We start from the raw sequence: 81322 nt of genomic DNA, 5'->3' as shown, positions 1-81322 counted from the left end.
ATCACCATCACCACCCACGAAGAAGCCACCTCACCATGAGGTGGCTTTTTTGTTGTAAGGTTTTAGTGGTCTTTTGCGCTCATCTGTGCCAAGACGTTCACTTGTACGACGTTTAAGTGGCCAGATTTGGAAGGCTTGTCAGCGTTGGAATAATGCTGAGTGTGTTGATTTAAGTGCTGCTTTTGCGTATTTCGTTCTTCAGTCGTTTTTTCCGCTGCTTCTGATTGCCCTGTCTGTTGCGGCAAGGGTGTTTGGCAAAACGGACAGTGTGGACAATGTGTTGGCCTCGGTGACGAAGGTCTTGCCGCCGTCAGCAACCAGTCTTGTGGATTCCACCTTGCGTGGGTTGGTGGATCAAGGTTTTGGTGCTGGAATCCTCGGTGTTGTTGTGTTGCTTCTTACGGCGAGTAATGCTTATTTAACGCTCCAGCGAGGAGCTGATCGCTTGTGGTCTGAGATTCTGCCCGAGCCATCCATCGGTTTATCTTGGTGGCAACAGGTTGGGCAGTTTTGTAGAACGCGTGTTGAAGCCTTCCTGACGGTTCTTGCCATATCTGTTTTGATTGTTTTTCAACAGTTGGTGCTCAGCGTTGGGCAACTCCCTGAGGATATTCTTGGTTTATTGGATGGCGTCCTTCCTGGCTTGATGGGGATCGTCCGCTCCAGCCCCATCCTTCCTCTCGGACGGATCCTTGTTCCCGCGTTGATCTTGTCTTTGATGGCCTGGTTGCTTCAGGTGGTTTTGCCCAGTCGTCGTGTTCCTGCAATTCCTCTCATTCCAGGATCATTGTTGATTGGATTCGGCCTCGCCTTTCTCAATAAAATTCTGAGTTTGAGTATTGTTTCTCTGGGAAATCGCTATCAGGCTTATGGCGTGATTGGTGGTGTTTTGGTGTTAACGCTTTGGGTTTGGTTGGTGGGCGTGATTCTTTATTTTGGCCAGTGTTTGAGTGTGGAATTGGCCGCAGTTCGTTTTGCGAAACCCCGGCTCGGGGAACCGAACAGCGCGGCGCTTTGAACTTTGATTCAACTCTGCGAAGCTGATTCAACGGACCTCTTCCGTTGAAGCCCATGAATCGATCACCAGCAGTGTTGTGGATCGGAGTTGTGTTGCTCCTGCTGCTGCCAACCGCTGCCGGTCGTCTCTTGCTTGATCTCGCCGGTGGCGTGTTGCTGGCTCTTTTGGCACTTCCTTTGATCCTTTCCGGTCTTGGTTGGATTGGTTGGAAACTTTTGCAGTCTCGGATGATCAGCTGTACCGCCTGCGGTGCCACGGGTCTGAAGGGGGCTGCAGTTTGTGCCGTCTGCGGCACTCCCTACGCCAGTGAGGGAGGCAGCACGGCCAGTGCGGCAGCCCCGTCTGCGCCTGCCAGCGACCTCACAATTGACGTGGTCGCTCAGGATGTGGATTCCGATTCCTGAGCCTGAAGCTGCCGTTCCCGCAAGAACAAGAAAAACGGAGCAGCGCAGGCAAAGGCCACACCGAAGCTCAAGGGGATGGCCAGCCACCAGCCCTTGATCTTCTGACGTGGTCCTTCCACACAGATCCACAGTGTGACGGCACTGGCCCCCACGAGCAGATCAGCGCTTAAGGAGCGTGACGCTGCTGTGCTGCTGGCATCGGCGATAAATCGCGCCAGATCGAAGGCCTGCCCACCGCTTTCGGCGATGAATTCCAGGTTGGCCTTCCAGGGCAGAATCGCTCCCAACACAGCAAGAAGCAGATAGATCCAAGGCAGGGCTTTACGCATCGGTTGTGGCTTTGAGAGTTGTGGGATCGAGCTCGACAATCGACTGCTCCACGCTGTCGAGCAGGGCCTGGCAACGGCTTAGATACACCTCGCCGTGGAGCACTTTTTGCTGCAAGTCCGCCAACGGAACACTGTCGTTCTGTAGATCAGCAAGAAGTAGATCCAAAGCCTGCATGGCTTCCTCGTAGCTCAGTCCTTCAGCATCCTTTCGCCACGTTTCGATGCGATCGCGTTGCTCTTTCTTGACTTGGCGCTTGCTCATCAGGAGGAGGTGTTGGGTGCACTGGGCTGCATCTGATCGACCCGGGCTTCAAGGCTTCCGTCGCGCATTCGAATGTTGAGCTGATCACCGATTTTGACGGATTCCAGATCTGAAATGGGATCGCCAGCGCTGTTGCTGATCAGGGCCAAGCCGCGTTTCAGCCAGCGTTCCGGTGATAGTGCCTTGAGCAATTGGTGCCTTTGAGCCAGTGCCTGGCGTTGGCGTTGGATCTTTTCCAGAGGAGACTGTTGTTGAAGGGCTACGTCTCGATCCTGAAGGCGCTGACGCTCGCGAAGGATTCTCCCCAGCAGCGCGTCTTTCAATCGGTTTTGCCGTTGCGCTAATCCCTGGCGTTCCGCCTCACGGTCGGGCAGCAAGGCCACGATCGCTGCCGTGGGCGTGGCTGCACGATGGTCTGCCACCAGATCGGCGACGGTGAGATCATCCTCATGTCCCAGGCCTGTCACCACCGGTATGGGGTAGTTCGCCAGGAGGCGGCAAAGCGCCTCGTTGTCGAACACTGCCAGGTCTTCCCGGCTGCCACCGCCGCGGGCAAGCACCAAAGCGTCCAGTCCCAACTCATCTGTGCGCTCGGCCAGGGCTTCCAGGGTGCTGATGATCGTCGGTGCCACGGAACCCTGCACTGGAATGGGCACCACGATCAGTCGCGTCATGGGCCAGCGTTCCGCCGCGGTGCGGAGCATGTCGGCCAGGGCGGAACTGGGCACGCTGGTGAGCACCGCGATCGAGGCGGGTTGTCTCGGAAGCGGCCTCTGATGGCTTGGGTCGATCACCCCCTCCTGTTCCAGCAGTTGCCGCACCCGTTCAAAGTCGCGCAGCACCGTGCTGAGGCTTGGCCGGATGTCCAGCGCCTGAACGGTGAGGCTGGCTCGTGCTGCCCAGAAATTGAGCTTGCCCACCACGGTGACGCCGTCACCGTCTTTGGGTTGAAAGCTCAATTGGGCCAGCTTCGAAGCCCACACCACACCGGAAATGCTGGCGGAGCCGTCGGTGAGGGTGAGCCAGAGGTGGCCCTTTTTGAGTTGAGGTCGGGAGACCGTGGCTTCCAGCAAAAAACGCGGCGCAAAGCCGCGTTCCAGCAGGCTGCCGATGGCTGTGTTCAGCTCAGCAACGGAATAGGTCGGAAAACGATCAACGCTCAAGGCGGCTGTAGGCGTAACCCCAGTAGATGCAGACAACGGCCGAGATGCTGGTCAGCAGAACGCCCCAGTGCTGGTGGATCTGGGTGGCACCAATCGTGCAGATCACCAAGGCGCTGCTGAGCAGCCTTGATCCATCACGTCTGTTCTGAACGTAAAGAGGTGCCAACGACTGCCTCAGCGGAATCCTCCCCACTGTGCTGCATCAGCGGTGGCTGGTGGAGAGGCAACAAAAAACCCCCCGGGCGAGCCGAGGGGTTCTGCGAATCCGCGGAGCGGAAATCAGCCGAGGCCGATCTGGGACAGGATGCCTTGGCCGGTCAGGAGCTCGGTGCCGAGGCCGATCACGATGCCCAGCATGGCCAGACGACCGTTCCAGGTCTCAGCGAAGTTGACGAAACCGAAGCGTGCGTTGTCAGACATGGGTTGAACCGGTTGGTTGTAAGTCAATGTAACAAAGGTTGGAGTTTTGTTGAGTGTGTTAACGGCTACGCGCCGGGCTTTTTCTGGTCAGGATTGCTGGCCATTTGATTTGCGCTTGGTCCGGGCCGTCGGCAGCGCCTGGCGGGGGTCTTCGGGCCAGGGGTGCTTGGGGTAGCGGCCTCGCATGTCCCGGCGCACCTCCTGGTAGCTGCCTTCCCAGAAGCCTTTGAGGGCGCGGGTGCGTTGTAGGGGGCGTCCGGCTGGTGAGAGCAGCTCCAGCGTGACGGGGATTCGGCCATTCAGCACGTGAGGGCCGTCGTCAGATCCGAACATCTCCTGCAATTTCACGGCGAGGATCACTTCGTCGGCGGTGTAAAGCAGCGTGGCTTGCCGGCCGGAGGGGATCGGGATGCGGCGCGGCAGCAGGTCATCAAGCTGTTGCCTGAAGCTCCAATCCAGATCGCCCCAGAGTGCTTCTTCCAAGGCTGTCGCGCTGATGTCGCTCCAGCCCAGGCAGCCTTCCAGGCTGGGGCCAAGCCAGGTGTCGGCTTGCTCCAGCAGGGTTGTTAGATCGCGATCAGGCCAGGGGACGCCCACTTGTTGGTGCATCCATGCCAGCCGTTGGCGCAGCTGATCGCTGTTGCCCGTCCAGGGCAGGGCATCAAGGCTGGCATCCTTCTTCAGCTGCTCGATCAGCAGGGTGCGGCACAGCGCTGCAGCTGGCGAAGGTTGTGGCGTTCGGCGCACCACCAATGCCCCCAGTTTGAGCTGGCGTTCGGCACGGACCCGCTGGCGTTCGGGATCCCAGCTGGCCTCGTCCTGCCAGTGGCCGTCCCGCTCAGCGATGCTCTCCAGGGTGCTCTGGCTCAGGGCCACGGCCATCTGGATCTGCGTGTCCCGGCCGCCCATGTCGACCCTGGCGACGGCCAGGGCTGGACTGCCCTGGAGCGGATCCCAGGGCAGCAGGGTGGCTCCGCGGCCCTGACGCAGCTGATAGCGACCGACCTGGCCTGGACGCTGTTGCGCCAGCCATTCCGGAAAGGCCGCCAGGATCAGATCGCCAGCATTGACGGAGGCGTCTCGCTCCTGGGGTGAGGCCCCCAGTCGCTTCAGTTGGCGGCGAAGCTGCTGGCTGAGCGTTCGCAGAGATGGATGGCGCTGGATGCTGTTGAGCCGGGCCTCGAGATCGCTGCCGATCTGGCGGCGATCAAAGGGATCCCGTTCGCTGAGGATGGCCGCCAGGTCACAGCCCAGCTGGGGGGCGCCCTGTTCATGGGCCTCCAGTAGCAGCATGCCGAGACGAGGGTGAACGCCGAGGCCGCCGATCAGCCGCCCCCGCTCGCTGATCCGGCCGTCGTGGTCCAGCAGGCCGAGCTGTTGCAGGCCGTGCTGTCCCTCTTGCATGGCTGCTGCGGGGGGAGGGTCCAGCCACGGCAGCTCTTCCCCTAGTCCAGCCCCCCCATTGGGCCAGTTCCATCAGCACGGGTTGGGGATCTGCCAGCAGCAGTTCAGGGGGGAGAAAGGGGGGGCGCCGCTGTTGCTCTGCTGGTGACCAGAGGCGGATGCAGCGGCCTGGGCATTGCCGGCCTGCCCGGCCCCGGCGCTGCTCTGCACTGGCCAGGCTGGAGACGGTGGTCTCCAGGCCCTCCATGCGGGTGTTGGGGTCGTAGCGCAGTTGACGGCTGAGGCCGCTGTCAATCACCAGGCGCACCCCATCAATCGTGAGGGAGCTCTCGGCAATGGCGCTGGCCAGGATGATGCTTCCGTCCTGGTTGGGGTCGCAGCGCTGCAGGGCTGAACTCTGCTGCTGCAAGGGCAGCTGACCGTGCAGCGCCTGAATCTTCCAGTTCTGCAGGGACGGGGCGGCCGTCAGGATCTGTCTGCAGCGTTCAATCTCCGCCAGCCCCGGCAGGAAGACCAGAACCCCGCTGCCCTGCGGTTGGTCGAGGGCGTGTTGCTCGATGGCGCGCAGCACCTGCTTTGGCAGGGGTTCGTCCGGCCGTGGTGGTTGGTGGTGCGTGTCCACCGGATAACAGCGGCCCGGGCTTTCCAGCACCTTTGCTTCGGGCAGCCGTTCCCTCAGATCGGATAAATCCAGTGTGGCCGACATCAAGATCACGGTGAGATCTGGATTCAGCAGAGGCCTCGCCTCGCGCAGCAAGGCAAGGGATAGGTCCGCGTCCCGCCCCCGCTCATGAAATTCATCGAAGATCACGCACCCCACCCCATCGAGCGAGGGATCGCTCTGCAAGCGCCGCAGGAAGAGGCCGTCGGTGATCACTTCCACCTGGGTGCGATTGGATCGCTTCTGTTCCCCGCGCACGGCATAACCGATGCGCGTGCCGATGTCTTCTCCAAGGCTCTCGGCAAGACGGGCGGCGGCCGCTTTGGTGGCCAGTCGCCGCGGCTCGATCATCCAGATTTTCTGATGCTCTTCAAGAACGCTCTGGCCTTCCGTCAGTGCTCCAATCAGCGCCAGGGGGACCCGTGTGGTCTTGCCCGCCCCCGGCGGTGCCTGGAGCAGAACCGTTTCCCCTGGGCGGACCGCAGAACAGATCTGCTCCAACAGGGCGTCGATCGGGAACTGGCTCAACGCGGTGTTGCCGCTCGATTCACGGGATGAGATTCATCAGGCCGAACAGCACCAGGCTGCTGATGGCGCCGACGGCCGCCAACAGCCGCACCAGCGGGCCGATGGAAACGACAAGGGAGGCCATGAAGACTTTCTTAAAGGCCGGATTAATTCCGGTCTAGCCCCCTTGTCAGTGGCATTGCTGCATTCATTCGCACGCCTTTACAGAAAACCCGTGCCGGATCAGCGCACGTGGCGGGTCCCATCCACGGGGTGGTACTCCTCGCCGGTGAGTTCTTCAAACACGATGGCCGGGAGACCGGTTTCGAACATGGTCTGCAGGGCTTCCTTGAGATAGGGATTCCAGCCTCCGGTGCTTACCTGGCCGTGGCGGACGGTCCAGTCCCAGGTGCCCTGAAGGTCGCGGGGGATCCGGCCTTCCCGGTCACGACGGGCCACCAGGTCAAGAGATTCCACAAGTCCCACGGTGATGGGGTCCTTGCCGTAGGCCGGAGTCAGGCTCAATTCCAGGCGGACGGGGTCTTCCTTCATTAGCCGAAGCCGAAACCGTGGGGGCAGCTTGAGGCCTTTGATGACCGCGGCAACGATGCGTGTTCTCTGATCCACTCAGGCGACCCCTGTCGACTTCAAGCGCCCAATTTATTCAGTGCCGGGTCCCGCGGCCGTCGAGGCTTCGTCATCGTCACCCCCGAAGCGCACCGTCAGCAGGGCCTCTTCCGTGATCCGTCCCTCGCTGTCCAGAAGTTCTGGGTGGACGGTGACCTGGCCTGTGCGGTCGTTCGGAGCGTTGCTGGGCGCGCTGTTGATCGGACCGCTGGCAGCGCGGAAACCCTTGCTCATCACGCGGAAGGCCTGCCACAACAGGGCCACGAACAGCGCTCCGTAGATGAGGGGAAACAGCGAACCGAGCATGACCCTCCGACCCAGCTGAATATCTGCATTCTCACGCTATCGGGACCCCGGTCGCATGTGGTCACAGCTTTGACACGGAACGTGGCTGTTTTCGGATCTGCTCTGCGTAGCGTCGAGGCAGTCGATCGCCCTGAAGCTGTGGTGAACTCCCCGTCCCGCTCGCTGGTCGCCTCTGCTCTGGTGGGGGGATTGCTGGTGGCCGGCGTGTCGTCGCTTCCCTTGATCGTTGGCTCTCAGCAAGCCGAGGCGCGCCCGGAGATGCGTCGCGGCTCGTTTGTGGCTGCCGCTGTGAAGCGCAGTGGTCCGGCAGTGGTCAGCTTGGAGACAGCGCGGACCGTCAATCAGTCCAGTGTTGCGGGTGTGCCGTCGGCCCTGATGCAGGACCCTTTGTTTCGCCACTTCTTCGGCATCCCACGCGCCACAGCTCCGCGCTCCAGGGTCCAGCGCGGCCAAGGCAGTGGAGTGATCTTCGATGCCAAGGGCCTGTTGCTCACCAATGCCCATGTGGTGGAGGGGGCGGATCAACTCACCGTGGACCTCTCCGATGGCAGGAGGGTGCCTGCCCGAGTGGTGGGCAAAGACAGCCTCACCGATCTCGCGGTGGTGCGCCTGGAGGGCTCCGGGCCCTGGCCGGTCGCGGATCTGGGGGATTCCGACCGGCTCAGCGTGGGCGACTGGGCGATTGCCGTGGGCAATCCCTTTGGCCTGGAGAGCACGGTGACTCTGGGAATCATCAGCAACCTCAACCGCAACGTTGCCCAGTTGGGAATTTCCGGCAAACGTCTTGACCTGATTCAGACCGACGCGGCCATCAATCCTGGTAATTCGGGTGGGCCACTGCTCAATGCCGATGGTGAGGTGATCGGCATCAACACCTTGGTGCGATCAGGGCCTGGGGCGGGTCTGGGTTTTGCCATCCCGATCAATCGGGCTCGAACCATTGCCCAGCAGCTGGTGGCCAGCGGCAAGGCCCGTCATCCGGTGATCGGCATCCGTCTGTCGCCGGTGCCCCGGCCCACCCCCACCTCCCCGGTGCCGCCAGGGGCGGTGATTCGCGCTGTTCAACCTGGGGGGCCGGCGGACCGCGCCGGGCTCAAGGTGGATGATGTGATCCTTCGCTTCGATGGCCAGGTGGTTAATGGCCCAGCTGCGGTGGTGAGTGCCATTGAACGCCGCGGTGTCGGTGCCAAGGTTGTGCTCGAGGTGCAGCGAGCTCAGGAGCGGGTCTCGATCAACGTCAAGCCCGTCGATTTATCGGCCTTGGCCCCTGGCTGAAGCTTTTGGCTCAGGCGTCGTCGGCGTCCCTCAGTTGTTCGACGCATTGGGTGATGCACTCGCCATCGTCGAGCGAACAGGTGGTGATGCACTGGAAATAGGTTTCCACGGCGTCCCAGGTCTGCTCATGGGGGGGCGGACCGGGGGCTGTTGAACCGCCAACGGGTTCGCTGTTGCCGGTGCCGGGAACCATGCTCATCGGGGCTGGAGGGTCGGTTTTGTCAGCCTATGCAGATGAAAACAGCCGGTAAAGAGAAATAAGTCTTCCTGCCTAAACCTGTGTGAAGTTTTCGTTGCCGTCGCCTGATGCCAGTCAGGCCGCCTTTTTACGGCGGGCGTTGCGTGCCTTCTGCTTCTCCTTGTTGGCCTTCCGCTTGGCTTCCCGTTCTGCAGCCAGTTCTTTCTCCTTGGCGGCTGACCTTTCCTCCTCCTTCTTCTCGAGGTAGTAGTTGTAATCTCCGCGATACATCACCAGCTCGCCGTCCCGCAGTTCCACGATGCTGTTGGCAACGCGGGAGATGAAATAGCGGTCGTGGGAGACCAGCAGCGCGGCTCCCTCGTAGGCCATCAAGGCGTCCTCGAGCATCTGCTTGGCGGGGATGTCGAGGTGATTGGTGGGCTCATCCAGAACCAGCAGATTGCAGGGGGTGAGCAGCATCAGGGCCAGGGCCAGACGGGCTTTCTCTCCGCCGCTGAGCTTCCCGACTTCCTTGAACACCGTGTCGTTGCTGAAGCAGAAACTGCCCAGCAGCGAACGAACCTGGGTCTGGGTCCAGTCGGGAACCGCTTCGTACATCGTGTCGATCACGGTCTTGGACAGATCCAGGGCTTCGGCCTGGTTCTGTTCGAAGTAGCCCGCAATCACGTTGTGCTCCCCAAGCCGGGCACTGCCTTCATCGGGGGTTTCAACCCCCATCACCAGGCGCAGCAGGGTGGACTTGCCCGCACCATTGGGGCCCACGAAGGCAATGCGGTCACCCCGCTCCACCTCCAGTTCAGCCCCCAGGAACAGGATTTTGTCTCCATAGCTGTGGGTGACGTTGTCGATCAGGGCAACCTGGGCTCCGGAGCGTGGGGCAGGCGGGAACTGAAAGCTCGGCCCTGCTACGGATTCGATCGGTGCCTCCACCCGTTCCACTTTGTCCAGCTGCTTCTCACGGCTTTTGGCCTGGGTGCTGCGGGTGGCACTGGCGCGGAAGCGATCGATGTAGGCCTGTTGCGTGGCGATCTCTTTCTGCTGCCGTTCGAAGGCCGCCTGTGTGGCCTCCCGCTCCAGTTGTTTCTGCTCCAGGTGGGCGGTGTAGTTGCCGAGGTAGCTGCGGGACACCCCCCGTTCGGTGGAAACGATCTGATTGCAGACCCGGTCGAGGAAGGTGCGGTCATGGCTGATCACCACAAGGGCTGCGCTCTGCTCCAGCAGGTAGTTCTCCAGCCACTGGATGGTTTCGACATCCAGATGGTTGGTGGGTTCGTCGAGCAGCAGAAGATCCGGTTCCTGCAGCAGGATTTTTCCCAGGGCAATCCGCATCTGCCAGCCCCCGGAATAGTCCTTCACCTGCAGCTCAGCGCCCTCCGGGGTGAAGCCGATCGTGGGCAGGAGCTTGTCGATGCGGGCATCGAGTTCGTAGCCATGCAGTGCTTCGAAACGGCTTTGCAGCTTTCCCAGTTCTTGGATCAGCTGGTCCAGATGGTCGGGATCCTCCGCTGCCCGTTCGGAGCCCATCGCCTCTTCCACCTGCTGCTGCTGGTTCATGACCTCGGCCGCTTCGCCGAAGGCTTGAAACAGTTCCTGGCGCACGGTGCGCTCCAGGTCCACGTCGAATTCCTGCTGGAGATAGGCGATGCGGGGCTCCCCCTGCCGAACCACCTGGCCGCTGGTGGGCTCTTCGTGCCCGGCGATCAGACGCATCTGGGTGGACTTTCCGGCGCCGTTCACCCCCACCAGACCGATCCTGTCTCCGGGTTTCACCTCCCAGGTCACGGCCCGGAGCACTTCCCCGGTGGGGTAGATCTTGCTGACGTTTTCGAGTCGCAGCACCGGCGGAAGGCGTGATGCCCCCCATCATCCCTGTCGGCAAACTGGTAAAGGTTCCCGGAGGCTGGTCGCCATGCTGAAACTGGAACAGCTGGCCGCTCTCGTGGTGGCCGCGGGATTGGCGATTGTGAGTTATCTGCTCTTCTTCAGTTGGGCCGGAGGTGGCGGCTACGAACGCCGTGAGCGCGCTGAGCCCCAGGCCCTTCTGACGCCCGAAGCCCCCGAGCTCACAGACCGCCTCTCGCCTTGATCAGCCAGCGCTTGCTGTCGTCGTCGTCAAGGCTGGCCAGATGGTCGCGCACCTCCTGGCTTGTCACGGGAAGCCCCAGCTGCTCGCCCAGGCTGCAGATGCTGGCCATGGCGCCGTTGGGATCCTGGAGCGCCTGACGGAACAGGGCCTGGGTCTGTTCCGGATTGCTGCTGATTCGGGCGTACAGCGATGCGGCGTTGGAAGCCATCGCGATCTGAGCAACTGCTCAAACGCTATTCAGCACGCAGAGTCTTGTCAGGCAGCTTGTTCGATGCCGTCATCGTGCTGCCCCAGGGCCGAGGCGTCCTTCATGCTGCGAGCGTCCATGCAGAGCACCTTGCGCAGTTGGGCGTAGTTGGCGGCCTGGGTGCTGCGCCCTTCCTGGGAAGCGCCGTATTCGGCCCGTTGCAACACGTGGTGCAGGTGGGTCAGCAGATAGGTGCTGATCACGGCTGACACCAGCACGTCGCTGTTTTCAGCGCTGCGACGAGGGCGTCGGGACCGAGCGCGGGTGCCGGCTGGGCTGCGACGGGAGCGAGGTGTGGCTTGGGTCATGGGGTACTCCGAGGAGGACCAATGCCCCCACCATAGTCATGGATACTACCCTTGACCATCTCTGTACACTTTTTAGTAGCAGAGCTCCTCCCAGGGGATCCGGTCGTGCCCACCCGTCAGACCTCATCCAGCGGGAAGCCCAAGTCCCCGAGAATTCAGGTGGTTCTGCCTGAAGATCTCTGCGCGCGTCTCACGGCGATGGCGGAGCTGGAATCCCGCACGGTGAGCAACATGGCGAGGGTGCTGATCCAGCAAGGGGTTCAGCGCCATGAGCAGGAGTTGGAGGCGTCCGCACCTCCGCCGACCCGCGAGGAGCGCCTGCGGTCCGCCCTGGAATCACAGCAGCCCCGCCGTCTGCGGGGCGCCCCCCGGCGCTTGCGCCTGCACCGGCCCGGTTAGGCCGGCTCCACCCGCGTGCCGAGCACGGCCTCCCGAGAGGCTCCGGTGACGGCTGGCACATTGCCGGGATGCCCCCTGTGGTGCCACCAGGCCAGCAACGCGAAGACCAGCGCTTCTCTGGCTTCCGTCGGCACCCCCAGGCTGCTGCTCGCATCGATTTGTGCGCCTCGGCAGCGCCGCCGCAGCTCATCGATCAACACCGGGTTTTGGCTGCCACCTCCGGCTGTGATCAGTTCGATCGGTGCGATCCCAACGCTCTGGCGCAGATGTGCCAGATCTTGGGCAACCACAGCGGCGGAAAAGGCCGTCAGGGTGGCGATGGCATCTGCCGCTGAGGCTCCACCGAGCTGACGTAGCCGCCGGTTGAGGTCGTCCTGCCCGAAACACTCCCGTCCCGTGGATTTCGGTGGTGCCAGCTGGAAGTACTCCTCCTGGAGCCAACGCTGGATCCAGCCCTCATCCGCATGGCCCTGAGCTGCCATCGCTCCACCCTTGTCGAAGCTTTGGGCGCCATTGGTGAACTGGCGCATGCCCAGGTCAATCAGGCTGTTGGCGGGGCCGCAGTCCCATCCCAAGATCGCGGCATGCCGATCCACTCCACCGCAGGGGGGGATGAGGGTGAGGTTGGCAATGCCGCCCAGGTTCAGCAGTGCCCGCCAGCCCTGTGTGCGCCCCAGCAGTGCCGCATCGGCCCGAGGCACGAGTGGTGCTCCCTGTCCCCCTAACGCCAGATCAGCGGCGCGGAAGTCATGCACCACCGGCCTTTGCAGCAGATGGGCCAGCAGCGGGGCCTGAAGGATCTGCCAACTGGCCCCCCGTGCCCCTTGGGCCGGCGGGCGGTGCCAGACGGTCTGGCCATGGCAACCGATCAGCTCAGCTGTTGCATCGGGGTCGCAGGCCTGCACTGCGTGGGCTTGAACCTCCGTGATGGCTTCCGCCAGCTCCAGCCAGCGGGATGCCGGCATCGCTGCACCCTGGCCGGCTGCCACCACCTGCTGCTGCAGTTCGAGCGGGTAGGGCTGATGGTGGTGGTGAAGCAAGGACCACTGCGGATGTTGAGGTGAGCCGTCGAAGTGCACCAGCACGGCATCCACGCCGTCAGCACTGGTTCCGCTCATCAGCCCGAGGCAGTGCATCGGCTCAGTGTTTTGGGAGCCGTTGCAGGTCGTCCACCAGTCCCATCACCACCAGCAGGTGCCCCTCCTCCAGCACGTGGGATGCCGGTGGATTCACCATCAGGCTGCTTTGCGGTCCTGCCGCCAGCACGTTCACCCTGAAGTTCTTGCGCAGATTCAGATCCCGGAGCGACCGCCCCACAAAGGGTTCCGGAACCTTGATCTCCTCGATGCAGTGCTGTTCATCTAGGGCCAGCCGCTCCATCAGGTTGGGGCGCACCAGTTCAAGGCCGAGGCGCTCGCCCTGCATGCGCGAGGGGAAGATCACGCGGTCGGCCCCCACCCGTTTCAGCATTTTTTCGTGGAGGTCGCTCGTCGCCCGGGCAATTACCTGGCGCACCCGGCTTCCTTCACTGTCTTTGGCGATCAAGGTGGCGGTGATGCTGGCCTCGATCGGTTCGCTGATCGCCACCACCACGGTGCCCATGTCGAGCACGCCGGCCTCGCGCAGGGCCTCTTCGTCGGTGCAGTCCACAACGCGGGCCTCCACGCTGGGCTCCACCTGACGCAGTTCATCCACCGCCCGCTCTGAGCGGTCCACAGCCAGCACATCAGCTCCGTTCTGAAGCAGTTCCCGGCAAACGGCGATGCCGAAACGGCCCACGCCGATGATCGCGAAGCCGAGTCTTTCGCTGCCCTGGGCCGGGCTCCACTGCCACCACTCCTTCATCGCTGCCTCCCCCGCTGATCACGCTCAGACATACAGATCCTCGCTGGGGTAACCGACTCGATTCTGGCGATTCATTTGGATTTGTTCCTGCGTCATCGCTTCCCAGATCGCACTCAGCAGCAACAGGATCCCCAGCCGTCCCACAAACATTCCCACCATCAGCACGGCCTGGCCGAAACGGGGGAGTTCAACGGTGACTCCCAGATCCAGGCCCACCGTGGCAAAAGCGGAGATGCAGGTGAACAGCATTTCCATAAAGGTGAATGAATCCTTCCCGTTCAAATTGCTGGCGATGCTGATCAGCATCGCCATGGCCATCACGAACAGCAGGGAGCCAACCGTGATGCCCACGGCCCTCAGCACCACCTTGTCGCTGATGCTTCTGTTGCGGATTACCACCACCTCCCGGCCCCGCAGGGTGGAGCGGGTGGCCGCCATCAAGGCGGCCACAGTGGTGGTTTTGATTCCACCACCGGTGCCGCCCGGGCTGGCCCCGATGAACATCAGCACCATCAGCAACAGCAGGCTCGATTCGGTGACGGTGTCGAGCGAGAGCGGAAGAGTACTGAAGCCGGCTGTGCGTGCCGTGACGGATTTGAACAGGGCTGTGAGCCAGCGTTCAGACCAGGGCATGCCCGCGAAGATCTCCCCCTGGTTCAACCATTCCGTCAGGGTCAGACCCCCTGCCCCGAAGACGATTAGGAGCAGGGTGGTGCGCAGCACCAGGCGGGAGTGCAGGCTCAGCCGCCGCCGGCTTCGCCGTCTGCGCAGCAGCTGTGTGGTCAGATCGCTGGTGACCCGCCACCCCAGGCCGCCGGCCACGATCAGCAGCATCACCACGGCATTCACAACCCCGTTGCTGCGATAGCGCTCGAGGCTGTCGCTCCAGAGTCCGAACCCCGCGTTGTTGTAGGCCGAGATGCTGTGGAACAGCGCAGCCCAGAGGCGTTCGCCCTGGTTGGGGATGTCATCGAAGCCGAAGTGATACAGGATCACAGCCCCCACCAGGATCACCAGCGTCGCCGTCAGGGCAATGCCACGAAATGTGCGCCCAACGCCCCCAACGCCGAATTCATCCAGGGCCTGCCCCCGATCCAGCCGGCGGCGCAGGGCTGTCCCCTGCACCACGAAGCCCTGGAGAAATGTGGTGATGGCCATCAAGCCAAGGCCCCCCGCCAGGATCATCAGGGCCAGCACCACCTGGCCGAAGGTCGTGAGATCGGTGCCGATGTCGATGATCGACAGGCCCGTCACGGTGATGGCTGATGTGGCTGTGAACAGAGCTTCCCAAAGCCCCACGCGGCTTGAGGAGCACAGCGGAGTAGCCAGTAGCAACGTGCCGATCAGCACCACCAGCAATCCAGTCACCACGGTGAACTGGGGGACCGTGAGCCGACGATGCCAGCCCTGGCTGCGTTCGATGGCCCTTCCGATCGGCACAGGAGCGCGCGAGATCTGACCAGTGTTGTTCAGGATCCGCCGTAATGCCAGAGGATCAAGGCCGGCACGATGATGGTCATGATCAGCGTCAGGCCAATTCCGTAGCGGGTGACGTCCAGAAAGCGATAACGGCCTGGACCGAACACCATCAAATTGGTCTGGTACCCGACGGGGGTGAGAAAGGACTGACTCGCACCGAACAGCACTGTGATCAGCAAGGAGGTGGGAGACAGCTGCAGGGACGGGGCCAGTTGCACCGCGACAGGCGCCAGCAGGGCCACCGAGGCGGCATTGCTCATCACTTGGGTCAAGAGCGTGGTGCCGATGAAGACCACCATCAAAGCGGCATAGCTCGGCCAGCCCGCCAGCCCCTGCTGGAGCACCAGGGCGAGGGCATCGGCGAGGCCCGTGCTCTGCATGGCAACGCTGAAGCTGGTGAGGGAGCCCAGCAGCAGAATCACGTCCAGCCGGATCGAACGCTGCAGTTCACCAAGGCGAAGGCAGCCGGTGGCGACCACGCTCACCGTGGCAAGGAGCACCGCCGCTACCAGGGGGATGGGGGTCAGGCTTGGCAGCACCAGCATGGCGATCGCGATGCTGATGGCCACGGGCTTGCGCCGCACTGTGGGGAGGTCATCCTCAAGCCGATCCAGCACCAGAAGATCGTTGCTGGCTTGCAGGCCGCGGATGGAATCGATCGGTGCCTGCAGAAGCAGCACATCTCCTTCCCGCAGAATCACCTGGCCGAGGCGTTCCTGAACGGTGTCTTGGCCGCGGCGTAGAGCAAGAACTGTGGAGTTGTGGCGCTGCCGGAACCGCAACTCTCTCAGGCTGGCGCCGGCAAGAGTGGAGCCAGCCGGCAGCAACACTTCTACGGTTTTCTGGCCGCTGGATTCTTCGGTGTTCACCCTGAACCCTGCGTTTCGGCCCTGGGTTGTGAGTTGAACCGTGTGATCTTGTTGAAGACGCAGCAGATCTGGGCGGGTGACGCGCAAGAGCAGATGATCACCAGCCTCAAGCCGACGGTCCGCCAGGGGGGGGAGCAGCCGTTCCCCTCCACGCTGCAGCTCCAGCACGTCAACATCAAAGCGACGTTGCAGTCGACTGTTCCGGAGAGAGCGGCCCACCAATTCAGAGTTTGAGGGGATGCGTACTTCCGTGCAGTAGCTGCTGTCCCTGGGGTTGCCTCCGAGGTCGTCACTGCTGGCACCACGGTCCGGTAACAGGACGCGGGGAGCCATCACCAGGTAAATGGCCCCAGCCAGCCAGACCGGTAGGCTGATCAGGGTGAAGCTGAACAGATCAAGGGAGCCATAGCCCAGTTGTTCGCTGATGTCGCTCACCAACAGGTTTACCGAGCTGCCCAGCAGGGTGAGAGTGCCCCCTAGAACCGTTGAAAAGGACAAGGGCAACAGCACCCGGGATGGTGAAATGCCGCGCCTTTGGCACCAGCCCTCGACCACGGGCAGCAGCGATGCCACCACGGGCGTGTTCGGTACAACTCCCGAGACCGGTGCGATCACGAAGGCCATGAGCGCGATCAGACGGCGCGAGGAGCGGATCCGCTCCGAGGCGATCAGCGCCCTGAGGCGATCCAGGGCACCGCTTTTGAACAGAGCCGCGGAGACAGGGAACAGGCCCAGCAGGGTGATCAGCGCAGGACTGCTGAACCCCGCCAAAGCCTCCTGGGGATTGAGCACTCCGGTGGCGATCAGCAGGCTCATGCTCAGCAGCCCGGTGAGCTCAGGGGCAATCACTCCGGTGATGAACAACACCACTGCCACAGCGAGCACGGCCAGCGTGATCAATGCCTGAGGGTTCTGGAGAGCGTTGATCAGCTCGGCCATGGCGGCGAGTCGCCGGTCGTTAATTGCGGGGATTCTGCCCTGAGATCAAAAAATTGTTCACGCAGCCACTGCTGCAGCCCTTCCAGCCCGTCCCCCCGCACGGCGGAGAGGAACAGGGCATCGGGCTCCCGCTGATGAATCGCCTCAATCGCGCTCGCCTCACAGCGGTCGATCTGGTTGGCGATCACCCGTCGCAGGGCGGTGCTGCCGAGGTCATCGAGTAGGCGATGCACCGTGTCCAGATGGCCCTGCCAGTCAGGGTCGGCAAGATCCAGCACCAGCAGCAGCACATCCGCATCCAGGGCCTCCTCCAACGTTGCGCGGAAGGCTTCTACCAGTGGGGCGGGGAGATCGCGGATGAAACCCACCGTGTCCGTGAGCAGCAGCCGTTGAGGGCGTGCCCCAGGGCAGGGCAGGTCGAGTTTGCGCGTGGCGGGGTCCAGGGTGGCGAACAATTTGTTCTCCGCCAGCACGCAAGCACTGGCCCGTTTGCCGCACAAGGCATTGAGCAGGCTGGATTTGCCCGCGTTGGTGTAGCCCACAAGCGCCACCCGCGGCAGACCACGCCGCTGATCCCGCAAGCGGCTGCGGTGGGATTGAAGTTGGCGTTGATCCCGAAGCAGTCGTTCGATGCGCCGGCTGATGGCCCGACGGTCCTTTTCCAGCTGTGTTTCCCCTGGGCCGCGTGTGCCGATGCCACCGCCCTGCCGCGACAGGCTGCTGCCCCGTCCCAGCAGGCGCGGCAGCCGGTAGCGCAGCTGAGCCAGTTCCACCTGAAGTCGCCCTGCAGCACTGCCGGCCCGCTGGGCAAAGATGTCGAGGATCAGCTCACTGCGGTCGGAGACCGGGCAGCTGAGCAGCCGTTCCAGATTGCGGGCCTGTACGGGGGTGAGCTCCCTGTCGGTGATGACAAGGGAGGCCTGGCAGCGGCGGATCTCGAGGGCGGCTTCCTGAAGTTTTCCGGAGCCCCAGAGCGTCTGGGGATTGGTTTGGCCCCGGCGCTGGCTGGTCCGGGCTACTGGCTCGGCACCGGCACTACGCACCAAGCCTTCGAGCTCAGCCAGATCCCGCTGATCGCGCTGTTCATCGCCACTGGTGAGCGTGAGCAGAAGCACCCGCTCGTCTCCGGCCGCGGCGTTGATGCTTTGGGGTTGGGGTTCATCCGGTGTGAGGACGCAAAGATCCCTCAGGTCACCTTGTTCAAACCGTCTCCAGCCATCGGCTTGAGACGGGTCTGGGATCAACAGTTCGGCCGGGCGAGCTCCATCGGCCGCCGGGCATGGTGCAAAGCGCAGCCAGTGCCGAGGGGCGATGTCGAGGGCGACCACGGCGTCGCGGGAATCTGAGTGCAGCCCTTTGCGGGCAAAAGGGCAGCTGATCAGTCGCCATCCCCCGCTGCTCCGCCGCGGCGTCGCCGGTAGGTGTCGTAACAGAGAATCGCTGCCGGTGAGAGGCCCCAGCCAGAGCAGGCGGCAGAGGCCACGGCCGTCCAGCACCAGATGCAATGCCATCTCCAGATCCAGCACCAAGTCGGCCAAGCGTTCGAGGCTCAGCAGATCGGCACCGCAGTCTTCGGGATGACGGCGATGGCTCAACCGCTCCAGCTGGCGTTGCTGGCTGGGGCGAAGACCACGGCAACGCCCGCCGAGGTGAGATTGCTTCAACGGTTCAACAACCAGGCGCCTGCTGAGCGCAGACCCAGAGATAGCCCTGGCAGGCGCGTGAGATAAGTGGCTCGTCGCAACTGGAAGGCCAAGGGGCCGGCCAGGGTGAGCCCCATGCCGGTGAGGGTGGCCTCGCCGATACCGAGGCTGAGCATTTCGCCGCGGTCCTCGAACTGGAAGGCTTGTGGCTCTTCCTCCATCCGCAGCTGCGCGATGGCTGCGGCAGTGGCATCGCCCTGTTGCATCGCTACCTGGGCGCTGGCGGGCCAAGGGCTGCCAGGCCGGGCTGAGAGATCCCCGAGGGCGAACGTGTTGGTGCAGCCCACCAGGCGCAGGTCATCGTCAACGGCCAGACGCCCTCGTTCCAGCACAGGTGTGGGTGAAATGGCGGGGATGGAGGGACTGCTTCCTGCGGTCCAAACCAGCCCTGCGTGACGCAGAACAGCACCATCGGCAAGAACAGCACTGCTGGACTTCACTTCGCTCACGCTGGTGTTGAGCTGGACCACCACTCCTTTGCATTCCAGTGCTGCCTGGGCTCTCTCCCGATTGAACGCTGTGCTGCCGGGAAGGATTTCATCGCCCATCTCCACCAGTCGAACGCTGGCGGCACCGTCGATCAGATCCGCCAGCTTGCAGGCCAGCTCAACGCCGGTGGGTCCTGCGCCAACGATGATCAGTCCGGCATCTTCATCCCGTTGCTGGTGCAGATTGCTGAGCCATTGCTTGAGGCGGCGCACATCGCCGAGGTCACGGAAGCCGCAGCTGTGTTCCTTGACGCCTGGAATGCCGAAATCATTGGCTTTCGAGCCCGTCGCCAGCACCAGTTGCGACCAGCTCAAGCGGTCTCCGGAGGCCAATTCGATGCTTTGGCTGGTTTGATCGATGCCAACAACGCTGTCTCGGATCCAGCAGATGCCGTTGTTCAGCAATTGGTCGTAGCGGGGGGCCACTTCCCAGGCTTGAAGTTCATCGCTGAGCAGTTCGTACAGCAGCGGTTGAAACAGAAAGCGATCCCGCGGTTCGATCAGAACGATGGGGCAGTTGGGCTGCCGTCGTTGAAGAGCAAGTGCTGTGAACAGTCCACCGAATCCACCGCCAACGATCACCACGGCATCCGATGGGGACGAGGGTGAACGCATGAAGGGATCTGCTGGTGCACAAACGATAGGAACCACACCCGGTCCCACGACAGGGGAAGATGGCGTGATGACGGAGGCTCCTGAGGCCATGGTGCCCATGGCGGTGCAAAACGAGTTGCTCGAAGGGCGCAAGCTGCTGGAGTCGATGGAGCCGCAGCAGCGTCTTGCCTGGGGGTTGGAACAGTTCGGTGAGAATTTTGCTCTCACCACGAGTTTTGGCATCCAATCGGCTGTGCTACTGCACATGCTGAGCACCCTCCCCGGCGGTGATGCTGTGCCGGTGATCTGGATCGATACCGGTTATCTGCCTCCCGAGACCTACACTTATGCCTATCAACTCACCCAGCAGCTCAGGATTCGTCTGGTGGTGAGTCAGAGCGAGATGTCCCCGGCTCGAATGGAGGCCCTGCACGGACGGCTATGGGAATCCGGTCGTGTGGAGGATTTGGAGACTTACCACCGGATCCGCAAGGTAGAACCCCTGGAGCGAGCGCTCAACGACCTGGAGACGCGCTGTTGGGCCAGTGGCGTGCGGCGTGGCCAGACCGATCACCGCAGCTCCATGACCGCGTTGGATCCGATTCGGGAGCGTTGGTCCCTCAGGCCTTTGCTCGAGTGGACGCAGCGGGATGTCTATTACTACATGCAATTGAACAACCTTCCCCAGCATCCTTTGTTCGAGCAGGGCTATTCCACCGTGGGCGACTGGCATTCCAGTGGCCCGGATGTGGGAGATCTGAGTGGCCGCGACACCCGCTTCGGCGGGTTGAAGCAAGAGTGTGGGATTCATGTGCCCCAGGAGGCCAACGAAGGGCTGATGGGGGAAGGCATCTGAGTGACGGTGCCTGCACGGGACGTCGGCCGCGCCCTGCTGATTGGCAACAGCCGTTGGCATTGGGCCCAACGGCAAGATCACTATGTCCGCATTGAGCACGGTCCGCCCGACCCTGGCCGTATCGGGACTGACCCTCCGGTCTGGGCGGCGGTGGGGTCGGTGCCCGAGCCGCTCATGGCCCACCAAGATCTGCGCATTCGCCTTGAGGATGTGCCCTTGCCCAAGGCTCCTCCTTGGTTGGGGGTGGACCGAGCCCTTGGGGCTTGGATGGCCTGGCGCTGCAGTCAAGAGCAACAGCTCGACTGTTCCAGGGGGTTGCTTCTGGTGGATGCCGGCACCGTGTTGAGCCTCACCCGGGTGACGGCGGACGGTTGTTTTGGAGGCGGCCAGCTGATCCCGGGCTATCGGCTCCAGCTCCAGGCCATGACCAAGGGAGCCCTCGGCTTGCCATCAACCCCTGAGGATCTCGATCAAGAGGCTCTGCAAGAGGTTTTCCCACAACAAACAGCGGCCGCCATGCAGCGCGGTGTGTTGGAAGCGATGTTGGCTTCCATTGCAGCGGCTCAGCAGCATGCCCAGGGTTTGTTGTGGATCTGTGGTGGTGACGCTGCCCTGTTGAAGCGTCATTGGTCCGGTGCAACGGAGCTGTTGCAGCTGGAGGGTGATCTTCAATTGCAAGCACTGCTGAGCCTCGGTGCTGGGCTCAGCTCAGGCCGAGATCGCTGATCAGCGTGTCGGCCATGGTGGCCGCTTTCACCTTGAGATAAATCCGTTCGAGTTTTCCTTCTTCATCGATCAGGAAGGTGTGGCGCATCATGCCCATGTATTCACGCCCCATGAACTTCTTCAGCCCATAGCTCTCATAGAGGCTGGCCACGGCACAGGGCTCCTCATCGGTGAGCAGGGTGAAGGGAAGGTCGTGCTTGTTGATGAATTTGTTGTGGGAGGTTGCTCCGTCCTTGCTGATGCCCAGAACAGTGATGTTGTTGGCATTGAGTTGCTCCCATCGATCGCGGAAGTTGCAGGCTTCTTTGGTGCAGCCCGGGGTGTCGTCCTTGGGATAGAAGTACAGAACAACCTTCTTCCCGCGCAGCGAAGCGAGGCTGATGGAATCACCGTTTTGATCGGGAAGGGTGAAGTCGGGGGCGGCGTCGCCGATTTGCAGGCTCACGAAAAGGGTTTGGTCAGTGGCGGCAGCGTACGGCCCTCAGGACAAGACTGTCCGTGCGGCCTACGTTGCAATCAACCTGCAGCTGTTGGGCCATGGCGTCGCGGATCCGGGTTGAGCAAATCGCGCCCTCCCTGGGAGCTCTGGGTCTTTTGGCCATGGGCTTGAGCGCACTTGTTGCGCCGCGTCATGGTTTCTCGTTGGATCACGCTGTTCCTCAGTCGTCGGCGGCGAATCTCAGTCGACGGCTGATGCAGCGCGAGGTCACCCTTCATCAACGCAGCGAAGCCGAAACCCTGCTCAAAGCGTTCGCTCGTGCGCAGATGACGCGCCATTACTGGGGTGAATTCGCAGGCTCCCTTCAGGATCTGGGCCTGTCGTCCGGGCCGCAGTTCCAGGCAACGGTGGATCGCGATGCTGTTCGGACCCGACTGTGGCTTAAGCCACATCACGTTGCGGAGGCTTATCTAGCGGAGGTGGAGCGCTCGGGTGGTCGGCTGCGGATGCACCACTGCCGTGGGGATCGGAAGGGAGTAGGCCAGGCTGAGGCAGGGCGTTGTCCGGATGGTTGGCAGCGCATCTCTCTGAAGTGATCAGAGAATTCTGCTTTTGAATCCTCATTAGTTCGAACTGATCTGAAGTGCTGGGTTTCAGGTAGTTCTCCCCCGGAGAGATATTTTTCAGCCAATCCATGCTTTCTAGTTGGCCCAATTCGGCTAAAATCCCCTGGCTTTTTGTTTAGAGTTGGGCCAGATCGAGCTGAATTGCCGGGTCTCATGTGTCTCCTTCGCTGGAAGTTAGTTCTCTCAATGTTTCCCAATTCTTAAGCAATTGAGTGATGTCGGTGTTTCTTATTGAGGGGGCTAATTTTTTTTATTGACGTGCTTATTTGTCGTCTTGTGTTTTCTCGTCTCGCCGTTGGTCTGCTCGCCGGCGCCTCCCTCACTGCTCTGGCTGTTCCCGCTGAAGCAGGCACCAAGCGTCCCGTTCGCTGGAACACCGGCGGCGCCGTGTGGACCACCAGGTCTTCTGAATTCAAAACCTTCTTCAGCACCGGTGACATCACCGATCGTGCTTTGAGCTCCGGCATCAGCAGCTCCGGTTGGACTGCCGAGGAAATTCAGGAAGGCATGACCAAAATCTATGCCGTTGACATCATCGGCGTCTCCCGCTTCCTGTACTCCGACGACGGCGTCAAGTTCCTGAAGGACCAGACCCGTTCTTACTTCCCCTACTGGAAGATGAAATCCACCTCTGTGGTGGCCTTGCGTTCCGCGATCGTCGCCGACTCCATCGACGGTGAAATCTCTTCCGCCGGCATCATGGCCGAACTGCCCGTGGACTTCCGTCTGGCTGACACCTGCGGCACCTACGACGGCATCCAGAACGTCTGTGCCCCCAACCATTGCGAAGGAGACGCCCAGTGCACCTCGCTGCTCTCCTGGTACGTGTTCCTGCCCGCCTGCGTTCAGGCCAACTCCGCGCTGCCCGAGCCCGCACCTCGCGTCGCTCCCGCCCGTCCCCTCTGGTGATCAGCTCCTGAGAGCTGCGCCTCAGCCCCGGCTACGGCCGGGGCTTTTTTACGGCGTGTTTCGCTCGCCAGTGATCAATTGATGGCGCATTGGCAGTCGTAAACCAGCCTCTCCAAGGCTGTTCAGTGACCGGCGCAATTCCTTCATCACGTCCTTGCTGATCTCCCCCATGGCCTGCCGGTAGGGCGACCCTTCGGTCAGCCATCGCTCAGCCAGTTCCGTGCCGCCTGGAAGCGTGAGATGTTCCAGCCACTCTTCACAACGGAGCTGCCAGCCGGCGTTCTTCAAGGACTCGTCCGGCCGCTGCTGCTGCTCAAGCCACTGCTGTTCCTGAGCCACAAGATCGCTGAACAGCTCTTTTGGATCGCCGTCTTGGAGCAATGCACCAGCGGGCCCCAGTTCGGCGCGGCTGATCAGCAGCCGTAAGCCTGTTGTCGGCTCGGCATGTTGGTTGATGGCCTCCAGCAGTGCTGTCCAGTTCTGCCCTTGCAGGTCGGCAGCGGCGAGGCGTCCTGCGATCCAATCGAAGGCCTGGAGTGCGGGCAGAGCGTCGAGGTTGCCGGTCAGCAGCTCTGGCCGATGCTCCGGCTCGAGCAGATCCATCTGTGCTGCCAGCCGGCTCCGGTCGGCTTCATTCTCGCAAAGCACCGTCACGCCTCCTTCCGGGGCGGCCCTCAATGGATCGAGGGCCCAGATCAGCGAGCGCATCCCCAACAACAGCACCCGATCTCGACGGGTCCAGGGGATGTCCCGCCAGAGCCGCTCGCGCAGGCGCTGCAGTCGCTCTCCCTCCTGCCCGAGTTGACGCTGCACCCAGCGGTCCACACCGGGACGATCGGGTCCGCTGCTCAGCAGCAAGGGCTGGTCGGCCGCCAGTTCTGCGGCTGCGGCGAGTTGGGCCGCCCGGCGTTCGGCCATCCGCTCGCGTCGTTCTCCTTCCCACCCGAGTTGTCCGGGCTGCCAGAACACTTCCCCTTGCAGGGCTGTGGGGAGGTATTGCTGCTCCACCCAGTGTTCGGCGTAGGCATGGGGGTAGCGGTAGCCCGCGCCATCGCCGAAGGCGGCTCCATCCCGATTGGCATCGCGCAAATGCCCAGGTACGTCTTGTTTTTGCGCATCGCGCACAGTTTTGAGGGCATCAAAGAAGCCCAGAACGCTGTTGCTCTTTTCGGTGCCCGCCAGGTACAACGCAGCCTGGGCCAAGGGATACAGGCCCTCGGGCAGCCCCACCCGTTCGAAGGCCGCGGCACAGGCTTCCACCACAACGATGGCCTGCGGGTCGGCCAGGCCGATGTCTTCCCCTGCTGCAATCAGCATCCGCCGAAAAATGAAGCGGGGGTTTTCACCGGCTTCCACCATGCGTGCTAGCCAGAACAGCGCCGCATCGGCATCGGAGCCCCGCAGCGATTTGATGAAGGCGCTGATCGTGTCGTAGTGGGCATCGCCGTGCTTGTCGTAGAGCACAGCCCGCTGCTGGATGGATTCCTCGGCGATGGCCAGGTTGATCTGAATTACGCCATCGCCATCGGGTTCGGAGCTCTCCACCGCTAGTTCAAGGGCATTGAGCAGGCTGCGGGCGTCTCCGCCCGCCACATCAACGAGGTGGTTGGCGGCATCCCTGCTGATGGCGATGGAGCGGTCGCCGTAGCCCCGCTCGTTGTCGCCCAGGGCGCGTTGCAGCAGCCGCTGCAAATCCTCCGGCTCCAGAGGCAGTAAACGAAACAGCCGCGAGCGGCTGACCAGCGCCTTGTTGACTTCGAAATAGGGGTTTTCTGTGGTGGCGCCGATCAGGGTGACGGTGCCGTTCTCCACCCAAGGCAACAGTGCATCCTGCTGGGCGCTGTTGAAGCGATGCACTTCGTCGATGAACAGGATCGTGCGCAAGCCATGACGTTCAAGGCGTTGGCGTGCGGCATCGACCTCGATCCGCAGGTCTTTGACGCCCGCCAGCACGGCGTTGAGGCTGCTGAAATGAGCGCGGGTGTGGTTGGCGATGATCCGTGCCAGCGTGGTTTTGCCGACCCCGGGGGGGCCATGCAGGATCAGGTTGCCGACCCGATCGGCCTTGATGGCACGGCGAAGGAGCCGTCCGTCGGCAAGGATCCCGCTCTGGCCTTCGAATTCTTCAAGTGTGCGCGGACGCATGCGATCGGCCAGAGGGGCCAGCCGCCGCCGTTGTTGCTCACCGTGAAAAGCGAAGAGGTCCTGGCTCAACGAACAATCGACGTTGACCCAGTGTCCCTGACGTTCTCAATCAGCGCTTGAGCTGGGCCGAATCGAACATTTTTTGGATGCCTGTTTCGACACGTCGAAACCTTCGCGGACAAGCTCTCACGAACTCCCCATAATCCGGCAAAAGCCTTTTTGCCGTGCGTCATCCGCAGCGACTCCTGCTCACCCTCGCGGCTCTGATCACAGTTAGTTCCTGCAAGAGCGAACCGCCGAAGCCGCCGCCGCCGAAGGTGCAGGCCGTCTCCACCCAGTTGGCTGAATTCACTGAGGGTGTCGATACCGTCAGCACCTTGGAGGCCAGCAACCTGGTCGAGCTCGCTGCTCAATCGGGGGGTCGGATTGAGCAACTCAAGATCAGCCAGGGTGATGAAGTTGCGCCCGGTCAGCTCCTGGTGGTGCTCGATCAGGTTGAAAAAAAAGCCAAAGCCGACAACGCCAAAGTCAACTACGAGCGCTACGCCTATCTGGCTGAGACGGGCGCTGCGTCGCAGAAAGACTTGGATCGTTACCGCACCCAGTACATCTCAGCCAAGGCGGAGCTCGACTACAGCAATCTCACCTCACCCGCCGCCGGCACGGTTGCTGACGTGAAAGTGAAGGTGGGCGATGTGATTCGGCAGGGCGAGGTGTTCACCAGCCTGGTGCAGAACAACGAACTGGAAGCCCAGGTTGAGGTGCCGGCGGTGTTCTCGACGCGTCTGTCCCTGGGGCAGCCGGTGTTGCTCAGTGCCCCAGGCAGTGAGGATGTGATTGCAACCGGGCAAGTCGGTTCGATTGATCCCCGGATCAACAAGCAGACCCAGGGATTGTTGGTGAAGGCGGTCTTCCCCAACACCGATGGGCAATTGATGGATGGCCAGCGTCTGCGCACCCGGGTGCAGATCAAGGCTGAGAAACAACTGGCCGTTCCTTTCGCCGCTGTCACCCAGACCTCCGGTCAGAGCTTCGTCTTCCGTCTCGGCAGCTTTGAGGAACTCAAAGAAAATCCGGGCAAGGCTGATCTCGAGAAGCTCGAGAAGGGCATCAAGGCCGGCAAACTTCCCGCTGATGCCAAGTTCGCCCTGCAGACGCCGGTCACGGTGGGCGAATTGGAGAACCAGCTGTATCCGATCACCAAAGGCCTCGAAGCCAATCAGATGGTGGCCACAACCAATCTGCTCAACCTGAAACACGGCATGCCCGTGCATGTGCAACCCGCCAAGGCGAACTGAGGTTGATCGATGTCTGCTTCCAATAACTTCATTACCCGGCCGGTTCTCAGCACGGTCTGCAGCCTGCTGATCGTGATCGTTGGTTTGATCTCGATTCCGATCCTTCCGATTGAAAACCTCCCCGACATTGCACCTCCAACGGTGAAGGTGCAGGCCACCTACGTGGGTGCTGATGCTGTTGCCGTTGAGCAGGGGGTCACCTCCGTGCTCGAGCAGCAGATCAATGGGGTGGAGAACATGGACTTCATCACCTCCAACAGCTCCTCGGATGGTGTGAGTTCGATCTCCGTGTCGTTCGACAGCGGCACCGACGGCAACATCAACCAGGTGAACGTGCAGAACCGCGTTTCCCTGGCGGAACCACAATTGCCGGAGGAGGTGCGCAAGTCGGGTGTCACGGTGAACAAGGCCTCCAACTCGATCCTGCTCGTTTACAACTTCGTCAACGAAGACCCCTCCAAAACCGAATATTCGGTGGAGACGATCAGTGGTTATCTCGACAAGAACCTCACCGACAACGTCAAACGGGTGAAGGGCGTCGGCGATGTCACCTACTTCGGCAACCGCAAGATCGCCTTCCGCCTTTGGCTGGACCCCGAGAAGCTGGCCGCCAACAACCTCACGGCCACCGATGTGGTCAACCAGCTGCGAAGTCAGAACCGTCTGGTGCCGGCCGGCAAGATTGGCGGCGCCCCTGCCCCTGAAGGTCAGGAATACACCTTCACGGTGCAGCTGCAGGGACGTCTGACCAGCACCCAGGAGTTCGAAAACATCATTCTCAGAACCACTGATGCCGGTGGCTTGGTGCGACTCAAGGATTTGGGCCGCGTTGAGCTCGGCGGTGAGACCTACGGCATTGATGCCATGGATCTCAAAGGCACGCCTTCTGTTGGCATCGCGATCTACCAGCTCTCCGGAAGTAATGCCATCGAGGTCTCCAATGGCGTCAAGGAGGTGCTGAATGAGTTCGAGCAAACCCTGCCGGTTGGCCTCGGGGTGCAGAAGATTTACGACACCACCGACTTCATCAACCAGTCGATCAAAGGGGTGACCAACTCCCTACGGGATGCAGTGATCCTGGTGGTGCTGATCCTGTTCCTGTTCCTGCAGAACTGGAAAGCCACGCTTGTGCCCGCGATTGCGATTCCGGTGGCCTTGATCGGCACCTTCGCCCTGGTGCTGGCCTTCGGTTTCTCCCTCAACCAGCTCACGCTGTTCGGTCTTGTGCTGGCTACCGGCCTTGTGGTGGATGACGCCATCACCGTGGTGGAAGACACTTCCGCCAAGAAGGCGGAAGGGATGACCTCGGTGCAGGCCGCCATGGAAACCATGGATGAGCTGTTCGGGGCTGTGATTGCAACCTCCCTGGTGAAGGTGGCGGTGTTCCTGCCGGTGCTGTTTTTCCCAGGTGCTACCGGCACCATCTACAAGCAGTTCGCCGCCACGATCCTTTTCTCGATCGGCATCTCCACCTTCAACGCCCTCACCTTCTCGCCGATGCTGTCGGCCCTGCTGTTGTCTCGCGAAACCAAGGAGCTCAGCCGCAATCAGTACGCCACGGCCGGTGTGGTGCTTGGTTTCATTTACGGCTTGCTCAGTGCTGGCAATGGAGCGGCAGCAGCGTTGATCCCAACGGTGATCGGTGCGGTTGTCGGCTTCATCGCCGGCAAGATCAGCGGTCTGCCCCTGCGCCTTCCCTTCACCGCCGGTGGTGCTGCGGTGGGTGTGATCACAACAGGTGTGATTGTCTCTAATCCGATCCCTGTGGTGTTGTTCACCGCCATTGGAGGCGGCGTTGGCTACTTCATCCCGGTGATCTTCACCAGCTTCAACCGTTTGTATGGCGGCTTTGAGAAGCGCTATGCGTCGATCCTCGATGCCGTGCTCAAAGCCCGCCCGATTGTGATGGCGGCCCTGGCTGCCGGGATCCTGCTGACGGGATTCGCTTTCACCAGAATTCCTGGTGGATTCGTGCCGATCGAAGACCAGGGCTATGCCATTGGTTTCGTGCAGGCTCCTGAGGGTGTCTCCAACGAGAAAACCCTGGCGATCAACCGTCAGGTGGCTGAGGTGTTGCGCTCCGAGGAGGACATCGCATCAGCGGCCTTGTTCAGCGGCGCCAGCCTCGATGGCAACGCGCCCAACAAGGGTCTGTTCTTCATCGGGATGAACCACTGGGATGATCGGCCCGGCAAGGACCACACAGTGGGAGCCGTGGTGAAGCGTCTCAACGGAAAGTTGTATGGCGCGATTGATGGGGGTCGGGTGTTTGTTGTTGAGCCCCCGTCGATTCCCGGTTATGGCACCGGTGGTGGCTTCGAGTTCCAGCTGCTGGACCAGAGCAGTGGCGTCTATTCGTTGAATGAGTTTTTCGGATCTGCTCAGCAGATCATTCAGACGGCGAACAGCGATTCCGTGCTCAATCAGGTTTACACGCTGTTCTCCCCCCAGGCTCCGCAGTACAAGATCGATGTGGACCGGGAGCAGATGGCTTCGCTCGGTGTCGATTTCGCCTCCGCGATGTCTGTTTTCAGCGTCAACTTCGGTGGGCAATACGTGAATGACACCTTCCAGGAGGGCAAGGTGCGCAGGGTGTATGTGCAGGCCGATGAGGTCAGCCGGGCCACCCCCCAGCGGCTGTCCGCCATCTATGTCGCCAATGCCAAGGGCGAGCAGATTCCCCTCTCGGAGTTCTTCACCGTGAAGCAAACGGTGGGGCCCAGTGTCATTCCCCACTTCAACCTCTACCGCTCGATCAAGATCGACGGCACCCCCAAAGAAGGCAACAGCTCCGGTCAGGCGATCGGAGCGATGAAGCAGATCTTCAATGCGGGCAGTTACCAGGGTCTTGGTTTCGACTGGACCGGTATCTCCCGCGAAGAAGTGAAGGCTGGATCCCTGGCGGTGGTGATCTTCGCGCTCGGCATCCTGGCGGTGTTCCTGGTGCTGTCGGCGCAGTACGAGAGCTACATCGACCCGATCATCATCCTGCTGACAGTGCCGACGGCCTTGTTGGGGGCCCTTGTCTTCCTCGGGGGTGCCGGCCAGGTGCTCAACATCTACGCCCAGGTGGGTCTGGTGATGCTGATCGGTCTGGCGGGCGGCAACGCGATTCTGATCGTCGACCTGGCCAACCAGAAGATGGGTGAGGGCGCGTCGGCGCTGGAGGCTGCCAAGTTCTCCGCCAAGTCGCGTCTGCGGCCGATTTTGATGACGGCGATCTCCTCCCTCACCGGCTTCCTTCCACTGATGCTTGCCAGTGGTGCGGGTGCCCAGAGTCAGTCGTCCCTGGGCCTGGTGGTGTTCGGTGGTCTGTTGGTCGCCACCTTCCTCTCCACCCTTGTGGTGCCTGTTTTCTACGTGGTGATGAAGACGTTGCTGGGCCAGGCCGATGCCAAGCCTCCTGAGGACGGTCCTACCCCCACCCCGCAACCCAGCTGATGGTTGAGTTGAACTCCGAGGTGAATCAGCGCAAGCCCTTCAGTGGCATGCGTGTGTTGATTGCAGTGGCCATCGGTGCCGGTCTTGGTCTGGCGGTGGCCTATTTCCTCAAGGTGCTGATCGACAACAGTCCGGCCGAGATTGCGCTGGGCCGCTTACGCCTCTTTTATCTGATGGTGATCAGCTCAGGTGGTCTTGGGGGTTTTGCGATTGAGACGATGCGTCAGCTGCAGGAGGAGGCCACCGATCCTGCCTATCGGCACAGCAAGTCCAACCGCGGCCGTCGTCCCTGAGGGATCCACAAGAGCTATCAAAAAAGCCACCCCTTGGGGTGGCTTTGGCATGTCAGACGTGATGGTCCGGGTTCAGGTGATCACGGTGGGTTGATCCATGCCCGTGCGTTGCTTGATCTCCGCCAGGTCGTTGATGGCACTGATCATGTCCGCCAGGGCGACCTGGGGATCCTGGTTCAGGTCACCGCTGCTGGGCACGTAGCTCTCCAGGTAGACGCGAATCGTGGCGCCTTTGGTGCCTGTGCCAGAGAGGCGCACCACCACCCGGCTGCCGTCGTCCAAAAGAATGCGCAGACCCTGGCCCGTTGTCACAGAACCATCAACCGGATCGGTGTAGCTGAAGTTGTCGGCTGTGCTGATCTTGCGTCCGGCAAAGGCTTGGCCCACCAGGCTGGGCAGCATGGATTCGAGGCGGTCGTAGAGGCCATGGGCGGCGTCGCTGGCGACGGCCTCGTAGTCGTGACGCGAGTAGTAGTGGCGTCCGAAGCGCTTCCAGTGCTCGGCCATGATCTCGGCGACGCTGCAACGGCGCACGGCCAGGATCTGCAGCCAGAACAGCACCGCCCAGAGCCCGTCTTTCTCGCGCACGTGGTTGCTGCCGGTGCCGAAGCTTTCTTCCCCGCAGAGGGTGATCTTGCCGGCATCCAGCAGGTTGCCGAAGAATTTCCAGCCAGTGGGGGTCTCGAAGCAGTCAATCCCCAGCTCCTTGGCCACCACATCCACCGCGGCGCTGGTGGGCATCGAACGGGCCACCCCTGCCAGGCCTTCGGCGTAGGCGGGAGCCACTGTGGCGTTCGCGGTGATCACGGCGAGGCTGTCGCTGGGGTTCACAAAGCAGCGCTGGCCCAGGATCATGTTGCGATCGCCATCGCCGTCGCAGGCGGCTCCGAAGCGGTACTCATCTCCCTCGAGCAGCAGTGCAGCCAGGTCGTGGGCGTAGGTGAGGTTGGGGTCGGGGTGACCGTTACCGAAGTCTTCCAGAGGTGTGCCGTTGCGCACGCTTCCCGCCGGTGCCCCCAGCAGCCTCTCGAACAAGCGAGTGGCGTAGGGCCCGGTGACGGCATGCATGGCGTCAAAGGCCAGGGGGAAGTCGCTGCGAAGCAGATCGCGGATCTGATCGAAGTTGAATAGCTCCTGCATCAGGTCAACGAAATCGTCGACGCCGTCGATCACCTCCACCTGCATCGCGCCGATGTTGTGAAGTCCAGGCGCATTCAGAGGGATTTCTGGAGCCTCAACAATCGTGTATTGCTCCAGGGTTTTGGTGCACTCGAACACTGCATCGGTGAAGGCGGCGGGGGTGGGGCCACCGTTGGCGCCGTTGACCTTGACGCCGAAATCACCGTTCTCACCGCCCGGGTTGTGGCTGGCGGAAAGGATGATCCCGCCGATGGCCTGACGCTGCCGGATCAGATTGGAGGCGGCGGGCGTGGAGAGGATGCCGCCGGTGGTGACGATCACCTTGCTGAGGCCGTGGGCGGCGCCCATCCGCAGGATCACGTCGATGGCACGGCGGTTGCCGTAACGGCCGTCGCCCCCCAGCACCAAGGTGCCGCCTTGCACGCCCGGAAGTGTGCGAAGCGACGCCTCAATGAAGCTCTCCAGGTAATGGGGCTCCTCGAACTGGCGACTGCTCTTGCGTAGGCCGGAGGTCCCAGGCTTCTGGTCGGTGAAAGGGGTGGCCAGGGTCACCTGGCGTTGGGTCGATTCCGCAGGGGCCGAGGTGGTCATCACGACGGATGGGGTTATATGCGGAACCTAAACATGGAAATCCTTTCGCATGGCGTCGGTCGCGACCAGTTGACGCCGCTACCCTTTGGCCCGCACCTATTGCGACGACCATGCATCGCTGTTTGCTGCTGATGTTCGTCGGAATGGCCTGCACTACCTCTTCAGTTGTTGCATCACAGAGCTGGCAACGGTCCCTTCCCCTGCCGGAGGCCTCTCAGGAGAACGTGACTGCTGCCAATGCTGTAATCATCAGTCAGGTTCGGAAGAATGCCTGCGCGGCAAGTTTTCCAATGCCATCTTGAGACTGTCCAACAGTTGTGATGTCTCGGGCCACTCCTCCACCGCGTGTGAGTTGGCCTCCGAAATTGCTGGTCAGGAAAGCGAACTCAGCATGGGCGACATGATCGCTGCATCCGAGACCCTGCTCGATCTGCTTGGTGATTCGGAGACGTCCCACTGATCGCCTCTGTTTCTTCGATGGACGTCACCCATCCCGGTTCCAAGCCACTCGACGCTGATCAACTCAGTCTTCTCGAGACGTTTCGCGGCAAGGTGGATTCCAGAATCACAAGCCACGGACTGACCGCCGCCGACGTGCAGATGTTTGTGGACGAAATCAAGAAGCACCCCGACGTCAGCGTTGCGCTTCTGGATGCAGTTCGCGGAGAGGTCGCCACCCTGATGCAGGGACAACGGTTCAGCTTCGACTTTGATTGACGCCCAGTCGGGCTCAGGCCTGACGTGATTTGGGCTTCCCTTTTTTCATCACAGGCTCGGCGCAGACCCTTGGGATCCGCCGGGCGGTGTTGGTGATGGCGTCCTTACGGCGAAAGTCGTTGCTGTTGGCAACCTTGGCTTCATCCATCAGGGACCACAGCACGTCTTTGCAGAGCCCCGGCAACCTGGAGTGATCCATCAAAGGGTCGGCCAGCTGACGCACCCGCGCGCAGGCTTGCGTTGAGTTGTCGCGGGAGCAGGCGTAGGCGGCCAGCTCAATGCTGCGCAATTGGTTCTTGCTGGGCCAGGGCTCGTAGGGCTCAGCCGCGGTCGCCGGACTGGTCATGGCGAGCAGCAGCAGGACGCGTGTGATCGTGGATGTCATGGGACCAGTCTGGCGTTCTTTTGCGCAGTTGAGCCAATCAATCGTTTGGACGATCAATCAGCGAAGTACTGGACGATGCCTTGATGATGAAAGTCTCCGAATGATCTGCTCGTCTCAGGCCAGAAAAATCATTCGTTTCCGTTCGTTGATAGCAATAGGTGGTTTTGTCATTAGTTGCTTTGGTCTTCGTTTGCCTTCGCGAATCTTCCTACAAAGGTTTGTAGGCCCAGAATTGATACATGCTTTGAAAAGTTGATGGATTGTTGCTCTCGAATTCACCCCAGTTGCTGAGTGAGGTGCCATTGGAGTCTTTGGGGAAGCAGTGCTGGTAAGCAGCTTTGATGGATTTCGGAAGCATGAATCCGCAAAATGCCAAGTGCTCGGCCTCTAAAAGTTTTTTCAAGGTCTCGGTGGTGAACTGATGCTCCTGAACGTGAAAGCAAAGGTCGCGACACTCGGAGAGCGAATAGAAGTCACTCGCAAGTTCAGATAAATCTTTTAGTTCGTGCCGATCATCGTCAAACACTTGCTTGCGAAAATCTCTGATGCCTTCTGGTGTGCTTTGAATGCCCAGGTTTTTGATCAGTTTTCGTGCTGCAGAGACTTTCTGTCTGGCAAGTTTGCTGTAAAGGCCAATCTTGAAATAGCCTCCCGGCTTGAGTTTGCTGTTCAGTGCTGCCAGGCCCTCGGCGGGGTTTTGCATGTGATGCAGAACCCCGCTGCACTCAATCACGTCGTAGATGTCTTGGAGCTGATTAGCATCCAGGATGTCCAGTTGCTGGAGCCGAACATTGCGCATGTTGGCCTCCTGAACTTTTCTTGCTGCATAGGCAAGGCTGTTGGTGCTGATATCAATTGCCGTGATTTGCACATTTTTATAGCGACTGGCGTTAATGATTTGGTTGCCCGTTCCGCATCCGGCGATCAAGATCTTTGGGCTGGAGTTGGGTATTGAGAGCTCATTGCAGAAGGAGGGATTTTCAATGGTTGTCTCTAGGGAGATGAACTCGGCTGTTGGTTTTGCAAAAAGCGGGTGAGTATGGTCTGCGTGTTTGTATCGAGGGTAGGGGTTTTCTTCGTACATTTGTTGTACGTCGAGTGACACCTCATTGGTTATTTTCTTGCTATGGCCGAGGCGGGCTTTGATGCCCTGCTCTGTTTCGACCTCGTTGAATTGGGTGTTGACGAAGGCTTTGCTCTCATCGCTGTTGACGGGATATGAGTTGATTGCTTCTTTCGTGGTGATGCTGTGGAGTGGGCGATAGCAGCCAATCATGGGCAAGTATTCATTGAAAGCCCCTTGGCTCTTCTTCGCATCTTTAATCAGATCGTTGATCCATTGTTGCTCCTCGTCTGATTGCCAATAGACGTATTCATTGAGGAAGCATTGCGTCGCAAGCGCCTCCAGCAGGGGTTTGAGCTCTGGGGGTGTAGAGCTGTGGTTTTTGATGTGCGCCAGGAATTCTTTTCTTAGGCGTGTGAGGAATTCCTCTGTCTCCTTGTGGGTTGGGATCAGTAAGGTCAGCGCTGTTCTGAACCTCCAGTCTGATGCGAGGCGATGAAAGGCCTGGTTTTGGTCTGAAATGATTGGGTTTGAACCTGCGGCCGCTTGGATGTCATCCAGGTGGACTTGCACGAAGAGTTGGCCGATTTTGCGGTGGGAAAAGTCATCGCAATTGAGAAGCTTTTCGTAGGCTTTGTTGGCGGAGTCTCTGTTGAATGCGTTGACCTCGATGTCGCTGGCGAGGCTTTTCAGGTTCTGCAGCGCTTCGATGTTGCCTTCATCGCATTCAATGGCCTTGATGGTGGCTATTAGCGCTTCGTCTGTTTTTCCGAGGTCTCTGTAAATACTGCCAAGATTCATCTGGGCAGTTGATGACGCATGATCCAGATCGAGTGATTTCAGTGTGAATTGCAGTGCTTGATCAAGATTTCCGATGTCCCGGTATAGATTGCCGATGTTGCTGTAAATCTGGGGGTCTTCAGGCTCGAATTCCAGAGCTTGTTCATAGTGTTCCAGGGCTTCATTAATTCGGCCGCTGTTTTTGCAAAGGATTCCAAGATTGCAATACACGGCAGGATCAGATGTTCCTGCGGTGATCATTTTTTTGTAAATCGCTTCGGCTTCTCTGAGCCGGCCTGTCTTGTGAGAATAAATGGCTTGATTGAACCATTTCTGAAAGTTCAGTTGCGGCTTTTTTTTTGATTTTCCTGCTTTACCATCTACTCCTCCAAAACCAGCCACTACATTTTCCTGCTTTTGGTTGAGTTTAAGGCTAAGCCAGTTCTCCTTACCGTCTCATTGCTCCGTCTCCGCATCGAATCTTTTGATGCTCAAGTTTGCGTTGGATGTGTGGTGTGATCCCCAGTTCAGCGCTCTCCCAAAGTCGATCCATCTCATGGGTGAAGTGTTTGGCGAGTTGCGGTGAGTGGATCACCAGCAAGGTTTCGTCGTTGGTGTGGGCAGCGGAGGGCGACCAATTGAAGCTCCCCGTGATCACCGTTTTGTTGTCGATCACGGCGAACTTGTGGTGCAGCTTGTCGCCACGGGCGAGGCGAGGGGTGCCGATCCCTTTCAGGCCATGCTCCAGTGGGCGATTGCCAGCTTCCACTTTGCAGGTGTGATCTGGAAGGCTGACCCCTAGCAGGTCGAGCACTTCTGAAAACGGGCGGCTTGCAAACCCCGGATCCGCAACCAGCCTGATCTCAACGCCTTGCTTCATTTGCTCCCGCAGCGCGTTGGTGAGTTGCTGTGCAGAGAACACAAACAGGGCCATATCAATGCTCTTTTTTGCGGCTTTCAATTGCTCTGCCAACAGGTTGAGCCCGTGATTCCGATCCTTCTTGGGATGGGGTGAAAAAAGCACATCCACGCGGATGTCCCCCACCTGCACGGTTTGCACGCTTCCCTTTGCTTTCTGCAGACCAAAACGACTGTCCTGCGCGCCGCCGGGGCCATCGCCCCACATCTGGGCGAATTCCTGACGGAACATCAGGGCCAGCTCAGGGCTGTTGATTTGCAGCAGGTGATTCACATTGCCGCGGCTTGAGGGCCGCCCCGTATCACCGTGGAGGCCGGAGCTGGTGAGATTGGCGCTGCCTGTAATCACTGTTGTTTGGTCGATCACCAGAAACTTGTGGTGCATCAGGCCGCTGCCGCTGCTGCCGTCTTCGGTGTCGTCAATCAGTGGAATGTTCGCTGCTTGGAGTAGCGCCACGGCATCACCTTGGACTGCTTCGTCCGCAGTGGTGGTGCCGTCGCGATCGCTGTCGGCCAAGCGGTTCAACTGATGCCAGCGCTGTCGTTCCCGTTGGTTCAACCGGCTGGGTCGTTGCTCACTCCAGGCCTGCCGGTAGTTGTTCTCGAGGATCACCTGAACAAGAACACCGCGGTGTTTTGCCGCGATCAGGGCCTGGGCAACCCTTGGCAGGCTCAGCTCCTGAACGGCCACCAGCACCTCCTCGGTGGCGCCATCAATGGCTTCAATCAGCCATGCCTCCATGTCGTCACCATTGCGCCACTCCCCTGTCAGGGGTGAGCGGTAGCGCGATCTGGCGTTGTGATTGAAGACAACATCGATCTGCTTGGGCATCGGCAGTTCTGCCGGAGCCATGCCCACGATCGATCCCGGCTGGCTGCAGCCACCGCAGACAAGAGCCGCTGCTATCCAACCCAGCGTGTTCTTCAACATCGAGACCAAGACCTTGCCTTGATCAGAGTTCCCCGATTTTCAGTGGGGCATCTCCGATGTCTTCAGCATCGCCACAAACCAAAGTCCACTCAGAACGAGGGCGACGCCCACACCGGCTCCGATGCCCACCCGGGCCATCACCAAAGGCACCACCAACGGAAAAACCATCGCCCCCGCGAGGGGGGTGATGGCCACGAACCAGCGCAGGGTTGCTGGTGCTTTGGAATCGGAAGGGTTCAGAACCACTCGGCGCGGGCTTCGCTGGCAGGGTTGCTGTTGTCTTCAGGGGTCTCACGCTTGAAGTTGAGCGTGATGTTGCGCTTCTGTTCTCCATCGGAAGCCGTGGCTTGGATGGCATACATCTGCTCGCCATCCCGGAACGGCACTTGAATTCGGAAAGTACCGTCTGTGGATAGAGGCACTTCTTCGCCACCGATGGTGAGGCGAGCGGAAGGGTCGGTGGCGCCGTAGACGATCAGTTCGGCATCAGCCACCAGCCAGAAGGAGCGTTGGCGGGGAGCAACGCCACCAAGGCCAGACTCGTTTCGTCCGCTGGCCCAGAGGCCAGCCCCCGAGTCATTCAAGCCACTGCTGTCGCCGGAAACGTCAAAGCCCTCCTGGAATTCTTCCGAGCCAACCCGACGGCGGCGGAACTGAACCGTGGCGCTTTGGTAGAGCCGCTCGTGCAGGCCACTGTTGCTGGACTCGATCGGCGCGACGGGAGCTGGAGCGGATTCAGCCGGTGCTGCCTCAAGGCTGAAGGGGACGAACTGATCAAGGATCTGCTCGCTCGGGTGAAGAGCAGGCACGCGGGCCACGGAGGAGAAGGCCAGGGACATCCAGCTGGCGCCGATGCGATAGCCCAACTCCACCCGGTAATCCCGGTCACAGAGAGGCACTGGCAGGTACCACTCGGTGCTGTGGCTGTCGACGGGGACTTCCTGGAGGGTGTGGGGATGGGCATTGCCGTCTTGCATGCCGGTCACGTCAGCCAGGCGCAGGCAAAGTCGGCTGGCGCCGTCCTTCTGGGCCACCTTGCGATCGGCGTCGGAAATTTCCCAGAACACGTAGGCCCACTGGGGGTCGCGAGGCAGGAACACCACGCGGGTGTCGCTGCTGCCCATGGCCGGCGCATTGAGTTCCGCCTCGATCGCCTTTAGATCTCCACCACGCTTTTGCTGACGCTGGGCAACCTCGTCGACCAGGGTCTCCTTGCTTTTGCGGCTGTAGAGCGGCACCCCTAGGTCGCTGGCGATCTGACGCAGTTGACGAAGGGTGAGACGTGCCAGGGATGACAGGGTTTGGGACACGTCCAAAAACTCCAGGTTTCGTTTGGGATCATTGTGATCCGAAAAATTCCTTTTCGAAGCGTGAAGGGGCCAAGGGTCAGTGGATGCTGACCACTGGATGAACTTCGATCCCGGGGATCACAGTCAGAGACACAAAAAAAGCGGAGCCGAAGCCCCGCTTTTCTGAACAAGTTTGGTGCTGGGATCAGCGGCCGATGGTGCGATAAGGCACCTTGGTCAGGTAGTCCATATCGGCGCTGGTGCTTGGGCCGACTCGGCGGGGATTGCCGATTTCGCTCACCCAGGCCATGTAGTCCTGCGGAGACCCACCCTTTCTGATCTTTGCGCGTTCCGGCAGCCGCTTGGCAGGCCCGCCAGTAAAAACGAGTTGGGGGAAGCCAAGAATGTTCCGGTAGTACTCGTCGTAGCGGGGGGTGGTGATGTTGAAGGGAGTGTCACCGAGCTCGCGGCCGGGAAGCACGCGGTTCCGCTGGTAGGGAACCGTGTCGTAACCGAAGGCGTCGAGGTACTCGGTGCTGTCAAGCAGAACATCCACCAGACCTTCCAGGCCTTTGGTCGCAATCACGATCGACCAGGAGAGCTCTTCACCCTTGCCGTTCACCTTGCGGCCAAGAATTCGTTCGCAGAGATGGCGAACAACCTTGTAGTTGCTGTTGAATCCGTAGAAGGTGCGCTTGAAGGTGTCGGAGAGCAGCAGGCCGCGAATGAAATCGCGAACGGTGATCTGGCCATCCTTCAGCTGGGACTCAAGGTTGACGTCCCGATCGGTTTTGAAGGCGTGGAAAAAGATCTGCCGGTAGGCGGCCTCCACGACGGTGTCGAAATTGTCGCGATCGTCTGCGATTTCCAGGGAGTAAGCCCGGGATCCCTCGTCGGAGCCGACACGAAGGTTCGGAACACCTGACCTCAGGGAGTTCTGAGTAATCGGTGCGTACTCCAGAAGAGGAATGGCCACGCGAGCTACAGCATCCACTGTGGGCGATCGTAGAAGTGCTCGGTCTTGCCCCCTTCAGCTGCTGTTGCAGCGATTACATGCCGTAATACTTTCTCTAAGTACTTCTGCTTACCAGCCGAAGGGGGCAAGGGTGGCTCCGTTTGAAGCCATCACCGGGCTGGGCTGGTCAACATCGTCCAGCTGCCGGGTCTCGATGCAGAAGGAGGCGTTGTTGGAGAGCCCCTGCACCGTGCTGGTGCGCAGCCGCACGTTCTCGCTGGCGAACCAGAAGCGCTCCAGCGAGCTCATCATTTCGTAGTCCGTCGTGAGGATCAGGCCGTTTTCGTCATCCATTCGGAACTGACCCGCCACCGGCGCTTTCTCGGCGTAACCGCGATCCCGCAGCAGCAGTCCCCGTCGTCCCGTTTCGTCTTTGGGGATCAGTCCGAACATGGTCTGGTCTTCGTGGGATTCACCGGCCCGATCCCAGGCCATCGATCCGCTCCAGCGCACCCAGCAGCCCCCCACGACCTGCTCAACGCTGGCGTTGTTGCGTTCGGCGATCTCCGCAAGGCGTTCGTCGCCCTTCAGCAGTTCCTCTACAACGATGAAGGAGGCGCCGGCTTCGGCGCGGCGATGCAGCAGGTGGTGCTGGCTGCGCTGTGAGGTCCAGCGGCCACAGCTCAGGCGAAAGAAGCTGAGGGCGTCCGAGATCTCAAGCATCGCCGGCGTTGAGGAAGTGAGTTGATGATGGCAGCCCGAACCGGTCAGTCACGACAGCCCAGCCCCCCCCACGGCAGCCATGTCAGCCACGGCAGCGGGCTTCGGCGGCGCTGATCAGATCGTCGAGGGTCAGCGCCAATGGAGGCTTGCCCAGTTCAAGCGCCAGTTGATCCAGCTGATCGGCGGCAGCGTTGAGCTGCAGCAGCAAGGTGTCGAGGAATGCCGGATCGTCAGCGACCACGGGTTGCTGCTGGCACCAGCGGCGCCGTTGGTTTTCGTCGGGGATTGCACCAGTGCTCCCTGGAGCGGCCATGGATTGAAAGCTGTCCAGGCAGTGGCTCAGCAGCCGCAGGTGATGGCGATCGAGCTGGGGCAGCAAGGTGGAGTCGATGCGTTCAATCGCGGCTCGGTCGATGGCCATCAGCCCTGCGCCAGCGGAGTGATGCGGAAGCCGCAGGCGTGGCCGCCCTCGAGCCGCCAATGCACCCGTTCCACCCGGCAGTCCGGCACGGTGCGGCGAATCAGCAGCAATTCCTGGTCGCAGACCGCGGGAAATTCCTCAGCAATGCGCTGCACCGAACAGTGGGCCTCCTCGAGCCGCCAACTCACGCCGTCGTCGTCCCGGCTGCAGACGGTCACATAGCCCTCGTCGCGTCGCAGCCGTGCCAGGTGTTCGAGGCGAGCTTCCAAGGAGGCTTCGCCAAGGCTTTGCCGGTACTGGCTGGCCTTCGACTCCGCCTGCTGATTGAGCAGCTGGCGCACCGTCGCTTCGGGGAGATGGCTGCGCATCGAATCCAGCAGGCCAAGGGCGAAGCGGCCGCTGCCATCGGGGAACTGGGCCCGTCCTTCGTCGGTGAGGCACCAGCGGTTGCTGGGTCGACCTGGGCCGCTGGCATTGCTGCTGGCGCAGACCAGGCCGCTGTCGGCGAGGGAGCGCAGGTGTCGCCGCATGGCCTGAACCGAAATGCCCACGGCATCGGCAAGGGCGCCAGCGTCTTCCTCCCCGCGCTCCAGCAGCAGGGAGAGCACGGCGTCGCGGGTGCTGGCGGGGGCCGAGGCGCTCATGAGGAGGCGAAACCTCCCCACACGATGCCATCGAATTGCCACGTCATGTCGGCCGTGTTGAGGGTCACAATGGGGAGCCCGCTGACCGGAAGCCTGTTGGCCTAGGCTTCCAGTAAGGAAACCGCGGGGTTTCGTAATTCGCCGCTCCCTCCACCTCCATGTCCGACGCCCCTCAAGAGCCGACAGCAGAAAGCCTGGAGGTCATCCGCAAGTTCGCTGAAACCTACGCCCAGCGCACCGGCACGTATTTCTGTGCTGACCCCAGCGTCACCGCCGTTGTTCTGAAGGGTCTGGCGCGTCACAAGGACGATCTGGGCGGAGCGCTGTGCCCTTGCCGCCATTACGAAGACAAGGAGGCCGAGGTCTCCCAGGCCTTCTGGAACTGCCCCTGCGTTCCGATGCGCGAGCGCAAGGAATGCCACTGCATGCTCTTCCTCACCGAGGACAACCCCTTCGCTTGCCCTGAGAAGACGCAGACCATCACCACCGAAACGATCAACGCCACCGCCGGCTGAGCTGAATGACCAGTACCTCCACACGGGATCTCGTCAGCCAGCCGTACAAGTACGGCTTCGTCACCGAGATCGAGACCGACAAGATCGCCAAGGGTCTCAGTGAAGAGGTCGTTCGCCTGATCTCGGCCAAAAAAGAGGAGCCGGATTTCCTGCTGCAGTTCCGGCTCAAGGCGTTTCGCCACTGGCTCACCCTCGAGGAACCGGACTGGGCTGCCTTGGGTTATCCCGAGATCGACTACCAAGACATCGTTTATTACGCGGCTCCCAAGCAGCAGGAGAAGAAGGCCAGCCTCGATGAAGTGGATCCGAAGCTGCTGGAAACCTTCGACAAGCTCGGCATCCCGCTGAGCGAGCAGAAGCGCCTCAGCAACGTGGCGGTGGACGCTGTTTTCGACAGCGTTTCGATTGCCACCACCTACAAGGAGAAGCTGGCTGAACACGGTGTGGTGTTCTGCTCCTTCAGTGAGGCGGTCAAGGAGCATCCCGAGCTGATCGAGCGCTACCTCGGCACGGTTGTCTCCAGCAACGACAACTATTTCGCCGCCCTGAACTCAGCTGTGTTCAGCGACGGATCCTTTGTCTTCATCCCGAAGGGCGTTGAGTGCCCGATGGAGCTCTCCACCTACTTCCGGATCAATTCCGGCGACACCGGACAGTTCGAGCGCACCTTGATCGTGGCCGAAGAGGGTGCCTCGGTGAGTTATCTCGAGGGCTGCACGGCACCGATGTTCGACACCAACCAGCTGCATGCGGCGGTGGTGGAGCTAGTGGCCCTCGACGACGCTTCAATCAAATATTCCACGGTTCAGAACTGGTACGCCGGTGATGAAAACGGCGTCGGCGGGATCTACAACTTCGTGACCAAACGAGGCCAGTGCCGCGGTGATCGCAGCCGCATCAGCTGGACCCAGGTGGAGACCGGTTCTGCCATCACCTGGAAGTACCCCAGTTGCGTGCTCCAGGGTGCTGATTCGGTGGGTGAGTTCTATTCCGTGGCCCTCACCAACAACTGCCAGCAGGCCGACACCGGCACCAAAATGGTCCATGTTGGACCGCGCACTCGCTCCACGATTGTGAGCAAGGGCATCAGTGCAGGCCGCTCCAGCAACAGCTACCGCGGTCTTGTGCAGATGGGGCCCAATGCCAAGGGCGCCCGCAACTACAGCCAGTGCGATTCGATGCTGATCGGCGATCAAGCCGCCGCGAACACTTATCCCTACATCCGTTCCCAGCAGCCGCAGGCGGCCATCGAGCACGAGGCCAGCACCTGTCGCATCTCCGAAGATCAGCTCTTCTACCTGCAGAGCCGTGGCATCGGGTTTGAAGAGGCCGTCTCGATGATGGTCAGCGGCTTCTGCCGCGATGTCTTCAATCAGCTGCCCATGGAGTTTGCCGCTGAGGCCGACAAATTGCTGGCCCTCAAACTTGAGGGGTCCGTGGGCTGATCCCCTCCCCCACCTTGTCTCTGTTTTCTAACGACGCCTTCCGTGATTCGCCCTGACGCTGAGCTTCTGCTCGACATCCAAGACCTGCATGCTTCTGTCGAAGACAAGCCCATCCTCAAGGGGGTGAATCTGCAGGTGAGGGCTGGTGAAGTCCATGCCGTGATGGGTCGCAACGGCAGTGGCAAGAGCACGCTCTCCAAGGTGTTGGCCGGGCATCCGGCCTACCGGGTCACGGGCGGCAGCGTTCGTTATCGCGGCCAGGATCTGTTTGAGCTGGAGCCTGAAGAGCGTGCCCGTCTGGGGGTGTTCCTCGGATTTCAGTACCCCGTTGAAATCCCTGGCGTCAGCAACCTGGAATTCCTGCGGGTGTCCACCAATGCCCGGCGCGAAAAACAGGGGGAAGAGGAGCTCGACACCTTTGCCTTCGAGGATCACGTGCACGACAAACTCAAGGTGGTGCAGATGGACCCTGCCTTCCTTGAGCGCAGCGTGAATGAAGGCTTCTCCGGGGGCGAGAAAAAGCGCAACGAGATTCTGCAGATGGCGCTGCTGGAGCCCGTGGTGGCGATTTTGGATGAAACCGATTCCGGCCTGGATATCGATGCCCTGCGCATCGTGGCCGGTGGTGTGAACCAGCTGGCGACGGAAGACAATGCCACGCTGCTGATCACCCACTACCAACGTCTTCTCGACGAGATCACTCCGGACTATGTGCATGTGATGGCGGCAGGCCGGATCCTGCGCACCGGCGGACGGGAGCTGGCCCTTGAGCTGGAGCAGACCGGATACGACTGGGTGGATCAGGAGCTGGCCGCTCAGGGAGCAGCTTGACCATGGCGAGCAGTGTTCTGGCGCCAGTACAGGAGCGCGGTCGAGCCGCTCTCGAACAGCTTGGTCTGCCCAACCGCCGCCAGGAGCCTTGGCGCCTCACCGACCTCAAACGGCTTGCGGCGGTCTCGGAATTGCCGGCCAGTGCTTCGTCATTGTCGACGTCTCTGCCCGCCAGCCTGGATGGGGTGACCCGTCTGGTGCTCAATGGTTTTGATGATCCCCTGGCCGTCCAGGGGCTTCCGGAAGGAATCACGGCGCTGAATGCTGAAGAGCTGCAGCAGGCCCTCGGCCACACCCTCGATCGCTGCGGTTGTGCCCAGGTCTGGCCCGTGGAGTTCAACCACGCCAAAGCCCAGCAGATCCTGGCCCTCAGGGTGCGGGGAAGGGTTGGTCCGTTGGAGCTGGTGCTGGCGGCCGGTGCCGGGTTGAACGCCACGCGGGTGTTGCTACTGCTGGAGGAAAAGGCTGAGCTGGAGCTGATGCAGGTGCTGCTGGCTGAGGGGGCGTCGGCCCATAGCCATGTGCTGGAAGTGCATCTGGGACAGGAGGCCCAGCTGCGCCATGGCGTGCTAGCGACGGCGGATGGCGCGTCATCGCTGATGGCCCATTTGGCTGTGGAGCAGGAGCCCCGCAGCTCCTATGCCCTCACTTCGGTGGTTCAGGGCTGGAATCTGGGACGGGTGGAGCCCCGGGTGGTGCAGGTGGATGGCCAGGCAGAGACCGTGCTTAAAGGTCTGGCCGTCACCGGCGCCGAGCAGCAGCTGGCCACCCACACCGCGGTGCGCTTCGACGGGCCGGAGGGGGAGCTGGATCAGTTGCAGAAATGCCTGGCCGGCGGCCAGTCCCACGCGATTTTTAACGGTGCCATCAGTGTTCCCCGCGATGCTCAGCGCACCAACGCCGCCCAATTGAGCCGCAACCTGCTGCTGTCTGATCGGGCCCGGGTGGACACCAAGCCCGAGCTGGAGATCGTGGCGGACGATGTGCGCTGCGCCCACGGCGCCACCGTGTCGCAGCTTCAGGACGATGAGCTGTTCTATCTCCAGAGCCGGGGCATTGCTGCGGCGGATGCAACGGCGCTGCTGCTGCGCGGGGCCTGCCAGGAGGTAATCGCCCAGCTTCCTGCTGCCGCGCAGGCGTGGCGCCCCCTGGAGCGCGTGATGGAGAGCCTCGCCCCATGACGATTGCCGCCGAAGCACGTTCAAGTGCTGATTTCGTGGACATATCGTCTCGATATCGTGCTGATTTTCCGATTCTCGAGCAGCTGGCTCCGGACGGCCGCCCGCTGATCTATCTCGATCATGCTGCCACCAGCCAGAAGCCCCGTCAGGTGCTCGAAGCGCTGCAGCAGTACTACAGCTGCGACAACGCCAACGTGCATCGCGGTGCGCACCAGCTCAGTGCCCGTGCCACCGATGCCTTTGAGGCGGCCCGCAGCACGACGGCGGCCTTCGTGGGTGCGGCCAGTTCCCGCGAGATTGTCTTCACCCGCAATGCCAGCGAAGCCATCAATCTGGTGGCGCGCACCTGGGGTGACGCCAACCTCAAGCAGGGGGACGAAATTCTCCTCACGGTGATGGAGCACCACAGCAACCTGGTGCCCTGGCAGCTGTTGGCGCAGCGCACCGGCTGCGTGCTTCGCCATGTGGGTATCACCGAATCCGGTGAGCTGGATCTGGAGGATTTTCGGGCCCAGCTCAATGAGCGCACCCGACTGGTGAGCCTGGTGCACATCAGCAATTCCCTTGGTTGCTGCAATCCCTTGGATCAGGTGATCCCCGCAGCCCATGCCGTTGGCGCCTGTGTGCTCGTGGATGCCTGCCAGAGCCTGGCCCACAAGCCGATTGATGTGGCGGCCATAGACGCCGACTTTCTTGTCGGCTCCTCCCACAAGCTCTGCGGCCCCACTGGCATGGGTTTCCTTTGGGCGCGGGAGTCGCTGCTGGAGGCGATGCCTCCCTTTTTGGGCGGTGGGGAGATGATTCAGGACGTTTTCTTGGACCACAGCACCTGGGCGGTGTTGCCCCACAAGTTCGAAGCGGGCACCCCTGCCATTGGCGAGGCGGTGGGCATGGGTGCCGCGATTCGCTATCTGCAGGCGGTGGGTCTGGAGGCGATTCAGGCCTGGGAAGCTGAGCTCACCCGGCATCTGTTCGCCCGGTTGCAGGCCATTGATGGTGTGAGGGTCCTGGGGCCGACGCCGGATCAGCAGCCCGAGCGAGGTGCCCTCGCCACATTCCTTGTGGATGGCGTGCATGCCAACGACATTGCCGCTCTGATCGATGCGTCGGGGATCTGCATCCGCAGTGGTCACCACTGCTGTCAGCCCCTGCACCGTATGTATGACGTGACGGCTTCAGCGCGGGCCAGTCTGAGCTTCACCAGCACTTTTGAAGAGATCGACCGCTTCAGCGAAGAGCTCGCTTCCACGGTCGCTTTTCTGCGAGAGCACAGCTGAGCTAGCTCAGGCCGCCAGCTGATCGTTGCTTGCTGCGGCTTCGCGTTGACGCATGGGAACAACCTTGTTGGTGTCGATGGCGTACTTCACCCAGCGGTAGGAGCGTGCGCCGGGACGGGGAGCCGCGTTGATCGGTTCAGGGCTGGCATAGCTGTTGCCGCGATACCGCAGGATCCGCATCGGTGCTGTCGAAACAGCCGTCAGCTTTTCAGGCTTACCGCTTTTTCATGGGTTCCGTGGAGCACAGGTTGATGGTTCCTGCTGGTTGCTCGTTCAACCCATCACATCTGCTGAACGGGGTTGTGTGCTTTGTAACCGTCTGTTAGCCCCAATTCCCGACTGAAAAAGGCCTCGGTTTGCTCGAGCACCTCGATCTGGGTGGCTTGGCTGCGGAAGCCGTGGCCTTCCTCCTCGAACAGCCGCACCTCCACCGGGATGCCGTTGCTGCGCAGCGCCTCGGCCATGCGTTCGGTTTGTTCCGGAGGCACAACCTTGTCTTGCAATCCCTGGAAAAACAGCACCGGACAGCGGATTTGATCGGCATGCAGCAGCGGCGACCGCTGCTCGTACAAAGCACGCGCTGCGGGCCATTCCCCCACCAGGCCATCCACGTAGCGCGCCTCAAACCGGTGCGTGTCCTCAGCCATGGCTGTGAGATCACAGACCGCATAGCGGCAGGCGCCGGCCCTGAACACCTCGGTGAAGCACAGCGCTGCCAGGGTGGTGAAGCCGCCGGCACTGCCGCCTTCGATGGCGATCTGGCCGGGATTGGCGCGACCGGCCTCGATCAGGGCCTGCGCTGCGGCGGCGCAGTCGGCCACATCCACCAGGCCCCAGCCCCCGTTGAGGCGCTCCCGGTAGTCCCGGCCAAACCCCGTTGAGCCGCCGTAATTCACATCCACCACGCCCCAACCCCGGGAGGTCCAGTACTGAATCGCCAGGCTGAGGCCGCGGCGAGCCATGGCCGTTGGTCCGCTGTGGCTTTTCACCAGCAGTGGTGCAGGCCCTGGTGGTTTGCCGCTGGGGGGGTAGTACCAAGCATGGGTGCGTTCACCCTGGTGACCGTTGAACCACAGCGGTTCGGCCACGCTGATCGCCTCAACCGACAAAGGTGAAGTGATGGCGGGGCTGTGGCTCCAGATCGGGGTGGCCGGTCGCAAATCGATTTCCAGCAGCCCGGCCACGCTGGTGCTGTTGCTGGCCACGGCCACGGCGCGGCCGTGGCAGGCGCTTAATCCCGCAAGGTCGTCAAACGGTTGCGGCAACGGCTGCACCGTTCCATCCAGGCTGAGCCGTTGCAACGACCAGGCCCCGCGGCTGCAGACGGCGGCGATCAGCTGCTCGCCATCCCAGGCCGTGGTGCTCATCCCATAGATCCACTGGGGCATGGCCGTTTCGGCAGGCATCGGCCAGGGCCTCTCCCAGGCGGCGTCGGCACTGGGCTGGAGCATCAGGTTCCACCAACCGGAGCTGTCCTCCGCCACAAGCAACTGCCCGTCGGGCAGCCATTGGGGTTGAAACACTGAGATGCCATCGCCTCCGGCCAGCTGACGGGTCTCGACCAGTTCGCCCGTGTCGCTGAACTCCGCGCACCAGAGACGGCTGCTGTCCCAGGGCATGGCAGGTTGCTGCCACTCCACCCAGGCAAAGCGCTGGCCGTCTGGGCTCAGGCAGCCATAGCCGGCAAAGTCCGTCGGCTGGTGCAGCAGCAGCGGCGTCTGATCCGTTGCGTTCAGCGCCAGGCTCACCAGATCGTCACGGCCTTCGATTTCACGGATTCCGATCCAGCGCCGCCTGGGCAGATCGAGCACGCCATCCGCCAGCTCCCAGTCCCCTTCCCTGCTGAGCCGTTGGGGTGCTGCCAGGGGCGTGGGTTGCTGGGGGCCGGTCTGCGGCAGGCCCCAGTCCTGACGCCAGAGGCAGCCGCGCTCGATCCAGGCCAGGATCAGCCTGTCCTGCTCCACCGCGGTGGCGAGTACGCCGCCGCCGTAGTCATGCACGCGGCTGCGCAGATTGCTGGGGGCCGGCGTCAGCTCCTGTGGTTCTGCTTCGGAATCACCGAAACGCCTGATCAAGGCAGTGGTGCGGCCGCGCTCCTGGGGGCGCTGTTCCAGCCAGATCAGCCACAGCGTTGCATCGGGGCCACTGACCAGGGTCGGTTCCTTGAGTCCCGGCAAACGGCCGACGGCATGTTGCGCGGATAACGGAGCGGCTCCCATAACGGCTGATTCAGGCCGCTTACCATGCTGAATCAACGCGGCGTTGGTCTTGGCAGGAAGCTTTGCAGAGTTGGCCCGTCAGGCCGATAAGTCGCGGGACACGATGCTGGTGCCCAAGACGGCCCTGGAAACCCCGCCGCTGGAGATTCACACCCTGGGCGATGAGGTATTGCGGCAGCCTGCGCGCCGCATCGGCAAGGTGAATGAGCAGGTGCGGGAGCTGGCTCGCGACATGCTGCGCAGCATGTACACCGCCAAGGGCATTGGCCTGGCGGCTCCTCAGGTGGGGATTCACCAGCAGCTCCTGGTGATTGATCTCGACCTTGAAAATGCCGCCACGCCGCCCCTGGTATTGATCAATCCGGAGATCACGGCGGCCAGCGCAGGGCTCGACACCTATGAAGAGGGCTGTCTCAGCATCCCCGGGGTGTATCTCGATGTGGTGCGCCCCACCGCGATTGAACTGAGCTTCCGCGATGAGATGGGTCGGCCCAGGAAGATGAAGGCCGATGGCCTGATGGCCCGTTGCATTCAGCACGAGATGGATCATCTCAATGGCGTGTTGTTTGTCGATCGCGTCACTGATGAAGACGGTCTGCAGAAGGAGCTCAAGGAGAAGGGCTTCCAGCGCCAAGATGTGCGGAGCGTCGCCTGAGTTATGCCGATGAAACCCCTGGCCGGCGTTTTTCTGGCCCTCGCCTGTGTTCTAGGTATCGCCAGCACCGGATGTGTGTTTGAACTGGCCTACGGCGATCCCGACCTCGGGGTCAAAACCACCAGCTGGATCCTGGCCCTGGCGGCCCCTGGAACCGTGGGGACTCTTCTGTTCGCCATTCGCCTGAACAAACCGGCCTGATTGGGGGCGACCGATCCAGGCATCACTTTTACGATCCGCTCAGTTCCTCCATGGACGTGATGGCACGCTTTCGAACCGTGGCCGCTGCCGGCCTCGCTCTCGCAGCGACCTCTGCACCGGTGGCCCTGGCCCAGGGTTCGCTGTTCACTGCGGTGCCCGTGGAGTTGAGCAAGTTTGTTTTGGTGTCGGCCCCGATTGGGCAGGGCGAGCGTTCTCAGTTGAACATCTACGAGCAGCGCACCACAAAACGCCCCTGTTTCGCTGTGGCTGCGGGATCACCGGCCATGGTCGATCCCTTGTTGTCCACGTTTGATTTCAGCGGGGTCTGCAACCGCTACATCGATGGCAATGGCTACTCCCTGCGGATCGGTGGTGACGACCTCGGCACCCGCTACCGGCTCAGCGTTGTGAACACCGGTCGGGATATCGAGTTGCTGGCCACGCCCACCAAGAATCCCTCCCAAGCGACCATGCTCGTGGCCCGGGCCGGTGGTGCCGCCAGCGGCTTTGTTCAGCTCAAGCTTGAGCCGGGCTGGACCTTGAAGCGACGGGCCTACGGCAAGAAGAGCCTCGGCCATCTCTATGTCTATCGGGACAGTGCGCCAGTGGCCGGATCCAGCCCAGCCAGCGAGCCGGTTGAGACTGAACAGAGTGAGAGTTCCGTAGCTCCGTCTTACTGAGCTGGTCCAGAACCGGTGAAAACACCTGTTGTCGTCCTCTGTCAGTGATTTCACACTGAAGACAGACCCCGGAGGACGTGATGAAAACAACGGTTGTTCAGTGGTTCCAGTGGTTCGGTGAAGCGATGACCCATGCCCTGGGTTCGTTCAACGACCGCCATCTTCAGCCCCCGCCGATCGGCACCCAGCCCTACCGGGATACACCGGACAAGCGTGCCCGCGACTACTGAGTACCAGGCTGCTTGAGCAGATCCGTGCAGCGGAAGCAACTCGCTTCCGCCACGGCGTTTCGATCGACGCTGGCCCGGTCGTTGAGATCGGCAATGGTGCGCGCTACGCGCAACAGTTGAAGGCTGCTGCGCGTGCTTAGCCCACGCTGGTTGATCAGCTGTTCCCAGAGCTCGATTGCCGCCGCTTCGATGGCTCCGGTCCGCCGTAGCGCTGCTGCCGACAGCCGCCCATTGCTGTCTCCACTTGGATTGCGCCTCTGCATCCGCTGCCGGGCTCGTTCAATTTGTGCGGGGGTGCACCAATACGCTGCAGCTTGCGTGGGGCTGGGCTGCTTCAGCACCGCTGACACCTCCTTGGCGGAGCGCCGTTCCAGTCGCAGTTGCAGATCGAGCCGATCCAAGAGCGGACCGGAGAGCCGCTGCCAGTAGCGCTGGCGCTGGCTGATGCTGCAGCGACAGCCATGGTCGCGGTCGCCATGCCAGCCGCAGGGGCAGGGATTGGTGGCGGCCACCAGGGTGACCAGGGCCGGGAACACCGTGCTCTGCTGGGAGCGGCTGATCTGTACGGCGCCGTTTTCTAAGGGCTGCCGCAATTGATCCAGGACCGCCCGCGGAAATTCCGCTAGCTCATCAAGGAAGAGCACGCCACCGTGGGCCAGGCTCATCTCCCCAGGACGGGGTGAGCGTCCGCCGCCGAGCAAGGCGGCTGCTGAGCAGCTGTGGTGCGGCGATCGAAAGGGGCGCTGCTGCTGCAGATGATCGATGCCATGAAGTTGGCCGGCGACGGAATGGATGCGCGTGATGGAGAGCGCTTCCTTGCGGCTCAGGGCCGGCAGCAGTCGCGGCAGTTGATGGGCCAGGCGGGTCTTGCCGCAGCCGGGGGGACCCACAAGCAGCAGATGGTGGCCGCCGGCTGCCGAGAGGGCCAGGGCGCGGGAGGCGAGGCTGCTGTCCAGGCAGGGCCAAGACGCCGGCTTGGTTGGCTGGGTTGAGGATCGGGTGCTGCTGCCGGTCGCCGGCCAGGTGCGCTCGCCTTTCAGCTGCTCCACCAGCGTGCGCAGGTTGGCTGCGGTGCGGATGGTGAGCCCCTCGATCAGGCTGGCCTCCTGGGCGTTCTCAGGAGGAACCACCAGGGCTTGGGCCTTGTGCTGCTGGGCCTTTGCAGCAAGGGCAATCACCCCGCGACAGGGCCTGAGGCTGCCGTCGAGCCCCAACTCGCCCGCACACCAGAGGCCCTCCAGCTGAGGGCGGGCGAGTTGCCCGCTGGCCACCAACAGAGCCAGGGCGATGGGGAGGTCAAAGGAGGGACCTTCCTTGCGCAGATCGGCCGGAGCCAGGTTGATCACCACGCGCACCAGGGGGCCGCGGAAGCCGCTGTTGCGCAGGGCGGATCGGACCCGCTCCCGTGATTCCTGAATGGCCTTGTCCGGCAGACCCACCAGCTGAACGCCCGGCAGGCCCGGGGCAAGATCCACTTCCACCACCACTGGTCTGGCCTCCAGACCTTGCAGGGATGCACTGAGACAACGTGCCAGCATTCTGTGGAGGGTGACGCAGGAGATTCATGCCCCTGCTGTCACACCGGTCCGGCTGTTCCCTCTTTTCAAGGCCCATGGCAGACGACACGATCTTCGGGAAGATCCTTCGTGGCGAGATCCCGTGCGATGAGGTCTACAGCGATGAGCAGTGTCTGGCCTTTCGCGATGTCGCCCCCCAGGCACCCGTTCATGTGCTGGTGATTCCGCGCAAGGCGATCGAGAGTCTGCGCTCCGGTGCTGCTGAGGATGCGGCCCTGCTGGGCCATCTCTTGCTGGTGGCTTCCCGCGTGGCCAAACAGGAGGGTCTGGACGATTTCCGCACGGTGATCAACAGTGGCGCCGGTGCTGGCCAAACGGTCTTTCACCTCCATGTGCATGTGATCGGTGGACGTCCTCTGGCGTGGCCTCCCGGTTGAGGTCAGCGGCGAAGCGGCGCGGCGACAGCCAGACTGAGCACAGTTCAGCAGTGGCATGACCCACCAGCTTCAGAACCTGCGCAATCAGGCCGCCAAGCTGCGTCGGCTTTCGCAGCCCTACTTCTTCCCCTATACCGAAGACAACGGCTGGCAGTTCCTTGGACTGCTGGTGAGCCTGCTCTTCTGTGTGGCCGGGATCGTGCTGTTCCTGGTCACCGGCTTGATGAACGGCCTGTCGTGGCTGTTGCCGGAGTTGTCCGGCCAGTACCTCGGTGGCGTCCAGTCGTCCCTGGCCATGCTCTGGTCCCGTGGATGGGGGGCGGGCATCAGTGCCCTGTTTGTGCTGGGGGCTGTGGTGTTTGCCTCCGTGCGGGGCCAACTCAGGCATCGCCGCTGGTTGCCTTGGCTGTTTCTCGGCCTGATCATCCTGATGCTGTTGAGCGTGAATGGCATCAACGCCGGCATCACATTCCTCGCCAGGGATCTGACCAATGCGTTGATCGCCAGGGATGGCGATGCGTCGTATCGCAACCTCTGGATCTACGGCGCCTGTTTTGCGGTGGCACTGCCGATTCGCAGCCTGCAGTTTTATTTCACCCAGAAACTTGGGCTGTTCTGGCGCGAATGGTTGTCGTTGAGCCTGGTGGACGATTACCTGCGGGATCGGGCCTATTACGTGCTCAATCCCAATGATGAAGCGGCCACCAATGTTGATAATCCCGATCAGCGGATTTCCGAGGATGTGCGTGATTTCACGGCACAGGCCCTTGGTTTTGCGCTGAATATTTTTGATTCGATCCTCACCTTTTCCCTCAACATCCTCATCCTTTATTCGGTGAGTGAGGGGCTCACCTTTGCCCTTCTGGCCTATGCATCCGGGGTGTCTGCCCTGATGATTGTGGCTGGCCGAAAGTTGGTGCGGTTGAACAATTTCCAACTGCGTTTTGAAGCGGATTACCGCTATGGCCTCGTGCGGGTGCGTGACAACGCCGAGTCGATTGCCTTCTACGCCGGTGAGCAGCAGGAAGCCAAGGAGGTGACGCGTCGCCTGGCCACCGTCGTTGAAAACTTCAATCTGCTGATTGTCTGGGAAGTGCTGCTGCGGGTGCTGCAGCGCTCCAGCATTTACGCCAGCAATTTCATCCCCTATCTGATCCTTGCGGCTCCGATTCTTGCCGGTGAGATGGATTACGGCGGCTTCGCCCAGGCGAACGTCGCTTACAACCTGGTTGAGGGATCGTTGTTTTTCATCATTTACAACATCGAAGCCCTGGCCCGGTTCTCGGCATCGATCAACCGGCTTGAAGGCTTTCAATCCAACATCTCCAACCTCGATCCGGAGGAGTGGAGTGATTACGTGCCGCGGATCGTGCCCTCTGAGCGCCTGGCGCTGCAGGGGGTGACGGTCAAAACACCGCGTACCGACAACGTGCTGGTGCGCGACCTCAGTTTTTCCCTGGGCAACGCTGAAGGGCTGTTGGTGGTGGGACCCTCCGGCTGTGGCAAGACCTCACTGCTGCGGGTGGTGAGTGGCCTGTGGGGCTCGCCGACGGGCACCGTTTATTCCCCGGGGCAGGGCGATCTCCTTTTCATCCCCCAGAAGCCCTACATGGCACTGGGATCTCTGCGCGAACAGCTCTGTTATCCGCTTGATCAGGCCCGTTTCAGCGATGAACAGCTACGGGCTGTTTTGGATCAGGTGATGTTGGGCAAACTTCTGCAGCGCTATCCCGACCTCGACATCAAGCAGGACTGGCCGCGGCTGCTCTCTCTGGGTGAACAGCAGCGACTGGCCTTTGCGCGGCTGCTGCTCAATTCGCCCAAGGTCGTGGTGCTGGATGAAGCCACCAGTGCCCTGGATGTCGAGACCGAATCCCGCCTTTATTCCCTGTTGCGGGATCGGGAGGTGGCGTTCATCAGCGTGGGTCACCGGCCAACCCTGAAGGACTTCCATGACACTGTTCTGGAGCTCAGCGGTGATCACGACTGGCGGCTGATCCCGGCGACCAGCTATGACTTCGGGCGTTCTTGAACCGGCCGGATGACCTCCACCAGCGAGACCCCTGACACCACGTCCGTTCCGGAGACGTCCGCCACCACCAACGATGTGCCTGCCTTCGGCTGGAGTGGCTATGCCGAGCGGGTGAATGGCCGCTTCGCCATGGTGGGTTTTGTGGCGGTGCTGCTGATCGAGGTGCTCAGCGGCGACACCTTTCTGCACTGGGCGGGGCTGCTGCCCTGATCAGGGCAGGCGGATCAGATCCACATCCCAGCGTCCGTTGCGGCTCACCTGCACCGCCAGCCGCCGGCCCGAGCCATCCAGGCTGACGCTGCGGGGCACGCCCGGTGGGTCCAGGGGCAGCCGTTGCGTCGCCCCGACGTTGCGCCGGTAGAGCACCAGTTCCGTGCGGTCCTCCCGTTGCTGGACCACGGCCAGGCGTTGTCCATCGGCACTGACGCTGACGCTGATCGGTTGGGCATCAGCACGGTTGAGGCCCGGCAACGGGACGGGGCTACGGCTGCGCAGGTCGATCAGTTCGACCCGCTCCCGCCCATTGCGTTGGCCCAGGCTGGCCAGCCAGCGTCCCCCCAGGGATGGATCCCGCCGGCTGTTCACGGATTGACGCAGCAGGCCGTTGAGGTCGGGCCGGGGAGTGGGCCTGGGGCTGCTGCACCCGCTCACCAACACCAGGCTGAAAAGCAGAGCGACGCGAATCATGGCTCTGACGACAGCGCCGGTGTGGAGAGGCTCTGTCCCGGAGGACGGTCCGGCTCGAGCAGATCACTCAGATCCAGCAGTTCCACGCGCCATCTCCCCTGATCCGTCACCTGCAGGGCGATCTGCTGGGCATCCGGCGCCAGGCTGAGCTGCACCGGGTCCCTCCCCCCCGGCAGCGGCAGGGGGTGCATGCGTCCGTTCAGGCGGTCGGTCACCACCGCGAGTCGGCGGCGCCCCCGCTGGGTGATCGCTGCCAGGTAACGGCCGTTCCAGCTCAGGGAGGGCGAGCTGTGGGGCTGATGTCGGCTCAGCTGGGGAACGGAGACAATCGATCCGTCGCTCAGGCGGCGCAGCTGCACCGTGGGTCGGCCGCCGCGATCACTGACGACCGCCAGCCACTCACCACTGCCACTCAGGGCTGGGGCCTGCTGACTGGTGGCGAGCAAGCCACCACCGGCCCGTTCACTACGACCGTTGCACCCCACCAGCGCAAGGCTGACGAGCAGGATCAGAAGCGGACGAGGCAACTGGCTCAGTCGTCGAAGCGGGAGCTGTTGTCCCGTGGTCTGCCGGATGAAGGCCGTGAGCTGCGGGGGGGTTGGCGGTTGCTGCTGGGCCGGTTCGACGCCAGGGGCGGCTCAGGGGATCGCCTGGAGTCACTCGCGGCGTTCGGGTTGGCGCTGGGGCGTCCCCGGTTCGGGGCCGCACTGCTCGGCGCTGAACTGCGGCTGGGGGCAAAGGCGGCATCCTCGGCTCCTGAAGGAGCGCGTTCGCCGGAAGGACGATCAGGCCGCCCCATGGGACGGCTGCCACGGCGTTGTTCCTCTCGATCCGTCCGTCTGGAGCCAAAGTCGGGGCGTCGCTCATCCCTGGCTTCGCCGGCACGGAAACGAGCCATGCGGCGGGAGCGCTCGTCGTTTTGGTCCCAGCCGGAATCGCCTTGATCACGCTCTGCAGAGCGACGGCTGGCGGCTTCCTCAGGAATGGCGGCACGGCTGGCGCGGCGCGGCCGGTAGAACTCCTCTTCAGGCCGTTCTTCGGCGTCATCGTCACGGCCTGAGAAGCGCCGCCGCACCGGCTGGGGCTCATCAAAACGGTCGTAACCGCCGTCATCCCAGCCGCCCCGTAGGCCCCCCGGGCTTCCGCCCCGGGCTGGTGCTGGTTCGTCATCGAAATAGGCGGAACGTCGGGCCTGCTCCGTGGCCACGCCGCGCAGCCGCACGCTTTCGTATGCGAAGAAAACAGTGGTTCCCGCCAGCAGGAACTGGCCGAACTGAAGAATCGGGTCGAGGCGCCATCCCTGGAAGAACAGGATGCCGCCGCACAGCAGCCCGATGGCTGCAAAGAACACGTCGTAGTCCCGCGCCAGGGCGGGCTTGAACGACCGCATGAAATAGAGCAGAGCGCCGCCGACGGCCAAAACGATGCCGACGATGCTGGCCCAATTGAGACTGGCGTTAACCAAAGCTCTGCTCCCGCTTGGGAGTCAGTCTACGAGGGGCGCCAGGGGCGGATCAGAGCTTGCGGTCGACCTGGTCGGTCTGGCTCAGCAGGAACAGGGCGATGGAGGCAGGAATCACGACGATCACACCTCCCCAAAGGAGGCTGCTCAGGAAGTTGGAGAGGGAGGGGGTCATGGGGTTGCTGCCGTCTGCTTCAAAGCCGCGCCGATCTTAAGAAGCGATGCCGTCTTTCTACGATGAGGGGACGATTTGCTTTGAGCTTTGTGACGCCGCTGCTGCTGCAGGCCCTGCCAGTCCTCCATTTGCTTCTGGGCTTGCTGCTAGCGGCCTGGACCCTGGCGTTTCTGCTGCGCATCGTGCTCACCTGGTACCCCCAGGTCGATCTGAGCAAGGGCGCCTGGCCCCTGGTGGCATGGCCGACGGAATCTGTGCTCTCGGTGAGCCGCCGCGTGATCGCACCGATCGGTGGAGTCGACGTCACTCCAGTGATCTGGGTGGGCTTGATCAGCCTTGTGCGTGAGTTGCTGGTTGGCCAGCAGGGGCTGCTGTCTCAAATCCTGATGCACGCCCAGGCAGTGGCCTGAGCTCAGGGGAGCATCTCCTGCTCCACGAATTTGGTGTGCACGTCGCCGTTGATGAACTCCGGCCGATCCAGCATCTCCAGATGGAATTCCACCGTGGTTGGAATCCCGGTGACGGCACATTCATTCAGGGCCCGCTTCATTCGGGTCATGGCGTGGTCGCGGTCCTTGCCCCACACGATCAGCTTGCCGATCAGCGAGTCGTAGAAGGGCGGGATGTCGTAGCCCGTGTAGACGTGGCTGTCGACGCGCACACCCGGTCCGCCGGGGGGCAGCCATCCGGTGATGCGTCCGGGTGCGGGACGGAAGTTGTGCCGGGCATCCTCAGCGTTGATCCGGCATTCGATCGCATGGCCGTTGAGCTGGATGTCTTCCTGGCGCACGCTGATGGGTTCGCCACCGGCGATGCGCAACTGCTCAGCGATCAGATCCACACCCGTCACCATCTCAGTCACCGGATGCTCTACCTGGATCCGGGTGTTCATCTCCATGAAGTAGAAGCCGCCGCTGCGATCCAGCAGGAATTCCACCGTTCCGGCGCCCTCGTAATTGATGCTTCGGGCGGCAGCAACGGCGGCTTCGCCCATGCGGCGGCGCAGGTCGGGATCCAGGGCCGGGCTGGGGGCCTCCTCCAGCAGTTTCTGGTGACGGCGCTGAATCGAGCAGTCCCGTTCACCCAGGTGAACCACGTTGCCGTGGCGGTCGGCCAGAACCTGCACTTCCACGTGGCGGGGCCGATCGATGAATTTCTCCATGTAGAGGCCGGGGTTGCCGAAGGCGGCTTCCGCCTCCCCCTGGGCCGCTTTGTACAGACTCTCCAGCTGGCTGGCGTCCGGTACGAGGCGCATTCCGCGACCACCACCGCCAGCGGTGGCTTTGATCATCACGGGATAGCCCATTTCCTCGGCCAGGGCGGCCGCCTGGCTGGTGCTGCTGAGCAGACCCTCGCTGCCGGGCACCGTGGGAACACCCACCGATTGCATGGTCGATTTGGCGGTCGATTTGTCCCCCATCGAGCGAATCGCGTGGGGGGACGGCCCAACGAAGGTGAGGCCGTGATCACGGCACATCTCGGCGAACTTGTCGTTCTCCGCCAGGAAGCCGTAACCGGGATGGATGGCGTCAGCACCGCGGGAGGTGGCGGCCGCCAGGATGTTGGGAATGTTGAGGTAGCTCTTGCTGCTCAGGGCTTCGCCCACGCAGACCGCTTCATCGGCGAGCTGCACGTGCAGAGCGTCCTTATCGACGGAGCTGTACACCGCCACGGTGGCGATGCCGAGCTCGCGGCAGCTTCGAATGATCCGGAGGGCAATCTCGCCGCGGTTGGCGATCAGCACTTTGCCGATGGGCATCCCGCAGCATGTTCAGGCCTGACGCCGGATCGTATCAGCGCCGACCGAAGTTGCCGAGGAGCGAAGACCCCGCCCGGTATGATCTGACCTCGACATCACCCGAGCGGTGAAGTCGACCACGCGGATGTGGTGGAATTGGTAGACACGCACGTTTGAGGGGCGTGTGGCTTCGGCCTTGCGAGTTCAAGTCTCGCCATCCGCATTTTTTTCTTTGGCCCGTCCCCGCGCAGCAGAACCAGGACCGGTCGTTGTTCTTGTTTCGAACGGTCCCGGTGAACTGACCACCTGGGTTCGCCCCTTGGCGGAGCGGCTGCACGCCAGCCTTCGTCTGCGCCCCCGGTCTCAGAGCGCACCAGCGTCCCTGCAGCTGGTGTTGGTGCCCTGCCCCAATGCCACGGGCCAGGAACGCGCGGCCGCAGAGCCCTGGGGCTTGTTCGATCGCATCGTGCCGGCAGGCCGCTTCTGGTCGCTGCTGCTGCGTCCCCAGCGCTATGGCCCATGGCCGCAGAAGGGTGTGGTGGTGTTCCTGGGCGGTGATCAGTTCTGGACTGTTCTGCTTTCGGCTCGTCTCGGCTACCGCCACATCACCTATGCCGAGTGGGTGGCGCGTTGGCCGGGCTGGAACGATCGGATTGCGGCGATGTCGGACGCGGTGCGGCGTCAGCTGCCGGTCCGTTACCAGCCCCGGTGCCGCGTGGTCGGTGATCTGATGGCGGATCTGTCGTCCTTCGCTCGTCGCGAGGAGCCTCTCCCCGAGGGCCAGTGGGTGGCCCTGTTGCCGGGATCGAAGCCAGCCAAGTTGAGCGTCGGCATGCCGTTTCTGCTCGATACCGCCGATCGTTTGGCCCGATTGCAACCCGGATGCCGTTTTTTGCTGCCGCTGGCTCCCACCACCAGCGTTGATGAACTGCTGCGTTTCGCCGGCGCATCCAACCCGATTGCTGCCCGCTACAGCGCCACCGTTGCTTCGGTGGAGCAGGGGGAGTCGGTGACGGAGTTGGTGACGGGTGCGGGCACACGGATTCGTCTGCTGGAGCAGCATCCGGCCCATGGCCCCCTGAGCCAGTGCGCCCTGGCCCTGACCACGGTCGGCGCCAACACCGCCGAACTTGGCGCCCTTGCGGTGCCGATGATCGTGATTGTTCCCACCCAGCACCTGGAGGTGATGCAGGCCTGGGACGGCGGGCTGGGGCTGCTGGCGCGTCTGCCGGGTCTGCGGCGTCTGATCGGGGTTCTGCTGACCCTCTGGCGTTTGCGCAACAACGGGTTGATGGCCTGGCCCAACATCAGTGCAGGCCGTGCTGTGGTGCCGGAGCGGGTGGGGGCGATCACCCCGGAGGAGATTGCGAAGGAGGCCTGCGATTGGCTGAACGCCCCCGAGCGGCTTGAGGGCCAGCGCCAGGACCTCCAGGCGTTGCGGGGAGAACCCGGGGCGGTGGCCGCATTGGCCGCCGAGGTGAGGGGGTTGCTTCCCCGAGAGCTCAACGCTTCCTAGGCTGCGCCCCACTCTGGTTCCGACGACCATGTCCCCGTCCAATCCGGTCGAACGCAGCGCCGAGGAGTGGAAGCAATCCCTGACGCCGGAGCAGTTCCAGGTGGCCCGCTGCGGCGGCACGGAGCGGGCTTTCACCGGGGCTTACTGGAACAACAAGGCCACGGGGATGTACCACTGCGTCTGCTGTGGTGCGCCGCTGTTCAGCTCTAAGACCAAGTTCGATTCGGGCACGGGTTGGCCCAGCTTCTGGGACGGTGTGAGTGCCGAGGCGATCACCACCAAAGAGGATCTGACCCACGGGATGGTGCGCACCGAAATCAACTGCGCTCAATGTGATGCCCACCTCGGCCACGTCTTCCCGGATGGTCCCGCGCCTACGGGCCAGCGTTACTGCGTCAACAGCGCATCGTTGAACTTCAAGGCGTCCTGAACACCGTTCAGCGCCTCAGGCCCGATCACCAGGGATCGTCGAGATCCTGGCTCCGGCGCTGGGGCGCTGCATCTTCCATCGGTTCCACATCCAGGGGTTCGCCCGACTGCTGAACCGCGCGGCGGGAGGCTGGCATGGCACGCCGCGGAGGCTGTTCCTCGTAGGCGGGCTGTTCCTCATAAGCAGGCTGCTGATCGAAGGGTGCGGGCTCGTTGTAGGTCTGTGCTCGCTCAGCCGGCCGCTCGTCGTAGCGGGCAGGTTCGGCGTAGCGCTGCTCGTCGTACCTCTGGGGCTCATCGAGGTAGCGGCGTTGCTGCATCGACTCCTGCCGCCGGTCCTCCAGCTCCACATATTCCAGTTCTGCATCAGCCTCAAACCGCTCGGCTTCTGAAGCCTGGAGACGCAGTTGCTCCTGCTCTTGGGGTTGTCCGGAGGTGAGCTGATTTTCCACGGGCACCAGGTTGACCCGGTAGCGCTCCCGCTCCTGTTCTTCCCAGCTGGGGCCACCGACGCCCAGTTTTTCCAGAACGCCGCTGTTTAGCTGTTTGAGCTTGTCTTCGGCACCTTCATAAACAATGATCCGGTCCGGCCCGCTGCTGACGATCTCCTCCACCGGCATTTCCCAGGTGCTCAGCACCCCTTCCCCCAGCAGGGGCACGCCAAGGGCGCCCATCACCAGGGTGGTGAGCTCGCCGGTCTCGATGTCGAAGGCGAAGCCGAGCACCCGCCCCAGCTGTTCGCCGGACTCGGTGATCACCTGGCAGTTGATCACCCGGCTGTAGCGCTCAGGGTTGAAGTTCTCACTCAGGGAGTCGGCCGAATCCACCAGGATCACGTCGCCCACCTGACGGATCCGGTCCAGTGGCATCCAGCGCGGCAGGCCGGGCAGGAAACGGGTCAGGGGGTTGTCCCGCAGCCCCACAGCCACCACTTCACGGCGGTCGATATCGACGATCACTTCACCCACCACCCCAAGACGGCGGCCGGTGTCACGGGTGATCACCTGGGTGCCCATCAGTTCGGAGCGCAACCAGAGGCGATCGCTGGGTACGCCAGTGGTGATGGCGTCGTTTGGGGTAGGGGTCGGGGTCAAGCGCGGGCCCTCGGCCATGGACATTCAAACCATTGTGGCGCAGGGGTTCCGCCTGTCACGTTCAGATTGCACAGCGCAAACTCCGATCGTTCAGGCGGCATCGGGCAAACCCACCACCTGGGTGTGGGCGCCGCGGGCCTGGGTTACCCCGATCGTGCGCTGGGCTGCGCCGATCATCGGGCGGCGGTGGCTGACCACCATGAACTGGGCTGCCTCGGCTTGACGGGCGATCAGAGCCGCCAGGCGCTCCACATTGACGCCGTCGAGGAAGCTGTCCACCTCATCGAGGGCATAGAACGGCGACGGCCGGAAGCGCTGCAGGGCGAACAGGAAGCTCAAGGCGGTGAGTGATTTCTCTCCCCCCGACATCGAGGCCAGGCGCCGCACGGTTTTGCCTTTGGGATGGGCCACCAGGGTGAGGCCACCTTCCAATGGCTCCTCCGGGTTCTCCAGTTGCAGGTGGCCATCACCATCGGAGAGCGAGGCAAAGATCTCGCGGAAATGGCCATCCACGGCGGTGAAGGCTTCCATGAAGGCGTCCTGGCGCAGGGTGGCCACGGTTTCGATCCGCAGCAGTAGTTCCTCCCGCTCGCTGTTGAGCACGTCGAGCCGTTCGTTGAGTTCGTTGAGCCGCTCTTCGAGGGCCTCGAGTTCCTCCAGCGCCAGCATGTTCACGGGCTCCAGCGCTTCCATGCGTTGCTGGATGGCCTGAAGATCGGTCTGCAAGGCTTCCAAGCCCGCCAGCCGCAGGGCTTCCGGGATCTCCGGCCTCGGGTCCGGCAGGGCCTGTTCCATCTCCTGCAGGCGCAACGCACCGCTGCGCTGTTCTTCAATCAATCCTTCACGGTCTTCCTTGAGCCGCTCCAGATTCCATTCAGCCTGCTGCAGGGCCTGACGCTGGCGGCCCACCTCGGCTTCCGCGGCGTCCCGGGCCCGGCGTTGGCTGCCGAAGCGCTCCTGCAGGTCGGTCTGCTGCTGCTCGAGCTCTTTGCGCTTCTCCTGGAGGTCGCTCTGCTGCTGGCGCCAGGCCCCATGGGCACTGGCGAGGGCCTTCACCGCCTCCTGCAAGCGGGTTTCTTCGGCGGCCAGAGCCTTTTCTTGATCCCCCAGGCGTTCGATCGCCAGCTGCCGCTCGCGGCGGGCATTCAGCAGCTGGTCGCGTTCGCGGCGGGCCGCCTCCAGCCGTTGGTCGGCGGCTTCCTGTTCCGTCTGAAGTTGGGCCCAGGCGGCTGCATCGTCGTTGTTGCCGCTGTTGCGCTCCGCCTCATCCAAGGCCTGTAGTTCCGCGGTGAGTGGGGTGAGTGCAGTGCTGATGGCTTCGAGCCGCTGCTGTTGCTCGGTCTGGTCCTGCTGCAATTTGCTGAGCCGTTCGGCCCGCTGGCGGCTGCGCTCGAGCAGGGGGCCGTGGTTGCGCCGGGCGGCATTGCGCTCGGCGATCAAGGCCGCCTGTTGCTTTTCCAGTTCGCGCAGCTGGGGTTTCTGCTGTTCGATCAGTTGGGCCAGCTTCGACTCCTCCCGCCGGCAGGCCACCAGGGATTCCCCCAGTTCCAACAGGCGCCGCCGCAGGGGTTCAGCTTCGTCCTGATCGCTGCTGCGGCCGAAGCTGAGGCTGCTGCTGCGCTGGGAGAAACTGCCGCCGGTCATGGCGCCGCTCTTCTCCAGAAGCTCCCCATCCAGGGTCACCGCCCGGGAGCGACCCAGTTGTTGACGGGCGCTGGCCAGGTCGGAGAACACAAGAGTGTCGCCGAAGACGTAGGCAAACACCTGGTCATAGACCGGTTCGAAGCGCACCAGTTCAACGGCCCGGCCGATCAGGCCGGCACCGCTGTCCCCACCGGGGCGTGCACCCCGGGCAAAGGCGGCTGAAGAGCCCCCGCCCCCTGGCGCGCGGATCTTGTTCAGGGGCAGGAAGGTGAGCCGGCCAGCGCGGCGGCTCTTGAGCAGTTCGATGGCGCGGGCGGCGATGCGATCGTCGTCGACCACCACCTGGCCGAGACGGGCCCCCGCGGCCACTTCCAGGGCGAGGCGATGGCGATCCTCCACCTCTCCCAGCTGGGCCACAGGGCCGTGGATGCCATCGAGGCCGGCCTCCAGCAGCAGGCGCAGGGCTCCGGTGCCGCGGCTTTCCTGAAGGGCATCCCGCCGGCTCTCCAGCCGAGCGATCTCCCGTTCCAAGCGGGTCTGCTCCTGCTCCAGCCGGCTGCGGGTGCGCTGTTGGATGGCCAGTGATTCGGCGGTCTGCTGGAGCTCCTGTTTGCCGTCGGCAATGGCTTGCAGCAGGGTTTGCCAGGTCTCCTCCAGGGTTGCGAGCTGTTGCTGCACGGCGTCGCCGTCGGCGCCGTCCTGGTGCTGCTCCTGGGTGAGCTCTTCCAGCCGTTCCCGTTCCTGGCGCAGCCGTTCCTGCAACTGCTGCTGCTCCTCCAGTAGGGGAGCGACGCTGCTTTGCAACTCCTGCCGGCGACCGCTGCGGCGCTTCTGTTCCTCCACCCAGGCGCCGGAGCGGCCCGCCACATCCGCCAGCCGGCGGCGGGACATTTCCACCGCGGCTTCAGCGGCCCGGCAGTTGTCTTCGGCGGCGCTGAGGGCGTCCTGATGGGGATCGCGTTCCAGTTCCCGTGATTGCAGCTGCCACTGCTGGCGACGGGTGGCGAGGTCATGGCGCTGCGCCTGCAGTTTCTGGCCTTCGTCCTGGTGGAGGCTTGCCTGGCGCTCCAGTTCACGGCTGCTGGTGTCGAGGCCAGCCAGTTCTGCCTGGACGGCCAGCAGCTGGTCTTCCCCCAGGGCCTTCACCTGCTCCTGGAGCAAGTCCAGTTCGGCCACGGCCTTGTTCAGCTGCTCTCGGCCGCTGGCAATGGCCGCGGCGTCCCTCTGTTCCTGGGCTTCCAGCGCCTGTTGGCGCGTGGCCAGATCCTTGAGGGCCTGCTGGGCGGCTTCGTAGGCCAGCACCATCTCCTGGCGGCGTCCCAGTTGCAGCCGTTCCCGCAAGTCCTGGTATTGCCGGGCCTTGGCGCAGTCCTTCTCCAACCGTTGGCGGCTGGCCAGCAGTTCCTGCTCAATGATCCGGCAGCGCTCCTGGCGCTCCTGCACGTCATCGAGCTTGCGGCGGGTCTGTTCGATCCGGGTGTCGAACAGGGCAACACCAGCCAGTTCATCGATCAGGCCGCGGCGATCGCGGTTGCTCATCGAGACGATGCGGGTGACGTCCCCCTGCATCACCACGTTGCTGCCCTCGGGATCAATCCGAAGGCGGCGCAGCTGGGTCTGCAGCTGCTGCAGGTTGCAGGGCACCCCGTCGGCGCTGTAGCTGGAGCTGTAGGAGCCCCCCGGCATCACCCGCAGTTTGCGGGTCACCGTCCATTCCGTTTGTCCCGGTTGAATCCAGGGCCCCTCCGCTGGTGCCTCCAGGCCTTCCTCGGCGGCATCGGGTGTCCAGTCGCTCAGGTCAAAGCGGACGCTGACGATTGTTTCAGCGGCCTTGCCGGCCTTGAGCATGCCGCTGTTGACCAGGTCCGGCAGGCGGTCAGCCCGCATGCCACGACTGGTGGCCAAGCCCAGGCAGAATAGAACGCCATCAAGGATGTTGCTTTTGCCGGAGCCATTGGGTCCGGTCACGACGGTGAATCCCTCTTCAAGAGGGATCGTCATCGCTCCGCCGAACGACTTGAAGTGCGTCAGCCCAACCTGATTGATATGAACCAACAGGATCTGGGGCTGTCAGCGAGTCGAAATTAGCGGAACCCACGAAAAGCTCAAGGGTTCGATAAGGAGCAGTGCCCGGAATTGATGCGCAGGCAGCCGTGGAGGTCGCCTTCGAGCTGCAGAGTGACGTCTGCATCCGTGGCGTTGGGGAGCACTCCGCTGTAGCTGCCGGCATGGATGCGTTCGGCCCAGCCCCGATTGCCCGAAACGGCAGCACTGCGGGGTTCCAGCCAGACCTTTCGATGGGCAGGCAGGGGAACTGCTGGTTGGGCTGCTGCGTTGAGCTGCGGCACTGTGGCCAGTCGCCAAGTTCGGCAGCTGTCCCCGTCCTCCAGCAGCAGATCGATGTGGCATCCGCTGGGGTCGTCCGGTGCTCCGGTGTGACGCAGCAGGGCGTATCGCGGCAAAGACTTTCCCTCAGCCTTCAGTCTCCCTACCCTTCTAAAGCGTCCTGCCAACGGTCTTCATGGCCTCGCCATCGCCGCAGTCCAACGGCAGATTCGAGCACCACTTCCGTGAGCGCTTTGAAAGCCTGCTGCCGACGATCCAGGAGCGCTGGCCGGATCTTGCTGAGCACACCCTTGAAGCCACACGGGGGAGTGTGGATGAGTTGGTTCGTTTGATTGAACAGAACACAGGCCTGACGCCCCAAGGGGTTCGGGAGCAACTGGAGGAGCTTCTCCACAGCGTCGGTGATCGCAGCCGCGACTGGGCCGACAGCCTGGATCCCCTCGAAGAGCAACTGGAACAGTTGCTGGATGAGTTGAACAGCACCCTGCGGCCGAAGATCGAGGCGCCTGTGCGCCAGCGACCGCTGCTGGCTGTGGGTGTTGCTCTTGGTGTTGGGTTGCTGCTGGGCAGCATGCTTCGCGGGGGGCGGCGTTCCTGATGGCCGATCAGAACTCTCCCCGTGGATTTGGAGCGGCAGCTCGGGTGACCGCACTGGCGGCGTCAGTGATGGATCTGCACGTGCGGATTGCCCTGCAGGAAGTGGATCGGGAAAAACGCCGACTGATCAGCGGTGGCTTGTTCCTCGCCATCGGAGGCACGGCCATGTTCCTGGCCTTGCTGGCGGGCGAAGCGTCGTTGCTGCTTTGGATTCAGGCCCAGTGGGATCTGGATTGGATCCGCGCACTGTTGAGCCTTGCTGTGGCCAACCTGGTACTTGCGGGCATCAGCTTGCGCATTGGCGGCCAGGTGCTGAAGGGTCCGTTCCTGCCTCAGACGTTGGAGGGACTGATGAAAACGGTGCGGGCAGTGATGGGACGGGTTTGAACGCCTTAATAAGGCGTTAAAGATGAGTTAAAATGGAAATAACGTTCAGGGAGAAGAGGTTTGGGTTGGCTGCATGCCCTGAATTTCTTTGACTTCAAGCCCTCTTCTCTTCGCGAATATTCTTCGAATCAAGATGTTGCTGATTCGGATACGTTGATGATTGTTGCTGGTCCTTGCGGATCAGGCAAGTCGACGCTCCTTCAGGCTGCTTATCGAGAAAAACTGCCTTTATTTGGGTCTGAGTTCGCCGAATGTTTTCGTAAGTCGTGCAGGGATAGAAGTTATCAAGAGCATGACGATTACAAGATGGCGTGGCGGAAGAAGTCTTTTTTTCAGGCCAGTCATGTGAAGTTGCTGGCTCGTGAGCCTTCATTGCCTCAATTTGTGTTGCTGCATGTGGATCTGTACCAGGTGTTGCGCGGAATTGACTCCTCCTATTGGCCCCGCTCTCTTCGGAAACGTGAGCTGCTGAAAGAAAGTCGGGGAGAGAAGGGGAATGGTGAACACCGCTTAAAAGCAAAGCTTGCCAAGCGTTCCATGGATCGTTTGCGATTGTCGTCTGAAAATGATCAGATGATGCGTGCCTATCTTCAGCACTCATTTTTCAAACGTTTCAGGCGCATTGTGGTGAATACAGTTCGTTGTGGGTATTCAGAGAATGCCCAGCAGTTGTCTGCACGGAAAACAAAGATGCGTGCAAAAGGTCCGGTCTCTCGGGTGCAGCCCCGATACAAGTATTTTTTGGCGCCAGACGCGATGGCTCAAGCCATTCACCACGAGTTGTATGCCTCTTGGGATCGGAACCTTTCGCTACTTGATCCCGCCGCCATCTTCACCACGCAGGTGTCTGAATCCGGGGATCTTTTGCTCAACGGTTCGCTGCTTGTTGCAGAGTGGAGCAAGCGTTTTCAGCGAATCTCATATTGAAGCCAGCGGCAATCGATGCCGCCGTTGCTGACAGGAATCCGCCGTGATGCTTTGAGCCGAAGCGCACCAGTGAGTTTGGGATTGCCGCTGAGCAGCCAAAGCTGCCAGCCGGAGGCTGCCTGGCGCACGTATTGCCCCAGGGCGCTGTACAGAGCATCGAGCTCCTGTTCGTCGCCGATGCGCTGGCCGTAGGGCGGGTTGCAAACCAACACCCCCGGCCCCTCCGGGAGGGGGTGATCGCTGAAAGTGCCCGTGCAGATGCGGATGACTCCACTCAGCCCAGCGGCTTCCACATTGGCCCGGGCCTGATCGGCAATGGTGGGATCTGCTTCGATCCCCAGGAGCTGGGGAAGGGTGAGGTCTCCCCTGCGCCGTTGCCGGGCGCGATCCACTTCCCTGTCCCAGAGCTCGGGCTGGAAATCGGCCCAGCCCTCGAGGGCAAAGTGGCGCTCCAACCCCGGGGCCTGCTGCAAGGCGGCCAGGGCCGCTTCGATCAGGAGCACCCCTGATCCACAGCAAGGGTCCACCAGTGGTTGGCTCCCATCCCAGCCGGTCAGGCGAACCAGTCCGGCGGCGAGATTCTCCTTTAACGGTGCAGCTCCCATGGCAGCCCTGTAGCCACGACGGTGCAAGCTGCCGCCACTGCCATCGAGGCTCAGCTGTGCTTTCCCGCGGCCGAGGTGCAGGTGCAGAGAGAGATCGGGGTCGTCGAGATCGATGGAGGAACGCTCCCCCCAAAGATCCCGTTGTGCGTCCACAAGGGCATTTTTGACCTGCAATGCCGTGAAATGACTGTGGTTCAGTCCTGGTGCTGTTCCGGTCACATCCACCCGGAAGGTCATCGAGGGATGCAGCCAGCGCTCCAAGTCGAGCGCTTCGCGGATGCCGTCATAGAGGTCGTCCCGGCCCTGGCAAGGGAAGCGTGCCACCTGGCGCAACAGCCTGAAGGGCAGTCGAGCTTGAAGGTGCAGCCGGTAGAGGCAGGCCATGTCTGCTTGGAAGCTGACGGCACGCCTGCCGGGCCTCACGGCATGGGCACCAAGGGCGCTGAGCTCTTCTCCAGCGGCTGCTTCCAGGCCCTGTGGCACAACTGCAACCGCGGATATCCGGTTTGTTCGACCCAAGGGAGTTGTGCTCCAGGCCACCACTCCTGTCAGAATGACAGGGTTCGGCTTCGTCGGACTAGGTGATCCACACCAGTGTTTCGGACAGCGGTTCGATTCCGCTCAGCTCCATTCCCCCTCACGGGGCTGCAATGGTTTCGACGGGGCATGAGGAGGGTGACTGAAGCCTGCTCGGTGAGAGCAAACCCGTAACTGCGAACAACATCGTTCGTTTCTCCCGTCAAGCAGCCCCTGTTGCTGCCTGACCCTTTAAGGGAGATGGGGTGAAGTCAGCCTTATCACCCAAATGACTCATGGGGGCTGGAAGGCCCCTCAAACCATTCCACCGCAAGGGAAGATGGCATTACGCCACTTCCCAAAAATCGCGGTGATGCCATTCCTGATGCCAACATCCCGCCTGTCCTGGCGGGCATGGATAAGGCGGAGGCCCTGGCGTACGTCAGCCGCCTCTTCGATGCCGCCCAGGCCGGTGCCGTGCTCTGGGGGGACAAGCTCCTCCTGAAGCGATACCTGGCCCAGTGCTCCCGCACCGGTTCAGCCGAGACCCAGGCGGGCTATCGGCGAGAGCTGCGGCACCTCACCCGCTGGCGGAATCAGCACCACCCACACCTGCATCTGCGAGAGCTGGATCCTGCGCTTGTGGATGACTGGGTGTCCTCCCTGCGGGAACAAGTTGCCGCTGGCCTGATGAAGCCGCGGACCTACAACCGCCGGATCGCTGCCGTCAGCTCTCTGTACCGATGGGCGTCGGAGCCCACGCGGTCAGCAGTGACCGGCATCCCCCGGAATCCGATGCCGCGCCGCGCCACTTACGTGGTCCCGAAGCTGGCCAAGCCGATGTCGGAGGACGATCTCGGCATGGTGCTGGCCGCCATCGCCAGAGCTGCCGCCACCAGCACCACCGCACGCCGTGACTTCGTGATGGTGAAGGGCAGCTACCTCCTGGGATGCCGGGTTTCTGAGCTGTGCCGCTTGCAGTGGAAGGACATCGAGCCGCTAGAGGGCGCAGGCCAGGTCCACCTCCTCGGCAAGGGCAGCAAGCCCCGCACCGTCCGCATCAGCACCACCACGCTGGAGCTGTTCGAGTCCCTGGGCCGCGGCGCTCCTGAGGACTGGCTCTTTCCAAGTAATAAAGGGAATGGGCCATTGACCCGGCAGGGGGTGGCCGCTCGCATGGCCAGATGGGGAAAGGCTGCCGACGTGCACCTCTACCCGCACCGTTGCCGCCACACCCATGCCACTCATGCAATTCGGCGGGGGGTGGACGTTTTCACGCTCTCGGCGACGCTCGGCCACAGCTCGACGGGAACCACGTCTAATTACGTTCTTGCTGAGCCTGGTGAGAGTTCATCTCTCCGGCTGGGTTAACGGTCCTTTCTGAGTCCGGCCCCGGCCTGGCGGTTGTAACAATCAAAACTGTGATTACGTCAACAGTTGTTGTTAGTTGCCTCTGCTTATTTATTCACGCGACCGTTCGGTCGCCCGCTGTAATAATCGGGCAATAAAAAAGGGGACGGCTTTGGAAGCCAGCACCCTTTTTTATTGGCTGCCAGGGCGTCCCTCGCTTCTTTATTTTACCAGTAATGTCTGATTTTTATGTAGTTTTGTTGAATAGAATACATCTGCTAAATGAATGATTTTTTTCACGCTCTTGCACGTTGCAACTGTGCTTTCTTCTGTTCACCGGCGCTACCCGGAGACGTTGCCCGACGTATTGCCGTTGTTCGCCGGGATCGTGTTACTGACCCATCGCGAACTGATCACCCACCTGCTCAATACGGAACCTGATTGGCCATGGCAAAAGCCAACGCAGAAGCGACTGCCGAGCGAGTCGATCACCTCCAGGGAATGATCTTGTCCGGGCAGCCCAACACCGCTTGTGTCGCATATGCGCGACAAACATGGGGGGTCTCCAGGGCGCAGGGCTACCGATTGCTCAAGAAAGCCTGGGCGCTGATAAAGGACGACATAGAGAAATCTGGAATCGACCGTCAGGAGCTGCTGAGTTGGTCAATCCAGATGCTGATGGCCGCGGCTGGTCAAGCGATGAAGCAAAACAACCCTGGAGCTGTGGTTGGCGCCATCCGTCAGCTAGATCACATGACGGGAACTGGCTACAACAGCCACCGCTCTGGCGGGATAAGACGTTGAGAGCACAAAAGCTGAAACTTGTCTAAGGGCCATCCGTTCAAGCACGACATCACTTGAGTGACTCGCAGGCTTCTCCATCGCCGTCACGATCGAGATAACGGTGGCCTTCAGCCAACAGCTGTTGAGCCTGTCTCCAAGAGCCAATGTCCTTGCAGCGGTACCTACGAGGACTGCCTGATGTACTTGCGCTGTTCCGTCTCCCCCGTCGGAGGTCCCAAGGCCGTGTGATGCCAGATGGCCCAACGGACCAGACACCGGTGCCCTGGCGCTGAGCTTCGTTCTCAAGCTGCAGGTATCTCTGTGAATCGCACTGACGGAGATACCGCCTATAAGCAAATGCCTGACCAGCCCCCACCATCAGCTGGTTCACATTCCCTCGACGGTTGAGCAATTCCGCCACGGTTCTGCCGTAGCGGTCCGTGGTTTGCACCCTCAACGTCACTTCAGAACCAACCGGAGTTAGTTGCTTCAGGAATGCCGTTGATCTGGGCCCCCATGGTCGCTGGGATGTCTCCGGTGCGTCGATGCATGCGAGGCGAACGGTGATTCGTCTGCTTCCTTCATGGACTCGAATCGTGTCGCCGTCCCCCACAGAAACCACCTGTGCAGCGTTGACGCTTGTAGTGAGGCATAAGGGGAGCAGCAGTGCAGAGACTGCTTTCATCTCATCCTTTCTCCGTTCTTGCCGCAGAGGCTTTCGCAGGGAACACCATCCTTGTCGCGATCGAGCCTTGAGTTCCCTGACCTGTAAGACCTAACCGCTTCCTCGCAGGAGCTGAAGGACTTGCATGTCTGGGCATTGGCTACAGGTGTAATCAGGACAGTTGCCGCCATGAGGATCGCAAAGTGCATCAGCTGGGTAGTCGCCTTATCCACTATTTAGTAACGACGAAATCCAGAGGTACCTCATCGGCCTGGACCACGCGGGTAAGACTCAAGCCAGTCATGTCCTGCCCATGACCCGCGACACCCGCATTGTCCTGTTGCTCATGGGGGAGCTGGTGGCTGCCCTACGCGCTAATGACTCTGACCTTTTCAAGAGTTGGCTGTATGGGGGTATCGAAGACTTTGGAGAGCCTGCGGTGACTGAGCTGCTGCTGGACTGGCTTGACCCGTTCCTGACAGTGGAAGAACAGGACAGGCTGCTGGGTTGGCATCTGGGGGTAAGCCTCTAGTCCTTTTGAGGGAGCTAGTGGTTTCTTGAAATCCCTCAAATGGGGGAGGTGATCTCCATCTGGAACGGAGATGGTCTGTTCAGGAGTCATAAGACTCTGAATTGATAAAAAATTTTCTTGAGAATAAAAATTTTCTGAAAGGTCTGGCAAGATGTTGCTACTCTCTGTCAAGAGTCAATTTTTCTAATTGTGAGCGTAAATCTATGAAGTTTTTCAGAACAGTGCTGCTTACCGCAACAGCTCTTGGCTTCGTAATTGCAAGTGCCTCCATGCTAACTGGCGAGGCCAATGCCAGGCCAAGAGATCCTCGTGAGAGGTGCACGTTTGATGCCGATAATCCTGATTGCGAAGAAGAGAGAGGTGTTAAACGCAACGAAAAAGGGGAGTACGAAGTCGAGATCACCGATTGGAAAGAACCCCCAAAGAGCATTCCTTGGTCGACAATCGTCACAATCAAGTCTCCTTTTGAAACCTACAAGGCGGTTTGGGATCAGGACTATAAGGGAAAAAGCTGTTTTATTAGCTGTGATTATTACTTTGGCTACACAAGTCGTTGGACTGGTGAATCACTGTCTGTCGCATTTTTTACCGATGGTCCTTACTCGGGAAAGATGTATCAAGACATCAAGGACGGCGTCGAGGTTCAAGTTAATGGACAAAGCTTCACGGTTTATGGGCATGGCGACGACATGATGATGCCGGCCAAGTTGCGCAAAGCAATTATGGCCACCCCTGTACCCAAGATCAGCTTGCGTCTGGAGGGAAGCAACAGCAGGATTTACAACATTGGTGAAGCGACAGCTAAAGCCATTCACATCATGGTTAAAGAGCATGCGCAGGAAGACTTAGCGCTGCCCAACCGTGGAGGTGTCATCACTCTTGCTGCGGCTATATCTGAATCCGAAAAAGTTCAGCCAGTCTTAACCCGCACTATTGTTGGCGTCGGCCAAATTAATACTCCAAAAGGTAAAGGTACTGGATTTTTGATCGATAGTTCAGGCTTGTTGCTTACCAATCGTCACGTTGTTGGGAGGTTCAAAGAAGTCGATGTTCAGTTCAATAATGGTGAAACGTATAAAGCTGACGTCATTGGTCGAACCGCTGATCTTGATGTTGCACTGCTAAAGCTTGACCGAAAGCCCAGTCGAGGGGTTGAGCCTTTGGCCATGTGCGTCAAACGTGATGCTTCTGTTGGGACTGACATTGTTGTTGTTGGTAACCCAATGGGACTGCGTGCTACGACAACTCGCGGAATTGTAAGTGCGGTTCGCAATGAAGATGGGGCTGCAATTTTGCAAATTGATGCTCCAGTCAATCCTGGCAATAGCGGCGGGCCAATCGTTAATTACAACGCTGAGGTGGTCGGCATTGTGACCTCGAAGTGGGTGGCCATGAATGTGGAGGGCATTGGCTTTGGTGTCAGTATCCCATCCGCGCTTGAAAGTCTTAACGTTGCAATCAAGCCTCAGATGCCAATGCCAAATGCTGAGGTTACTGCTTGTGGCAACTATGCGTTGTAAGGCTTCCTCGCAGATATGAGGGCCTTATTCAAATGCGCGACATGCAGCAGTGCAAAGAAATGCGGGACTACTTCTGGGAAAACGGCGGGAAAAAATCCGGTTCCTAAACTATGTGTCTGAGGGGTAAATGATTCAGAAATCCGGCCCCTTCGATTGGATCATTGCTGCGATGTTTCTCGGCACGGCAGCCGTGGCGTGCGTGCAGGTGTTGATCCACTTCGGCTCGCACCCTGTTGGTCTGACGCTGATATGCCTTGTCGGCGCAGGCTGCCTTTGGAGCTGGTTGCAGGATCAGCGCCGGAAATGAGGGGCGGCGCCCAAGCGCGTTGCAAAAACGGAGTTACGTCAATTATTTGCGAGTCGGCTTTTGGCAGTCGTATCCGAAGGCAAGCTCTTGTTCTTCCCCTTTCCATCCCGCGGCCACGGTTGGATAGCTCGTCGTACTTGCCTTGAGGCCAAAGGTCTTGAACGTCAATTCGCCTGTGCTGCGATCAATAGAAACCTCATTCCTTGTCCAATCGCCCCAGGAGCCATCCTCCTCAATTAATTGACCCCACTCATCTCCTAAGACGATCTTTCTCGGCGTCACTTTGCGGACTGCGTACTCGACCTCTTCGAGCTTTCCGTCTTCTACGAACTCAAAGACTGCTACATCCAGTTTTGGGTCGATGAACCATGTTTCATCTCCGGATTTATCTCCTCGAGTCCATGTGCATGTCATCTGGAACGGCTCATCCCCAGAAATGTCGGCAGCACCTCCGCAGGCCGCCAGGGTCAAGCAAGGGATGAGGGCAAGGAGTCTTTTCATGTCGTCAGTGTGGCGTCGTAATGGCCGTGCGCCACATCACAGCACCGGCGGTGCCGTCGTCCCCATCAGGGTCCCGACGCCAATCACCACCAGCACCAAAAGCAGCATCCACTTCATCGGAAAACCCCAAAAAAAAGCCCCCTGGTGGGGGAGCTGATACGTCCGAGTTCACATGGTGAGGACGGCAGGCGGTTGTGGATCAACAGGTCAGTGAGCCCTCACCGGCTTGACGTAAGTAACCGTCGCAATGGGGTTGCGACTGTCACTGGGGTTGCATCAAACGGCTGCCTTTGATGGCTGCGGTGGTCATGGTGGTGTTGCAAAAAAGAGATTGCGTAACCACCCGCACCAGCCATTTCTCCAACTCTTGAAGAAAGGGGTGAGGGGTAAATGGAGAGGAGTTGCTATTCCGGGCGGCACGGGTTCCAGAAGGCCCGGACCCACTTCTTGTTGATGCGGCGCCGGTCGTACTTCCACCCGTGGTTCGCCATCAGTTCCCTGATGCGCTGGGCGTTGTAGTTGTTCTGCCGTTCAGGGGCGATGTCCAGGAAGGAATAGATCTGATCCCGGCTGACGTAGGCGGCGGTGCCGTGCCGCTGGAACCATTCCCCCAGGAGGTCCGACCACGGATCGATGAGATCGAAGTCACTGTTCCTGGCGAGGATCGCGTCCATCTCTTCATCGGTGCTCCAGTACTGGAACCCGTTGCGGAACTCGGCGTAGGCCCGAGCCCAGATGGAGTCCCTGGCCGCCGCCACGCGCGCCACCGGCAACTTGTCGTCGCCGAGCGGGATCATCACGAAGCGGGAGCTGCCGGTGTTGTCCGACAGCGGAGATTTGTTGGTGGTCGCCCAGAACGTCGAGCGCCGCTGGATGGGCTCGGTGCCGGGAGCGTATTTACGCCGCACCAGATCCACCCGCCTGCTGAGGAAGGCTTTCAGCTTTTCGACCTGAGTCCGGCGTGTGATGCCGTTCAGCTCGTCCAGCTCCATCCCCCAGACGTGCTGCAACTTGGTCACGTCATCAATGTCCAGCGCCGGGGTGAGCCCGTCGCCGTAGAAGTCGTGCCCAAACAGCGCACGGCCCAGCTCGGTCTTGCCGATACCTTGGCCGCCTTGCAGCACCGGCGTCTGCCGAAGCTGGCAGCCGGGAGTCAGGACCCTGGCCACGGCGCCCACCAGATAGCGGGGCATGAACTGGTCGGCGATCTCATCGTCGATGCCGAACAGGAACCGTGAGAGGTGGTTCCAGTCCTCATCGGGCAGAGGGGCTGCCTTGAGATTGTGCAGATAGACCGCGACGGGATCGAACTCGTTTTCGTTGGCGAGTTCGATGAAGGCATCGCGGGCCATCTTTTGGCTCCACCGATATGGGCTCGGTGGCACCGACAGCCGGAGGTAGAGGTTCTCCGTCTGCGTGGGTGTTGCCTCGCGCCCGTTGATGTGAATCCCGCGGGTGCGGATGTTCAGCCGCGGCATTTCGCCGAGCTGCTCAGCCATGACCCTCAGGGCCTGGCCAGCCTCCACACGCTTTTGACGTAACTCCTGTTGCTCCTCGTGGATCCGGAACAGCGCGGCTTTGCCGACGGCTGTTTCTCGATCCCCGCAGTAGGCCCAGGTTTGCCCGCCTCTGACGATCGTCTCGCCTTTGGCCAACACCGGCGGCGACCACCGCTTGCCGTAGTGGCAGAGAGTCACCCTCCCGTCTTTGGTTTTGCGGCAGTCGGTTTCCGGCCTGAGGCAAATGTGGCAAGGCACGGCGTCCACCCATTCGCCGTTCTCCTCACTGGAGCGCCGGTGAGTGAAGGCCCCGGCGGAGTTGCCGGATTTGGTGTTGATCCCCTCCATCCAGAGAGACAGCCACTCCTGCGGAATCTCCTGAACGGCAGACGGCGACGAGCCATCGAGCCAGATGTACTCACCGCCGGAGGAGACGTGATCGCCCGCGACGATGCACTGGCCTGATCCCCAGAAGATCTCGATCTGTTCACCGTCGCCGGTGCGGATGATTGTTTTCCCGGGGAGGTCTGGCCATGGCTCCGGCTTGCGGAACGCGACCTTCAGTCGTTCAGGGTCTGTGGTCCTGCCGATCTTCCAGGTCTTGGCCTGGGCGGGATCGCAGTTCTTTTGGGCGCCGTACTCGACAGCCGTGTGGCCGTCGAAGTCGAAGATCACCAGCCCATTGGTGGCGCGGGGTTCCAGGCGGATCCCGACGCACTTGAGCTTCGGGTTCTTCCCGAACTCGTTGATGAGTTCAAGAGGCTCCCAGCTTTCGTTTTGCCAGTTCGAGACCAGCGGAGCTTTGCCTGAGTCCCCCGCGCCACATGGGAGCAGCGGGAGGTGCTGGTCATTGTTGTCCAGCAATTCGTAGATGCTTTCGGCCCAGCCGAAAGGGTTGTTCGGGTTTGACAAGGGACGCACCTCCTCAAACCGAAATCGGTGCTGAGGACCTGCCGAAAGTTTCAACCTCCGAGCTGGTCTCACCACGCTTGAACGACCACAGCGATTGTTGAGCGACCCCGAGGTCCCACAGCAACTTCCGTCGGCCAAGACCGAGGTAGATGTAATCGCGGCGTTCCTTGAACGGCCCCTCGTCCCCCATCCGCTTGTAGCGAAGGACTGTCTCGGGGCTGGCCTGAATGAATTTGGCTAATTCAGCCGTTGTGGCTGTTGGCGACGCGTTGTCGCGAGTGGACGCAATGTCCATTGCTCTGTTGACGTCCCGATCCCGTGGACTTGTCTCGGTTGGCCTTCTCCAACGCCACCCACTTCTGAACGATTCGCCAGAAGTGCAGACGCTGGGCACGGGTTAGGCGCTCAGCGTTTTGTGGCAAGTCATGGCCGCCTTTGAACACCAGCACCACGCCTTTATCGCCGAAGCGAACGTGGCACCGCTGCCAGCGCGGTTCTGAAACGTCCCAACCAGCCCGGAAGGCAAGGTTCACGAAGTGAACAAACTTCTCCCGATGCGGTTCAAGCCATGCGGGGAGCTTTACGCCCTCCGTCCCGTGGATGGGGCGAAGGTGTCTTCCGGTGGGGGCGTTGAGGGTGGTCACCCGAAACGGTGGAATCAGGGTGGATGGGAATCACCCGCCGAAGCGGTTTAGCGGTGACAACTGGCCGCATGTGTTCCTGTCCGAGGGCAACGTAACACCACTGGAGTGGTCTGACAGCAATCAACGCTGCGGTTACCACTACAGGTGGTGTCAGGGCAGCGGGATCGTGCCGGTCTCTGCTGCGAAGTCGCGGGTCCTGATCCCCAGGGTCATGGTCCGATAGCTGCGCATGTGCACCGCTTCGCTGTGGCCCATCGCGTCGCAGATCGACGCCACCGGCACTCCCTCGCGGTGGCAGCGGATCGAGTAGGTGTCCCGGAAGCTGTAGCCCCGCAACCACTCGCTGGGATCACGGTTGTCGTACTGCTCCACCAGCTCCGCCCAGAGGGTCTGAAACGCGCCGCTGGGCTTGCCGGTCGATCGTGACTTCCGGTGGATGTAGCAGTTCACTGCGCTCCCGGAGAGCTTGCGGACATCACCATCCCTGCCGGTGGGGAGCTGCAAGGTTCCGTCGGCCATCGCCTGCGCCAGGGGCCACACCACCGGCTGATCGTTGGCGTCGCGGACGTACATCGCCTCCAGGAAGCGGGGCTCGGTTTCCTCTTCGCCGCCGGTCTTCCGGTAGTTGCACCAGATGGCTGGCTTGCCGGTCACCGGGTTGATCCGGCTGCTCAGGTGCTGAAGCTCGATGGGTCTTAAACCAAATTGCGTCAACAACCGGAACACGTTGCCCCACCTGACGTTTACCGAGTCGGCCAGCTCAATCAGGCGCAGCATCTCCAGGTCGTCCAGCACTGCTTTGAGCCTCGGCTTCGGTGCCTTAGGGATCAGCTCGTCCTTGTCGAACTCGGTGATGAGCCAGCTCGCTGGAGCCTTGTGCCGGGACACCGCGAATTGCATGAACAGGCCCAGGTAGCGCCCGCACTCCACCTTCATCGTGGGAGCCCCTTCCCAGTTCTTCAGGGCTGCCTTCAACAGGCTGTAGCCGTCGTGGGCCTTGCCGGTGTTGATGAGCTTCACGGCGTGGTCAATGAATGGCCGCCAGTTCTTCCGGAAGGTGTCGGCGCTGCACTTCTGCGACTGCTGCACCCGGGACGCCTCCATCGCATCGGCGATTTGTGCCCAGGTCTTGGCCGTCTCTTCGCCCACCAAATCGCTTGTTTGGTGAGCGGACCCGATCGCTCCCTTCAGAGTTTTCTCGCCGTTGTCCCACTCCCTGTAGACCGCTTCGATCCACCGGATGGCGTTGCGGTGGTGCTCCTCATCCCAGGTGTTGGGCCGCGGCAGGTAGGCGGTCTCTGCGGGGCGCCCACGCTCCCTGACGCGCAGCACGATCCGGTCACGGACTCGGGAGATGCTCCAGCCGTTCCAGGGCTCAGTTGTCTCGATCAGGCGCTGCTCCCAGCGGGGGCGCGAGTCATCCGGAGCCAATGGAGTGATGCCAAAAGTGATGCCAAAAAGATCCTATTCAGTCGTCCTCTGTCGTCAAGGGTTGCCAACAGATCAAGTCTCTGACTATGTTCTGCCCGTGATCGTTGTTTCCGTAAGGAAAGCAGTCAGTTGTATCACCCAAATGACTCATGGGGGCTGGAAGGCCCCCTCAAACATTGCCCCAACAGGCGTTTCAGTCATTACGACTGAAGGTGAAAATTCGGCTGACGACAAATCGACGACAAATCTGCCATCGGTCTTGGCAGGTATGGAGCGCCACGAAGCATTGGCGTTTGTCTCGAAGCTCTATGACCACGCCAGAGCTGGACACAGCGTCTGGGGCGACAAGTTGCTGCTGCGCAAATTCCTTGGGCAGTGCAGCCGCACCAACAGTGCTGAGACACGCAACGGCTACATGCGCGAGCTGCGGCATTTCACACGTTGGCGTGAAGCCAACTATCCCGATCTGCTGCTTCGACAGATTGATCCCCACGTCATGCAGCAGTGGGTTGATGACCTGCGGCAGCGTGTTGATGCCGGTGACCTGAAGCCCAACAGCTACAACCGCAGAATCTCAGCGGTGTCTGCTTTTTATCGTTGGGCATCGGAGCCAGCGCGTTGCACGACAACAGGTGTTCCGCGGAACCCAGTGCCACCGCGTTGCTTGCTGGCGGCACAGAAGACCACCAAATCAGTCAGCGAAGAAGACCTGGCAGCACTGCTATCAGTGATCGCACGATCATCTGTCGGCAACCTCAAAGCGCGCCGTGACTATGTGCTGGTCAAAGGCAGCTACCTGCTGGGGTGTCGCGTCAGCGAAATATCGAGGTTGAAATGGGGTGATGTTGAGCGTTTGAGCCATGGCGGCCAAATTCAACTGTTCGGCAAGGGTTCCAAATCAAGAGTGGTCCGCGTTAGCGGCGACACGATGGATTTGTTTGAGTCTCTGGGCCGCGGCGCACCATCCGATTTCATCTTTAAAGGGCAAAGGCCAGGAACTCAACTGACGCGACAAGCAATCGCGTTTTCAATGCGGAAGTGGGGCAAGCTCGCTGATCTTGATCTGCATCCACACCGTTTACGGCACAGCCACGCAACACACGCTGTGCGCCGTGGTGTTGATGTGTTCACCCTGCAGAGCACGTTGGGGCACGCATCTTCAGCCACCACCGGTCACTACGTTGCCGCCAACCCTGAAGACAGCAGTTCTTTGCGACTGGGCTAGAAGGATGGCCACAAACTTTTATCATCCCTTGCTTGTGGTCGCAGTTCTCTAAGGGGCATAATTATTAGTGAAAATAATTGATGACATTAATTGTGAGGAATGACCGTACTAGCTATTCGGATCTAAGCGAGGTTGTATTAAAGCTTTTGAGCCTCGATCAGGAGTTGGATAAAATGCTTTCGGAGTATCAGACAAGTCAGCGACGCTCTGAGATTGAAGACCTAAGAAGTTATTGCAAGCCAATAAACTTGTTAAGACCGTTTATATCGTCATTGCGTCAAAGCGGGCAAGAAATTGAGGTTGAAAAGGACTTGAGAGATAAAACGTTAGAAGATGATTTCTATAATTGCGAAGGTGTGGACTGGGAAATGGACCACCTTGAGGGTGTATCAAGAAATAGCAAGGGTATGGACGGTGGTCCGCATGAATGGCATAAAGATGAACAGCTTAAACGGTTCCCAATTGAGATATTTCATTGTCATGAAAGTGTTTATTCGTCATACTTCCATTTACTCAAGGTAGATGAGAATAGGCGTGATTTGTGGGAGTTTTGGTCTAATTTAATTGATTCAGATCCGGATCTATGGACTCGTGCAGAAAAAGCATTTTTCGAATGTCGAGAGGAGAGGCGAGCATTTTTAAATAATCTTCTATCTGCAATTCGAAATCCAAGTCTGGAAGGTGATGTCGAGGACTTTGCAGATGCAGTGGCTTCGTCATCGCATGGATTTATTTATTTTGTTCGAAATGGTGATCTCTGCAAAATAGGGATCACGGAGAACTTGTTAAGAAGGATGGAGGAGTTAAAGCCTGATGAGATTTTGAACGTTTTACGGTGTTCAAATTTTCGAGAGTTAGAAAAAGAGCTTCATTCACGCTTTAAGGGTGTTCGTTTGCCTCAGACTGAATATTTCAGATTATCTGAAGCAGAAATTCAGCAGGTTCATAGGCTAATGATTGAGCTGGCCACTTTTTAACGCAAGTGTTCTTACGTCCACTCACCGGCGATACCCCGACGCATTGCCCGTCGTGTTGCCGTTGTTCGCCGGGATCGTGCTCATCACCCACCGCGAACTGATCGCCCACCTGCTCAACACGGAGCCTGATTGGCCATGGCAAAAGCCAACGCCGAAGCCACTGCCGAGCGAGTCGATCACCTCCAGGGAATGATCCTGGCCGGTGAGCCCAATACCGCTTGTGTCGCATATGCGCGACAAGCATGGGGGGTCTCCAGGTCGCAGGGCTACCGGCTGATCAAGCGGGCATGGCGTCAGATCCATGACGACATCGAAGGTCCAGACCTCGACCGGCAAGAGATGTTGGCTTGGCGCGTTCAGACCTTGATCGAGACGGCTGGCCAGGCCAAAGCGCAACGGAACCCAGGAGCGGTGGTGGCCGCCATCCGCCAGCTCGATTGGGTGTGCGGGCTGGGGATCAACTCATCAGCCGGGCACAGAGTGCATCGCGCTCGGCTGTGACGTAACTGTCCTTACCGGTGGCCCGACGTCTCTTTTGGTCGCTGCCATCGCGTCATTTGGAACTTCACTGATCCCATCGCCTCCGCGATGGTGTCAACGGAAGTTCAGTCGCATGGATCTTCCATCCGATGGAGCGAAACCATTGGGCGCTGATAACACCACTGACTCCTCTGTCATGAGCGATGCGAGGAGTCAGATCAGCGTTTCGGTTGGTCAAAACATTTCGACGAGTCATTTGGCCACTGCCATCGCGTCATCTGAACTGCAGTGCACCCCCAGCCGGGGTGATGGTGTCCTCGGAGTCCCCAAGA

Annotated in this window: 88 protein-coding genes, 1 tRNA gene and 1 pseudogene; 41 read left to right on the top strand and 49 right to left on the bottom strand. The window is 61.2% G+C overall.

Translation table 11 applies throughout. From position 1 onward, the window contains the following. The first annotated feature begins 85 nt into the window (after positions 1–85). A complete protein-coding gene (locus DXY35_RS01835; RefSeq protein ID WP_115080662.1) occupies positions 86–1018 on the top strand; it encodes a YihY/virulence factor BrkB family protein in 933 nt (310 codons plus the stop codon). A gap of 53 nt (positions 1019–1071) precedes the next feature. Continuing rightward, complete coding sequence (locus DXY35_RS01830) at positions 1072–1422, top strand: hypothetical protein (protein WP_115080660.1); 351 nt, start codon at positions 1072–1074, stop codon at positions 1420–1422. Here DXY35_RS01830 and DXY35_RS01825 read toward each other — a convergent pair. The 8 genes and pseudogenes from DXY35_RS01825 to DXY35_RS01795 form a co-directional block, all read right to left on the bottom strand. After that, entirely contained in the window at positions 1398–1751 is a 354-nt protein-coding gene (locus DXY35_RS01825) for a DUF2834 domain-containing protein (RefSeq protein ID WP_115009326.1), read from the bottom strand. The genes DXY35_RS01830 and DXY35_RS01825 overlap by 25 nt on opposite strands. Next, the gene (gene xseB, locus DXY35_RS01820; protein WP_115080659.1) at positions 1744–2013 is read right to left on the bottom strand and encodes an exodeoxyribonuclease VII small subunit; all 270 of its coding nucleotides are present in this window, start codon (positions 2011–2013) and stop codon (positions 1744–1746) included. The genes DXY35_RS01825 and xseB overlap by 8 nt, the downstream gene beginning before the upstream one ends. Continuing rightward, positions 2013–3176, bottom strand: coding sequence for an exodeoxyribonuclease VII large subunit (xseA, locus tag DXY35_RS01815; RefSeq protein WP_115080657.1), 1164 nt, complete (start codon positions 3174–3176; stop codon positions 2013–2015). The genes xseB and xseA overlap by 1 nt, the downstream gene beginning before the upstream one ends. Then, complete coding sequence (locus tag DXY35_RS12555) at positions 3166–3342, bottom strand: hypothetical protein (protein WP_170950480.1); 177 nt, start codon at positions 3340–3342, stop codon at positions 3166–3168. The genes xseA and DXY35_RS12555 overlap by 11 nt, the downstream gene beginning before the upstream one ends. 113 nt (positions 3343–3455) lie before the next feature. Next, a complete protein-coding gene (locus DXY35_RS01810; protein ID WP_011365253.1) occupies positions 3456–3596 on the bottom strand; it encodes a chlorophyll a/b-binding protein in 141 nt (46 codons plus the stop codon). 87 nt (positions 3597–3683) lie between these two features. After that, positions 3684–6189, bottom strand: a pseudogene (gene hrpB / locus DXY35_RS01805) (ATP-dependent helicase HrpB). A gap of 222 nt (positions 6190–6411) precedes the next feature. Continuing rightward, a complete protein-coding gene (locus tag DXY35_RS01800) occupies positions 6412–6795 on the bottom strand; it encodes a hypothetical protein (protein WP_006851931.1) in 384 nt (127 codons plus the stop codon). A 33-nt stretch (positions 6796–6828) separates the two neighbouring features. Continuing rightward, positions 6829–7101: a DUF2973 domain-containing protein gene (locus tag DXY35_RS01795; protein ID WP_114988711.1), complete on the bottom strand. Its 273-nt coding sequence runs from the start codon at positions 7099–7101 to the stop codon at positions 6829–6831. A 141-nt stretch (positions 7102–7242) separates the two neighbouring features. Between DXY35_RS01795 and DXY35_RS01790 the strand changes: the two genes are divergently transcribed. Beyond that, on the top strand, positions 7243–8376 hold the full coding sequence (locus DXY35_RS01790) for a trypsin-like peptidase domain-containing protein (protein WP_244272850.1): 1134 nt from the start codon (positions 7243–7245) through the stop codon (positions 8374–8376). 10 nt (positions 8377–8386) lie between these two features. Here the strand turns inward: DXY35_RS01790 and DXY35_RS01785 are convergent, their stop codons facing one another. Further along, positions 8387–8575, bottom strand: coding sequence for a hypothetical protein (locus DXY35_RS01785; protein WP_115080653.1), 189 nt, complete (start codon positions 8573–8575; stop codon positions 8387–8389). Between the two features lie 114 nt (positions 8576–8689). Then, positions 8690–10414, bottom strand: a complete 1725-nt coding sequence (abc-f, locus tag DXY35_RS01780) for a ribosomal protection-like ABC-F family protein (RefSeq protein ID WP_115080652.1) — start codon at positions 10412–10414, stop codon at positions 8690–8692. Between the two features lie 70 nt (positions 10415–10484). Here abc-f and DXY35_RS12550 point away from each other — a divergent pair, with 70 nt between their 5' ends. Further along, complete coding sequence (locus DXY35_RS12550) at positions 10485–10661, top strand: hypothetical protein (RefSeq protein ID WP_170950479.1); 177 nt, start codon at positions 10485–10487, stop codon at positions 10659–10661. On the opposite strand, the gene DXY35_RS01775 is transcribed toward DXY35_RS12550, so the two are convergent. Together DXY35_RS01775 and DXY35_RS01770 are read right to left on the bottom strand one after the other, a co-directional pair. Beyond that, entirely contained in the window at positions 10639–10869 is a 231-nt protein-coding gene (locus DXY35_RS01775; protein ID WP_115080650.1) for a hypothetical protein, read from the bottom strand. The two genes, DXY35_RS12550 and DXY35_RS01775, sit on opposite strands and share 23 nt — an antisense overlap. Positions 10870–10916: 47 nt before the next feature. Beyond that, positions 10917–11216: a hypothetical protein gene (locus DXY35_RS01770; protein ID WP_114988706.1), complete on the bottom strand. Its 300-nt coding sequence runs from the start codon at positions 11214–11216 to the stop codon at positions 10917–10919. 105 nt (positions 11217–11321) lie between these two features. Here DXY35_RS01770 and DXY35_RS01765 point away from each other — a divergent pair, with 105 nt between their 5' ends. Next, a complete protein-coding gene (locus tag DXY35_RS01765; RefSeq protein ID WP_115080648.1) occupies positions 11322–11615 on the top strand; it encodes a hypothetical protein in 294 nt (97 codons plus the stop codon). Here the strand turns inward: DXY35_RS01765 and DXY35_RS01760 are convergent. The 6 genes from DXY35_RS01760 to DXY35_RS01735 are packed head-to-tail and all read right to left on the bottom strand — an operon-like array spanning position 11612 to position 19553. Next, positions 11612–12751: an anhydro-N-acetylmuramic acid kinase gene (locus tag DXY35_RS01760; RefSeq protein ID WP_115080647.1), complete on the bottom strand. Its 1140-nt coding sequence runs from the start codon at positions 12749–12751 to the stop codon at positions 11612–11614. The genes DXY35_RS01765 and DXY35_RS01760 overlap by 4 nt on opposite strands. 4 nt (positions 12752–12755) lie before the next feature. Beyond that, a complete protein-coding gene (locus DXY35_RS01755; protein WP_115080645.1) occupies positions 12756–13460 on the bottom strand; it encodes a TrkA family potassium uptake protein in 705 nt (234 codons plus the stop codon). A 24-nt stretch (positions 13461–13484) separates the two neighbouring features. Continuing rightward, positions 13485–14900 (bottom strand): TrkH family potassium uptake protein, encoded by a 1416-nt coding sequence (locus DXY35_RS01750; protein WP_115080643.1) that lies wholly within the window; start codon positions 14898–14900, stop codon positions 13485–13487. Between the two features lie 29 nt (positions 14901–14929). Further along, positions 14930–16747 (bottom strand): SLC13 family permease, encoded by a 1818-nt coding sequence (locus DXY35_RS01745; protein WP_115080641.1) that lies wholly within the window; start codon positions 16745–16747, stop codon positions 14930–14932. Beyond that, a complete protein-coding gene (gene hflX, locus DXY35_RS01740; RefSeq protein WP_115080639.1) occupies positions 16735–18411 on the bottom strand; it encodes a GTPase HflX in 1677 nt (558 codons plus the stop codon). Before hflX ends, DXY35_RS01745 begins: the two co-directional genes overlap by 13 nt. After that, positions 18408–19553, bottom strand: coding sequence for an NAD(P)/FAD-dependent oxidoreductase (locus DXY35_RS01735; protein WP_115080637.1), 1146 nt, complete (start codon positions 19551–19553; stop codon positions 18408–18410). The genes hflX and DXY35_RS01735 overlap by 4 nt, the downstream gene beginning before the upstream one ends. Positions 19554–19620: 67 nt before the next feature. Between DXY35_RS01735 and DXY35_RS01730 the strand changes: the two genes are divergently transcribed. Then, entirely contained in the window at positions 19621–20388 is a 768-nt protein-coding gene (locus tag DXY35_RS01730) for a phosphoadenylyl-sulfate reductase (RefSeq protein WP_371681719.1), read from the top strand. Positions 20389–20394: 6 nt separating this feature from the next. Continuing rightward, positions 20395–21114: a type III pantothenate kinase gene (locus DXY35_RS01725; protein WP_244272848.1), complete on the top strand. Its 720-nt coding sequence runs from the start codon at positions 20395–20397 to the stop codon at positions 21112–21114. Here the strand turns inward: DXY35_RS01725 and bcp are convergent. Continuing rightward, positions 21092–21559: a thioredoxin-dependent thiol peroxidase gene (gene bcp / locus DXY35_RS01720; protein ID WP_115080634.1), complete on the bottom strand. Its 468-nt coding sequence runs from the start codon at positions 21557–21559 to the stop codon at positions 21092–21094. The two genes, DXY35_RS01725 and bcp, sit on opposite strands and share 23 nt — an antisense overlap. 92 nt (positions 21560–21651) lie before the next feature. On the opposite strand from bcp, the gene DXY35_RS01715 reads away from it, so the two are divergent. Together DXY35_RS01715 and DXY35_RS01710 are read left to right on the top strand one after the other, a co-directional pair. After that, positions 21652–22149 (top strand): type IV pilin-like G/H family protein, encoded by a 498-nt coding sequence (locus tag DXY35_RS01715; RefSeq protein WP_244272846.1) that lies wholly within the window; start codon positions 21652–21654, stop codon positions 22147–22149. 306 nt (positions 22150–22455) lie between these two features. After that, positions 22456–23088 carry a protein phosphatase gene (locus DXY35_RS01710; RefSeq protein ID WP_115080632.1) on the top strand — a complete coding sequence of 211 codons (633 nt, stop codon included), beginning with the start codon at positions 22456–22458 and terminating at the stop codon, positions 23086–23088. Between the two features lie 48 nt (positions 23089–23136). Here DXY35_RS01710 and DXY35_RS01705 read toward each other — a convergent pair whose 3' ends face one another. After that, positions 23137–25302: an AAA family ATPase gene (locus DXY35_RS01705; protein ID WP_115080630.1), complete on the bottom strand. Its 2166-nt coding sequence runs from the start codon at positions 25300–25302 to the stop codon at positions 23137–23139. Positions 25303–25457: 155 nt separating this feature from the next. On the opposite strand from DXY35_RS01705, the gene DXY35_RS01700 reads away from it, so the two are divergent. The 3 genes from DXY35_RS01700 to DXY35_RS01690 are packed head-to-tail and all read left to right on the top strand — an operon-like array spanning position 25458 to position 30265. Beyond that, positions 25458–26531 (top strand): efflux RND transporter periplasmic adaptor subunit, encoded by a 1074-nt coding sequence (locus DXY35_RS01700; protein WP_115080628.1) that lies wholly within the window; start codon positions 25458–25460, stop codon positions 26529–26531. 9 nt (positions 26532–26540) lie between these two features. After that, positions 26541–29972, top strand: a complete 3432-nt coding sequence (locus DXY35_RS01695) for an efflux RND transporter permease subunit (protein WP_115080627.1) — start codon at positions 26541–26543, stop codon at positions 29970–29972. Continuing rightward, a complete protein-coding gene (locus tag DXY35_RS01690) occupies positions 29972–30265 on the top strand; it encodes a hypothetical protein (protein WP_115080625.1) in 294 nt (97 codons plus the stop codon). Before DXY35_RS01695 ends, DXY35_RS01690 begins: the two co-directional genes overlap by 1 nt. 72 nt (positions 30266–30337) lie before the next feature. On the opposite strand, the gene DXY35_RS01685 is transcribed toward DXY35_RS01690, so the two are convergent. Next, the gene (locus DXY35_RS01685; RefSeq protein WP_115080623.1) at positions 30338–31996 is read right to left on the bottom strand and encodes an alpha-D-glucose phosphate-specific phosphoglucomutase; all 1659 of its coding nucleotides are present in this window, start codon (positions 31994–31996) and stop codon (positions 30338–30340) included. An 85-nt stretch (positions 31997–32081) separates the two neighbouring features. Between DXY35_RS01685 and DXY35_RS01680 the strand changes: the two genes are divergently transcribed. Next, positions 32082–32456 carry a hypothetical protein gene (locus DXY35_RS01680; RefSeq protein ID WP_244272844.1) on the top strand — a complete coding sequence of 125 codons (375 nt, stop codon included), beginning with the start codon at positions 32082–32084 and terminating at the stop codon, positions 32454–32456. A gap of 17 nt (positions 32457–32473) precedes the next feature. Continuing rightward, complete coding sequence (locus tag DXY35_RS01675; RefSeq protein ID WP_115080621.1) at positions 32474–32713, top strand: hypothetical protein; 240 nt, start codon at positions 32474–32476, stop codon at positions 32711–32713. A gap of 13 nt (positions 32714–32726) precedes the next feature. Here DXY35_RS01675 and DXY35_RS01670 read toward each other — a convergent pair whose 3' ends face one another. From DXY35_RS01670 to DXY35_RS01630, 9 genes are all read right to left on the bottom strand, one after another. Next, positions 32727–33098: a hypothetical protein gene (locus DXY35_RS01670; protein ID WP_115080671.1), complete on the bottom strand. Its 372-nt coding sequence runs from the start codon at positions 33096–33098 to the stop codon at positions 32727–32729. A gap of 208 nt (positions 33099–33306) precedes the next feature. After that, on the bottom strand, positions 33307–35343 hold the full coding sequence (locus DXY35_RS01665) for a tetratricopeptide repeat protein (RefSeq protein WP_244272842.1): 2037 nt from the start codon (positions 35341–35343) through the stop codon (positions 33307–33309). A 46-nt stretch (positions 35344–35389) separates the two neighbouring features. After that, complete coding sequence (locus tag DXY35_RS01660) at positions 35390–36790, bottom strand: phosphatidylserine/phosphatidylglycerophosphate/cardiolipin synthase family protein (RefSeq protein WP_115080618.1); 1401 nt, start codon at positions 36788–36790, stop codon at positions 35390–35392. A gap of 39 nt (positions 36791–36829) precedes the next feature. Next, positions 36830–37036 (bottom strand): hypothetical protein, encoded by a 207-nt coding sequence (locus DXY35_RS01655; protein WP_115080616.1) that lies wholly within the window; start codon positions 37034–37036, stop codon positions 36830–36832. Then, positions 37027–38100 carry a DUF4912 domain-containing protein gene (locus tag DXY35_RS01650; protein ID WP_115080669.1) on the bottom strand — a complete coding sequence of 358 codons (1074 nt, stop codon included), beginning with the start codon at positions 38098–38100 and terminating at the stop codon, positions 37027–37029. Before DXY35_RS01650 ends, DXY35_RS01655 begins: the two co-directional genes overlap by 10 nt. 184 nt (positions 38101–38284) lie before the next feature. Continuing rightward, positions 38285–39055 carry a phycobilisome rod-core linker polypeptide gene (locus tag DXY35_RS01645; protein ID WP_371681718.1) on the bottom strand — a complete coding sequence of 257 codons (771 nt, stop codon included), beginning with the start codon at positions 39053–39055 and terminating at the stop codon, positions 38285–38287. 108 nt (positions 39056–39163) lie between these two features. Then, entirely contained in the window at positions 39164–39757 is a 594-nt protein-coding gene (locus DXY35_RS01640; protein ID WP_115080613.1) for a phycobiliprotein lyase, read from the bottom strand. An 82-nt stretch (positions 39758–39839) separates the two neighbouring features. Then, positions 39840–40178 carry a hypothetical protein gene (locus tag DXY35_RS01635; RefSeq protein WP_115080611.1) on the bottom strand — a complete coding sequence of 113 codons (339 nt, stop codon included), beginning with the start codon at positions 40176–40178 and terminating at the stop codon, positions 39840–39842. Then, positions 40178–40822 carry a metalloregulator ArsR/SmtB family transcription factor gene (locus tag DXY35_RS01630; RefSeq protein WP_115080610.1) on the bottom strand — a complete coding sequence of 215 codons (645 nt, stop codon included), beginning with the start codon at positions 40820–40822 and terminating at the stop codon, positions 40178–40180. The genes DXY35_RS01635 and DXY35_RS01630 overlap by 1 nt, the downstream gene beginning before the upstream one ends. A 158-nt stretch (positions 40823–40980) precedes the next feature. Here DXY35_RS01630 and DXY35_RS01625 point away from each other — a divergent pair, with 158 nt between their 5' ends. The 5 genes from DXY35_RS01625 to DXY35_RS01605 are packed head-to-tail and all read left to right on the top strand — an operon-like array spanning position 40981 to position 46071. Further along, positions 40981–41337 (top strand): ferredoxin-thioredoxin reductase catalytic domain-containing protein, encoded by a 357-nt coding sequence (locus DXY35_RS01625; protein ID WP_038553034.1) that lies wholly within the window; start codon positions 40981–40983, stop codon positions 41335–41337. A gap of 5 nt (positions 41338–41342) precedes the next feature. Then, positions 41343–42782: a Fe-S cluster assembly protein SufB gene (gene sufB, locus DXY35_RS01620; protein WP_114988686.1), complete on the top strand. Its 1440-nt coding sequence runs from the start codon at positions 41343–41345 to the stop codon at positions 42780–42782. 42 nt (positions 42783–42824) lie between these two features. Continuing rightward, on the top strand, positions 42825–43613 hold the full coding sequence (gene sufC, locus DXY35_RS01615) for a Fe-S cluster assembly ATPase SufC (protein WP_115080608.1): 789 nt from the start codon (positions 42825–42827) through the stop codon (positions 43611–43613). Between the two features lie 2 nt (positions 43614–43615). Further along, entirely contained in the window at positions 43616–44794 is a 1179-nt protein-coding gene (gene sufD / locus DXY35_RS01610; RefSeq protein ID WP_115080606.1) for a Fe-S cluster assembly protein SufD, read from the top strand. Further along, positions 44791–46071 carry a SufS family cysteine desulfurase gene (locus DXY35_RS01605; RefSeq protein ID WP_115080604.1) on the top strand — a complete coding sequence of 427 codons (1281 nt, stop codon included), beginning with the start codon at positions 44791–44793 and terminating at the stop codon, positions 46069–46071. Before sufD ends, DXY35_RS01605 begins: the two co-directional genes overlap by 4 nt. A gap of 6 nt (positions 46072–46077) precedes the next feature. On the opposite strand, the gene DXY35_RS12545 is transcribed toward DXY35_RS01605, so the two are convergent. Together DXY35_RS12545 and DXY35_RS01600 are read right to left on the bottom strand one after the other, a co-directional pair. Further along, positions 46078–46251 carry a hypothetical protein gene (locus DXY35_RS12545; RefSeq protein WP_170950478.1) on the bottom strand — a complete coding sequence of 58 codons (174 nt, stop codon included), beginning with the start codon at positions 46249–46251 and terminating at the stop codon, positions 46078–46080. 101 nt (positions 46252–46352) lie between these two features. Then, positions 46353–48290, bottom strand: coding sequence for a prolyl oligopeptidase family serine peptidase (locus DXY35_RS01600; protein WP_115080603.1), 1938 nt, complete (start codon positions 48288–48290; stop codon positions 46353–46355). 49 nt (positions 48291–48339) lie between these two features. On the opposite strand from DXY35_RS01600, the gene def reads away from it, so the two are divergent. The 4 genes from def to DXY35_RS12540 all read left to right on the top strand — a co-directional run bounded on the left by def (position 48340) and on the right by DXY35_RS12540 (position 50056). Then, a complete protein-coding gene (gene def, locus DXY35_RS01595) occupies positions 48340–48945 on the top strand; it encodes a peptide deformylase (RefSeq protein WP_115080667.1) in 606 nt (201 codons plus the stop codon). Between the two features lie 3 nt (positions 48946–48948). Then, on the top strand, positions 48949–49146 hold the full coding sequence (locus tag DXY35_RS01590; RefSeq protein WP_006850702.1) for a hypothetical protein: 198 nt from the start codon (positions 48949–48951) through the stop codon (positions 49144–49146). A 50-nt stretch (positions 49147–49196) separates the two neighbouring features. Then, on the top strand, positions 49197–49826 hold the full coding sequence (locus DXY35_RS01585; RefSeq protein ID WP_115080601.1) for a DUF3747 domain-containing protein: 630 nt from the start codon (positions 49197–49199) through the stop codon (positions 49824–49826). Positions 49827–49906: 80 nt separating this feature from the next. Continuing rightward, complete coding sequence (locus DXY35_RS12540) at positions 49907–50056, top strand: hypothetical protein (protein ID WP_006851286.1); 150 nt, start codon at positions 49907–49909, stop codon at positions 50054–50056. On the opposite strand, the gene DXY35_RS01580 is transcribed toward DXY35_RS12540, so the two are convergent. Then, complete coding sequence (locus tag DXY35_RS01580) at positions 50050–51594, bottom strand: YifB family Mg chelatase-like AAA ATPase (RefSeq protein ID WP_115080599.1); 1545 nt, start codon at positions 51592–51594, stop codon at positions 50050–50052. The genes DXY35_RS12540 and DXY35_RS01580 overlap by 7 nt on opposite strands. 74 nt (positions 51595–51668) lie before the next feature. Between DXY35_RS01580 and DXY35_RS01575 the strand changes: the two genes are divergently transcribed. From DXY35_RS01575 to DXY35_RS01565, 3 genes are read left to right on the top strand one after another with little or no spacing between them, the layout of a single operon-like run. After that, positions 51669–52010 carry a histidine triad nucleotide-binding protein gene (locus DXY35_RS01575; protein WP_115080597.1) on the top strand — a complete coding sequence of 114 codons (342 nt, stop codon included), beginning with the start codon at positions 51669–51671 and terminating at the stop codon, positions 52008–52010. A 55-nt stretch (positions 52011–52065) separates the two neighbouring features. Further along, positions 52066–54042 (top strand): ABC transporter ATP-binding protein/permease, encoded by a 1977-nt coding sequence (locus DXY35_RS01570; RefSeq protein WP_115080595.1) that lies wholly within the window; start codon positions 52066–52068, stop codon positions 54040–54042. Positions 54043–54051: 9 nt separating this feature from the next. Continuing rightward, the gene (locus DXY35_RS01565; RefSeq protein ID WP_114988677.1) at positions 54052–54252 is read left to right on the top strand and encodes a chlorophyll a/b-binding protein; all 201 of its coding nucleotides are present in this window, start codon (positions 54052–54054) and stop codon (positions 54250–54252) included. Here the strand turns inward: DXY35_RS01565 and DXY35_RS01560 are convergent, their stop codons facing one another. The 4 genes from DXY35_RS01560 to psbX are packed head-to-tail and all read right to left on the bottom strand — an operon-like array spanning position 54253 to position 56366. After that, complete coding sequence (locus tag DXY35_RS01560; protein WP_115080593.1) at positions 54253–54729, bottom strand: hypothetical protein; 477 nt, start codon at positions 54727–54729, stop codon at positions 54253–54255. After that, entirely contained in the window at positions 54726–55256 is a 531-nt protein-coding gene (locus DXY35_RS01555) for a hypothetical protein (RefSeq protein WP_115080591.1), read from the bottom strand. Before DXY35_RS01555 ends, DXY35_RS01560 begins: the two co-directional genes overlap by 4 nt. A gap of 5 nt (positions 55257–55261) precedes the next feature. Further along, entirely contained in the window at positions 55262–56194 is a 933-nt protein-coding gene (locus tag DXY35_RS01550) for a Ycf66 family protein (protein WP_115080590.1), read from the bottom strand. 49 nt (positions 56195–56243) lie between these two features. Then, positions 56244–56366, bottom strand: coding sequence for a photosystem II reaction center X protein (gene psbX / locus DXY35_RS01545; protein WP_006851281.1), 123 nt, complete (start codon positions 56364–56366; stop codon positions 56244–56246). A gap of 89 nt (positions 56367–56455) precedes the next feature. On the opposite strand from psbX, the gene DXY35_RS01540 reads away from it, so the two are divergent. Beyond that, positions 56456–56776, top strand: coding sequence for a YggT family protein (locus DXY35_RS01540; protein WP_244272840.1), 321 nt, complete (start codon positions 56456–56458; stop codon positions 56774–56776). A 2-nt stretch (positions 56777–56778) separates the two neighbouring features. On the opposite strand, the gene accC is transcribed toward DXY35_RS01540, so the two are convergent. Beyond that, positions 56779–58125: an acetyl-CoA carboxylase biotin carboxylase subunit gene (accC, locus tag DXY35_RS01535; RefSeq protein WP_115080586.1), complete on the bottom strand. Its 1347-nt coding sequence runs from the start codon at positions 58123–58125 to the stop codon at positions 56779–56781. A gap of 120 nt (positions 58126–58245) precedes the next feature. On the opposite strand from accC, the gene DXY35_RS01530 reads away from it, so the two are divergent. The 3 genes from DXY35_RS01530 to msrB all read left to right on the top strand — a co-directional run bounded on the left by DXY35_RS01530 (position 58246) and on the right by msrB (position 60050). Continuing rightward, a tRNA-Leu gene (locus DXY35_RS01530) sits at positions 58246–58327 on the top strand. A 9-nt stretch (positions 58328–58336) separates the two neighbouring features. Beyond that, on the top strand, positions 58337–59620 hold the full coding sequence (locus DXY35_RS01525) for a glycosyl transferase (RefSeq protein ID WP_115080584.1): 1284 nt from the start codon (positions 58337–58339) through the stop codon (positions 59618–59620). A gap of 28 nt (positions 59621–59648) precedes the next feature. Beyond that, entirely contained in the window at positions 59649–60050 is a 402-nt protein-coding gene (gene msrB / locus DXY35_RS01520; RefSeq protein ID WP_115080582.1) for a peptide-methionine (R)-S-oxide reductase MsrB, read from the top strand. A gap of 25 nt (positions 60051–60075) precedes the next feature. On the opposite strand, the gene DXY35_RS01515 is transcribed toward msrB, so the two are convergent. The 3 genes from DXY35_RS01515 to DXY35_RS01505 form a co-directional block, all read right to left on the bottom strand. After that, a complete protein-coding gene (locus DXY35_RS01515) occupies positions 60076–61143 on the bottom strand; it encodes a PRC-barrel domain-containing protein (RefSeq protein ID WP_371681717.1) in 1068 nt (355 codons plus the stop codon). Positions 61144–61233: 90 nt separating this feature from the next. Beyond that, positions 61234–64842 (bottom strand): chromosome segregation protein SMC, encoded by a 3609-nt coding sequence (smc, locus tag DXY35_RS01510; protein WP_115080578.1) that lies wholly within the window; start codon positions 64840–64842, stop codon positions 61234–61236. 50 nt (positions 64843–64892) lie between these two features. Further along, complete coding sequence (locus DXY35_RS01505; RefSeq protein ID WP_115080575.1) at positions 64893–65249, bottom strand: hypothetical protein; 357 nt, start codon at positions 65247–65249, stop codon at positions 64893–64895. Positions 65250–65308: 59 nt separating this feature from the next. Between DXY35_RS01505 and DXY35_RS01500 the strand changes: the two genes are divergently transcribed. The 3 genes from DXY35_RS01500 to DXY35_RS01490 are packed head-to-tail and all read left to right on the top strand — an operon-like array spanning position 65309 to position 67044. Continuing rightward, positions 65309–65731: a YqjD family protein gene (locus tag DXY35_RS01500; RefSeq protein WP_115080573.1), complete on the top strand. Its 423-nt coding sequence runs from the start codon at positions 65309–65311 to the stop codon at positions 65729–65731. Then, complete coding sequence (locus DXY35_RS01495) at positions 65731–66117, top strand: phage holin family protein (RefSeq protein ID WP_115080570.1); 387 nt, start codon at positions 65731–65733, stop codon at positions 66115–66117. Before DXY35_RS01500 ends, DXY35_RS01495 begins: the two co-directional genes overlap by 1 nt. A 60-nt stretch (positions 66118–66177) precedes the next feature. Then, the gene (locus DXY35_RS01490; protein ID WP_137006687.1) at positions 66178–67044 is read left to right on the top strand and encodes a hypothetical protein; all 867 of its coding nucleotides are present in this window, start codon (positions 66178–66180) and stop codon (positions 67042–67044) included. Here DXY35_RS01490 and DXY35_RS01485 read toward each other — a convergent pair. Next, positions 67026–68168 (bottom strand): class I SAM-dependent RNA methyltransferase, encoded by a 1143-nt coding sequence (locus DXY35_RS01485; protein WP_115080566.1) that lies wholly within the window; start codon positions 68166–68168, stop codon positions 67026–67028. The two genes, DXY35_RS01490 and DXY35_RS01485, sit on opposite strands and share 19 nt — an antisense overlap. A 411-nt stretch (positions 68169–68579) precedes the next feature. Here DXY35_RS01485 and DXY35_RS01475 point away from each other — a divergent pair, with 411 nt between their 5' ends. Next, entirely contained in the window at positions 68580–69536 is a 957-nt protein-coding gene (locus DXY35_RS01475) for a tyrosine-type recombinase/integrase (protein WP_115080564.1), read from the top strand. Between the two features lie 426 nt (positions 69537–69962). Then, on the top strand, positions 69963–70319 hold the full coding sequence (locus DXY35_RS01470) for a hypothetical protein (RefSeq protein WP_115080562.1): 357 nt from the start codon (positions 69963–69965) through the stop codon (positions 70317–70319). Between the two features lie 49 nt (positions 70320–70368). On the opposite strand, the gene DXY35_RS01465 is transcribed toward DXY35_RS01470, so the two are convergent. Together DXY35_RS01465 and DXY35_RS13275 are read right to left on the bottom strand one after the other, a co-directional pair. After that, entirely contained in the window at positions 70369–70983 is a 615-nt protein-coding gene (locus DXY35_RS01465; RefSeq protein WP_115080560.1) for a thermonuclease family protein, read from the bottom strand. After that, complete coding sequence (locus DXY35_RS13275) at positions 70980–71153, bottom strand: excalibur calcium-binding domain-containing protein (protein WP_371681721.1); 174 nt, start codon at positions 71151–71153, stop codon at positions 70980–70982. The genes DXY35_RS01465 and DXY35_RS13275 overlap by 4 nt, the downstream gene beginning before the upstream one ends. A gap of 122 nt (positions 71154–71275) precedes the next feature. On the opposite strand from DXY35_RS13275, the gene DXY35_RS01455 reads away from it, so the two are divergent. The 3 genes from DXY35_RS01455 to DXY35_RS01445 all read left to right on the top strand — a co-directional run bounded on the left by DXY35_RS01455 (position 71276) and on the right by DXY35_RS01445 (position 73321). Then, the gene (locus tag DXY35_RS01455) at positions 71276–71494 is read left to right on the top strand and encodes a hypothetical protein (RefSeq protein WP_115080558.1); all 219 of its coding nucleotides are present in this window, start codon (positions 71276–71278) and stop codon (positions 71492–71494) included. A 203-nt stretch (positions 71495–71697) separates the two neighbouring features. Beyond that, on the top strand, positions 71698–73014 hold the full coding sequence (locus DXY35_RS01450) for a S1C family serine protease (RefSeq protein WP_115080556.1): 1317 nt from the start codon (positions 71698–71700) through the stop codon (positions 73012–73014). Between the two features lie 127 nt (positions 73015–73141). Next, a complete protein-coding gene (locus tag DXY35_RS01445; protein WP_115080554.1) occupies positions 73142–73321 on the top strand; it encodes a hypothetical protein in 180 nt (59 codons plus the stop codon). Between the two features lie 42 nt (positions 73322–73363). Here DXY35_RS01445 and DXY35_RS01440 read toward each other — a convergent pair whose 3' ends face one another. From DXY35_RS01440 to DXY35_RS01425, 5 genes are all read right to left on the bottom strand, one after another. Beyond that, positions 73364–73822: a hypothetical protein gene (locus DXY35_RS01440; protein WP_115080552.1), complete on the bottom strand. Its 459-nt coding sequence runs from the start codon at positions 73820–73822 to the stop codon at positions 73364–73366. 4 nt (positions 73823–73826) lie between these two features. Next, the gene (locus tag DXY35_RS13150) at positions 73827–73952 is read right to left on the bottom strand and encodes a hypothetical protein (RefSeq protein ID WP_256359506.1); all 126 of its coding nucleotides are present in this window, start codon (positions 73950–73952) and stop codon (positions 73827–73829) included. Between the two features lie 274 nt (positions 73953–74226). Further along, a complete protein-coding gene (locus tag DXY35_RS01435; protein ID WP_371681720.1) occupies positions 74227–76242 on the bottom strand; it encodes a VapE domain-containing protein in 2016 nt (671 codons plus the stop codon). A gap of 233 nt (positions 76243–76475) precedes the next feature. Then, a complete protein-coding gene (locus DXY35_RS01430; RefSeq protein WP_115080550.1) occupies positions 76476–76766 on the bottom strand; it encodes a hypothetical protein in 291 nt (96 codons plus the stop codon). Positions 76767–77027: 261 nt separating this feature from the next. After that, positions 77028–78308, bottom strand: a complete 1281-nt coding sequence (locus tag DXY35_RS01425) for a hypothetical protein (RefSeq protein WP_115080548.1) — start codon at positions 78306–78308, stop codon at positions 77028–77030. Between the two features lie 97 nt (positions 78309–78405). Here DXY35_RS01425 and DXY35_RS01420 point away from each other — a divergent pair, with 97 nt between their 5' ends. From DXY35_RS01420 to DXY35_RS01410, 3 genes are all read left to right on the top strand, one after another. After that, a complete protein-coding gene (locus DXY35_RS01420) occupies positions 78406–79533 on the top strand; it encodes a tyrosine-type recombinase/integrase (RefSeq protein WP_244272836.1) in 1128 nt (375 codons plus the stop codon). Between the two features lie 146 nt (positions 79534–79679). After that, entirely contained in the window at positions 79680–80510 is an 831-nt protein-coding gene (locus DXY35_RS01415; RefSeq protein ID WP_170950476.1) for a GIY-YIG nuclease family protein, read from the top strand. A gap of 135 nt (positions 80511–80645) precedes the next feature. Further along, complete coding sequence (locus DXY35_RS01410) at positions 80646–81011, top strand: hypothetical protein (RefSeq protein ID WP_115080542.1); 366 nt, start codon at positions 80646–80648, stop codon at positions 81009–81011. Positions 81012–81322: the final 311 nt, after the last annotated feature.

The sequence above is a fragment of the Synechococcus sp. N32 genome, from assembly GCF_900473895.1.
Lineage (GTDB): Bacteria > Cyanobacteriota > Cyanobacteriia > PCC-6307 > Cyanobiaceae > Parasynechococcus.
This window is presented reverse-complemented; position numbering and strand designations above follow the sequence as displayed.

What these genes read in the sequence shown, in the direction of transcription:
- DXY35_RS01455 (WP_115080558.1), top strand. Translation starts at nt 71,276, where the DNA reads ATGACCCGCGACACCCGCATTGTCCTGTTGCTCATGGGGGAGCTGGTG.
- DXY35_RS01770 (WP_114988706.1), bottom strand. Translation starts at nt 11,216, where the DNA reads ATGACCCAAGCCACACCTCGCTCCCGTCGCAGCCCAGCCGGCACCCGC.
- DXY35_RS01830 (WP_115080660.1), top strand. Translation starts at nt 1,072, where the DNA reads ATGAATCGATCACCAGCAGTGTTGTGGATCGGAGTTGTGTTGCTCCTG.
- DXY35_RS01745 (WP_115080641.1), bottom strand. Translation starts at nt 16,747, where the DNA reads ATGGCCGAGCTGATCAACGCTCTCCAGAACCCTCAGGCATTGATCACG.
- DXY35_RS01605 (WP_115080604.1), top strand. Translation starts at nt 44,791, where the DNA reads ATGACGATTGCCGCCGAAGCACGTTCAAGTGCTGATTTCGTGGACATA.
- DXY35_RS01635 (WP_115080611.1), bottom strand. Translation starts at nt 40,178, where the DNA reads ATGGCCATCGACCGAGCCGCGATTGAACGCATCGACTCCACCTTGCTG.
- DXY35_RS01445 (WP_115080554.1), top strand. Translation starts at nt 73,142, where the DNA reads ATGATTCAGAAATCCGGCCCCTTCGATTGGATCATTGCTGCGATGTTT.
- DXY35_RS12545 (WP_170950478.1), bottom strand. Translation starts at nt 46,251, where the DNA reads ATGCGGATCCTGCGGTATCGCGGCAACAGCTATGCCAGCCCTGAACCG.
- DXY35_RS01465 (WP_115080560.1), bottom strand. Translation starts at nt 70,983, where the DNA reads ATGAAAGCAGTCTCTGCACTGCTGCTCCCCTTATGCCTCACTACAAGC.
- DXY35_RS01755 (WP_115080645.1), bottom strand. Translation starts at nt 13,460, where the DNA reads ATGAAGGAGTGGTGGCAGTGGAGCCCGGCCCAGGGCAGCGAAAGACTC.
- DXY35_RS01630 (WP_115080610.1), bottom strand. Translation starts at nt 40,822, where the DNA reads ATGAGCGCCTCGGCCCCCGCCAGCACCCGCGACGCCGTGCTCTCCCTG.
- DXY35_RS13275 (WP_371681721.1), bottom strand. Translation starts at nt 71,153, where the DNA reads ATGGCGGCAACTGTCCTGATTACACCTGTAGCCAATGCCCAGACATGC.
- DXY35_RS01640 (WP_115080613.1), bottom strand. Translation starts at nt 39,757, where the DNA reads ATGCTTGAGATCTCGGACGCCCTCAGCTTCTTTCGCCTGAGCTGTGGC.
- accC (WP_115080586.1), bottom strand. Translation starts at nt 58,125, where the DNA reads ATGCCCATCGGCAAAGTGCTGATCGCCAACCGCGGCGAGATTGCCCTC.
- DXY35_RS01625 (WP_038553034.1), top strand. Translation starts at nt 40,981, where the DNA reads ATGTCCGACGCCCCTCAAGAGCCGACAGCAGAAAGCCTGGAGGTCATC.
- DXY35_RS01670 (WP_115080671.1), bottom strand. Translation starts at nt 33,098, where the DNA reads ATGACATCCACGATCACACGCGTCCTGCTGCTGCTCGCCATGACCAGT.
- DXY35_RS12550 (WP_170950479.1), top strand. Translation starts at nt 10,485, where the DNA reads ATGCTGAAACTGGAACAGCTGGCCGCTCTCGTGGTGGCCGCGGGATTG.
- xseB (WP_115080659.1), bottom strand. Translation starts at nt 2,013, where the DNA reads ATGAGCAAGCGCCAAGTCAAGAAAGAGCAACGCGATCGCATCGAAACG.
- DXY35_RS01580 (WP_115080599.1), bottom strand. Translation starts at nt 51,594, where the DNA reads ATGCTGGCACGTTGTCTCAGTGCATCCCTGCAAGGTCTGGAGGCCAGA.
- sufB (WP_114988686.1), top strand. Translation starts at nt 41,343, where the DNA reads ATGACCAGTACCTCCACACGGGATCTCGTCAGCCAGCCGTACAAGTAC.
- DXY35_RS01575 (WP_115080597.1), top strand. Translation starts at nt 51,669, where the DNA reads ATGGCAGACGACACGATCTTCGGGAAGATCCTTCGTGGCGAGATCCCG.
- DXY35_RS01410 (WP_115080542.1), top strand. Translation starts at nt 80,646, where the DNA reads ATGGCAAAAGCCAACGCCGAAGCCACTGCCGAGCGAGTCGATCACCTC.
- DXY35_RS01495 (WP_115080570.1), top strand. Translation starts at nt 65,731, where the DNA reads ATGGCCGATCAGAACTCTCCCCGTGGATTTGGAGCGGCAGCTCGGGTG.
- DXY35_RS01735 (WP_115080637.1), bottom strand. Translation starts at nt 19,553, where the DNA reads ATGCGTTCACCCTCGTCCCCATCGGATGCCGTGGTGATCGTTGGCGGT.
- DXY35_RS01730 (WP_371681719.1), top strand. Translation starts at nt 19,621, where the DNA reads ATGACGGAGGCTCCTGAGGCCATGGTGCCCATGGCGGTGCAAAACGAG.
- DXY35_RS01675 (WP_115080621.1), top strand. Translation starts at nt 32,474, where the DNA reads ATGGACGTCACCCATCCCGGTTCCAAGCCACTCGACGCTGATCAACTC.
- DXY35_RS01585 (WP_115080601.1), top strand. Translation starts at nt 49,197, where the DNA reads ATGGACGTGATGGCACGCTTTCGAACCGTGGCCGCTGCCGGCCTCGCT.
- DXY35_RS01565 (WP_114988677.1), top strand. Translation starts at nt 54,052, where the DNA reads ATGACCTCCACCAGCGAGACCCCTGACACCACGTCCGTTCCGGAGACG.
- DXY35_RS01600 (WP_115080603.1), bottom strand. Translation starts at nt 48,290, where the DNA reads ATGGGAGCCGCTCCGTTATCCGCGCAACATGCCGTCGGCCGTTTGCCG.
- DXY35_RS01715 (WP_244272846.1), top strand. Translation starts at nt 21,652, where the DNA reads ATGGCGTCGCGGATCCGGGTTGAGCAAATCGCGCCCTCCCTGGGAGCT.
- sufD (WP_115080606.1), top strand. Translation starts at nt 43,616, where the DNA reads ATGGCGAGCAGTGTTCTGGCGCCAGTACAGGAGCGCGGTCGAGCCGCT.
- DXY35_RS01500 (WP_115080573.1), top strand. Translation starts at nt 65,309, where the DNA reads ATGGCCTCGCCATCGCCGCAGTCCAACGGCAGATTCGAGCACCACTTC.
- DXY35_RS01690 (WP_115080625.1), top strand. Translation starts at nt 29,972, where the DNA reads ATGGTTGAGTTGAACTCCGAGGTGAATCAGCGCAAGCCCTTCAGTGGC.
- DXY35_RS01760 (WP_115080647.1), bottom strand. Translation starts at nt 12,751, where the DNA reads ATGCACTGCCTCGGGCTGATGAGCGGAACCAGTGCTGACGGCGTGGAT.
- DXY35_RS01785 (WP_115080653.1), bottom strand. Translation starts at nt 8,575, where the DNA reads ATGAGCATGGTTCCCGGCACCGGCAACAGCGAACCCGTTGGCGGTTCA.
- DXY35_RS01450 (WP_115080556.1), top strand. Translation starts at nt 71,698, where the DNA reads ATGAAGTTTTTCAGAACAGTGCTGCTTACCGCAACAGCTCTTGGCTTC.
- DXY35_RS01475 (WP_115080564.1), top strand. Translation starts at nt 68,580, where the DNA reads ATGGATAAGGCGGAGGCCCTGGCGTACGTCAGCCGCCTCTTCGATGCC.
- psbX (WP_006851281.1), bottom strand. Translation starts at nt 56,366, where the DNA reads ATGACCCCCTCCCTCTCCAACTTCCTGAGCAGCCTCCTTTGGGGAGGT.
- DXY35_RS01695 (WP_115080627.1), top strand. Translation starts at nt 26,541, where the DNA reads ATGTCTGCTTCCAATAACTTCATTACCCGGCCGGTTCTCAGCACGGTC.
- DXY35_RS01660 (WP_115080618.1), bottom strand. Translation starts at nt 36,790, where the DNA reads ATGTTGAAGAACACGCTGGGTTGGATAGCAGCGGCTCTTGTCTGCGGT.
- DXY35_RS01775 (WP_115080650.1), bottom strand. Translation starts at nt 10,869, where the DNA reads ATGGCTTCCAACGCCGCATCGCTGTACGCCCGAATCAGCAGCAATCCG.
- DXY35_RS01470 (WP_115080562.1), top strand. Translation starts at nt 69,963, where the DNA reads ATGGCAAAAGCCAACGCAGAAGCGACTGCCGAGCGAGTCGATCACCTC.
- DXY35_RS01570 (WP_115080595.1), top strand. Translation starts at nt 52,066, where the DNA reads ATGACCCACCAGCTTCAGAACCTGCGCAATCAGGCCGCCAAGCTGCGT.
- DXY35_RS01685 (WP_115080623.1), bottom strand. Translation starts at nt 31,996, where the DNA reads ATGACCACCTCGGCCCCTGCGGAATCGACCCAACGCCAGGTGACCCTG.
- DXY35_RS01795 (WP_114988711.1), bottom strand. Translation starts at nt 7,101, where the DNA reads ATGCTCGGTTCGCTGTTTCCCCTCATCTACGGAGCGCTGTTCGTGGCC.
- DXY35_RS01810 (WP_011365253.1), bottom strand. Translation starts at nt 3,596, where the DNA reads ATGTCTGACAACGCACGCTTCGGTTTCGTCAACTTCGCTGAGACCTGG.
- msrB (WP_115080582.1), top strand. Translation starts at nt 59,649, where the DNA reads ATGTCCCCGTCCAATCCGGTCGAACGCAGCGCCGAGGAGTGGAAGCAA.
- DXY35_RS01440 (WP_115080552.1), bottom strand. Translation starts at nt 73,822, where the DNA reads ATGAAAAGACTCCTTGCCCTCATCCCTTGCTTGACCCTGGCGGCCTGC.
- DXY35_RS01560 (WP_115080593.1), bottom strand. Translation starts at nt 54,729, where the DNA reads ATGATTCGCGTCGCTCTGCTTTTCAGCCTGGTGTTGGTGAGCGGGTGC.
- DXY35_RS12540 (WP_006851286.1), top strand. Translation starts at nt 49,907, where the DNA reads ATGAAAACAACGGTTGTTCAGTGGTTCCAGTGGTTCGGTGAAGCGATG.
- DXY35_RS01590 (WP_006850702.1), top strand. Translation starts at nt 48,949, where the DNA reads ATGCCGATGAAACCCCTGGCCGGCGTTTTTCTGGCCCTCGCCTGTGTT.
- DXY35_RS01825 (WP_115009326.1), bottom strand. Translation starts at nt 1,751, where the DNA reads ATGCGTAAAGCCCTGCCTTGGATCTATCTGCTTCTTGCTGTGTTGGGA.